This is a genomic window from Mucilaginibacter sediminis (assembly GCF_051903035.1).
Lineage (GTDB): Bacteria > Bacteroidota > Bacteroidia > Sphingobacteriales > Sphingobacteriaceae > Mucilaginibacter.
In genome coordinates, this window is record NZ_CP170602.1 from 2,823,739 (window position 1) to 2,939,081 (window position 115,343).

At 42.7% G+C, this 115,343-nt stretch carries 107 protein-coding genes and 1 tRNA gene (2 of these 108 only partly in view); 39 read left to right on the forward strand and 69 right to left on the reverse strand.

Annotated elements, in window-relative coordinates:
• The 6 genes from ACFGVS_RS11090 to ACFGVS_RS11115 all read right to left on the reverse strand — a co-directional run.
• Nucleotides 1-2,090, reverse strand: partial view of a TonB-dependent receptor domain-containing protein gene (locus ACFGVS_RS11090; RefSeq protein ID WP_439698663.1) — the 5' portion only. 457 nt of this gene lie to the left of the window's left edge; only the first 2,090 of its 2,547 coding nucleotides appear in the window; it begins with the start codon at nt 2,088-2,090; the stop codon falls past the left edge of the window.
• A gap of 130 nt (nt 2,091-2,220) precedes the next feature.
• Nucleotides 2,221-3,168, reverse strand: coding sequence for an acyltransferase family protein (locus ACFGVS_RS11095; protein ID WP_439698664.1), 948 nt, complete (start codon nt 3,166-3,168; stop codon nt 2,221-2,223).
• A gap of 85 nt (nt 3,169-3,253) precedes the next feature.
• Nucleotides 3,254-3,463 (reverse strand): cysteine-rich CWC family protein, encoded by a 210-nt coding sequence (locus ACFGVS_RS11100; protein WP_439698665.1) that lies wholly within the window; start codon nt 3,461-3,463, stop codon nt 3,254-3,256.
• 314 nt (nt 3,464-3,777) lie between these two features.
• Entirely contained in the window at nt 3,778-6,150 is a 2,373-nt protein-coding gene (locus ACFGVS_RS11105; protein WP_090645134.1) for a ribonucleoside-diphosphate reductase subunit alpha, read from the reverse strand.
• Nucleotides 6,151-6,332: 182 nt separating this feature from the next.
• Nucleotides 6,333-7,304 carry a ribonucleoside-diphosphate reductase small subunit gene (locus ACFGVS_RS11110; RefSeq protein WP_274212393.1) on the reverse strand — a complete coding sequence of 324 codons (972 nt, stop codon included), beginning with the start codon at nt 7,302-7,304 and terminating at the stop codon, nt 6,333-6,335.
• A 584-nt stretch (nt 7,305-7,888) separates the two neighbouring features.
• Nucleotides 7,889-8,251, reverse strand: a complete 363-nt coding sequence (locus tag ACFGVS_RS11115) for a methionine-R-sulfoxide reductase (RefSeq protein ID WP_274212392.1) — start codon at nt 8,249-8,251, stop codon at nt 7,889-7,891.
• A gap of 161 nt (nt 8,252-8,412) precedes the next feature.
• Here ACFGVS_RS11115 and ACFGVS_RS11120 point away from each other — a divergent pair, with 161 nt between their 5' ends.
• Nucleotides 8,413-8,973, forward strand: a complete 561-nt coding sequence (locus tag ACFGVS_RS11120) for a hypothetical protein (protein ID WP_439698666.1) — start codon at nt 8,413-8,415, stop codon at nt 8,971-8,973.
• 125 nt (nt 8,974-9,098) lie between these two features.
• Here ACFGVS_RS11120 and ACFGVS_RS11125 read toward each other — a convergent pair whose 3' ends face one another.
• The 8 genes from ACFGVS_RS11125 to ACFGVS_RS11160 all read right to left on the reverse strand — a co-directional run bounded on the left by ACFGVS_RS11125 (nt 9,099) and on the right by ACFGVS_RS11160 (nt 17,356).
• Nucleotides 9,099-10,643 carry a serine hydrolase domain-containing protein gene (locus ACFGVS_RS11125; RefSeq protein WP_439698667.1) on the reverse strand — a complete coding sequence of 515 codons (1,545 nt, stop codon included), beginning with the start codon at nt 10,641-10,643 and terminating at the stop codon, nt 9,099-9,101.
• Nucleotides 10,644-10,834: 191 nt separating this feature from the next.
• Nucleotides 10,835-11,713, reverse strand: a complete 879-nt coding sequence (gene sucD / locus ACFGVS_RS11130; protein WP_274212389.1) for a succinate--CoA ligase subunit alpha — start codon at nt 11,711-11,713, stop codon at nt 10,835-10,837.
• A 234-nt stretch (nt 11,714-11,947) separates the two neighbouring features.
• Nucleotides 11,948-12,220: an RNA polymerase sigma factor gene (locus ACFGVS_RS11135; protein WP_274212388.1), complete on the reverse strand. Its 273-nt coding sequence runs from the start codon at nt 12,218-12,220 to the stop codon at nt 11,948-11,950.
• Between the two features lie 11 nt (nt 12,221-12,231).
• Nucleotides 12,232-12,825 (reverse strand): cupin domain-containing protein, encoded by a 594-nt coding sequence (locus ACFGVS_RS11140; RefSeq protein WP_439698668.1) that lies wholly within the window; start codon nt 12,823-12,825, stop codon nt 12,232-12,234.
• 242 nt (nt 12,826-13,067) lie between these two features.
• Nucleotides 13,068-14,543, reverse strand: a complete 1,476-nt coding sequence (locus ACFGVS_RS11145; protein WP_439698669.1) for a glycoside hydrolase family 30 protein — start codon at nt 14,541-14,543, stop codon at nt 13,068-13,070.
• 179 nt (nt 14,544-14,722) lie between these two features.
• On the reverse strand, nt 14,723-15,052 hold the full coding sequence (locus ACFGVS_RS11150; RefSeq protein ID WP_439698670.1) for a hypothetical protein: 330 nt from the start codon (nt 15,050-15,052) through the stop codon (nt 14,723-14,725).
• A gap of 116 nt (nt 15,053-15,168) precedes the next feature.
• Nucleotides 15,169-16,434, reverse strand: a complete 1,266-nt coding sequence (dctA, locus tag ACFGVS_RS11155; protein ID WP_439698671.1) for a C4-dicarboxylate transporter DctA — start codon at nt 16,432-16,434, stop codon at nt 15,169-15,171.
• A 130-nt stretch (nt 16,435-16,564) separates the two neighbouring features.
• The gene (locus tag ACFGVS_RS11160; protein WP_439698672.1) at nt 16,565-17,356 is read right to left on the reverse strand and encodes a hypothetical protein; all 792 of its coding nucleotides are present in this window, start codon (nt 17,354-17,356) and stop codon (nt 16,565-16,567) included.
• A gap of 319 nt (nt 17,357-17,675) precedes the next feature.
• On the opposite strand from ACFGVS_RS11160, the gene leuS reads away from it, so the two are divergent.
• Nucleotides 17,676-20,477, forward strand: coding sequence for a leucine--tRNA ligase (leuS, locus tag ACFGVS_RS11165; RefSeq protein WP_439698673.1), 2,802 nt, complete (start codon nt 17,676-17,678; stop codon nt 20,475-20,477).
• Between the two features lie 396 nt (nt 20,478-20,873).
• Here leuS and ACFGVS_RS11170 read toward each other — a convergent pair whose 3' ends face one another.
• Nucleotides 20,874-22,634, reverse strand: a complete 1,761-nt coding sequence (locus ACFGVS_RS11170; RefSeq protein WP_439698674.1) for a DUF885 domain-containing protein — start codon at nt 22,632-22,634, stop codon at nt 20,874-20,876.
• A gap of 57 nt (nt 22,635-22,691) precedes the next feature.
• The gene (locus ACFGVS_RS11175) at nt 22,692-22,913 is read right to left on the reverse strand and encodes a hypothetical protein (protein ID WP_439698675.1); all 222 of its coding nucleotides are present in this window, start codon (nt 22,911-22,913) and stop codon (nt 22,692-22,694) included.
• Between the two features lie 184 nt (nt 22,914-23,097).
• Between ACFGVS_RS11175 and ACFGVS_RS11180 the strand changes: the two genes are divergently transcribed.
• From ACFGVS_RS11180 to ACFGVS_RS11220, 9 genes are all read left to right on the forward strand, one after another.
• Nucleotides 23,098-23,220 carry a hypothetical protein gene (locus ACFGVS_RS11180; RefSeq protein WP_439698676.1) on the forward strand — a complete coding sequence of 41 codons (123 nt, stop codon included), beginning with the start codon at nt 23,098-23,100 and terminating at the stop codon, nt 23,218-23,220.
• 91 nt (nt 23,221-23,311) lie between these two features.
• On the forward strand, nt 23,312-23,500 hold the full coding sequence (locus ACFGVS_RS11185; RefSeq protein ID WP_439698677.1) for a hypothetical protein: 189 nt from the start codon (nt 23,312-23,314) through the stop codon (nt 23,498-23,500).
• A 155-nt stretch (nt 23,501-23,655) separates the two neighbouring features.
• Nucleotides 23,656-24,393, forward strand: coding sequence for a hypothetical protein (locus ACFGVS_RS11190; RefSeq protein WP_274212378.1), 738 nt, complete (start codon nt 23,656-23,658; stop codon nt 24,391-24,393).
• A 593-nt stretch (nt 24,394-24,986) separates the two neighbouring features.
• Nucleotides 24,987-25,409, forward strand: a complete 423-nt coding sequence (rpsL, locus tag ACFGVS_RS11195) for a 30S ribosomal protein S12 (protein WP_067190071.1) — start codon at nt 24,987-24,989, stop codon at nt 25,407-25,409.
• 19 nt (nt 25,410-25,428) lie between these two features.
• The gene (rpsG, locus tag ACFGVS_RS11200) at nt 25,429-25,896 is read left to right on the forward strand and encodes a 30S ribosomal protein S7 (protein ID WP_090645082.1); all 468 of its coding nucleotides are present in this window, start codon (nt 25,429-25,431) and stop codon (nt 25,894-25,896) included.
• Between the two features lie 160 nt (nt 25,897-26,056).
• On the forward strand, nt 26,057-28,168 hold the full coding sequence (fusA, locus tag ACFGVS_RS11205; protein ID WP_439698678.1) for an elongation factor G: 2,112 nt from the start codon (nt 26,057-26,059) through the stop codon (nt 28,166-28,168).
• A gap of 135 nt (nt 28,169-28,303) precedes the next feature.
• Complete coding sequence (gene rpsJ / locus ACFGVS_RS11210) at nt 28,304-28,609, forward strand: 30S ribosomal protein S10 (RefSeq protein WP_022830652.1); 306 nt, start codon at nt 28,304-28,306, stop codon at nt 28,607-28,609.
• 170 nt (nt 28,610-28,779) lie between these two features.
• Nucleotides 28,780-29,094: a hypothetical protein gene (locus tag ACFGVS_RS11215; protein WP_439698679.1), complete on the forward strand. Its 315-nt coding sequence runs from the start codon at nt 28,780-28,782 to the stop codon at nt 29,092-29,094.
• Between the two features lie 5 nt (nt 29,095-29,099).
• Complete coding sequence (locus tag ACFGVS_RS11220) at nt 29,100-29,309, forward strand: hypothetical protein (protein ID WP_274212373.1); 210 nt, start codon at nt 29,100-29,102, stop codon at nt 29,307-29,309.
• A 301-nt stretch (nt 29,310-29,610) separates the two neighbouring features.
• On the opposite strand, the gene ACFGVS_RS11225 is transcribed toward ACFGVS_RS11220, so the two are convergent.
• From ACFGVS_RS11225 to ACFGVS_RS11240, 4 genes are all read right to left on the reverse strand, one after another.
• Nucleotides 29,611-30,024, reverse strand: a complete 414-nt coding sequence (locus ACFGVS_RS11225; protein WP_439698680.1) for a VOC family protein — start codon at nt 30,022-30,024, stop codon at nt 29,611-29,613.
• 85 nt (nt 30,025-30,109) lie between these two features.
• Entirely contained in the window at nt 30,110-30,466 is a 357-nt protein-coding gene (locus ACFGVS_RS11230; RefSeq protein ID WP_439698681.1) for an MmcQ/YjbR family DNA-binding protein, read from the reverse strand.
• 9 nt (nt 30,467-30,475) lie between these two features.
• Nucleotides 30,476-31,039: a hypothetical protein gene (locus ACFGVS_RS11235; RefSeq protein ID WP_439698682.1), complete on the reverse strand. Its 564-nt coding sequence runs from the start codon at nt 31,037-31,039 to the stop codon at nt 30,476-30,478.
• A 1-nt stretch (nt 31,040) separates the two neighbouring features.
• Nucleotides 31,041-31,388: a VOC family protein gene (locus tag ACFGVS_RS11240; RefSeq protein ID WP_439698683.1), complete on the reverse strand. Its 348-nt coding sequence runs from the start codon at nt 31,386-31,388 to the stop codon at nt 31,041-31,043.
• 280 nt (nt 31,389-31,668) lie between these two features.
• Between ACFGVS_RS11240 and ACFGVS_RS11245 the strand changes: the two genes are divergently transcribed.
• Both ACFGVS_RS11245 and pruA read left to right on the forward strand, forming a co-directional pair.
• Entirely contained in the window at nt 31,669-31,863 is a 195-nt protein-coding gene (locus tag ACFGVS_RS11245; RefSeq protein WP_274212368.1) for a KOW motif-containing protein, read from the forward strand.
• 100 nt (nt 31,864-31,963) lie between these two features.
• The gene (pruA, locus tag ACFGVS_RS11250; protein WP_439698684.1) at nt 31,964-33,601 is read left to right on the forward strand and encodes an L-glutamate gamma-semialdehyde dehydrogenase; all 1,638 of its coding nucleotides are present in this window, start codon (nt 31,964-31,966) and stop codon (nt 33,599-33,601) included.
• A 123-nt stretch (nt 33,602-33,724) separates the two neighbouring features.
• Here pruA and ACFGVS_RS11255 read toward each other — a convergent pair whose 3' ends face one another.
• The 11 genes from ACFGVS_RS11255 to ACFGVS_RS11305 form a co-directional block, all read right to left on the reverse strand.
• Entirely contained in the window at nt 33,725-34,726 is a 1,002-nt protein-coding gene (locus tag ACFGVS_RS11255; RefSeq protein ID WP_439699246.1) for a serine hydrolase domain-containing protein, read from the reverse strand.
• A 298-nt stretch (nt 34,727-35,024) separates the two neighbouring features.
• Nucleotides 35,025-35,711 carry a hypothetical protein gene (locus tag ACFGVS_RS11260; protein ID WP_439698685.1) on the reverse strand — a complete coding sequence of 229 codons (687 nt, stop codon included), beginning with the start codon at nt 35,709-35,711 and terminating at the stop codon, nt 35,025-35,027.
• A 12-nt stretch (nt 35,712-35,723) separates the two neighbouring features.
• Entirely contained in the window at nt 35,724-36,650 is a 927-nt protein-coding gene (locus ACFGVS_RS11265) for an aspartate carbamoyltransferase catalytic subunit (RefSeq protein ID WP_090467170.1), read from the reverse strand.
• Nucleotides 36,651-36,794: 144 nt separating this feature from the next.
• Nucleotides 36,795-37,175 carry a four helix bundle protein gene (locus ACFGVS_RS11270; RefSeq protein WP_439698686.1) on the reverse strand — a complete coding sequence of 127 codons (381 nt, stop codon included), beginning with the start codon at nt 37,173-37,175 and terminating at the stop codon, nt 36,795-36,797.
• A 65-nt stretch (nt 37,176-37,240) separates the two neighbouring features.
• Entirely contained in the window at nt 37,241-37,786 is a 546-nt protein-coding gene (pyrR, locus tag ACFGVS_RS11275) for a bifunctional pyr operon transcriptional regulator/uracil phosphoribosyltransferase PyrR (protein ID WP_439698687.1), read from the reverse strand.
• A 117-nt stretch (nt 37,787-37,903) separates the two neighbouring features.
• Nucleotides 37,904-38,299, reverse strand: a complete 396-nt coding sequence (locus ACFGVS_RS11280) for an ACT domain-containing protein (RefSeq protein WP_439698688.1) — start codon at nt 38,297-38,299, stop codon at nt 37,904-37,906.
• Between the two features lie 8 nt (nt 38,300-38,307).
• Complete coding sequence (locus ACFGVS_RS11285; RefSeq protein WP_439698689.1) at nt 38,308-38,853, reverse strand: RNA 2'-phosphotransferase; 546 nt, start codon at nt 38,851-38,853, stop codon at nt 38,308-38,310.
• Between the two features lie 73 nt (nt 38,854-38,926).
• Nucleotides 38,927-39,319, reverse strand: coding sequence for a type II toxin-antitoxin system VapC family toxin (locus ACFGVS_RS11290; protein ID WP_090645023.1), 393 nt, complete (start codon nt 39,317-39,319; stop codon nt 38,927-38,929).
• Nucleotides 39,298-39,513, reverse strand: coding sequence for a hypothetical protein (locus ACFGVS_RS11295; protein ID WP_090645020.1), 216 nt, complete (start codon nt 39,511-39,513; stop codon nt 39,298-39,300). The genes ACFGVS_RS11290 and ACFGVS_RS11295 overlap by 22 nt, the downstream gene beginning before the upstream one ends.
• 120 nt (nt 39,514-39,633) lie before the next feature.
• Nucleotides 39,634-41,613 (reverse strand): 30S ribosomal protein S1, encoded by a 1,980-nt coding sequence (gene rpsA, locus ACFGVS_RS11300; protein WP_090646178.1) that lies wholly within the window; start codon nt 41,611-41,613, stop codon nt 39,634-39,636.
• A 190-nt stretch (nt 41,614-41,803) separates the two neighbouring features.
• Nucleotides 41,804-42,475, reverse strand: a complete 672-nt coding sequence (locus tag ACFGVS_RS11305; RefSeq protein WP_439698690.1) for an ACP phosphodiesterase — start codon at nt 42,473-42,475, stop codon at nt 41,804-41,806.
• A 169-nt stretch (nt 42,476-42,644) separates the two neighbouring features.
• On the opposite strand from ACFGVS_RS11305, the gene tyrS reads away from it, so the two are divergent.
• The 4 genes from tyrS to ACFGVS_RS11325 all read left to right on the forward strand — a co-directional run bounded on the left by tyrS (nt 42,645) and on the right by ACFGVS_RS11325 (nt 46,139).
• A complete protein-coding gene (tyrS, locus tag ACFGVS_RS11310; protein ID WP_439698691.1) occupies nt 42,645-43,928 on the forward strand; it encodes a tyrosine--tRNA ligase in 1,284 nt (427 codons plus the stop codon).
• Nucleotides 43,929-44,061: 133 nt separating this feature from the next.
• Nucleotides 44,062-44,556: a type II RES/Xre toxin-antitoxin system antitoxin gene (gene parS, locus ACFGVS_RS11315; protein WP_439698692.1), complete on the forward strand. Its 495-nt coding sequence runs from the start codon at nt 44,062-44,064 to the stop codon at nt 44,554-44,556.
• The gene (locus ACFGVS_RS11320) at nt 44,556-45,011 is read left to right on the forward strand and encodes an RES family NAD+ phosphorylase (protein WP_439698693.1); all 456 of its coding nucleotides are present in this window, start codon (nt 44,556-44,558) and stop codon (nt 45,009-45,011) included. The genes parS and ACFGVS_RS11320 overlap by 1 nt, the downstream gene beginning before the upstream one ends.
• Before the next feature lie 243 nt (nt 45,012-45,254).
• A complete protein-coding gene (locus tag ACFGVS_RS11325; RefSeq protein ID WP_439698694.1) occupies nt 45,255-46,139 on the forward strand; it encodes a GLPGLI family protein in 885 nt (294 codons plus the stop codon).
• Nucleotides 46,140-46,166: 27 nt separating this feature from the next.
• Here the strand turns inward: ACFGVS_RS11325 and ACFGVS_RS11330 are convergent, their stop codons facing one another.
• Both ACFGVS_RS11330 and ACFGVS_RS11335 read right to left on the reverse strand, forming a co-directional pair.
• Nucleotides 46,167-46,871, reverse strand: a complete 705-nt coding sequence (locus ACFGVS_RS11330) for a PH domain-containing protein (RefSeq protein ID WP_439698695.1) — start codon at nt 46,869-46,871, stop codon at nt 46,167-46,169.
• A 59-nt stretch (nt 46,872-46,930) separates the two neighbouring features.
• On the reverse strand, nt 46,931-47,917 hold the full coding sequence (locus ACFGVS_RS11335; RefSeq protein ID WP_439698696.1) for a LuxE/PaaK family acyltransferase: 987 nt from the start codon (nt 47,915-47,917) through the stop codon (nt 46,931-46,933).
• A gap of 210 nt (nt 47,918-48,127) precedes the next feature.
• Here ACFGVS_RS11335 and ACFGVS_RS11340 point away from each other — a divergent pair, with 210 nt between their 5' ends.
• The 3 genes from ACFGVS_RS11340 to ACFGVS_RS11350 all read left to right on the forward strand — a co-directional run bounded on the left by ACFGVS_RS11340 (nt 48,128) and on the right by ACFGVS_RS11350 (nt 50,286).
• On the forward strand, nt 48,128-48,607 hold the full coding sequence (locus tag ACFGVS_RS11340) for a DUF1203 domain-containing protein (RefSeq protein WP_439698697.1): 480 nt from the start codon (nt 48,128-48,130) through the stop codon (nt 48,605-48,607).
• A gap of 88 nt (nt 48,608-48,695) precedes the next feature.
• Nucleotides 48,696-49,367, forward strand: coding sequence for a lipid-binding SYLF domain-containing protein (locus tag ACFGVS_RS11345; protein ID WP_439698698.1), 672 nt, complete (start codon nt 48,696-48,698; stop codon nt 49,365-49,367).
• A gap of 244 nt (nt 49,368-49,611) precedes the next feature.
• The gene (locus ACFGVS_RS11350; RefSeq protein WP_439698699.1) at nt 49,612-50,286 is read left to right on the forward strand and encodes a lipid-binding SYLF domain-containing protein; all 675 of its coding nucleotides are present in this window, start codon (nt 49,612-49,614) and stop codon (nt 50,284-50,286) included.
• A gap of 79 nt (nt 50,287-50,365) precedes the next feature.
• On the opposite strand, the gene ACFGVS_RS11355 is transcribed toward ACFGVS_RS11350, so the two are convergent.
• From ACFGVS_RS11355 to ACFGVS_RS11380, 6 genes are all read right to left on the reverse strand, one after another.
• Entirely contained in the window at nt 50,366-51,364 is a 999-nt protein-coding gene (locus ACFGVS_RS11355; RefSeq protein ID WP_439698700.1) for a fumarylacetoacetate hydrolase family protein, read from the reverse strand.
• A 3-nt stretch (nt 51,365-51,367) separates the two neighbouring features.
• Nucleotides 51,368-51,658: a hypothetical protein gene (locus tag ACFGVS_RS11360; RefSeq protein ID WP_439698701.1), complete on the reverse strand. Its 291-nt coding sequence runs from the start codon at nt 51,656-51,658 to the stop codon at nt 51,368-51,370.
• A gap of 729 nt (nt 51,659-52,387) precedes the next feature.
• Nucleotides 52,388-52,735 carry a hypothetical protein gene (locus ACFGVS_RS11365; RefSeq protein WP_090644989.1) on the reverse strand — a complete coding sequence of 116 codons (348 nt, stop codon included), beginning with the start codon at nt 52,733-52,735 and terminating at the stop codon, nt 52,388-52,390.
• 4 nt (nt 52,736-52,739) lie between these two features.
• On the reverse strand, nt 52,740-55,181 hold the full coding sequence (locus tag ACFGVS_RS11370; RefSeq protein ID WP_090644986.1) for a penicillin acylase family protein: 2,442 nt from the start codon (nt 55,179-55,181) through the stop codon (nt 52,740-52,742).
• 39 nt (nt 55,182-55,220) lie between these two features.
• Entirely contained in the window at nt 55,221-55,790 is a 570-nt protein-coding gene (locus tag ACFGVS_RS11375) for a thermonuclease family protein (protein ID WP_090644984.1), read from the reverse strand.
• Nucleotides 55,791-55,998: 208 nt separating this feature from the next.
• Nucleotides 55,999-56,355, reverse strand: a complete 357-nt coding sequence (locus ACFGVS_RS11380; RefSeq protein ID WP_439698702.1) for a glyoxalase superfamily protein — start codon at nt 56,353-56,355, stop codon at nt 55,999-56,001.
• A 211-nt stretch (nt 56,356-56,566) separates the two neighbouring features.
• On the opposite strand from ACFGVS_RS11380, the gene ACFGVS_RS11385 reads away from it, so the two are divergent.
• Both ACFGVS_RS11385 and ACFGVS_RS11390 read left to right on the forward strand, forming a co-directional pair.
• On the forward strand, nt 56,567-57,715 hold the full coding sequence (locus ACFGVS_RS11385) for a DUF3095 family protein (protein WP_439698703.1): 1,149 nt from the start codon (nt 56,567-56,569) through the stop codon (nt 57,713-57,715).
• A gap of 92 nt (nt 57,716-57,807) precedes the next feature.
• Nucleotides 57,808-58,068, forward strand: coding sequence for a (2Fe-2S) ferredoxin domain-containing protein (locus ACFGVS_RS11390; RefSeq protein ID WP_090644975.1), 261 nt, complete (start codon nt 57,808-57,810; stop codon nt 58,066-58,068).
• Nucleotides 58,069-58,277: 209 nt separating this feature from the next.
• Here the strand turns inward: ACFGVS_RS11390 and ACFGVS_RS11395 are convergent, their stop codons facing one another.
• The 3 genes from ACFGVS_RS11395 to ACFGVS_RS11405 form a co-directional block, all read right to left on the reverse strand.
• Nucleotides 58,278-61,394, reverse strand: coding sequence for an AsmA family protein (locus tag ACFGVS_RS11395; RefSeq protein WP_439698704.1), 3,117 nt, complete (start codon nt 61,392-61,394; stop codon nt 58,278-58,280).
• A 214-nt stretch (nt 61,395-61,608) separates the two neighbouring features.
• Nucleotides 61,609-62,082, reverse strand: coding sequence for a hypothetical protein (locus ACFGVS_RS11400; protein WP_439698705.1), 474 nt, complete (start codon nt 62,080-62,082; stop codon nt 61,609-61,611).
• Between the two features lie 505 nt (nt 62,083-62,587).
• On the reverse strand, nt 62,588-63,454 hold the full coding sequence (locus ACFGVS_RS11405) for an ankyrin repeat domain-containing protein (protein WP_439698706.1): 867 nt from the start codon (nt 63,452-63,454) through the stop codon (nt 62,588-62,590).
• 327 nt (nt 63,455-63,781) lie between these two features.
• Between ACFGVS_RS11405 and ACFGVS_RS11410 the strand changes: the two genes are divergently transcribed.
• Nucleotides 63,782-64,540 carry a hypothetical protein gene (locus ACFGVS_RS11410; RefSeq protein ID WP_439698707.1) on the forward strand — a complete coding sequence of 253 codons (759 nt, stop codon included), beginning with the start codon at nt 63,782-63,784 and terminating at the stop codon, nt 64,538-64,540.
• 14 nt (nt 64,541-64,554) lie between these two features.
• Here ACFGVS_RS11410 and ACFGVS_RS11415 read toward each other — a convergent pair whose 3' ends face one another.
• Nucleotides 64,555-67,020: a TonB-dependent receptor gene (locus tag ACFGVS_RS11415; protein ID WP_439698708.1), complete on the reverse strand. Its 2,466-nt coding sequence runs from the start codon at nt 67,018-67,020 to the stop codon at nt 64,555-64,557.
• 217 nt (nt 67,021-67,237) lie between these two features.
• Complete coding sequence (locus tag ACFGVS_RS11420; RefSeq protein ID WP_439698709.1) at nt 67,238-67,750, reverse strand: hypothetical protein; 513 nt, start codon at nt 67,748-67,750, stop codon at nt 67,238-67,240.
• A 308-nt stretch (nt 67,751-68,058) separates the two neighbouring features.
• Here ACFGVS_RS11420 and ACFGVS_RS11425 point away from each other — a divergent pair, with 308 nt between their 5' ends.
• Nucleotides 68,059-68,469 carry a response regulator gene (locus ACFGVS_RS11425; RefSeq protein ID WP_439698710.1) on the forward strand — a complete coding sequence of 137 codons (411 nt, stop codon included), beginning with the start codon at nt 68,059-68,061 and terminating at the stop codon, nt 68,467-68,469.
• A 49-nt stretch (nt 68,470-68,518) separates the two neighbouring features.
• Nucleotides 68,519-68,878, forward strand: coding sequence for a response regulator (locus tag ACFGVS_RS11430; protein WP_090644952.1), 360 nt, complete (start codon nt 68,519-68,521; stop codon nt 68,876-68,878).
• 135 nt (nt 68,879-69,013) lie between these two features.
• On the opposite strand, the gene ACFGVS_RS11435 is transcribed toward ACFGVS_RS11430, so the two are convergent.
• From ACFGVS_RS11435 to ACFGVS_RS11465, 7 genes are all read right to left on the reverse strand, one after another.
• The gene (locus ACFGVS_RS11435; RefSeq protein WP_439698711.1) at nt 69,014-70,831 is read right to left on the reverse strand and encodes a PAS domain S-box protein; all 1,818 of its coding nucleotides are present in this window, start codon (nt 70,829-70,831) and stop codon (nt 69,014-69,016) included.
• Between the two features lie 20 nt (nt 70,832-70,851).
• A complete protein-coding gene (locus tag ACFGVS_RS11440) occupies nt 70,852-72,414 on the reverse strand; it encodes a hybrid sensor histidine kinase/response regulator (protein WP_090644946.1) in 1,563 nt (520 codons plus the stop codon).
• A 190-nt stretch (nt 72,415-72,604) separates the two neighbouring features.
• The gene (locus ACFGVS_RS11445) at nt 72,605-72,778 is read right to left on the reverse strand and encodes a hypothetical protein (RefSeq protein WP_439698712.1); all 174 of its coding nucleotides are present in this window, start codon (nt 72,776-72,778) and stop codon (nt 72,605-72,607) included.
• 496 nt (nt 72,779-73,274) lie between these two features.
• Nucleotides 73,275-73,348, reverse strand: a tRNA-Arg gene (locus tag ACFGVS_RS11450).
• A 106-nt stretch (nt 73,349-73,454) separates the two neighbouring features.
• A complete protein-coding gene (locus ACFGVS_RS11455) occupies nt 73,455-73,646 on the reverse strand; it encodes a hypothetical protein (protein ID WP_090644940.1) in 192 nt (63 codons plus the stop codon).
• Between the two features lie 306 nt (nt 73,647-73,952).
• Nucleotides 73,953-74,690 (reverse strand): DUF4184 family protein, encoded by a 738-nt coding sequence (locus ACFGVS_RS11460; protein ID WP_274212330.1) that lies wholly within the window; start codon nt 74,688-74,690, stop codon nt 73,953-73,955.
• Between the two features lie 8 nt (nt 74,691-74,698).
• Complete coding sequence (locus ACFGVS_RS11465; RefSeq protein ID WP_439698713.1) at nt 74,699-74,890, reverse strand: hypothetical protein; 192 nt, start codon at nt 74,888-74,890, stop codon at nt 74,699-74,701.
• A 104-nt stretch (nt 74,891-74,994) separates the two neighbouring features.
• Between ACFGVS_RS11465 and ACFGVS_RS11470 the strand changes: the two genes are divergently transcribed.
• Together ACFGVS_RS11470 and ACFGVS_RS11475 are read left to right on the forward strand one after the other, a co-directional pair.
• Complete coding sequence (locus ACFGVS_RS11470) at nt 74,995-75,930, forward strand: Nif3-like dinuclear metal center hexameric protein (RefSeq protein WP_439698714.1); 936 nt, start codon at nt 74,995-74,997, stop codon at nt 75,928-75,930.
• Between the two features lie 322 nt (nt 75,931-76,252).
• A complete protein-coding gene (locus tag ACFGVS_RS11475; protein ID WP_090644932.1) occupies nt 76,253-77,113 on the forward strand; it encodes an N-acetylglucosamine kinase in 861 nt (286 codons plus the stop codon).
• A gap of 185 nt (nt 77,114-77,298) precedes the next feature.
• Here the strand turns inward: ACFGVS_RS11475 and ACFGVS_RS11480 are convergent, their stop codons facing one another.
• On the reverse strand, nt 77,299-77,991 hold the full coding sequence (locus ACFGVS_RS11480; protein WP_369829634.1) for an NUDIX hydrolase: 693 nt from the start codon (nt 77,989-77,991) through the stop codon (nt 77,299-77,301).
• Between the two features lie 128 nt (nt 77,992-78,119).
• Here ACFGVS_RS11480 and pfkA point away from each other — a divergent pair, with 128 nt between their 5' ends.
• The 3 genes from pfkA to gap are packed head-to-tail and all read left to right on the forward strand — an operon-like array spanning nt 78,120 to nt 80,963.
• On the forward strand, nt 78,120-79,106 hold the full coding sequence (gene pfkA, locus ACFGVS_RS11485; RefSeq protein ID WP_090644927.1) for a 6-phosphofructokinase: 987 nt from the start codon (nt 78,120-78,122) through the stop codon (nt 79,104-79,106).
• 6 nt (nt 79,107-79,112) lie between these two features.
• Complete coding sequence (locus ACFGVS_RS11490; protein ID WP_090644924.1) at nt 79,113-79,961, forward strand: hypothetical protein; 849 nt, start codon at nt 79,113-79,115, stop codon at nt 79,959-79,961.
• A gap of 6 nt (nt 79,962-79,967) precedes the next feature.
• Nucleotides 79,968-80,963: a type I glyceraldehyde-3-phosphate dehydrogenase gene (gene gap, locus ACFGVS_RS11495; RefSeq protein WP_274212326.1), complete on the forward strand. Its 996-nt coding sequence runs from the start codon at nt 79,968-79,970 to the stop codon at nt 80,961-80,963.
• Between the two features lie 443 nt (nt 80,964-81,406).
• Here the strand turns inward: gap and ACFGVS_RS11500 are convergent, their stop codons facing one another.
• From ACFGVS_RS11500 to ccsA, 4 genes are all read right to left on the reverse strand, one after another.
• Complete coding sequence (locus ACFGVS_RS11500) at nt 81,407-83,812, reverse strand: ABC transporter permease (protein ID WP_439698715.1); 2,406 nt, start codon at nt 83,810-83,812, stop codon at nt 81,407-81,409.
• 371 nt (nt 83,813-84,183) lie between these two features.
• Nucleotides 84,184-85,620 carry a Glu/Leu/Phe/Val family dehydrogenase gene (locus tag ACFGVS_RS11505; RefSeq protein ID WP_090644913.1) on the reverse strand — a complete coding sequence of 479 codons (1,437 nt, stop codon included), beginning with the start codon at nt 85,618-85,620 and terminating at the stop codon, nt 84,184-84,186.
• A 152-nt stretch (nt 85,621-85,772) separates the two neighbouring features.
• Nucleotides 85,773-85,982 carry a CcmD family protein gene (locus ACFGVS_RS11510; protein ID WP_090644910.1) on the reverse strand — a complete coding sequence of 70 codons (210 nt, stop codon included), beginning with the start codon at nt 85,980-85,982 and terminating at the stop codon, nt 85,773-85,775.
• On the reverse strand, nt 85,982-86,656 hold the full coding sequence (gene ccsA / locus ACFGVS_RS11515) for a cytochrome c biogenesis protein CcsA (protein ID WP_090644907.1): 675 nt from the start codon (nt 86,654-86,656) through the stop codon (nt 85,982-85,984). Before ccsA ends, ACFGVS_RS11510 begins: the two co-directional genes overlap by 1 nt.
• A 278-nt stretch (nt 86,657-86,934) precedes the next feature.
• Between ccsA and ACFGVS_RS11520 the strand changes: the two genes are divergently transcribed.
• Nucleotides 86,935-87,699 carry an SDR family NAD(P)-dependent oxidoreductase gene (locus ACFGVS_RS11520; protein ID WP_439698716.1) on the forward strand — a complete coding sequence of 255 codons (765 nt, stop codon included), beginning with the start codon at nt 86,935-86,937 and terminating at the stop codon, nt 87,697-87,699.
• A 208-nt stretch (nt 87,700-87,907) separates the two neighbouring features.
• Here ACFGVS_RS11520 and ACFGVS_RS11525 read toward each other — a convergent pair whose 3' ends face one another.
• The 4 genes from ACFGVS_RS11525 to ACFGVS_RS11540 all read right to left on the reverse strand — a co-directional run bounded on the left by ACFGVS_RS11525 (nt 87,908) and on the right by ACFGVS_RS11540 (nt 91,377).
• Nucleotides 87,908-88,714 (reverse strand): helix-turn-helix domain-containing protein, encoded by an 807-nt coding sequence (locus tag ACFGVS_RS11525; RefSeq protein WP_439698717.1) that lies wholly within the window; start codon nt 88,712-88,714, stop codon nt 87,908-87,910.
• Between the two features lie 66 nt (nt 88,715-88,780).
• A complete protein-coding gene (locus ACFGVS_RS11530; RefSeq protein ID WP_439698718.1) occupies nt 88,781-89,665 on the reverse strand; it encodes an oxidoreductase in 885 nt (294 codons plus the stop codon).
• Between the two features lie 164 nt (nt 89,666-89,829).
• Nucleotides 89,830-90,579: an HAD-IIB family hydrolase gene (locus tag ACFGVS_RS11535; protein WP_439698719.1), complete on the reverse strand. Its 750-nt coding sequence runs from the start codon at nt 90,577-90,579 to the stop codon at nt 89,830-89,832.
• A gap of 117 nt (nt 90,580-90,696) precedes the next feature.
• Nucleotides 90,697-91,377 (reverse strand): phosphonatase-like hydrolase, encoded by a 681-nt coding sequence (locus ACFGVS_RS11540; RefSeq protein WP_439698720.1) that lies wholly within the window; start codon nt 91,375-91,377, stop codon nt 90,697-90,699.
• Between the two features lie 629 nt (nt 91,378-92,006).
• Between ACFGVS_RS11540 and ACFGVS_RS11545 the strand changes: the two genes are divergently transcribed.
• The 3 genes from ACFGVS_RS11545 to ACFGVS_RS11555 all read left to right on the forward strand — a co-directional run bounded on the left by ACFGVS_RS11545 (nt 92,007) and on the right by ACFGVS_RS11555 (nt 95,969).
• The gene (locus ACFGVS_RS11545) at nt 92,007-93,551 is read left to right on the forward strand and encodes an ATP-binding protein (RefSeq protein ID WP_439698721.1); all 1,545 of its coding nucleotides are present in this window, start codon (nt 92,007-92,009) and stop codon (nt 93,549-93,551) included.
• A 69-nt stretch (nt 93,552-93,620) separates the two neighbouring features.
• Nucleotides 93,621-94,712 carry a PAS domain-containing sensor histidine kinase gene (locus ACFGVS_RS11550; RefSeq protein WP_090644885.1) on the forward strand — a complete coding sequence of 364 codons (1,092 nt, stop codon included), beginning with the start codon at nt 93,621-93,623 and terminating at the stop codon, nt 94,710-94,712.
• Between the two features lie 132 nt (nt 94,713-94,844).
• Complete coding sequence (locus tag ACFGVS_RS11555; RefSeq protein WP_439698722.1) at nt 94,845-95,969, forward strand: C1 family peptidase; 1,125 nt, start codon at nt 94,845-94,847, stop codon at nt 95,967-95,969.
• Between the two features lie 45 nt (nt 95,970-96,014).
• Here ACFGVS_RS11555 and ACFGVS_RS11560 read toward each other — a convergent pair whose 3' ends face one another.
• Nucleotides 96,015-96,389 carry a DUF779 domain-containing protein gene (locus tag ACFGVS_RS11560; RefSeq protein WP_439698723.1) on the reverse strand — a complete coding sequence of 125 codons (375 nt, stop codon included), beginning with the start codon at nt 96,387-96,389 and terminating at the stop codon, nt 96,015-96,017.
• Between the two features lie 73 nt (nt 96,390-96,462).
• On the reverse strand, nt 96,463-97,965 hold the full coding sequence (locus ACFGVS_RS11565; protein ID WP_439698724.1) for an aldehyde dehydrogenase family protein: 1,503 nt from the start codon (nt 97,963-97,965) through the stop codon (nt 96,463-96,465).
• Between the two features lie 156 nt (nt 97,966-98,121).
• On the opposite strand from ACFGVS_RS11565, the gene ACFGVS_RS11570 reads away from it, so the two are divergent.
• Nucleotides 98,122-99,048 carry an AraC family transcriptional regulator gene (locus ACFGVS_RS11570; protein ID WP_090644873.1) on the forward strand — a complete coding sequence of 309 codons (927 nt, stop codon included), beginning with the start codon at nt 98,122-98,124 and terminating at the stop codon, nt 99,046-99,048.
• Nucleotides 99,049-99,148: 100 nt separating this feature from the next.
• On the opposite strand, the gene ACFGVS_RS11575 is transcribed toward ACFGVS_RS11570, so the two are convergent.
• Nucleotides 99,149-99,385 (reverse strand): helix-turn-helix domain-containing protein, encoded by a 237-nt coding sequence (locus ACFGVS_RS11575; RefSeq protein WP_274212313.1) that lies wholly within the window; start codon nt 99,383-99,385, stop codon nt 99,149-99,151.
• Between the two features lie 247 nt (nt 99,386-99,632).
• Between ACFGVS_RS11575 and ACFGVS_RS11580 the strand changes: the two genes are divergently transcribed.
• Nucleotides 99,633-102,032, forward strand: coding sequence for an ABC transporter permease (locus ACFGVS_RS11580; RefSeq protein ID WP_439698725.1), 2,400 nt, complete (start codon nt 99,633-99,635; stop codon nt 102,030-102,032).
• Between the two features lie 406 nt (nt 102,033-102,438).
• Nucleotides 102,439-103,449: an outer membrane protein assembly factor BamB family protein gene (locus ACFGVS_RS11585; RefSeq protein WP_439698726.1), complete on the forward strand. Its 1,011-nt coding sequence runs from the start codon at nt 102,439-102,441 to the stop codon at nt 103,447-103,449.
• A gap of 266 nt (nt 103,450-103,715) precedes the next feature.
• Here ACFGVS_RS11585 and ACFGVS_RS11590 read toward each other — a convergent pair whose 3' ends face one another.
• From ACFGVS_RS11590 to ACFGVS_RS11615, 6 genes are all read right to left on the reverse strand, one after another.
• Nucleotides 103,716-104,306, reverse strand: a complete 591-nt coding sequence (locus tag ACFGVS_RS11590) for a cysteine hydrolase family protein (protein WP_439698727.1) — start codon at nt 104,304-104,306, stop codon at nt 103,716-103,718.
• A 171-nt stretch (nt 104,307-104,477) separates the two neighbouring features.
• A complete protein-coding gene (locus ACFGVS_RS11595; RefSeq protein ID WP_439698728.1) occupies nt 104,478-105,329 on the reverse strand; it encodes a helix-turn-helix domain-containing protein in 852 nt (283 codons plus the stop codon).
• A gap of 161 nt (nt 105,330-105,490) precedes the next feature.
• Nucleotides 105,491-106,138, reverse strand: a complete 648-nt coding sequence (locus tag ACFGVS_RS11600) for a class I SAM-dependent methyltransferase (protein ID WP_439698729.1) — start codon at nt 106,136-106,138, stop codon at nt 105,491-105,493.
• A 97-nt stretch (nt 106,139-106,235) separates the two neighbouring features.
• Complete coding sequence (locus ACFGVS_RS11605; RefSeq protein ID WP_439698730.1) at nt 106,236-106,988, reverse strand: helix-turn-helix domain-containing protein; 753 nt, start codon at nt 106,986-106,988, stop codon at nt 106,236-106,238.
• A gap of 216 nt (nt 106,989-107,204) precedes the next feature.
• Nucleotides 107,205-109,424: a tetratricopeptide repeat-containing sensor histidine kinase gene (locus ACFGVS_RS11610; protein ID WP_439698731.1), complete on the reverse strand. Its 2,220-nt coding sequence runs from the start codon at nt 109,422-109,424 to the stop codon at nt 107,205-107,207.
• A gap of 336 nt (nt 109,425-109,760) precedes the next feature.
• On the reverse strand, nt 109,761-110,630 hold the full coding sequence (locus ACFGVS_RS11615; RefSeq protein ID WP_274212304.1) for a winged helix-turn-helix domain-containing protein: 870 nt from the start codon (nt 110,628-110,630) through the stop codon (nt 109,761-109,763).
• A 132-nt stretch (nt 110,631-110,762) separates the two neighbouring features.
• On the opposite strand from ACFGVS_RS11615, the gene ACFGVS_RS11620 reads away from it, so the two are divergent.
• Together ACFGVS_RS11620 and ACFGVS_RS11625 are read left to right on the forward strand one after the other, a co-directional pair.
• The gene (locus tag ACFGVS_RS11620; protein ID WP_439698733.1) at nt 110,763-111,377 is read left to right on the forward strand and encodes a YceI family protein; all 615 of its coding nucleotides are present in this window, start codon (nt 110,763-110,765) and stop codon (nt 111,375-111,377) included.
• A gap of 235 nt (nt 111,378-111,612) precedes the next feature.
• Nucleotides 111,613-115,343: the 5' portion of a response regulator gene (locus ACFGVS_RS11625; protein WP_439698735.1), read on the forward strand. The gene runs 199 nt beyond the window's last position; only the first 3,731 of its 3,930 coding nucleotides appear in the window; it begins with the start codon at nt 111,613-111,615; the stop codon falls past the right edge of the window.

Here is a 115,343-nt window from a genome sequence, read left to right on the forward strand (position 1 = left end):
AATATGGTTGGGTTATAGGTATAACCATTAATGCTCGCCCTTATGGTTAAAGGTTTTATCGGGTTTATCGACCCAAAGAAACTTGCGCCAAAGGAATTGTTTTTACCAATGTTTTGGTAGGCGGTGCGGGTTGCATGTACCACCTGGCCACGTATGGTTTCGGTCAGTGTATCAGCGATACCCTCAATCATGTTGTTGGTATTTTTATAATAAACCGAGAAGTTGATCACCGATGATTTAACGAATTTGTTAATGTTCAGTTCTATGGTTTGCGATACTTCGGGCGCCAGGTTTACGTTACCAACCGTTTGGCTTTGTATGGAACTGCGGTTAATAAACGGATTTAAAAACTGCAGGCTTGGCCTTTGTATACGCTTGCTGTATGATAATTTAAGCGTTTGGCTGCCCAGTTGTTTCTGTATGGTCAGGCTCGGAACATAAGTTGTATAGCTGGTGCTAAATGGGCTTAAGTTCTGGTACAGATCGCCCACCTTATCCGGATCCTGGTAAGGATTCTGCGGGTCGCCTTTTATCCTGGTGTTTTCAACACGGCCACCTACCAGTAACGAATAGCTTTTTGGTAAAGTGAAGGTTAAAACAGTATAACCGGCGTATACGTTCTGGTTATAATCATACAGGTTCGAGTTCAATGAATCGCGAATGGCATTGTTGCCGCTGTTATCTGTATCAAATATATCGTAGTTACTGTTTATGCGGCGTTGTATGGTTTTACCGCCGGCCTCAATTTTTACTACTTTGCTTACAGGCAAAGTATAATCGGCCTGGAAAGTATATTCGTTGTTTTTACCATCGTTATTTCCCTTTTGGCTTGGGTTAACTGCTGTAAACAAGCTGTTGTAGTCTGTTTTGATAATGCTATGGCTCCATTGGCCCGAAAGCGTAAACTCCTCCCCTTCTTTTTTAAACTTGTGCGTATAATCAAGGTTCCAGTCAAAACCACCAAAATGATTGTGCGATTGGGTTGTACTTGTGTATTGGGTTAAAATACTCCCGGCTTGTATATTATTAATACCGTTTCCGGCAATATTAAAACCACCATCATTAAGTCTGAAGGTACTGTTAAAGCTGTTGAACGCATTAACCTCGTACCCCATAGTTACTGAGCTTATGACGCCATGCCTTTTAATACGGCTTGTCGAGTTGTTAAAGTTATGGCGGGTTATACTTCCATCAGCACCTTTAAACTGCTGATCGAACGTGGTTGTTGATGTTTGCGGCCAGGTTAAGTTACCGCCGGCATTGATACCCAAACTAAACCTGTTTTTATTATAGTTAAGGTTAATGTTACCGTTGTTTTGGCGTGTACCCACACCACCGCTTACCGAGCCGCTGATGCCTGATACATTTTTTTGCTTGGTAATGATGTTGATGATACCACCAGAGCCTTCCGCATCATATTTTGCAGATGGAGATGTTACTACCTCGATGCTCTTGATCTGATCGGCAGGGATGGTTTTTAAAACATCCGATAAGCTGGCCGATGTGGCGCCGGATGGTTTACCGTTAATCAAAACTTTAACATTCTGATCGCCGCGGATTGATACGTTACCGTTAATATCCACGTTTACCAAAGGTACTTTTTGCAACACATCTGTAGCGTTACCGCCTGCAGATGTAAGGTCTTTTTCGGCGTTATAAACAATTTTGTCTATCTTGTTTTCTACCAGCGGTGCCTGACCAACGACATTAACGGTTGCCAGTGTTTTTGATCCCGGCGACAAATAAACCGTATTCAGTTTTGCATCGGGTTTTGAAGCCGTAGTTACCACAGGATCTATCGTTTTTGATGGATAACCAAGAAAAGAAATAAGGAGTTTGTAGCTCCCAGGCTTTACATTGTCTATCTTAAAATTACCTTTCGAGTCGGTTAAAACACCATTTATGGGCGATTTACCGCCACTGCGATACAGACCTACAGATGTATAATCCATAGGTTGTTTGGTAACAGAATCAATAACAGTACCAGATATGCGGCCAACAACTGTGGGGCCGCCGCCACCTACCCCAAATTGAGCTTTAGCCGAAACGGCAAAACAGAATAGAAGTATAAAAAAGTAAAAACGTTTCATTTATAAAGATTTTGGTAATTGGAGGCGAAAATACTTCAAATGTTACACCCCAATCCTTTATTTTTTTGATAAAATGCTAATTGTCATGTACATGTTACACTAAGATGAGATAACAGCAAACGATAATAAACTATATGTTATAATTCACCTGCTTTGATAATTTCAAACAAGGCTTCTCAACCAGTAAATAAAATCCCCAGGCAAACAAAATGCTCACGCCAAGGCCGGTTAAAAACTCTACTCCTTTAAAAAACAGTGATTTTGGCAACAGCATCCCCAGGTAAACAACCAGGTTACTGCCAATGATATCATGGGTGAGGTATAGCGAAAATGAAATTTTAGAAAGAAAGCTGATAACCGGGTAACTTTTTAAAGGCAACAACAATATACCCAGGGCAAGTAATGCCGCGCAGGTTTGCGCCAAACCAACCGAATACACGCTGCAAGCGGTAATTAAAATACAAAAAACAAGCACATCATTTAAAGTTTTTCCTTTTACCTTATATAAATAATACAAAATACCCAGCGCAAACACCGGGAAGCTATTGATTAAAGTGTTGCCCGGCACCTTTAAAAATACCGGTAAAATACTTAACAGCAATAACAGCCAAGCCCCCCGTTTACCTGTAAACCATGGAAAACACAGCGCTACAAACAGGTAAAACTGAAATTCGATGCCCAACGTCCAATAAACGGGGCTTAAGTATGGCTGCCCCAAAAAGCTATTAAGATAGGCCAGGTGACAAACGGCATTAACCCAATCGGGGCGGTAATGGGCTACCCAAAAAAAGTTCATAATAATGGCCATCACTATCGAGATGATGTACGGCGGCTCGATACGGATAACCCGCTTGATGATAAAGCGGCCACTCAGTTTCCAGCTATAATTTTCAGGAATAGCCCAGCAAATAATAAAGCCCGATAAAAGGAAAAACATATAAACGCCCAGCCAGCCATAATTTAAAACAGGCAAGGTTTTACCCCCCAAATGGTACAGCGTTACAACCAGCGAAGCTATCGCCCGGATATAATCAACCTGTTGAATGTGTGGTTTTTGTTTTGTACTGATAGCGGCCATGCTTAACAGCTGGATTATTGATGCTGTTGGCGCTAAGATATTGTTTTTAAATTATTGAGTGGCCTGATGATTTTTAATGGGGCTATTATTCGATACCCATCCCTACCCTATACTCCTGTTGAACAAGTAACAGGCAGTTGGCACATAAACAGCCCTCATACAGCTCACTCACATACTGCACCTCGTTCAAAGTAAGCTGCACACTACTGCATTGGCACTTGGTGAATGAATTGGCTTTACATTCAAAAGGCGCCTCACAGCGTTCGCAACGGATGATTTCGTGTTTGGGGTGCATTTTTTAGTCCGGAAGTCGGGAAAGTCCGGAAGTCCGAAAGTTGTTTTGTCAAAGGTCGACAAGTTTGATAGCAAATAAAAGCTTTTCAGATCATTATAATGTAAAAGAGAAGAAGTCGGAAAGTTCAGAAGCTAACCGTAGGCTAAATATAAAAGACCAATGAGCTACGAAGCTTATCGGTCTTTGTATCTTTCGGACTTTTTCGACTTTCGGACTTTCCGACTACTAATAATGTAAAAGACCGGTAAGCTAATACGCTTCCGGTCTTCTTTTATCTTTCGGACTTCCCGACTTTCGGACTTTCCGACTAATACTTACGCCGAACAAGTAACGCAGCCTTCTTCCATCGAGCAGCTTGGGCCTTCTGGTACGTTGTCGGCCATTTGGTCTACATGGTCAGGTATAACCGGCTCCATGTTTGATCCGCCCTGGTTTTCAACCGTAAACTTAACAGCTTGCGAAGCGGCTTGTGTACGCAGGTAATACATACCTGTTTTTAAGCCTTTTTTCCATGCGTAGAAGTGCATTGACGTTAGTTTTGAAGCGTTTGGCGCATTGATGAACAGGTTTAATGATTGCGATTGGCAAACATAAGCACCCCTATCGGCAGCCATATCAATGATGTTACGCATCTTAATTTCCCAAACTGTTTTGTACAGTTCTTTAATAGCTGATGGTATCTCGGCAATATCCTGAACAGATCCGTTTGCAGTGATGATCTTATCTTTCATAGCCGGTGTCCACAAACCAAGGTTAACCAAATCGCGCAGCAGGTATTTGTTTACCACAATAAACTCACCACTTAGTACGCGGCGGGTATAAATGTTTGAGGTATATGGCTCAAAGCACTCGTTGTTACCTAATATTTGTGAAGTTGATGCTGTTGGCATTGGCGCTACTAACAGTGAGTTGCGCACACCATGGTTCATTACATCAAGGCGCAGGTTTTCCCAATCCCAACGGGTGCTGGCAGGGGCTACATTCCATAAATCAAACTGGAATTTACCTTTTGATAATGGAGAACCCTGGAAGGTTTCGTAAGGACCATCTTTGATAGCCAAATCTTTTGAAGCCGTCATGGCCGCAAAGTAAATGGTTTCAAAAATCTCTTTGTTCAGCTGTTTGGCTTCATCACTTTCAAACGGCATACGCAGCTGGATGAAAGTATCGGCCAAACCTTGTACACCTAAACCGATAGGGCGGTGACGCAGGTTTGAGTATTCGGCTTCTTTAACCGGGTAGTAGTTATAATCGATGATCTTGTTCAGATTTAAAGTAGCCTGGTAAGTAACATCATATAGTTTGTTATGATCAAACGTGCCATTGTTAATGTAGCGTGGCAATGCTAATGAAGCCAGGTTACAAACCGCAATTTCGTTGGCATCGGTATACTCCATAATTTCGGTACAAAGGTTTGAACTTTTGATAGTACCTAAATTTTGCTGGTTCGATTTGCTGTTGGCAGCATCTTTATATAACAGGTATGGTGTACCGGTTTCAACCTGGGCATCCAATACGGCAAACCACAATTCCTGTGCTTTGATGGTACGGCGTGCACGGCCTTCTTTTTCGTATTTGGTGTAAAGGGCAACAAACTCATCGCCAAAGCAATCGGCCAGGCCTGGTGCTTCATGCGGGCAAAACAAGCTCCACTCTTCGTTGGCCTCAACGCGCTGCATAAATAAGTCAGATACCCAAAGAGCGTAAAACAAATCGCGGGCACGCATTTCTTCTTTACCGTGGTTTTTACGCAGATCTAAAAATTCGAAGATGTCTGCATGCCATGGCTCTAAGTAAATAGCGAAAGCGCCTTTACGTTTGCCGCCACCCTGGTCAACATAACGGGCGGTATCGTTAAATACGCGCAGCATTGGAATAATACCGTTGCTGGTACCGTTTGTACCGCTGATGTATGAACCTGTAGCACGCACATTGTGGATGCTTAGGCCTATACCACCTGCGCTTTGGGATATTTTTGCTGTTTGTTTTAAAGTATCGTAAATACCATCAATGCTATCATCTTTCATGGTTAACAGGAAGCATGACGACATTTGTGGTTTTGGAGTACCGGCATTAAATAAAGTAGGTGTAGCGTGTGTAAACCAACGCTCGCTCATCAGGTGATAAGTTTTGATGGCGCTCTCTACATCCTCTTTATGGATACCAACAGATACACGCATAAACAGGTGCTGCGGACGTTCAACAATTTTACCATCAACCTTTAACAGGTATGATTTTTCGAGGGTTTTAAAACCGAAATAATCAAAACCAAAGTCGCGGTCGTAAATGATGGTGCTGTCTAATAATTCGGCATTTTTCTCAATCACTTCCCAAACATCATCAGCAATTAACGATGCGTTTTTGCCGGTTTTGCTATCCACGTAGTTGTACAGGATACGCATAGTTTCAGAGAACGACTTGATGGTGTTCTTGTGCAGGTTTGATACTGCAATACGCGATGCCAGCAAAGCATAATCAGGATGCTTCGTCGTCAGTGATGCGGCAGTCTCGGCAGCAAGGTTATCAAGTTCTGATGTGGTTACCCCATCAAACAAACCTTCAATTACCTTTTTTGCCACATCAATTGGGTCAACCAGGTTGAACCCGTAGCACAGTTTTTCAATACGTGCCGTGATCTTGTCGAATTTTACCGACTCTTTTCTACCGTCTCTTTTTACTACCAGCATTTTTTTTTCAGTATTTAGTAGTTAGTAGCAAGTAGCAAGACCTGAACCAACTCGTTTACGTATATATATTATTAACTCTTATTCTTTATTAACCGGGCGTCGCAAACTTTGTTGGCCACCGAACCTCTGTTTGTATCTGACTTAGTATCTTGATACTTGATACTAACTACTTGATACTATTCTTAGAAGTCTTCATCAAGCGAAAACGCTTTGCTTTCGGCATTGTTTAATACGCCGCTTTTCTGGTAATCGCCAACACGTTTTTCGAAGAAGTTGGTTTTGCCCTGCAGCGATATCATTTCCATGAAGTCGAAGGGATTGCTGGCGCCGTAATGTTTTTCGTAACCAAGTTCGCCAAGCCATCTGTCGGCAACAAACTCAATGTACTGGCCCATCATTTTGGCGTTCATGCCAATCAGGTTAACAGGCAGCGCGTCGGTAACAAATTCCTTTTCTATTTCAACCGCATCGGTAATGATCTTGGTAACAGCTTCGGCGCTTAGACGCTTGTTAAGCATTTTGTATAATAAACATGCAAACTCGCAGTGCGAACCTTCGTCACGTGAGATTAGCTCGTTACTGAAGGTCAGTCCCGGCATCAGGCCGCGTTTTTTAAGCCAGAAGATTGAGCAAAAGCTTCCCGAGAAGAAAATGCCTTCAACAGCTGCAAATGCTACCAAACGCTCAGCAAAGTTGCCGTTGTTTATCCAACGTAGCGCCCATTCGGCTTTTTTGGTAACACATGGAATGGTATCAATAGCATGAAACAGGCGGTCTTTTTCGGCCGGGTCTTTGATATAGGTATCAATTAACAGCGCATAAGTTTCTGAGTGGATGTTTTCCATCATGATCTGGAAGCCGTAAAAACAACGGGCCTCGGGCAACTGCACCTCGCTCATGAAATTCACGGCCAGGTTTTCGTTCACAATACCATCGCTGGCGGCAAAGAAAGCCAGTATGTGCGAAATAAAATGCTTCTCGCCCGAATTCAGGTTTTCCCAATGCTTCATATCGTCCGAAAGATCGATCTCCTCGGCTGTCCAGAAACTGGCTTCAGCCTTTTTATACATTTCCCAAATAGCCGGATACTTAATAGGCAGTATCACAAACCTGTCCTTGTTCTCTTTCAGTAATATTTCGTCTTCCTGTATCATAGGGGCACCTGTTTTTTTTCGTTTTATTGTTTACTTAGTGACATCAGACACCAACACCGGCCTTATTAAAAAATAAAGCTTTCATTTTGCTGCAACATGGCTTACCAATCACAGTTTTTAATATGTAAATTCCTGACAGTTAAGTGTTTGCATTACTGGATGATGAATACATCCGACTGTCTGTTGAATACCTTTTTATTACCTTGTAGAACAAAGTTAATGTTTGAGTTGGTATCGTGTTAATGATAGTTTTTAACAAAGGCCCGAGTTATTAACACTTTGTCGATTTATTTTAAACGGGGCTTTGTTGAAAGAAAATTAATAGACTTGATTACAGCTAATTAAAATTACCCTGGCAATTGCATAGTGTAAAAACAGGGCCGAACCAATAATTTAACATTACAAATTACTTTACTTAACACAGACAGTTATTGAAAAATAGATAACGCCTTCACTAAAGGCTGGTATCAATCTCTAAATCGGGCTGAAAAAGCGGCCCAAAAAACCAAATGTGGATAAACAAAATGCCCCGCGGGATAAAACCAAACGGAGTATTCCTAAAAGTTTTAAGAAAGTTATTGCCCTCAACCTGCCGGAACAAATTTCATTGATACCGAGTTTACGCAATGACGGGTGTTTTTGGGGGTGAGGTATTCTCCTTCGAAAACGTGGCCCAGGTGGGCGCCGCAATTGGCGCATACAATCTCAACCCGGCGTCCATCTGCATCGGGTACCCTTTTTACAGCACCTGGAATCTCGTCGTCAAAACTTGGCCAGCCGCAATGCGATTCAAATTTCGACTCTGAAGTGTACAGCGGTGTATCACAGCGTTTACAAACGTACAGGCCTTGCGCATGATTATTTAATAACGAACCGGTAAATGGCCTTTCGGTACCTTTATGCAGTATAATATATTCTTCTTCGGGTGTTAGCTTATTGTATTCCATTTTAATTATTGAATGACTGAATTATTGAATTAGTGATTGAGAAAATCACCGTTTTGCTACATAAATATACGACAATTAAGGGGGATTGGATGTTTTGGGGTGATGTTTACATTGGGTTGACGTACACAATAAATACCAAAAATTACGGTTATCTTGCTACCATGAATCCATACCTCCTATTATTGGCGTTTGTGTTTACAGTTGGTAAACCAAAACATGATTGGGCTTTAGCTTCCTCGGTTCACATACATGAACAGATGACTGATACCCCGAGGCTGGCTATTTTAAACCTGGAAAAAAACCTGGTCAGTAGTTATTTTGACGAAGGCTCAAAGCCCACCGGACTTTCGCCGGATGAAATAGAAAAAGTAAATCTTTTGATTAACGAGGCGGTTACCCAATATAATATTGATAGCGAAAAAATTTACAAGCAAAACCTGGCAAATACAAAAAAGTACCCAGGCTCTATTGCTTATGACCCGAAGATCAAATCGCCATCCACCTACTACAAACAAATTGTTGCTGTGATTAATGCAAAGGACGAAAAAGAAGTTTGGGTAAATTGCTTTTGTAAATTAGATGACTGGCGCCCCGACAATGACAAAAATTATTGGCGAAAAAATATTGTCAGGATAATGGACGGAGGAAGCTGTTACTTCAACTTAAAGATAAACCTAACCACCGGAACTGTTATTTGGTTTAGGGTAAACGGAGTGGCCTGACCCGACATAAACTACTGTCGTGTCAACAATAATGACGGATATTCTTATAGTCCAAAGCCTTAAGTTCTAAGTCAAAAGAGAAAAAAACAACTTTAGACTTATGACTCAGAACTGTTGACTTAACATTACGGCGTCACTACATCCAAATGGTACTCTTGTATCAGCGGAGGATTTTCGGGCGTCAATGTAAAGCTTACTTTAATATTGGCGTTCTCCCCTTTAATAATAAAATAACCGCGCAACTGGTTTTCCGGCACTACATCGCCAACACTTACCGTTTTACCGGCTTTGGCAAAGGCGGCAGCGGCTGCAACTTTTAATTTACCGGGGAAATAATCCATAAAAAAGTTGTCAGCAAAAATGCCGCTTTCTTTGGCTTTGTTCCAGTCGGCAATAACTTTCAACAGGTCGTTTTTGCGTTGCTCCAATATTAATGATGCCGGCAGCTGGCGGGGTTTTATACCGGTTAAGGCCATAATGGTATCCAGCACCTGCGTATTGGGATAACCGGCCCGCGCATAGGTTAAATTGGCAAACGACACTACGCCGATACCATAATCGGGCATAATGTTCCATTGGCTGCCAAAGCCCGGTAAACCGCCGGTATGGCCAATATAAACCCGGTTATCGCAATCCTTTGCCCAGCGCAGCCCATAAGCATAAGCGCTTACATTGGGGCAAGGGCGGCCTGTGGTTGTTTTGGCATTGGCTGTTAAATAGTTTACATCCCAGGGATACTGCATTTCGCGGATAGAACTGCGTTTAACAGGGCCGGTTTCGGCATCGTCCCTTGGCGGCCAGGCATCCAGGTGCAGGGCCATGTAAATACTAAAATCCTCAATTGTGGTAATCAAGCCACCCATGGCACCGTAAGCGCCATCGTGCAGCAAGGGCTGCTCAACCCATTTATCATCCAGCCAGCGGTAGCCCAGGGCCAGTTGCTCTTTTGGTACTTTGGTGTACTCCCAGTAGGTATGCGTCATCCCCAGTGGTTTCAGGATATTTTCGGTAATATAAGTCTCATAGTTTTTTCCTGATACTTTTTTGATGATGTAACCCAGTGTGGCAAAACCCAGGTTGCTGTACTCATAACCCTGCCCGGGGTTATTAGAAAACGAAACACCTTTTTTATAAATGGCTACCAGTTCGGCATCGCTTACTGCCAGCTGCCTGTCGCCCCAGGGATTATCTTCCGGGTAACCGGCAGCATGGGTAAGCAGCTGGCGTATGGTTATGGGCGTAGCATCTTTAGTAAGGTATTTAGTACCCTTCATTTCGGGAATATACAGGTAAGCAGGATCATCCAGCTTGAGCTTCCCCTCATCGCGAAGCTTTAAAATGGCCATGGCGGTAAGGCTTTTGGTCATGGATGCAATACGGAAAGCCGATTTTGGCGTAGCCGGTATTTTATTGGGCACATCAGTATAGCCCAGGCCCACGGTATGCACCAGTTTACCATCTACAATAATACCATAGGCAACACCTGGCCAATGATTATCTTCGGCATATTTTTTATAAATCTGGTCTATAACCGGGTAAGTGGCTTCTATCTTTTTCAGCCTGTCAGGATCGGTGAAGGCGGCAGGTTTGTAGGTTTGTGCGGTGACTGCTGCGCAACAGGCGGATAATAAAATTATGCTGAATATTTTATACAGATGTTTTGCGATCATGGTGATGTTTTGAAGCTGATGTTTTAAAAATAATGATTTTTCAGCACTGTCTGAATCAGAATTCTCAGAATTTGAGAATTTTCAGAATAGAATACTTCATAAAATAAAAAATCCCGGCCAAAACTGACCAGGATTTAAATATGTTTACTTGCGAACCTTTCGCCTTTAACCTTTTAGCTTTCGCCTCAGACTTAAGCTAACTTAGCCAATTCCTCAGCCATAGCAGCGCCAATTTCGGCAGGCGATTCTACTACGCGGATACCGCACTCGGTCATAATTTTCATTTTGGCTGCAGCTGTGTCGTCGGCACCGCCAACAATTGCACCTGCGTGGCCCATACGGCGGCCCGGAGGCGCTGTTTGGCCAGCAATAAAGCCAACAACCGGTTTAGTACCAAATTCTTTAATCCAACGGGCTGCATCAGCTTCCATACCACCACCAATTTCGCCAATCATGATAATGCCGTGTGTATCCGGATCATTCATCAGCAATTCAACAGCTTCTTTAGTTGGGGTGCCTATGATCGGGTCGCCGCCAATACCTATGGCAGTAGTGATACCCAAACCGGCCTTAACCACCTGATCAACCGCTTCATAAGTTAAGGTACCCGATTTTGAAACTACGCCTACATTACCCTTTTTGAAGATAAAGCCAGGCATAATGCCAATTTTACTTTCGTCGGCAGTAATAATACCGGGGCAGTTAGGGCCAATAAGGCGCGCGTCCTTATCGGTTAAATATTCTTTTACCGCAATCATATCCTTTGTAGGGATACCTTCGGTAATACAAACAATAACTTTAATACCGGCCTCGGCAGCCTCCATAATGGCATCGGCGCCAAAAGCAGGGGGTACAAAAATGATAGATACATCGGCGCCGGTTTGGTCAACCGCGTCTTTAACAGTATTAAAAACAGGCCTGTCCAAATGGCTTTGGCCACCTTTGCCAGGTGTAACACCACCAACAAGCTGGGTACCATAAGCAATCATCTGCTCGGCATGGTAGCTGCCCTCTTTACCGGTGAAACCTTGTACAATAACTTTTGAATCTTTATTTACCAGAACACTCATTGGTTTTTTTCGTTTAGTACGGCAAATCTAAAGTTTTTGGCCGAATGTCAAACCCCATAATAATTTAATAGCAGAATAATTTAGAAATGATAACATAAAAGTGACGTTTTGATATTGATCAGTTATAACTGCAATGCCTGTTTCTAAGTTTTTTCTGGGTGCCATAAGGTCATATTTATAGCAACGGGTGCTGCTTAATCACGCCCATAGGAGATGCGCGGGTAAAACCAAGCTTTAGGTTATTTGTGCCTGCGACGCCCGGTTCCTGGCTATCCCGGCCATCCAGATCAACAGGCGTTTATCCTGTTGGTGATAGGATTGGATGTTTGCCCAAATCTCCAATATGGTATTTGCCAGTATTTCCTCTGCTATTTGCCTGTCGCTGATATGGCAGCAAATGATTTTAAAAAGGGTTGCTGCATAGCTATCATATAAGGCGCCAACACTCGAAGGATCGCGATTCTCCATAGCACCGATGAGTTCTTTTTCTGAAAGAGTTGTTTCCATCAAATTCAAAATCAGGCAAAGCGGTGTTGCAAAATAGCGATAACGTAGGGAGATAGTATCTCTATATCATGATTAACATATAACGGAATTTCCAGGTGATCGCCAGGATTAAGCGTAAATACTTTATCGCCAACGGTACAGGCGCATTGCCCTTTCAGTATAAAAAAGCTCTCAGCTACCTCTTCATGAATCTCTTCGGGCACATTCAGTTTAGTTACTACCAGGGTTTGGGCAATATGCTCATCCTGGCGCAGCAGGTGAGCAAAAAAATCGTCAAAAGGTTCAGCAGGTAAAAGGTGTTCAACTGCGCTAAGCCAGGCAGTATAGCTGGAGTATTCGTCGGTCGCGGGTAAATTTTCTATATCGATGATGTCGCCTGGGAAACCCAATGCTGCCAATATGCTATTCCTGAGCCTTGCGGGAGGAGTAATGGCAACTCGTTCGGCAAGTTTCTCAATCGTATCTTCAATTTTTTCCAACTCCTGCCTAATCATGGGATGTTCTCGGCTTAAAGCCACCACCTCCCCAGCTTTTTCCTCATCAAAAACATTAAAACAATGCTGTTCAAGGCTACCACTGTTAATATAGTCGTTGATATCTATCATAATTGGGGAATCAGGGTATCATGAGTTAATTGATTGCGGTAACCCCGGCCGGTAATCAGGTTCAGGCTAACGTGCAAATATAAAAAAAGTATTATATACCAGTTGCAGCATACTGGTTTAACCTACTCTTTATCAGTGTAAGCCAGCAGTGCCAGCAATGCAGGCGTATTATAAGCCGGCTTTCCACCTTTCAGCCATTGTGCCATCTGCGAAGATCTATTATAAGGCAATCATATCCATTTTCACTTGCTGCCTGCCAATAAAAATGTATTAAACGAATCAGCCTTTAGTAACGGGCTGATTGTTTTATTACCCAGCTTGATATTCACCATTTTGTCGGCATCCCCATCGTTTTGTATAACGATAACTACGCTGTTATCGGGATTTTTAAAGGCCAGCAAATTGTTAAATGTGCCGCTTGCCGTCAACAGCTTTGCGCCGGGCTTAACATAGTGACTCAGGTGCTTAAGCAGGTAATATTCGTAGTTAAACTTATAGGTGCGACCGGTGGTATCTACACTCACCAGCGAGTTTTGCCGCCAGCCCCAGTGGCTGATTCCGCCCTCTTTTAAAGCAATATTCCAATACATGTAGGCGTTTGCGCCGCTGTTAAAATAATGTTTCATTAAATCCCAGGTATAACGGCAGTATTTCCAGTCGTTTTGGCCATCGCCGCATTCCTGCTCGCTTTGGTACAGGGCAAGATTTGGATACCGTTGATGAATACCTGCTATAGCGCCTTTACCAGCCCACTGAAAACCAACGCCTTTGATGTACCTGGCGCTTTCAGGGCTGGTTAGCAGGGTGTCTGTCAGTTTTTCGTTGGCGCGTTCAACCGTTCCGAAAAATAAGTTTACGCCACGTTGTTCCATTTGAGGGCCAAGGTAGCTTACAAATTTGGCCAACCCATGCGCCGTCCAGGTGCAGCTTGGGAATACCTGTGCCGAATTAAACTCGTTTTGTGGCATCACCATGCCTATTTTAACGCCCTGTTGTTTATAGGCATCAACAAATTTGCCAAAGTATTGGGCATAGGTTTTAAAATATTGATCGTCCTGTATAAACATGTCGGTACCTTCTTTACCAACCTGGTCGGGTTTCAGGCCGTTCTCTGCGTTTGAGAAATCCATGCCGGTCAGTTTTATACCACGTTCTTCGTATTTTTTTATCATCTCTTTAGTGGGAATCATGGCGGCAGCATAATGCTTGTTCTTTTTCATCCATTGCGGCGGGCTCCATGGTGATGCCCATAGCTTAAGGGCCGGATTGAATTTTTGGGCATCTTTTATAAACGGCACCAGGGTATGCATATCATGCCCTATGCTAAAATCTTTCAGTTTAAAATCGCCTTCGGTTTCATCGTAGGAGTACCAGTTGAGCGAAAAATCATTGGCACCAACCGGCATCCGGCAAATAGTAAAGCTGGCGCCTACACCGGGAGCAAATAACTCTTTCATAATGGCCTGCCTGTCTTTAACGCTCAGCAATTGCAGCGAGGTGTAACCGAGTTCGTTAAAACATCCCCCAAAACCATTAATGGTTTGCTTTGTACCTGCCGGCAATATTTCGACATCGACAGCATTGCTTTCACCAGCAACAGTTTTCAGATTGCTAACAGCCCAATGATCTGTTTTGGTGGTAGAAACCCATGTTACCTTTTGCGCAATCGATTGCAGACTGATGCCTATAGTTACCAATGACAGGATAGTTTTTTTCATGATGATCTTATTTCTTTGTGTATCAATACCAACTATCGTTTGATAGTCAGCCTGTTTATAAATGGCGTACAATTGAATAGAATCAATTGTGTTTTATTGACACAATGATAATTAAAAATTTCAATTTTAAAAAAAGAAAAAATACATTTTACCGGCAGCTGAAAGCTGCCAGCAGGCTCTTAAGCAGGATTTGGCTTGGCGGTAATTTTCTTCCAGATGGAAAACCCTCCGTAAATAAACATTAAACCAATAAACACATATACCCAAATGGAAATATTGCGGCCTGCAATAATGAGGTAAAGATAGGGCAGGCTAAAACTAAGCGACGCAAGCAGCAACGGAATAAGAATAGGCTTTCTGGCTCTGAAAGTTTTGATCACCCAGCCCAGGAACGAAAAAAAACAGATCTTACTAACTAAATAAAGAATACCGATAAGCAAAGGGTCAACCTCGTGCTTCTCCCCCAAGGCAATAACCCAGTCTTTAAATAGCGTGATATAATCCGTCATATATTGCAAGTTATACATTAACTGGTATATGTGGTGCCTGTCTACTAATTTATATCGTCAAAACCCAGGTTTTTTTATCAAAAGTAAGATCCGGGTCCTAATCAAAAGTTCCCACTTCAGGGGGTTAGGGGATTAAACTCCCCTTCGCTCTTCGCAATCACAATAGTTGCCACCCCATTGCCAATCACATTGGTAATAGCCCGTGCTTCCGACATAAACCTATCCACTCCAATCAAAATAGCCAGCCCCTCCACCGGGATAATTTTAATGGCCGCGAGTGTGCTGCTCAGCACAATAAAACCGCTGCCGGTAACGCCTGCTGCACCTTTGGATGTAATCATGAGAATACCAATAATGGTTAACTGCTGCGCCAGCGACAAAGGCACATTAAAAACCTGCGCTAAAAATATCACACACATAGACAGGTAAATAGTAGTACCATCTAAATTAAAGGAATACCCCGTTGGGATAACCAACCCCACTACCGATTTGGAACAGCCAAACTTTTCCAGCTTTTCCATCATGGCAGGCAGGGCCGATTCGGAAGAAGAGGTGCCTAACACAATCAGTATTTCTTCTTTAATATATTTAAGATATTGCCACAGGCTGAATTTATAAATGCGGCAAATAATATTGAGCACCACAAAAATAAACAGGAACATAGTTAGGTAAACCGATCCCATCAATATAGCCAGCGGCTGCAAGGTTTTTACACCGTACTTGCTAATGGTAAATGCCATCCCCCCGAAAGCGCCCAAAGGAGCAACCTTCATCACTATTTTCATGATATTAAAAAACACTTTAGATAGTTTATCAAACAAACTGATAACCGTTTGCCCGGTTTCGCCCATACGACTCAGACCAACGCCAAACAGGATGGCAAAAAACAAGATCTGCAAAATATCGCCTTTGGCAAAGGCTTCAAATACGTTACCGGGTACTATATGGGCTATAAAATCGCCCCAGTGCATTTCAGATGCTGCTTTTTCATACACGGCCAGTTTACCCGTTGTATCGGTAATGTTATGGTTTTGAAAACCGGCACCCGGTTTAATGATATTGGCAACCGTAACACCTATAATAAGAGCAAAAGAGGTTACTATTTCAAAATAAAGCAAAGCCTTCCCTCCTACCCGGCCAACCTTTTTCATATCGCTCATACCGGCAATACCCAGCACAATGGTAAAAAATATAATAGGCGCGATCAGCATGGTGATCAGGCTGATAAAGGTTTTACTGATCAGTTCGGCGGCGGGAGCGAAACCTTTAAAGTTTAGGCCTACCACTACGCCCAGGGCAATGGCTACAAGCACCTGGAAGGTGAGATTTGAAACGAGGCGAAGCCCCCTAACCCCCTGAAGGGGGAACTTTTTGACTGGCATGAACTATCAGATAGTGTTATATTAAACAAGTATACGATTTTGGAGTTGTAGTTTGTTCAAAACGCCTGTTAACAAAAATCCCCGCTTACCAAATAAAGGCAAACGGGGATTTCATATAAGCGAAGGTTGTTTATAATACCTGGCCTGTTTTAATATTTATCGTGTATTTTTTTCCATTAATGCTAAACTGGGCTTTATGGTTGCCTATAAAGGAAATGGTACCGCTGTAGTTCCAGGTTTTCCCTTCATAGGTACCTTTGGTAGAAAAGGTGGCGTGGCCATCGGTTATATCGGCGTCGGCAGCGCGGTCTATCATTAAGCCGGTAAGTTTAAAGTTGAAAGATGCGGATATAGCTTTTGCTTTCCCGGCCTCGGTATAAGTACCGTTTACATAAGCATTTAAAGTACCATCTAATTGAAGCTTTAAATTGCTTACACCAGGGTTAAGGCTTTTTAAAATGAAATTTTTGCCATATTTTTCGGTGATATTGGCACCGCCGCCAACTAATACCAGGTTTAAACTATCGTTAACCGTGATGCTCGACGGCTTGCTGTTTGTGCATAAAACTTCGTATTTGATTTTTTCCCAAAGGTCGAGTTTCGAAGTATCGCTATCGCCCAGTTTTAGCGAAAAGGCAGTATCAATCTTGAAACCGCAGCCAAAATTGCTGGCAGATTCGATCCTTGCTTTACCTTTTGACTTAAAAACAATATTGGATGGATAATCCAACCCGTCAGAAATGCTGAAACCACCTTGTTCGCCATATAAAGCCTGGCTAAGGTTTGAAGCAATCTCTGTGCTCACCAATGTCGGATCGGCCGTGTTTACAGGAGTGTTATCTTCTTTTAATTTGCTGCAACCAAAATAGGTTAGCACAATAGCCGCTGCGGCAATCAGGGTAAGTTTGTAATTGTGTTTCATGTTTAAGTTTTAAATATTCATTTCAAATTTAACGTTATTACGGCTAATTATAAAATAAGTTGAGTTTTTTTGGGTGCGGGTTTCCGGTTGCCTGGCCCGGGTACATAGGATCAGCTTTCCCGGTTTCGTTTGGGTGTTAAAAATGCGTGCAAGAGAAGAAAGTTCAGATTACAGATTCTGCCATTTCTGGTAACTCCATAATCCGATCCTGGCGACATATGCCATGAGCCCGGCACTTAAAACTGAACTAATCGCCAATAAACTACCATACTAATAGAGATTTTCTTAATTTCGCAACCTCATACGTATAACCAACAAAATGGACTATCAATTTAAAGATATAGAGCAAAAGTGGCAGCAATTTTGGGCCCAGAACAATACGTTTAAAGCCGAAGATAAAAGCGCCAAACCTAAGTATTATGTGCTGGATATGTTCCCCTACCCGTCGGGTGCGGGGCTGCATGTGGGCCATCCGCTGGGATATATTGCATCTGATATTTTTGCACGTTACAAACGCCTTAAAGGTTTTAACGTGTTGCACCCCATGGGTTACGATAGCTTTGGCTTACCGGCCGAGCAATATGCCATACAAACGGGACAGCATCCGGCGGTAACTACCGAAGAAAATATTGCTACCTATCGCCGCCAACTGGATCAGATTGGTTTCTCTTTTGACTGGAGCCGCGAAGTGCGCACCAGTTCGCCCGATTATTATAAATGGACCCAGTGGATTTTTATGCAGCTGTTTAACAGCTGGTATAATAAGGATGCCGACAAAGCCGAAAGCATTGCCAAACTGGTTGAACATTTTGAGCAAAAAGGATCGGCCGGTATTAATGCCATATGCGATGAAGAAATATTGAGTTTTACTGCCGCCGAATGGAAAGCGATGAGCAACCAGGACCAGCAGGCCGAACTATTGAAATACCGCCTTACCTACCTGCGCGAAAGTACCGTAAACTGGTGCCCCGCCCTTGGTACCGTATTGGCCAACGATGAGGTAAAAGACGGCTTCAGCGAGCGCGGCGGCTACCCTGTTGAACAAAAAAAGATGATGCAATGGAGCATGCGCATCACCGCCTATGCCGAAAGATTGTTGCAAGGCTTAGACACCATCGACTGGCCCGAGCCTTTGAAAGAAATGCAACGCAACTGGATAGGCAAAAGCACCGGTGCATCTGTTCGTTTCCCAATAGATAAAACCACTCTCCACTCACAACTCACCACTAACTATATAGAGGTTTTCACCACCCGTGTGGATACCATTTTCGGGGTAACTTTTGTGGTGATAGCGCCCGAGCATGAGTTGGTGGCCAGTTTAACCACACCAGAGCAAAAGGCCGATATCGATGCCTATATAGCGGTAACCAAAAAGAAATCAGAGCTTGACAGGATGGCTGATGCCAAAACGGTATCGGGCGCCTTTACCGGCAGCTACGTTTTAAACCCGCTGAACGGCCAGCAAATCCCTATCTGGATTGCCGATTACGTGCTGGCTGGTTACGGAACAGGCGCGGTTATGGCCGTACCATCCGGTGATCAGCGCGATTATTTATTTGCCAAACATTTTGATTTGCCGATAGTGCAGATTCTTGACACCCAAAAAATAGATGCCGAGGCCGACCCAACTAAAGAAGGCACCTATATCAACTCGGAATTTATGAATGGGTTGGATTATAAAGCGGGTACCGCTGCCGTTATTGCCAAACTGGAAGAGCTTGGTGCCGGCAAGGCCAAAATCAATTTCAGGATGCGCGATGCCATATTTGGCCGCCAGCGCTATTGGGGCGAACCTGTGCCGGTTTACTTTAAAGATGGTTTGCCACATTTAATTGAAGAAAGTCACTTGCCATTGTTATTGCCTGAAGTTGATAAATATTTGCCTACTGAATCAGGCGAACCACCATTGGGCAGGGCTGAAAACTGGAAACATCCTGAAGGGGAATACGAGCTTTCGACCATGCCTGGCTGGGCTGGCAGCAGCTGGTACTGGTACAGGTATATGGATGCAAAAAATGACAATGAATTTGCATCAAGAGAGGCCATTGAATATTGGAAAGATGTTGATTTATACATAGGTGGCAGCGAACACGCTACTGGTCACTTGTTGTATAGCCGTTTCTGGAACAAATTCCTGAAGGATATTGGTAAAGTGGTTGAGGAAGAGCCTTTCAAAAAATTGATTAACCAGGGGATGATACAGGGCCGCAGCAATTTTGTTTACCGTTTGATAGATGAAGAAGGCCGTGGAACCAACACTTTTGTATCCCATGGCTTGATTAAAGAATATAAAACTTCGCCTTTGCATGTTGACGTAAATATTGTAGAGAACGAAGTGATGAACATCAGCAAGTTTAAACAATGGCGGCCGGAATTTGCAGATGCTGAATTTATTTTAGAAAACGGCAAGTATATCTGTGGCGTAGAGGTTGAAAAAATGTCGAAACGTTACTATAATGTTGTTAACCCGGATGACATTGCTCAACGTTACGGTGCCGATACTTTGCGTATGTACGAGATGTTCCTTGGCCCGCTGGAGCAAAGCAAACCATGGAATACCAACGGTATCGAGGGCGTATTTAAATTCCTGCGTAAGTTCTGGAGGTTGTTTCATAACGACGCATGGGAATTTAGCGTATCCGGCGCCGAGCCTTCAAAAGCGGAACTAAAATCGCTGCATAAGATCATTCGCAAGGTTGAGGAAGATATCGAGCGTTTCTCGTTCAATACTTCGGTATCCAGCTTCATGATTGCTGTAAATGAGTTAACCGATTTGAAATGTAACAACCGTGCGATATTGCAGGATATGGTGATCATCCTATCCTCCTACGCGCCACACATTTGTGAGGAGTTATGGACTTTGCTGGGCAACCCGGCCGGTACATTATCTTACGCGCCGTTCCCTAAGTTCAACAGCGCTTATTTAATTGAGGATGATTTTGCTTACCCGATATCCATCAACGGTAAAATGAAAATGAACCTTAATATTCCGTTAAGCCTGGAGATAAAAGAGATAGAAGAAACCGTATTGGCCAACGCAGATGTGCAAAAATACCTCGACGGCAAAGCCCCTAAAAAGGTGATTGTTGTTAAAGGCCGGATTGTGAATATGGTAGTTTAGGCCCCGCAGCCCCCTTTAGATGTGCAGATGTGCAAATTTCAGATGTGCAGATGATGGATTAAAAGAGAATGTTATCGCGGCTTGAGCTACGATGACATTCTCTTTTTTTTTATGTCATCCTGAGTGGTAAAATTTCGCGAAATCCCGAAGGAGAAATAACATACTAAAGAGCGTTGTCATGTTGAGCCAGTCGAAGCATAGCGGGCAAAGGCCTCTCCGCGCGACCCTTCGACAGGCTCAGGGTGACAGGCCTACGCACCTCTAAAAGAAAACATATCATCGGTAGGCACAAAGCAATCGCGAACTATACATATCCACATGAATAGCTCGCGATTGCCGCGCTACGCTCGCAATGACATATTTTTCTATTGCCTTAAGCATTCTGCTTTAAGCCTCTTAAAGCACATCGCCCCAGGTGCTTTTGTCTTTCAGCATAATTTCTCTTAGCATGCCAATTTGCGGCATACCGTGGTCGACTACGGCATCATGGAATTTTTTGAGGGAGAAAGCGGCGCCTTCCTGTTTTTGGTAGTCATCGCGAAGTTTCAGGATCTCCAGTTTGCCAATGGTATAAAACAGGTAGCCCGGATCGAAGGTACCGCGTATGGCTTCCTGCCTCGATGGCTTATCGCCCTGGTACCAGTTGTTCATGAAAAATTTGGTGGCATCATCCACATTCATGCCCTGGGTATGGGTTTTGATAGATACGCATAAGCGGCAAAGCCTCAGCAAGGCATCGCCCGATTGTGCCAGGCGGTATTTGGCTGCCTTTACCGTGTCGCCATTGTGGCCGTAGCCTTCATCGGCCATCATTTTTTCGCAATAGTGGGCCCAGCCTTCCACAAAGGCATAGCTGCCGAAGATCTTTTCAATTTTGGTTGCCGATGATGCATTCAGGTGCAAAAACTGGGTATAATGGCCCGGGTAGGCTTCGTGGATGGTTACATTGTCGGTGGTGTAATAGTCAAACTGTTTTAGCCAGTCTTCTTTTTGCTGGGCTGTCCATTTAGCGTCAACCGGGGTTATATAATAATAGGCCTCGGTGGCGGTAGTTTCAAACGGGCCAGGCGTATCCATTGATGCGGTACCTGTAGCGCGGGCGTATTGCGGTGTTTCCTCCACCTTAACCCGCACCTGCGATGGCATGGTCACGATGTTTTTATCTATCAAAAACTGGCGAATCTGCTCCAGGTTCTTTTTGGCATCCGGGATCAGGCTTTCGGCCGTGGGATGGTCTTTTTGCAGGTCGTGGTATACATCAACCGGTTTTTTACTGGGGTTGATGATCTTGGCCGCGGCATTAAACGAATCCTGTTCTTTTTTTAACTGAGCCAGGCCAATTTCCAATATCCTATCGGGTGTAAGTTTTATCCCTTCACTGTATAACAGCATTTTTTGGTAGCTGGCTGTACCTATGGCGTATTTGTTATTGGCCTTGGGCAATTTTACTTTTTTCAGATAAGCGGCAAAATCATTTACTGCTGCTATAGCAGCCGCGTTAACCTTGTTGAAGGTTTTCATGAGCGTATCGTTCTTCACGTCTTTTAGAGCCACCTTCAAGTCGCCGCCTAAAAAAGCAGCCGAGCCTTCTGCTATCTGTATGGCGGTTTCAACGTACGGCTTCGCCAGGGTATCGTTCAGGTTTAGTTTGGCATCAGCCATCATTTTAGGGGCCTGTTTTTCTATCGCAATGATTGATTTTACCCTATCCTCTATCGGAGCAAAATTGCGCTTTATATAAATACTCACATCAACCGCGCCGGCATAGGTCATGGGATTTTTGGTATAAGTACCCAGGTCTTCAAAAGTCCATAGTTCCTGTTTAATGGCCGAGCGTAAAATGCGGTAATCGTAAAATGTTTTGGGGCTAAAGGATGCCGTATCGGCTGAGTCCAATTTAGCATCAAAATCTTTTAACCGCGCCAGTTCTTTTTCGATAGAGGCCTTACTGATATCGGTAACCTTGCCATCGTATTGGTGATACCCAAGGGCAACGCCATTGGCCGGCCGCCAGGCCAGGTAACCGTCGAGGTAGTCGTCGGCAATTTTTTGGAAGGCGGCATCGCCGGATAACGCATCGCTGTTATTGGCTGCGGCCTTAGGCTTGCAACCTGCAAGGATGCAAAAGGGAATAATCAGTAGGGATAATTTTTTCATGATAGCTGTATTGTAAAAACCTAAGTTAATGGTTTTTGAAAACAATTAACACCCAACTTATATTATAACTATAAAACATACCACTATGAAAAAGAAATTCACCAGCATACTGTTGCTTGCTGCAATGGTTGCCACCTTAGCTACCAGCTGCGCTCCGCCAAGGAACATGCCGCATCCGCCAACGCCGCCAAAACCGGCAGCGCCATAATAAAAAAAGCCTTTAACTGTAAAAAGTTGAAGGCTTTTTTGCAGTGCAAACGCATCTAATTGGGTTAACATAACTTAACACATTTCAGATAAAATATCTATAAATATTTAATAATCAATATTTTACATTTTATCATGGTTAACACTAAACTGATAGAAGAAAAAGCTATTTGGTCAGGCCATCGCAACCTATAAAAAAGGTATATCGAACGCGCCCGATAAAAAATCGGATGCCAAAGGCGAACTAGCTTTTAACATGGCAACCTGCTACAAAAACACAGGCAAGCTGGCCGATTATAAAACCTGGATGCTGAAAGCCAAAGAGTTTGCCCTGCCCGAATCGCCCTATTACCAGCAGATCATCGATGCGGGTTTTTAATAAAATGCCACCCCGGTTAATCCTTTTCAAAAACAAATCGTCATATATATGTACGTTGTTTAATTAACAGGTACCATTAAAATTAAACACCATGAAAAAGAGATTTGTTGCATTTGCACTATTAATATCAGCAGTAGTAATATCGGTATCATCGGGTTGTGTGGTACGCGATGGATACGGAAGAGGGTACCATCATGACAGGTACCGCTACCGCGATCATGACGACCACGGACGTGGCCACGACCATGATTACAACCAGGGTGGTTATAACCATTACTAATAAAAAGAATTTGTTTTGAGTGATTGTTTGTGAGTGATTGATAGCAAGGCGGTGAGTAATCACCGCTTTGTTTGTTTATTTTTGTGGATGGGGGATAACGCCCCCATGTTTCAATTAAAATACAATATAATTATAAATCCGCATTTTGCCTGTAAATGAACTATTCAACAATCACCTCTTCAGATATGCTTACTGGTTTTTTACTACATGAACAAATTAAGTACTCCATAAATCAGATTTATCCAGTTGGATTGAATAAGAATACTATCGAGTATAAGCAGCACCCTAAAATAGTGCTTTTGATGCAGAATTTTGAGAATAGAACAAATAACCATAAACAGTATTATCAGCCGTGGATAATTTTTTTAAAAAAGTTACGCGCTAAGTCAAAAAAAAGTATCCGCAACTGTAGTGGGCCTTTCGATACATGTTTCAGCGGTGAATTGATTTTAGAAGAGTATGAAGACATGACCTTTCGGAGGGTTAAGAGGCTGTTTTTTTCGGTTAGTCAGGTTGCAGATTTTTTTACTGTTTACGGAATGGATGAGACTTTTATCAAAGACAAGGAAATGCCCTCGGAACCTGGCTATCGCTCAATAAATGTTATTACCGAATCACCCTATAGCGAATTCAAAATCGAATTTAATTATCTGCAGACTGCAATAGCCGAGCAATACCCTGGATACAAATTCGTTCCGATAAGAGTGTCGTTAGATTTAGTAAAAGGGTTACAAACTCCGTATAGCTACACGGACCAATGTAGCATTCACAGTGCTTTGTTTGATGCGTCATTTGAACTAAATCCGGTGAGATTTTTCAGGGGAGAAAAATATTATGGAAGTGGTATTACCAACATTAGCGTCAGCCTGCCACCTCCACCACCAATAGGTTAGACATTATTAGCAGTGGCGACCATTCTATATGTGCAAGAAAGGTTTCTACCCGAGTTAGAGCCTTAAATTGTGTAAAGTTTGTCATCTGACTATTTACTATTTTTTTTCCCAAGCCCGCAATAGCGATGGACGTGGATACCGGCCAATGTGGCTAAGGCCGGTGCAGTATGAACAAACAGCGCGGGCCGAAGGTATTGCCATTATTTAGATAAAGGGCTTTTTCTCCCTATATCATTTTAAATATAACAGTAAACATTAATCAACTTAGTAACTGTCTCTGTACATCGGGGATTGCTTCGTTCCTCGCAATGACGGTAGTTTAAGCCATTTGATTAACTATATCTATTGCTCTTCACTACGATTTTTCTAGGTTTTACCAGATGGGTACTCGCCATGACGATGCTTCGAATAGCGTTTTCAATAACTCCCCATAACGCCTAAATTATCAATCAATTACCCACCCAACGCCCCTTCCATCCACCAAACCAACCCTTTACAAAACTTTTTCTATCCAATCCCTTGAAAATCAAAAAATACTCCGTACCTTTGCAGTCCTTAAAATAAGGATAAAACTGTAAATACAAAAAGGAAAAATGCCTACTATTCAGCAATTAGTTAGAAAAGGTAGAGTAGCTCTGGTTGACAAGAGTAAGTCGCCAGCGTTGGACAGCTGTCCACAGCGAAGAGGAGTATGCACACGCGTGTATACCACTACCCCTAAAAAACCAAACTCAGCAATGCGTAAAGTTGCCCGTGTGCGCTTAACCAACGGTAAAGAAGTAAATGCTTACATACCAGGTGAAGGTCACAACTTACAGGAGCACTCTATTGTTTTGATCCGCGGTGGTCGTGTTAAGGATTTACCAGGTGTACGTTACCACATCATCCGTGGTGCTTTGGATACGTCAGGTGTTGCCGGCCGTAACCAACGTCGTAGTAAATACGGAACAAAACGTCCTAAACCAGGTCAGGCAGCTGCACCTACCAAGGGCGCACCAGCTAAGAAGAAAAAATAATTAAGGAGGATAGAAAGCAATGAGAAAGTCAAAACCAAAAAAGAGAATTATCCTTCCTGATCCAAGGTTTAATGATACCCTGGTTACAAGGTTCGTAAATAACATGATGTATGATGGTAAAAAATCTACCGCATACGCTATATTTTATAATGCAGTTGATATTGTTGAAAAGAAAACCAGCGAAAGCGGTTTAGAAACCTGGAAAAAGGCTTTAAACAATGTTATGCCTGCAGTTGAAGTTAAAAGCCGTCGTGTTGGTGGTGCTAACTTCCAGGTACCAACCGAAGTTCGTCCGGAGCGTAAAATAGCTTTAGGTATGAAATGGTTAATCAGCTATGCCCGTCGTCGTGGTGAAAAAACCATGATGGAGAAATTAGCCGGCGAGATCATATCAGCAGCTAAAGGTGAAGGTGCAGCAGTTAAAAAGAAAGAAGATACGCACAAAATGGCTGAAGCCAACAAAGCGTTCTCTCACTTTAGATTCTAATTAGTGAATTATTGAATTAGTGAATTATTGATTAGATAACATTATGCTAATCAGTAATTCATTATTTCGCCAATCACTTTCTAAAAATATAAGTGAATGACTTAATTAGTGAAATTCAATTAAATCACTAATTCAATAAATCAATAACTCAATAATTACCATGTCAAGAGATCTAAGATTTACAAGAAATATAGGTATTGCCGCTCACATTGATGCCGGTAAAACTACCACTACCGAGCGTATACTTTACTATGCTGGTGTAAGCCACAAAATTGGTGAAGTACACGAAGGTGCAGCTACCATGGACTGGATGGCACAAGAGCAGGAACGTGGTATTACCATTACATCTGCTGCTACCACAGTTAACTGGAACTACAGAGGTCAAAAATACCATATCAACATTATTGATACACCGGGCCACGTGGATTTTACCGTTGAGGTAAACCGTTCACTGCGTGTATTAGATGGTTTGGTATTCCTTTTTAGCGCGGTTGATGGTGTTGAGCCACAATCAGAAACCAACTGGAGACTTGCAAATAACTATAACGTTGCCCGTATAGGCTTCGTAAATAAAATGGACCGTAGCGGTGCCGACTTTTTAAATGTTGTAAAACAGGTAAAAAGCATGTTGGGCAGCAACGCAGTGCCTTTGCAATTGCCAATTGGTTCTGAAGAGAAATTTCAGGGTGTGGTTGACTTAATTAACTGGAGAGGTATTGTTTGGAATGAGCATGATAAGGGCATGACCTTTACCGAAGTGCCTATCCCAGAGGATATGATTGAGGAAGCTACCGAGTGGAGAGAGAAATTATTGGAATCAGTTGCTGATTACGATGAAACCTTAATGGAGAAATTCTTTGAGGCGCCTGAATCAATTACCGAGCGCGAAATTTTGGATGCATTGCGTAAAGCAGTGTTAGATGCTAAAATTGTGCCTATGGTTTGCGGTTCATCTTTCAAAAACAAAGGTGTACAAACCATGCTTGATTACGTGATGGAATTATTGCCTTCACCAATGGATGTTGAAGGTATCATAGGCCATCATCCTGATACAGGCGAAGAGATTTTACGTAAACCATCTGAAAAAGAACCATTTGCAGCATTAGCGTTTAAAATTGCGACAGATCCTTTCGTAGGTCGTTTGTGCTTTATCCGCGTATACTCTGGTAACCTTGAGGCTGGTTCATATGTACACAACATGCGTTCAGATAACAAAGAGCGTATATCACGTATATTCCAGATGCATGCTAACAAGCAAAACCCTATCCCTAACGTAGGTGCAGGTGATATTGCTGCTGTAGTAGGCTTTAAAGATATTAAAACAGGCGATACCCTGTGCGACGAGAAACACCCGATCATACTTGAATCGATGCAATTCCCTGAGCCGGTTATCGGTTTGGCTATTGAGCCTAAAACTCAGGCCGATGTTGATAAATTAGGTATCGCTTTAGGTAAATTATCTGAAGAGGATCCAACCTTCCACGTAAAATCTGACGAAGAAACCGGTCAAACCGTTATTAGCGGTATGGGCGAGCTTCACTTAGATATCATCATGGACCGTTTGAAACGTGAGTTTAAGGTAGAGGTTAACCAGGGCGCGCCACAGGTTGCTTACAAAGAAGCAATTACAGGCAGTGTTCAGCACCGCGAAACTTACAAGAAACAAACCGGTGGTCGTGGTAAATTTGCCGATATCCAGGTTATACTTTCACCTAATGATGAAGGTAAAGAAGGTTTACAGTTTGTGAACGAAATTAGCGGCGGTGCAATCCCACGCGAGTTTATCCCATCTGTTGAAAAAGGCTTTGCTGCTTCAATGGCAAACGGTGTATTAGCCGGCTTCCCGTTAACCAGCTTAAAAGTACGTTTAATTGATGGTTCGTTCCACGCAGTCGATTCAGATGCGCTATCTTTCGAGTTAGCAGCTAAGATGGCTTACCGTGAGGCATTGCCAAGGTGTAAACCAGTATTGCTGGAGCCTATCATGAAAATCGAGATCCTTACCCCTGAAGAAAACATGGGTGATGTAATCGGTGACATGAACCGTCGTCGTGGCCAGCTGTTAGGTATGGATTCACGCGCAGGTGCCCAGGTTATTAAAGCAACTGTACCTCTTTCAGAAATGTTTGGTTATGTAACCCAGTTACGTACCATCACATCTGGCCGTGCTACTTCAACCATGGAGTTTGATCACTATGCTGAAGCACCACGTAACGTACAGGAAGAAGTAGTTGCCAAAGTAAAAGGCAAAAAAGCTGCTGCAAACGCATAAATCAATTAGTGAATTGGTGATTTAGTGAATGAGTGATTTTTATAATTCACTAAATCGCTAACTCACTAATTCACTCAATAAATAAATCAATTACTCTAATAAATAGCTCTTAGGGTAATCAAATTAAACAACAACATGAGCCAAAGAATCAGGATCAAATTAAAATCTTACGATTACAACCTGGTAGATAAATCTGCCGAGAAGATCGTAAAAACAGTAAAGCCAACAGGCGCTGTAGTTAGCGGACCACTTCCGTTACCAACCGAAAAGAAAATTTTCACCGTTTTACGTTCACCACACGTAAACAAAAAGGCACGTGAGCAATTTCAATTATGCTCATACAAGCGCTTATTAGACATTTACAGCTCGAACTCGAAAACTGTAGATGCCCTAATGAAGCTTGAGTTGCCAAGCGGCGTTGAAGTTGAAATCAAAGTTTGATAGATGCCCGGCCCACTGAAAGGTGTGGGACAACATAAAAAACACCATCCGGTTTCGGGTGGTGTTTTTTTATTTAAAGCGGCTTATATTTAGCTATGCAAAAGGGGCTTTTAATAATAGTAATTCTGCTTTTAAGTTTCGGATGTTCCGAAACTCACGGGATACGCAAAATGGCCGATGCATTAGGCAAGTGTGAAAAAAAATGGCAATACTCTAAATTAGACCACCCAATAAAAGGCATAGTTTTATTACATACCAAGGGATATTGCGGATATGCACATATCCATGCCAACACCGTTGTTATAATCAATAATGCCGATACTATTCGGATAGATGGACCTTGCTATACCGAAAATACAGCCATGTCTGATTCTGTACTCATTAGCCCTTATGAAACTGATGGAGTGATAGGAGCTATTGGCGATGGAAAATACGACTGTACTATCATGAAAACCTGCTATGGTATAATCAAAAAAATCAAATAGTTTTAATGAAATCTTACATCGCCTATCCAACGGAACAGCAAGCCAGGATCATGATAGCATTCTTTAAGGCGCTTGATATATCCTATGAACAAGTAGTTTCAGATGCTTTACCGCCAGGTGTTTTAGAGAACATCCAAAGAGGACAAGAAGACATAGCCGCAGGAAGAACAGTAAGTCTGGAAGAATTTAAGAAGCGATTAAGCTCCGCTAAATAAAGTCTTGTTACTTGATACTAACTACTTACTACTAAAAATGGCGATGCCTGCGACACGGGCTCTCTGCTCATACTGCGCAGGCCTTAGCCGCGTTGGCCGGTATCCGCACCGATCCCTATCGCGAAATTTTGTCTGAATCAGAATTTACAGAATTTAAGAATGAACAGAATTTTAATTCAAGGAAGTCTAATAATTTGACAAATAAAGTTCAGAAATATTCATTCTCAAATCTTCAAATTCTCAAATCTTCAAATAATTCTCCACCTGCACATCAAAAAATCTTACTACTTACTACTTACTACTAAGAAACATGTTGCGGCAACTGGCTCATATCCATATACGCAAACTCCCAAAGGTGGCCGTCAAGGTCCTGGAAACCCCAGCCGTACATCCAGCCATGGTCTTGCTTATCGTTTGGTGTGGTGGCGCCGGCGGCAACTGCTTTGGCAATCATTTCGTCGACAGCTTCGCGGCTATCCAAGGAGATGCAATTGATAGTTTCAGTTACTTTGGTTGCATCAGCAATTTCCTTTTTGGTAAAAGTTTTAAAGAAGGGCTCGGTTACCAGCATAAAGAAAATAGTATCGCTTATTACTAACGAACCAGCCATATCGTTGGTAAATTGCGGGTTGAAGCTATAGCCCAGGCTGGTAAAAAATTCGATGGATTTTTTAAGATCTTTAACAGGAAGGTTTACAAAAATTTGTGTTGCCATGATAGTTTGTTTTTAATGGTTATGATACAAATGTAGCCCCCCAATGTTAAAGTAATGCGGTGCAGATACGACAATTAAAGGGTGTTTATTCCCCGCCTGTATTAAGCTGTTTTTTTACTCTGGCCGGCAGCTTATCAGCTATAAGCCGGTACGATTGTTTGATATAAAACTCCCAGGCCTTATTGCTAAGGCAATTAATATCGGCTATATGCACCCATTTATAGCAGCCGATATAAGCTTGTGGCGAAAAGCATTCCTTTTGAAGGGTTTCTTCAAAGTCCTCATCCGGCACTTTAACCGATGCTGTTACCGGCACCGAATCGGGCCCTGTAAACAGGAAAGTTTTACCGCCAACGTTAAAACACAGGTGGTGATCCAGTTTGATATCTTCGGTAACACCGGGCAACTGATGGCAAATCGATTGAAGGGTTTCTATGGTCATGGTGCGATGTTAATCTGTATCATAATTATATTTTACAAACCTCTGCTTGCCGAAAGCGGCTTTATGATACACATCTTTGGTGTATTTTTTATCTTCCTGCACATCATCGTAGGATAATCCGGCATCGCGATGCAGCACAAAATCTTTCTTTACCAAATCATATTTAAAAGTGGTGAACCGGTTCCACCGATAGCGGCTGCCGCCATAATATTCCAGCGAAAAATACCGGCCTTTAATGGTTATCCCTTCAAACGGATCGCCAAACATGCCGCCGCAGCCTTTACAAAGCACCACGCTATCGTTACGGGCATAAAGCGATAAACTGCCATCTTTTTTACCCAAAAGTATCAGCAACGGCCTTGCTGTTTGGTCGCTATCTGTTTCGTGGTTATTTTTTAAAGCTAATACAATATCCGGATAGGTATCCTGGTTAAGGTCGCCGGTTTCATAGGCCAAAACAGCATAGTCCTTCGGTATAAACGGCCTCAGCTTAGCCGGGACAATCTTTTTTGATTGCGCAAAAGTTGAATTAACTATTATTAATAAACCGGGTAATACAAGCAGCTTTTTCATCTTACTTTTTATACAATTCAATTTTACGGCCGTCAGGATCAATAACTATCGCCATTAACCCAAATTCAGTTGATATCGGCTGTGATAAAAATACAATATTATTCTCCTTTAGCAATTCAATTGTTGTATCAAAATTATCTATCTCAAAACCTAAGCGCAGGCTTTTATCCGCTTCGGTTTGGCTTTTTGTAAGCGGATAAATTTCAATTACAGTTTCACCGACGGTGGCTGAATAATGGTAAGGAGAATCGCCATGTTTGTAGTATTCAAAAGCGAAACTTAATAACTCATAAAATTTGGCAAGCTTTTCTATATCACCTGTTCTGATGACTAATAGCTTTATTTTCATAATGAATAATTATTTCTACCCTTGTAAGATAGTCATTTCACTTGTTCCGGCGGCGTTATAAATCAGCCCATTTTTTTTCCATCTGCTCTTTTTATGCCCTATATTGGAACTGTTTACGGTGATATCAGCAATACATTAATTACTTTTAATCCAATTTACGGGCGACGAGGAAATAAGACTTATACGCTTAAACTTAAGTGGCGATACTCAAGGCGGGCCACGTTTAGCCTTGGATGGCTGAACGGGCGAGCATAGATTACCAACTAAACAAACAATAAATATGGCTACAGAAAACTTAAAAAATGGAGACGATTGTAAAGTTGTCGCCGGAACCCATGCCGGAAAATGCGGCAAAGTACGCGATATAAATACAAGCAAAACCGGGCACATTACCATTACCGTTGTACAAGAAAACGGCGACCGGTTTAAAACATTAGGAAAGAATGTAGTTGTGGTATCTCAAGAAAGTTCCTGAAATATAGACCCAACTCTACCCTATCAACATTTTGACACTCCCCTCACCCATCGTCAATCACAAAATACCTATCTTTGCCCCTATTAATTGACGACCCATTATGCTTAAAGGATTTTTTAATGTCCCGGCTCCTGTAAACGAGCCGGTTTTAAACTATGGACCCAGAAGTTTAGAGCGTGTAGCCCTCAAAGCCGCTTTAGACGAGGCCCGCGCACAACAGTTAGATATACCTATGTACATTGGCACGCAGGAATTACGCACCGGCACCAAGCTGGAAATTCGCCCGCCACATGATCATAAACACCTGTTAGCTACTTTTAGCGAAGGTGATGCCAGCCATGTAACTGCCGCTATTGATGCAGCCCTTGCCGCAAAAGCCGACTGGGAAAACCTGCCCTGGGAACAACGTGCCGCCATATTTTTAAAAGCTGCCGATTTAATTGCCGGCCCGTACCGTGCTACCATCAACGCGGCTACCATGCTCGGTCAATCAAAAAACGCTTACCAGGCCGAGATCGATTCGGCTTGCGAGCTGATAGATTTCCTGCGTTTCAACGTGGAGTACATGACCGAAATTTACAAGCAACAACCACCCGTATCGGGCAAAGGTGTTTGGAACCGTTTGGAACAACGCCCATTGGAAGGTTTTGTGTTTGCATTAACACCATTCAACTTTACGGCCATTGCCGGTAATTTACCTGCGTCGGCCGCCATGATGGGCAACGTTGTAGTTTGGAAGCCTGCATATACGCAGATTTATGCTGCAAACGTGATCATGAAAATATTCAAAGAAGCCGGTGTACCCGCTGGCGTTATCAACCTGATTTATGTTGACGGCCCGGTTGCCGGCGAAGTGATATTTAACCACCCCGATTTTGCAGGCATCCACTTTACCGGATCAACCAAGGTTTTCCAGAACATATGGCAAACTATTGGTACCAACATCCACAAATACAAAACCTACCCGCGCATTGTAGGCGAAACCGGTGGTAAAGATTTTGTGCTTGCCCACCCAAGCGCCAATGCCGACGTAGTGAGCACAGCCCTTGTTCGTGGTGCTTTTGAATACCAGGGCCAAAAATGCTCTGCGGCTTCAAGGGCCTACATCCCTGCCTCGTTATGGCCCGCGGTAAAGGCTAACATGCAGCGCGATATCACCTCATTTAAAATGGGCCCGGTTGAGGATTTTGAAAACTTTATCAATGCCGTTATCACCGAAGTATCGTTTGATAAGCTGGCCAAATACATTGATGCTGCCAAAACCGACGAAGGGGTTGAAGTTGTTGCCGGCGGCAGCTACGATAAAACCAAAGGCTGGTTTGTGGAGCCAACTGTATTAAAAGTTGATGACCCATACTATGTAACCATGTGCGAAGAGCTGTTTGGCCCCGTATTAACCATTTACGTGTACGAGGACGATCAATTTGATGAGGTGCTTAACATTGTAGATAAAACATCCATCTACGCGCTTACAGGCTCTATTATCTCGCAGGACCGTTATGCTATTGCCAAAGCAACTCAGCACTTACGCAACGCCGCAGGTAACTTTTACATTAACGATAAACCTACAGGTGCCGTTGTTGGCCAGCAGCCATTTGGCGGCGCCAGGGGATCGGGCACTAACGATAAAGCAGGTTCGATGATTAACCTATTGCGCTGGGTTTCTCCGCGCACTATCAAAGAAACTTTCGATCCGCCGACAGATTACAGGTATCCGTTTTTGGCTAAGGAATTATAAAAGAGGCCCCGCCCAAACCCTCCCCTGAAGGGAGAGGGCTTAAAAAAGCTAAGAGGTTGTATCTTTCGATGCAGCCTCTTTTTGTATTATGTATTACGTTTGAATATTGCCGGCGAAAGGCGCTTACTGCAACTTCTTCAAAATATTTACCCCAACCATATCTACTGTTTCGCCACAGTTTGATAATACCACAACGGCAAGGTTTTTCTCGCGGTTAAAGGCTAAAAACGAGCTGCTACCAAAGGTACCGCCGTTATGAAAAATGTATTCTACGCCATTAACGGTGATGATGTGCCAGGCCAGGCCCAGTTTAGCATCTTTTTTAAACGTTAGCTGGTGGGTTAATTCCATCGCTTTACCCAATTTATCATCCGGCGGATCCATATTGGCTTTAACATAGGTCAGCAAGTCGTTTACAGATGAATGTAAAGCCCCACAGGGCGCCAGGGCATCAAATTCCCATAAGGGGGTAACGTTGCCCTCGGCATTATAAACAATAGCTTCACGGGCCTGCAAGGCAGCTATTAAATATTGTGCTGTACTCTCCATTTTCAATGGTTTGCAAATCACATCGGCCACCAGTTGATCGTAAGTTTTACCGCTCACCTGCGCGAGTATGGTGCCCAACAGGCCAACGGCTAAATTGGAGTAAGCGTATTGTTCGCCCGGCACACTATTTAGCTTACAGGTTTTTAGATAAGCAAACAGCAGCTTTTTATTGTATAGCTTATAGGGATTAAGAGGATCGGTGTTGGCAGGCAAATTATCAGGCATCCGTTCCAGGCCAGAAGTGTGGTTGCTTAACGTAAGCAGTGTAATACCCTTTAAATTAGGATTAGCCGCCACAGAATCGGGCAGGTATTTAGTGATAGGGTCGCTCATTTTTAACTTGCCTTCGTTTACATAGTAGGCCAAAATAACCGATGTAAAAGTTTTGGTGATAGAGCCAATCTCGAAGATGGTATTAGCATCGGGCAGGTTACTTTTACCTTTCTCAGTTTCGCCGTAACCGTAAGTGCTTATGTTATTATCTTTTAAAACGCCAATACTCAGGCCGGCGGTATTGGCCTGTTCAATGTAAGGGGAAACAGACTCTGCTACCGCGTTATCTATGATGGTAAGCATTTTGTTTGACGTTGCAGCACGTTCTATCCGGTGGGCAGTAGCCTCTTTAAATGGCTGAAAAAGCAAAATATCAATCTTGTTAGCCTGGTCAAGGCCTATTAGCAATTGTAACGTAATGCTGTTGAATATAACTTTATAGGTAGCTACCTTATTATTTACAAAACTAACGAGCGATGATCCCTTGATTACACCCAGCGGAAACAGCTGCTTTTCGCTTACATTCCCGAAGGCAGTGCGGCTTAGCTGCGCTTTGAAGCTATCGCCCGCCAGGGCATATATGGAATCGGCCTGTTTGGCATTAAAGTAGCGTTTTACCAAAGCGAATACCGAATCGGTTTTGCGTTGCTGGATGCTTTGGGCAGATGCGGCAGATGAAATTATCGAAAATACGATGAGTATAATTAAACAATGGAGTGTTTTGGATTTCATCTTTAATAGTGTTAATATATTGTTCGTCAAGTAACATTTGTTGAAAGCCTTCGCTCAGTGGGTCGGTCAGTTTCATAAATCTGCCTTCATTATACGGCCATCTTATCCTATTTATTATAATACCGATTACAGCACCGGTTAGATACGTATAACCTATAAACGCAAACATGTTTCCAGGCTCATTAACAAGGTTTTGAAACTTAACTATAGATGTGGCTATCAGCAGGATGCTTATGCCCAACCATAAATAAGCCTCCAGAATTATGCCGCCATCAGTGATGCAATATAACCACAAGCCTTTTTTGCGGATCTCATCCCACTGTTTAACAAAATTGATATTATAAATATCATCCGGCGTAAGGCCTTTGGCTTTTAAGCGATTGATGTAAGATTGCTTTGCTTCGTAATGATAATAATCACGGGCTATAGATAACAGAAAAAAAAACGGTATATATAACGAATGATCAAAGTATACCAACAGTAAAACGAAAGGAAGGGCAATAATAGTGCTTTTATAATTCGATCTGATGAATGATTTAAGCAACTTCCCCTTCATTTTTTAAGGTCGTTATGGTGTTTGTCCAGCCAGCAGGTACAGCACCGCCATCCGCACAGCCACACCATTCTCTACCTGGTCTAATATAATAGATTGCTTGCTATCTGCTACGTCACTCGTAATTTCCACCCCTCGATTGATAGGACCTGGGTGCATTACCGTAATCTCTTTGTCCAACGAATCAAGTATAGTTTTATTGAGTCCAAATAGCATGGTATATTCCCTTAACGACGGGAAGTATTTAATATCCTGGCGCTCCAGCTGGATACGTAACATGTTGGCAACGTCACACCAGTTTAAGGCTTTGATCAGGTTATGCTCCACTTTAACACCTAACGAGCCAATATATTTAGGGATCAGCGTTGTGGGTCCGCACACCATTACCTCGGCACCCAATTGTTTAAGGCAAAGGATGTTTGAAAGCGCTACGCGCGAATGCAAAATATCTCCCACAATCACCACCTTTTTGCCGGCTACATCTCCATATTTTTCGCGGATAGAAAAGGCATCCAGTAAGGCCTGCGTAGGGTGTTCATGCGCGCCGTCGCCCGCATTCACTATCTGGGCCTTTACATGTTTAGACAAGAAGATGCCGGCTCCTGCGTACGGGTGGCGCATTACCACCATATCTACCTTCATGGCCAGGATGTTATTTACCGTATCTATCAAGGTTTCGCCCTTGCTTACCGACGACGATGATGCCGCGAAGTTCACCACATCTGCCGAAAGGCGTTTCTCTGCCAGCTCAAACGACAAACGGGTACGGGTGGAGTTCTCAAAAAATATATTGGCAATGGTTACATCGCGCAAAGAAGGCACTTTCTTTATCGGTCGGTTTAAAACAGATTTAAAGGTATCAGCCGTTTCAAATATCAACTCAATATCTGCCCGGTTTAAATCTTTTATGCCTAATAAGTGCCTTGTGCTTAGTCCTGCCATTTTCTTTTGATTTCGGATTTCGGATTTATTTCAATTTCGGATTTCGGATGTTCGATTTCGGATTTTTGATTTTTGATTATCCAATTCGCGATTGTCCGATTTCGGATTTTGATTGTCCGATTTCTAATTCTCTGATTTCAGAATTTATTTTTTTATTTCCAATTTATTAAGCCGTTGCTTCTCTTTTGCAGTTTTACCTATGGCGGTAAATATTGCTGTGAGTTCATTGGCTTCTTTCTTTAATGCCAATATACTGTTTGAATCCACAAGTCCTGATTCTTCCATTAACTCCAACCAGTAGATAGATTCGTCAGCTTCCTCTTCAACAATTATTATCTTATTTATAAAATCAGCAGTCGATTTCCATTTACATGCCGACCTGTAATTTGCCCCAACAGATGTAGCACATCTTATGAGTTGGTTTGATAAAATATCCAATGAACGATTTCGGGGAAGTCCTTCTATAAACTTAATTACATCGATAGAAAATTTACTCGTTCTTCGTTTTAGTTCTATTTTATCCATCTATGCAAATCAAAAATCTCTACTCCCTTAAATCCGAAATCGAAGATCCGAAATTCGAAATCAAATTATTCTCTTTCTGATATCAAAACTATCTTATCTTCGCCATCGGTATCTTTCCATGATACCACTACTTTTTGACTCGCAATAGAATCTACTTCAATTCCTACATAATCTGCTGCTACCGGAATATGCCTTGAGTATCTTCTATCAACTAAAGCCAGTAGTTCTACCTTCTCGGGCCTGCCAAATGCCTGCATGGCATCCATGGCGGCGCGGATGGTACGGCCAGTCCATAGTACATCGTCCATCATGATCACTTTTTTGCCTTCGATGATAAAATCTATTTTGGTTTGATTGGGCACCAATGGCGATCCCTGGCGACGGAAATCGTCGCGGTAAAAGGTGATATCCAAATCGCCCTGCATAATTTTACTTTCGGGGAGGATCTTGCGGAGCTCTTCGGCAACCCTACGGGCCAGGTAAATGCCCCTTGGCTGAATACCAATCAATACAGAGCCCGAAAAATCGTTATGGTTTTCAATTAACTGGCGGCACAAACGTTGTATGGTGATCTGAAATTTCTGTCCGTCGAGCAGCGTTAGATTTTGCATCGTATGGGTGGATTTGGGCAAAAATAGTAAATAGTTTTGAAAGCCCCCTCTAAATCTCTCCCGGAAGGGGAGACTTTTTTAGATCATGGCAAATTTTTTCCCTGGGTATAAAAAGGATTATTTACTTGCTAAATCCTTCAAAGCTACCATTGCCCGTTCTGCATCCTTTTTAGCTACAAAAATATGGTCGTGATAATAGGCGGCAACTACATTACAGCTTATTCCTTCTTTGGCCAAGGCGGCGGCAAAAGCGGCGGTAAGTCCGGTGGCTTCTAATGATGAATGGATAGTTAGTGTAATCCAGGCGGCAATGTATTCGTATTTTAAACCCAGCTGATCGGCAATTTCCTTTTTTAGGATAACTGTAACGGCTTCCTCTTCTTTAAAAATGCCCAAGACATTTTTTATATCAATAGCATCAATATCGGTAACCGTGCAATAAACATAATCACCTTCATTCAGTAAAGGCGTCATATTTCTCAATAATGTGTTGAGGTTGGTTTCTCCGGCCATGGCTTAAACTATTTTTGTTCAATTTTAAGATATTTAACAGGAATATCTGCAGTTAGCCAAACGTTTTCGCTTGTTCGATAAAACACCCACCCGTCGGCCGCTAAGGCCGCAGCATCAATTTCTATAAGCAAGGGTTTGCCGTGCCTTTTTCCAACCGAAATAGCTACTTCGCTCTCTGTTGATAAATGTACAAACTGTCGCTGCATGGCAAGCAAGCCATTTTCTTTTATGGCATCTATTTTATTTGACGATGTGCCATGATAAAGCAAAGCAGGCGGCCTAACAGCCTTTTCATCTAAAATCACCTCAATGGAATGGCCATGTGTTGCCCTTATCTTACTGCCGTCTTCACTAAATTCCCACCTCACTTTATCAAATGATTTGCTTAGTTCCACAATTTCAGCGTAAGTAAAAACCTGGCCCTTTGTGGCGAGTGATTGCATTAGTTCATCAACTAATGCCCAGCCAAAATCATCAAGCTGGAGGTTCCCGTCTTCGGGATGATGTCTGAGCCAAAAGCTAATGAGCTTACTGGTTTGTTTTGTATCCTGCATGGTATTTTATTATACGATAGTAGACAAAGAGCATATCTGCCAGTGAATACTAAAGAGTTATCAAGGTTAATTATTAGAAGTATTTATTAAATTGAGTATACGGATCAATAAGTTTTAATCCTTTGATACCCTTAAAGTCGCTTACATTATGAGTTATTAAATGAAGCTTCATTATTACAGCAGTAGCTGCTATAATTGCATCGGGAAGTTTAATCCTGTATTTTCTTCTGATTTCAATTGTTTTTGAAACGATATCATCATCAAGTTTGATAACATATGCCTCATCAACAAATGCAAGTATTTGTTCCGGTACTTCCGAAATACTTAAAAGTTCAATTTTGTTGATTATCGAGATTTGAGGGAATGAATCTATAATAGCGGATAATTGTTCGTAAGCTTTTTCAGGAAGTTTTAATGCCGAAAAATCGATTATTACGTTTGTATCTAATAGGTATTCCTGTCCCATTCGTTACGTATTTGATTCAATTCAGCTTGCATCGCATCAGCTTTTTCGGGAGAAACACTGCCTTTTAACAAAGCAGACAGTTTTGAAGTTTTCTTTACATCGTGGCTAACTACCTGTATCAGATCCAACGCTTCAAGATCTTCTATGAGCTTAAGCGTTTTATCATCTTTTACTTTTATGGTGAGTGTAGTCATTATTGTTTTGTGTTAATCAAATTTACAATATTCTGTAAACAAATTCTTTTATTTTTTGATCATATAAAAAAAGCCCTTCCAATTTCTCGGAAGGGCTTAAGAATATTACGTCAGTTAAGCTTATGCTTCTTCGCCTTCAGATTCTTTTTTAGCAGCAGGGGCTGGCGCAGCTTTACGGGCTTTGCTTTCAGCACCTTCCATTTGCTCTTTTAACTGAGCTAATACGCTAAGGTCGCCTAAAGTTGATTTTTCAACTGATTCTTTCACTTTTTTAACCGCGTTGCTGGCAGATTTTGCCTCTTTTTTGCGGTTTTCAAATTCCTGAACACGAGCGTCAGCGCGAGCTTCTTCCCATATACGTGAGTGTGAAATTACGATACGTTTGTTTTCTTTGTTAAATTCAATGATCTTGAATTCAGCAGCCTCTTCAGCTTTAACGCTTTTGCCGTCTTCTTTTACCAGGTGTTTGGTTGGCGCAAAGCCTTCAACACCGTAAGGTAAAGCTACGATAGCACCTTTGTCAGTTACTTTTAACACGGTACCTTCATGTATTGAATCAATAGTGAAGATGGTTTCAAAAGTATCCCAAGGGTTTTCTTCAAGCTGTTTGTGGCCTAAGCTTAATTTGCGGTTATCGATATCAAGCTCTAAAACAACCACGTTTAATTTTTCACCAACTTTAGTGAATTCATTAGGGTGGTTAACTTTTTTAGACCATGATAAGTCGCTGATGTGGATTAAGCCGTCAATTCCGTCTTCCAGTTCAACAAACACACCAAAGTTGGTCATGTTTTTAACTGTAGCAACGTGAGTTGTGCCGATAGCGTATTTCTCGCCAGCGTTTTGCCATGGATCAGGAGTTAATTGTTTAACACCTAAGCTCATTTTGCGTTCGTCGCGGTCAAGTGTTAACACTTGTGCTTCAATCTCGTCACCAACTTTCAGGAATTCCTGAGGGTTACGCAGATTTTGTGACCACGACATTTCTGATACGTGAATTAAACCTTCAACACCAGGGATGATTTCAAGGAATGCACCGTAATCAGCAACAGTAACAATACGTCCTTTTACTTTCGAGCCTACAACGATGTTTTCGTCAAGCGACTGCCAAGGGTGTGGAGTTAATTGTTTTAAGCCCAGAGCGATACGTTTTTTCTCGTCATCAAAATCAAGCACAACAACGTTGATTTTTTGATCCAATGCCAAAATTTCGCGTGGATGCTCAATACGGCCCCATGAAATATCAGTAATGTGTAATAAACCATCAACACCACCAAGGTCAATAAATACACCAAAGTCTGTAATGTTTTTAACAGTACCTTCCAATACCTGGCCTTTTTCAAGGCGGGCAACAATTTCTGTTTTTTGGTTTTCCAAATCGTCTTCAATCAGCACTTTGTGCGATACCACTACGTTTTTAAACTCGTGGTTGATTTTAACAACTTTGAATTCCATTGTTTTACCAACGTACACATCGTAATCCCTGATAGGTTTAATATCGATTTGTGAACCTGGTAAGAAGGCTTCAACGCCCATGATATCAACAATTAAACCACCTTTAGTTCTGCTCTTAACAAAACCAGTGATGATTTCATCATTATCAAGTGCTGAATTAATGCGCTCCCATGATTTTTGAGTTTTTGCACGTTTACGTGAAAGTACTAACTGACCGTTAGCATCTTCTTGTGACTCTACAAATACGTCAACTGTGTCACCGATCTTCAGATCAGGTGTATCACGGAATTCTGATACTGAAACTAAACCGTCTGACTTAAATCCTACGTTTAATACTACATCTTTGTTGTTAACATTAACAACAGTACCAGTGATGATTTCGCCTTTGGTGATAGAACTGAAAGTTCCATCATACAATTTCTCAAATTTTTCACGGTCGCTATCGCTGTAGTTACCAAACTTTTTGTCATCTGCATCCCAGTCGAAATCTTCGCTAGGTGTAGCTGCAATTTTAGATTTGATCTCTTCGATCGAGATTGAATCAGCTTCTGATTCAATAGTTTCTTTTTCGCCAGATGCGGTAACTGTACCCAGTTCGGCTTCTTTCGCTTTTAATTCTTTTTCTGCTTCTTGTTTTTTTGCCATTAAATAATTTATCTCCTTTTCCCAATTTGTTAATTGGGACTGCAAAGGTAAGGACATAATTTTATTTAAAAAAGAATTATTTAATGTTAATTGCTGATAATTAAGGCTTTTTAGGCAGAAGGAGCGTTTTAAGGAGCGGGATACATTAATAATGGCCTTTGAAATAGCGGATCAGCTCAATATCAACCTATTATATACCGGATAATTTATCACCGATCTCCTCAAAAATCGACATAAAGCTATCCAACAAATAATTGCGGTAGATGCCCAGCACATCATTCATCTGCGCTTCCTGCTGCGGCGTAAAAGGATCTTTCCAAATTCGCATGCAGATGCGCTTAAGTGCATAGGCTATCTGGTGGGTTTCGGCATAGGTATGCAGGTATTTACTCTCCTTAAATTTTTCATAAAACCTGAAAAACACTTCGGTGTTTTTCAGGCCCGAAAAAATTAAAAACGCGTTTATCGTTGCTGTTTTACAGCCGGATAGGTGATCATAAAACTCATCAACCTTTACCTTACCGGTGGTTAATAACAAATTATCTATAATAAGCTCCAATGCGATATGACCTAAAAAAAATGGCTTAACCGGTGAGCCTTCGATTGCAGGGCGCAGGAGTTTTTTTAACTCATGCGAGTGTGTGATAAAAAAATCAGAAGAGTGAAAATACCTGTCGACAGCCAGGTGCTTATTCCAGCCGACTATAATTGAATTAACATCGTTATCAGGGTGTTGCAGCTTTTCGGGGTGCAGAACAATGTGTTTATCGGCATTTTTCAACAGGTCGGGCAGCACCGTTCCCAATACGTGGTAACAGTTGCTGGTATCCCTGTCGAAATAATAATGTGATAAAAAATTCATAAGCCTCGAGTTGCAAAATACCCCGTTTTGCTCAAGATACAAAGAATAAGTAATTATTTGAAATAGAATTTACCTGTAGTTAACTATGTTACAAATCATGAATTGCCATCCATTCGCGCATATTCTGCTTTAGCTTTATATCTTTGCAACCTTTGAAACAACACTTAATATGAATTTTGTTGAAGAACTAACCTGGCGCGGTATGCTGCATACCATTATGCCGGGCACCGAAGAAATGCTTAATAAAGGCATGGCTTCGGGATATATAGGATTTGACCCAACTGCAGATTCGCTGCACGTAGGTCACCTTACGCAGATCATGACGCTCATCCACTTTCAGCGCGCGGGCCATAAACCATTCGCACTGGTTGGCGGGGCTACCGGTATGGTGGGCGATCCTTCAGGCAAATCGCAGGAACGCAATTTATTATCTGAAGATGTTTTGCAACATAACCTGGAGGCTGTAAAGGCGCAACTTACCCGTTTCCTGGATTTTGACAGCGGCATGAATAGTGCCAAAATGGTAAACAATTACGATTGGTTTAAAAGTTTTACTTTTCTTGATTTTATCCGCGATGTTGGTAAGCATATCACTGTGAACTACATGATGGCCAAAGATTCGGTTAAGAAACGTTTGGAAGGTGATACTGGCATGTCGTTCACCGAGTTTACTTACCAGTTGGTTCAGGGATACGATTTTTATTACCTGTGGAAACACCATAATTGCACCATACAAATGGGTGGCAGCGACCAATGGGGCAATATTGTTACCGGTACCGAACTGATTCGCAGAAAAGATGCGGGTGAGGCTTTTGCACTTACTACCCAACTAATAAAAAAAGCAGATGGTACTAAATTTGGCAAAACTGAAAGCGGCGCCGTTTGGTTGGATGCAGAGCGTACATCGCCTTACCAGTTTTACCAGTTTTGGTTAAACACTACTGATGTTGACGCGAAGGCATACATCAGGATATTTACCTTGTATGATCGCGAAGTAATTGAAGCCTGGGAAACCGAGCATGATTTAGCGCCACATACAAGGGTGTTACAAAAAGCATTAGCAAAAGATATCACTATCCGTGTGCATGGCGAAGCCGAGTATGAAAAAGCGATTAAATCATCGGAGTTTTTATTTGGGAATGTTGGCATAGAGTTTTTAAGCGAACTGAACGATGCCGAGGTATTGGGTTTATTTGCCGGCGTACCCAACTTTGCAATTTCATTAACTGAATTACATGAGGGCATTAGCATTACCGATTTGTTAGCTGTTAAAACCGCTATATTCCCATCCAAGGGTGAAGCAAAGAAAACGATTGTTGGTGGTGGCGCGTCGATAAACAAAGTAAAGATTGCGACGGCCGATGACGTTTATAATGCAGATGCTCTGATAAACGGGAAATTTATAGTAGCACAAAAAGGAAAAAAGAACTACTTTTTGATAGTAGCAGAATAAACACGTTATTATACTTGCGAAGTTTTTGAAACTTCGCAAGTCTTGAAATCAAAGAAGCGATGAGCCTAAAACTCATCGCTTTTTTATTGATTAATATTTGCAAATACGACAAACGGTAATTATATTTGTATATATGTCGTACAAAACAAAAAAAGAAGCACAAAGTGTACTCCATGAGCCTATGGTTGCTTATGGCAACATGGGTACTATGCCTTCATTTTATAACTTGCTTGGGGGTACAAAAGCATTAACCCTCAACTCCGATTTTGACATCATTAACCTGGCCCGTCAGGGTTTCCCCAAAAGCGCTTTACTTTCACTGGCAAAAAAAATATCGTTAACCCTACAGGAGTTAGCCATTATCTTACACATTAGCGAGCGTACTTTACAGCGCTACGAAGATGATGCCATTATTAAAACCGAATACGCCGAAAAAGCCGTTGAGCTTGCCCGCCTTTATACCCGTGGGCAGGAAGTTTTTGGTTCGATGGATAAATTCAAAAGCTGGATAAAAACTCCGTCTCTCATATTCAAAGGCGAAGCCCCCGTTACCATCCTGGATACATCAGCAGGTTTTGATATGGTTTTTAAAGAACTGGGCCGAATTGAGCACGGTATTTTTGCCTGATGATACTATACCGCATTGCCAACTGCAACTATGCCGGTGATTTAACAGGCACAGGGGCCCGCTTATATGGAGGCCGCTGGAATAGTGAAGGTAAATCGATGCTTTACACAGCGTCATCACGGGCGCTGGCGGTACTTGAGGTATTAGTCCATTTGCCTCCCCTATTAGTACCTGATAATTTTTGCCTTGTAGAAATTGAGATCCCCGAAGATAACATCTATGTGCTGAACCCTGCTTTGTTACCCGCAAATTGGCGGGAGATACCTGCCCCGGTTACATTGCGCCAATTAGGTGATGAGTTTTTGAAGAAACGTGAATGCCTGGCCATGAAAGTTCCTTCATCCATTGTACCTGCCGAATACAACTACCTTATAAATCCCTTACATCCCGCTGCATGGGCGATAAAACTAACAAACACAGAAACATTTAGCTTTGATGAACGGCTTTTAAATTAGCAGTTATTTTTTGGGTGATTAGGTGCTTTAACTATCCCTATAATTGTTTTTAAAGTAACATCCCTTTTAAATCTCTCCTCTTACTGTATTAGCATTAACCCTGTCCCACCGACGATCAAGCTCAAACAAAAAAACGGCTGTTTTATCTTTTACTACAGGTTATAGTAATTGTAAAAACACTTGCAAATCCAATAACTAAATTATTAGTTTTACAAAATCTCCAGACAAATTATATTAACCGGTATGAAAGCATTTATATTACTACTTATAAATATGTGCATTTTCGTTTACAATGCATCAGCCCAAACGCCCGATTTGGCAATTACAAAAGCCACTTATGAGTTTATTCATATAAGGGATACTGCCAACCGCACCAAGCCCTATAAAGAAACCATGGTTTTACTATCGGGCCGCAGTGCAAGTGTTTACCGAAGCCTTACCAAGCAACAACAGGAAGAAAAAATGGCTAATGAAATTGCAAACCAGGTAAAAGGGGCCGCCGACCCTAACCATCTTTCTTTAACTATTACTGGCGGCGGCGTGATAAGCAATGAAGAGTACTACCAATACCCCGCCACAAAAAAGCTATACACTGAGGAAAAAATCATTAATTTTTATTTGACAGAGGAACCATTGCCCGTTATTAACTGGACGATACAAAATGACACTTTGAGTATCGGCACACTGCATTGCCAAAAGGCTACTGCTCATTTTAAAGGGCGCGACTATGAAGCATGGTTCTGCGCCGACCTTCCTTTTAAAAACGGCCCGTGGAAACTTAATGGTCTCCCTGGTTTAATTGTACAGGCCGCTGATATAAAAAAAGAAGTTATTTTTAATTTTATGGGATTTGAGGATATCAGCCAAAGCAAACAAACCATACAGCCCCCTGCCGATGATATTAAAACACAGCCAAAAGAATTAGCCCGGCTAAAAGAAGCGAGGGACAAAGATCCGCAAGGATTTATGAAAAGCACACATGGTAATTTCAACAGCAGTTCAAGAAACACAGGATTACCTTTGGCCAGTATAGACCCGAATAAGATATCGTCTATAAATATTATCAAAGGCGACAATTCAAACTCCAAAACAAATAACAACCCAATAGAATTACCCGAAAAAAAATAAACCTGCTTAGCGCAGGTCTGTTTTTTTTTAAAAATCGCTTAACAAATCAAGCTTCTTGGCATTGTACTCTTCCTGCGATATCAGGCCGTTATCAAAAAGCATTTTAAGCCTCTTTAACTTTTCAGTGAGTTCATCCGGTTTTGGGGCCGCAGCTTGTTGCACAACAGGCTCAGGAGCCGGAGCTGGAACGGGTGGAGCAACATGCGCTGGTATCGGTATTTGTGGTGCGGCTACCGGTGCCTGGGCAGCAAACACCTGCTGTGCGGGTGTTATACGGGCCGCGTTATCAAACTGAACAGCGCCAGATTCTGCGCGTTTTTGCTCCAGATCGCGTTGGCGGCGGGCTTCGCGCTCAACTTCTTTACGTTCCTGGGCGTATTGGTATAGCTTACGGCCCTGCACTTTAGGCAGGTAATCAACAGCCATTTCGGCTCCGTTAGTAGTTTTTACGCTGAATATAGCGCCAATAATTTCTTCTTTTGTATATACATCAACAATATCCTTCCATACAAAATCAACAAACTTGATGGACAGGCCCAGGTTGGCCGGGGTAAAAAATAAGATACGTTTGTTGGTTATGGCAATGCAATCCGGAAATAAATTCACCAATGGCTTTTTCTGAACCGCTATGTAAATGATCTCTTCACCAGAAGAAAGCAGGTCGACCAGGCGGAAATAAACTTTCTCAACCGTTTTTGGATCTTGTTCCTCGTTTAAAAATTTCTCAATCATGTTTTCAGCATTTATGATGCGTGCAAAAATAACAATAATACTTAAGTTGGCTATAAGTTTTAAGCAATCAGCAAATTACATCCACGAATATCGCTTTGATCAAACCTGCCCAACACCTCAAACGAGCCATCGGCATAAGTTTTACCCAGATCCTGTGTGGCTATGAACGAACAGGAATTGATATTAGCCAGGTCGATCACGTTAATTCCACCTGTTTTTCCATTGCTTAACGTAGTGATAGGATCGTTAGTATCGCGGATGATGATTTGCATCCAGGGCGGGCACTCAAAAATGCCATCGCCTTTTGAGTAAGCTTGTGATAACAGCTCCGTCATCCCGTATTCGGAATGTATAGTACTTACCCCGAACCCTTTACACAAAACCTGGTGCAATTCCTCGCGGATCATTTCCTTGCGGCGGCCTTTCATTCCCCCTGTTTCCATTACTATCAATTCGGGGAAATGAATATTGTACTGCTCAATAAAGTCAAGCAACCCAAAGGTAACCCCTATCAACAAAGTAGGCTTTTGAGCTTCCTGTTGTTTGATAAGCTGTTGGTAAAGTTCGTCGTGGTTATACAAAAAAAAGCCGCTATCCGGGTTATCAGACTGTTTTATCAAATCATCAACCATATAAATAAGCGATGAGCCTTCACGCTCCAAATAAGAAGGCAATAGCGCTAATACCGTATAATCCTTAATATCGCTATAAAACAAACTGAAGGCATTCCTGAAGCTATCTTCGTACCACGTTTTATCAGTTACATGATGGCTACTGGTTATCATACCCGTAGTACCCGAACTGGTAAAGGTGACCTCAATCGGGTCATTTGAACTAACAATGGCATGCGATTTAAAAAACTCAATGGGCAAAAAAGGGATTTTTTCAACGGTAGTAACTTTTGCTAAATCGATTTTTAAACCCTCAATAAACTGCCTGTATATGGCGCAATTTTGTGCCTGGTATTTAAAAACCTGCAGAGCTGTTTGTTCAAACTGCTCTTTACTATTTATCGAAAAAACATGTTGTTTACCGGGCATCGTCATCGGGTGCAAAGATATGGAATCAGATGTGCAGATTTCAAATTCAAGATGTGCAGATGTTTTTATCTATCTATAATCTTTGAACTGCCCAACAAAATGGGAAGAATAATCTGCACATCTGAAATCTGCACACTTGCAAATCGATTTCCGCAAGTTCCGGGTTTGAACTCATTCCCCCTTGCGCCACCTTTGATCTATATAAAAAACAATATCATGAACAATTTTAAAATCGTCCCGCTATCCAAAGCTTTCGTTCAAAAAATAAAAACAACCATGACCGATGATTTTGGCAACCCGGTTATTGAACAACCTGCAACCGGCCTTGGCCCTTGTCGCATCTCCTTAAAACCGTTTAACAAAGGGGTTGATAATAGGCTATTATTTAAACACTCGCCCTTTGAGGTTGAGAATGCCTACAATCAACCCGGGCCAATATTTATACACGCCGCCGATGTAGAAGAATACAGCGATATATTCCGCTTCCCGCCCGAGATTAAGGCCAATAAACAAAGCTTCCCGCTATCGCTTATCGGATACAATAAAGATCAGATGATGGCCGTAACCCGTTTGGTTGGTGATGCCGATGTGGATGAGCTTATAAACGAGTTATTTGACCAGTATCCTGACATCGAATACCTGCATGCACGCAATGCCCAGGCCTGTTGTTTTATTTGTAAAATTGAACGGAGATAACAATACAGTTAAATAATTTAATTTAAAAACAACCAATGGGGTTTATGGGTTGATTATATATTAACAATTACATTAAATATCATACCCCATGAAAACGATAAAATTTTTGGCTATCCCATTGATGCTTAGCCTCTTCTTTGTTCTGGTATCGGCCAAAGCCGGCGACAAGGAAAACGAACGTGTGCATAGTGCCACAAATGTATTGAAGGATTTTAGCAAGATGAAAGAAAGCATCCCGCGCCAATTGCTTCAACAATACGAGGGCATTGTAATTATACCCAAACTAATCAATGCCGGTTTAGGCATTGGTGGCAAACGCGGCAAAGGCGTGGCTATGGTTAAGCTGCCCGACGGTAAATGGAGCAACCCGGTATTTGTAACCTTAACCGGCGGCAGCTTTGGCTTGCAGGTTGGCGTCCAATCAGTCGACCTGGTTTTGGTGTTCCGTCATAAGGGCGTGTTAACCAAAGTTAAAAACGGCGACTTTACCATTGGTGGCGATATCTCGGCAGCAGCCGGCCCGGTTGGCCGCAGCTCGACAGCCAGTACCGATCACAAACTGGAGGCCGAGATATACTCGTACTCGCGCAGCCGGGGCTTATTTGCCGGCATTACCATCAATGGCTCGAACCTTGGTATCGACAAAAAGGCTAATGCCAGTTTTTACGGAAATAACGATTCGTCAAAGGATATTTTCGCCATATCTACCAGTAAAAAAGAGTCGGTTATTGGATTAAAGGAAACGTTGAATGCGTTCTAAGCATTGCAATTCCAGCAAATACCCGCTTATTTTTCCGCTAAAAAAAAGCAACCGGGTTAGGCTTTAGCCTAAACAAATCAATGGCGATGAGTTATTTAACTTCATCGCCATTGATTTAAGTTACAGATTTATTTACCGCGATTCTCCCGTAAGTCACACAAAGGTTAATAAATAACACAAACAACTGCACGTTTTATGAGTTGCTTACGTTAATTGCTAACATTGCATTTAATTTATACACCCCATGAAAACGTTAAAACTGTTAAAATTCCCGTTAATATTAAGCCTGTTTTTTGTGTTGATATCGGCCAAAGCCGACGATAAGGAAACGGAGCGGATCCAAAATTCGGCCAATGTGCTGAAAAACTTTGCCGAGATGAAAGAAAGCATCCCGGCCGAGTTGATGAAAAAATATGAAGGCATCGTAATTATCCCAAAATTGATTAATGCAGGCCTGGGTATTGGCGGTAAACGCGGCAAGGGCGTGGCTATGGTGAAGCTTGCCGATGGTAAATGGAGCGATCCTGTTTTTATCACCCTTACAGGCGGCAGTGTTGGGTTCCAGATAGGTGTACAATCTGTTGATCTGATCCTGGTGTTCCGTCACAAAAACGTGTTAACTGATATCAAAAAAGGCAATTTCACCATTGGCGGCGATATATCGGCCGCGGCCGGCCCGGTTAACCGCAATAAATCGGCCACTACCGATTACAAACTGGAGGCCGAAATTTATTCTTATTCGCGCAGCCGTGGTCTTTTTGCAGGCATCAGCCTAAATGGCTCGGGCCTGAATATCGATAACAACGCCGACGAAAATTATTATGGCAATACCGATTCTTCGCAGGATATTTTTGCAAGCGCCAAAAACGACTCGGAAGAGGTTAAGGACTTGAAAGATGCTTTAAAAGCCTTTAAATAGTCTAAAGTCCGAAGTCTTAAGTTTTGAGTCTGATTTGGTTGTGACTTAAAACTTAAGACTTCGAACTTTAGACTTCGAACTATTTCTTCTTCAAGCTTAGTATCGAAAAATCGTCTTTTGCCTTTGTAATTATATTACCAAGCATACCCAGGCCGGTAACTTCCATTTCTACCAGGTCGCCATCTTTTAGCCACTGAGGCTGATAAGTTGCGTCGTTTGATAATCCCGTTCCGTTTAGTTCCAGGAAACAACCCGTACCAACCGTTCCGGATCCTATCACATCGCCGGGCAATACATCGCATCCATAGGCGCAACGCTCGATGATCTCGGCGAAGGTCCATTCCATATCGGCCATATTACCGGCAGATACCTGTTTACCATTTACCACGCATTTCATGTCCAGGTTATAGGCATTGCCTGTATGGCCCGGTTTGGCCGGTACCTTATATTTCTCCAGTTCATCAGGCGTCACCAGCCAGGGGCCAATCACGGTCGAAAAATCTTTTCCTTTTGCAGGCCCAAGGTTTAGCAGCATCTCTTCCATTTGCAGGGTGCGGGCGCTCATATCGTTCATGATCATAAACCCGGCAATAAAATTATCCGCATCAACCGCCCTGATGTTGCGGCCTTTTTTATTAAGCACAACAGCTACTTCCAGTTCAAAATCAAGCTTATCAAAATGATCGGGCATGCATTCAATTTCACCGGCGCCTTGTATGGCGTTATGGTTGGTAAAATAAAATATAGGGTATTGGTCAAATTCGGGGATCATGGCAACACCACGGTTACGGCGGGCGGTTTCTACATGCTGCCTGAAGGCGTAGGCATCGCGACATGATGATGGGTGAGGCACGGGGGCCATTAACTCAAAAAACAACTCTTCTTTAGCTTCCATGCTACCGCTGCTGATTGCGGCGTGTACCCTGCGTGCGTGATCCATCAGCTCATCGCCGCCCCACAAAAACTCGTTCATATTATCGGGTATCAGCTTATCGCAGGAGTTGAGGTTATAAATATGGCCGTTCACAAAAACGCCCAAATGCTCCCGGTCTTCGGTTTTGTAGGATACTAATTTCATGGCTTAGCTGGTTTTATAAGTGGTTAGATAGTTCTTTCGGAGGTATAGTAAATGAAACATCACGTTACAGGTTACTATGCTGAGTGAGGCAATGCCTAAATTCAATAAGCAAAGAGAAGAAAAATATTCATGGCGCCGATGGTCGGCTGTTTTCCCACCAAGGTCCCAATAAGCAAGCCAGGGGAAGCCCACTGATATTACACCATCAACAGGCGCGTTATTTTTGGAGTAAAATACGGTCAAAAAAACAAAAACTAAGATGACAAGTAACGTGGGTATTACTTTTATCCTCATGTTTGGCTGATTTTATAAGCGGTTATATCAAAGCTAATGAATTTTAATGAGGGATTTGGAAAGTGGTGTCGCTTTGATAAATTTTATGGTAAAAAAAATTTGCCCCCCCCTAATTTTAGCACAATCTTGTGTAGCGGGTTTGGGTAGATAATTTATATATAATTGGTTTCCATCTTGGTGATGCGGGACTATTAAAATGAGCCGTGCCGATGGCACTAAATTGTTATTGTTTATGTATTCAACGGGTTGAAACCCGTTGCTACAAAATGTGCCAGGGCTACGCCCTTGGGGAACTGCAAGCGCAAAACTTGATGAATTAAGGACAGATGCCCGATAATACAATTCATTCAGAATTGAGCCGAAAGTTTCCAATTCTAAGAACCTCCTAAATTTGATTTAGATTATTTATGTATCATATATAAATCATTGCCGTTGACTTTAGTCAACGGAATAATGACTAAAAAGAGAATGGCTTTAGCCAAATTCCACTGAATAATTTGGTTAAAGCCAGCAATGATACCTTCTTTTACCGTTGACTAAAGTCAACGGCAATGAATAAATCTCGTTTTTAGATAGCTTCTCACCTTACATATAATGTATTCTGTCCCCCGCATCAAAGTCCGCATAGCGGACGGGGCATTTATTAGCCACGGGTTTCAACCCGTGGACAACGCAACCATACCTGTTTAAAGTTCCGTAGGAGCGGCCCATTTATCTGGTATCTGTTTATTAAACTACCTCTTCCTTTTCAAAGGCCTTTTTAACCAACAATCCCGATAAGGCCGCAAAACCCGCCACCAAACCACCAACTACACCAGTAATAACCAATATTAACCACCATGACGGCAAATGAAACAATGCGGCTATGCGTTTGGCCAAAATGTGATCGTTAGGGATACTTTTAAACAGGGCCAGCACCACCCATACAATAAACACAGCGCCAAAGCCCGAGATAAATGCCTGCCTTGCTGTTTTACCGGCAAACAACGCGGCCAAAAACGCGGCTATGGCCACAACCCACCAGGGTAAAAAGAAACCGCTTGCAAAAGATAATATGAGGATGATGAGGAATAACATAAGCTTATTTTTGATTGCTGATGGTTAAGGTCGTTTTAATACGGCTTGATTTTTCGGTTGGCGATTGCATGAACAGCAATTCTTTCAGCTCGCCGTTTTGCCAGGTTTTGAGCATATCATCGTAATAAAAGCTGCCGGGATTCCCGCTTTCGCCACCGGGGAAGATGCCGTAGCCTTTTACCGTAGGCCCCATTTGTACCACCATGCGCCACGATGGGCCGTGCCCGTTATTTAAGGCGTTGATGGTTGATCCTGTTCCGCCCGATTCAAAATTTCCCGAGCTTAGGGCTTCCTGGTTGGTAAGGTGGGCTATCTCCATTTTTTTAACCATCCCCCATTGCCAGGCTTTGCCGGGCTGACCGTATTTGTGTACCATATCATCAACCACGTTGGTAAACGCTGCATTTATAATCTCGGTACAGGTTTCTTTAACCGGGGTACGGGTATCATCAAACCATTTTGAATTGGGCTCTTTGGCTATCAGTTTTTCGGTACGGTCCATTGATGGGTAATTATCCCGCAGCTTTTTGGCGGCAAAATCATCATTCCATATCATATTATATATTTTAAGCCACCATGCATTAAAAATGGTTGCACCAACTGAACTTATTGCGAAGTTTTTATCCCAGTTTTTCACGGTATTATAAGCTACAGTTTGGGTTTTATCCAGCTTGCTGGCATCAAGATATTTTAGCAGCACAGGCATCACATCCCGGGCACGGATGCTGTATACATCCGTCTGTAATATCCGCATACTATCTACAGTAGCGTTGTGCATCACGCTAAGCCTGTCGTTAATGCGCTTGCCGCGCTGGTAGGGCGCAAACTGCCAGTTGATATAGTACGGGTACGTTTGATCTGTTGATGATTGGTTGGCCGAACTTACAAACCCACGCGGCGGGTTTTTAACCGTTGGGTTTTGATCAAACGGGATCCAGCCGTGCCAGTCGTCGGCCGGGTCGGTGCCATCCAGTATAAACTTGCCCTGGTCTTTATATTTCAGCGGGAATTTACCGTTGGGGGTTATGGCGATATCTTTATCCTTGCTGGCAAATACAAAGTTGGAAGCCGGGGCATTAAAATAAGTAAGCGCCTTGCGGTAATCGTCGTAGTTTTTACCATGGTTCAGGATGTACATCGTCATCAACTCGTTTGATTTGTCGTGCGCTATCCATCGCAGGGCATCGCCAATGGGCACAAAACCGGGGGTATGCGCGGTGGCTTTACTTTTATCTTCGTAAACTACCGGCCCGTGATGGGTGTAAATAACAGTATCAATTAAAGGTTTTTGGCCGCGGATATTAATTACCTCTATCCTGCGGGTGGTTTTATTCCACCGGTTATTATACCAGTATTCGTTCTTTTTATCATCCTTGAATTTAACCTGGTACCAATCAAGCACATCGGCATCTACGTTGGTAATGCCCCAGCTAATGTTGTTGTTAAAACCCAATATAATGCTGGGCGCTCCCGGCAAACTTACACCATACACATTTACCCCCGGCGCCGAAAGCTGCAGCTGGAACCAGATGGATGGATAGGTTAAATTCAGGTGCGGGTCATTAGCCAAAATAGGGTAACCATTAGCAGTTTTGCTGCCTGCAACCGCCCAGTTATTACTGCCAATGCCTTCCTCTTTTACTACTCGTTTGGCGCTATCATTCATAGCTGCCAAAAAACTGCCGGATGGTTTTGGGATAGACAATGGCTTAAAGTTCCATTTGGTACCTGCGGGAATAATAGGATCTTCGCGCATAGGATAATCCGGGAACAGGTTGTTAGTAGCATTGGCGCCAAACTTTTTCAGCACATTACTCATGGCAAACTCGTTGGAGCCACCCGCCAGCGTTTCGGACATCAGCTTTAATAAAAAGGCGCAATTGATAGGTTTAAAATCTTCGGGGGCATAATCCAGTAATTTAAACTCCAGCGGATATTCGCGCGGGCCAAGCTGGTGTATGTAGGCGTTGATGCCATCTGTATAAGCCAAAATCATTTCGCGGATGGGTTTGGCCGCCATCATTTCTTTCAACGAATTTTCGGCGCCGTAAACCATGCCCATGCGGCGGTGGTAACGGTCAATCTCCAAAGCCTGCGGGCCTGCAATTTCGGCAAGCCTCCCTGCAGCACTCCGGGTTTGTATGTCCAGTTGCCAAAGGCGCTCCGTTGCGGTTACATAACCCTGAGCGTAGTACAAATCGTGTTCGTTTTCGGCAAATATATGGGGGATGCGGTTTTCATCATATTTGATAACAACCTTGCCGGTAAGCCCTGGAAGATTTAATGTACGCGAAGCTAAAATATGCTTACTCTCGGCATTTTGCCAAAAACCATCCGCCGGGCTTAAAAACCTGCCAACCGGCGGTACCGGGCCAATTTTGGTTTGCAGCACCCAGATGAGAGCAAGGGTAAAGGTTATGGAAAAAAACGCTTTTATAAATTTCATCAGTCAAATGAGGGGGATATCGACTATAAAGTTAAGGTTTTAATATACTTCTTCAAGCTTTGGTTTACGCTTGTGGTAATGTTTTTTTGGTTTGTGCTGCAGGCTGTCGGTTTGGCCGATGTGGTATGCCGGCTTTTTCTCCCGCCGGTACTCCCATGGCGGTGTCGGGTTGGCATCGGCCCAAAGGCCCAGCCTGCTTTGGCGGGCCTCCTGCTCATACCCTGCCAGCTGGGCATTTTGCGAGTATTGCTTGTATTGCCAGGCGTAACCGCTTTTTACCAGCTGGTAATTTACATTGGTGCCGTCCTCCAAAATAACCAATGCAACGGTGCGGCCATAACGGTCATGCACGTTACCTACCAGTTTTACATACTTGCCAAAGCACAAATCCGAAGTAAACTTTTTAGCTGCCTGCCCAAAGGCCTGTGTTTTTTCGGGACAATCCACTTCGGCCAGCCTTACAGTCATTTGCCGGTTATCGCTGCTAAGCAGGCCAATGGTATCGCCATCTTTTATTTTTACCACTTTATAAAGGTATTCTGGCTTGGGGTTGCAAGCCCAGAGCAGGAGAATGATGATAAGGAGTAGCGAGGAATACTTTTTGAACATTTTTCAAATGTGCAGATTTTAGATTTCAGATGTGCAGATTGAGAGCATAATTTTCATCGGTTTTGAATGTTTTCTATACTCGGATTAAACAGATTAAAGGATTTTTCTGATTTTGCAAATCAAAATCCAAAAAATCTGACAAATCTGCTTAATCCGAGTTCAGACAAAAATCTGCACATCTAAAATTTGATATCTGCACATCTGAAGCTCATTCCCCATGCAAACTCATCACATTTCCGTCCGGATCTTTGATGTTCAGGAATTTGCCCCATGGGGTTTCGTCAACTTTACCTAATTGGATACCTTTGGCGGTAAGATCGGCAATGTCGGCATCCATGTCGTCGGTTTTAATTACAAAGCCGCGCACGCTGCCAGCGGGCATATCGGGAAACCAGTTTACCAGGGTGATAGTAACAGCCGAATCCGGGTATCCCATTTGGATCCATTGCGAACCGTTTGGCCCAAACGGCGCTTCTACAATAACTTCAAAACCCAGTTGTTGGTAAAAAACTTTTGCAGCCTGTTGGTTGGTTACCGGGATGGAGATAATTTCAATTGCTTTCATACTATATCTTCAGATTAAGTGGCTTTAAGGGTTAATTATGCGTTAATCAAGTTTATGGCTAACCCATGAGTTACGCAAATAATATTTTTATTTTCTTAATCGCTGCCGCACGCTTTTTCGTAATTCGATTAAACCGGCCAAAAACAATAAAAAAGCATGTTGGCAAAAACCAGTCGGTTTAATTTAATATGGTTGGTATATTTATACATTCATGTCAGCAAATCAACATCAATTTTATAGCAGCCTGCCGGTTAACAACATCCCGCTTGGCAATCTTTTTATTAGAGAAGATTTATTTAGGGATGTCCCTGATGATTGGCATGTCGTCCTAACCGATATTAAGGGCTCAACACAGGCAGTGCTTGCAGGCGGATCGCAAAATGTAAACCTCATTGCTACCGGCAGTATAGTCGCCGTACTTAACATTGCTTTAAAAGCTAATGTTACCGTCCCCTTCTTTTTTGGTGGCGACGGCGCAACGTTTATGGTGCCGCCGGTTATTCTGGGTGAAGCAATGCAGGCGCTTGTGTTGTACAGCGAAAACACCCTAACTAATTTTCAGATTGACCTGCGTACCGGCACCCTGCCGGTAAAACAGGTTTATCACGAGGGATACAAGCTCCGGATAGCCAAACATCGCATTTCCGAAGCGTTTTCAATCCCCGTTGTTTTGGGCAATGGGTTAAGCTATGCCGAAAAGGTTATTAAAGGGCGCCAGGGATTGTTAAATTATGAGGCCCAATTAAACGAACTTGACCTTACCGGGATGCAATGCCGCTGGGATAAAATAGCCCCGCCCGAAAACACCAACGAAGTACTGTCGCTACTGGTTATCGCTTCGGATGAAGACCGGCAACCGGAAGTTTTCAGAAAAGTAATGTGCCATATAGATGAGGTTTATGGCGATGAGAAAAAGCGGACTCCTATATCGGTACCCCAACTGAAGCTTAAAACCACCTTTAACCGTATTGGTACCGAGATGCGGGTGAGTATAGGAAAGGTGCCGTTTTTTAAACTGATAATAGCCTGGCTGACCAATTTATATGGCTTTATCTTTTTTACTACCAGGAAAGGTAAGCACTACCTGGAAAAACTTGTAGAAATGTCGGACACGCTGGTAATCGACGGTAAGATAAATACCGTAATAAGTGGTACCTCATCGCAGCGAAGGAATCTACAAAGCAGACTGGACAAAATGGAAACCGACAGCGAGCTATGCTATGGCCTGCATGTAAGTAGCGAATCTGTAATGTCGTGCTACGTACGTGACCTCGACGATGGCCACATTCATTTTGTCGACGGTGCCGAAGGCGGCTATACGCAGGCTGCCAAAGTAATAAAGGCGAAGTTGAATAAGTAAGATCATCCTGCAACCCTGCCTAATCTTGCAAACCGGGTGCAACATAATTGTACTAACTTTGTTAATATCAACATACCTTAATAAAACCCGCTATGAGTAAATTTACCATTCCCGACAAAGTATTGTATGTGTGCACCGGTAGCAAATGCGGCAAAAGGGGTGGAAAAGATATGTACAAGCTGGCCCGCTCATACGCCAAACATTACCACGGCGATAGCGAAATTGAAGTAATAGAAACCGAATGTACCGACCGCTGCAAGTTTGCCCCTGTATGCAGCATCCAGCCCGGTAATACCTGGTTAAGCGAGTATAAGGCTAAGGATGTGTTGAAGCTGATGGATTTGATACCGTAGTAAACTGGCATATCAAGGCGGCGAAGACTCACCCGACGAGGCTACGCCCGTTACCCTTTCTTCTGCTGCGCAGGAAAGAGGGGCTTGAAAAGTTTTCCGTTGCTCTTTATTTCAGCGCAGCGTAGCCTGGGCGAGTCGTAGCCACCGTTCAAAGTGGATGATTTAAGCAAAAATCCGAAATCGAAAATCCTTATTCCGAAATCCTCCCCCTACTCCCCTTCCGGCGTCTCCTTTAGCTCGTCTTCTTTTTTGCCTTTGCCTAAATGAACTATCGGTTTTTCCTGGGTACCTGTAATGGTCATCGGGATACCAAAGATACCCAATGGCGGTAGGCCAAGGCGGAATTGCAGGTTTAGCTTGCCATCAAAACTTACCTGCCCCTCAAACCTCGGACGGAAGCCGGCCATCCTCATTTTGGTACGCTGAATGGTGATGATATTATTGGCTATAGTAGTTTTAATATCAACCTTGCTTACATCATTTTTGCCACCCAGGCTATCGCGCCCGGTTGTTTTGCCTACGGCGCTAAACAATTTAAACCCTTTTACTTTTACCTTCTTTACAGATAGCACTCCCCCACCTTTCAGCGATGGATAAATGGGCTTCATATCGCCGTTAAGCTTGCCGCTTAATTTATAATCCAACGATACGATACCCTCGGCATTTGCTGCAGATGAGGCCATGTCGTGAAATAATTTCACTTCTTTATAAGCCTTTTTAATGTCAAAATCTTTGGCATCAATATGGTAATCAAAATAAGCTTTTTGCGGGCTGATACTGCCATAGGTAGCATCCATTACTACCGGCGCGCCTATCAGGGTAAAGCCGGTTTGTTTTAAAACTATCTGGCCTTTGCTTACGCTCATTTGCCCTTTGGCATCATTAATGTCCAGGCCGTTATATTTTACTTTTTTAACATCGGCAGTAAAATTCAGATCGAGGTTGGCGGGTACCAGGATAACGCCCGATTTGGCCGCTTTTGGGGTAGAGGGGCCGCTGGCAAAAGCTGTAAAATCATCGGCAATAATAAGGCCACTACTTAAATTGAACTCGCCTTTTAATGGTGAATTGGGTTTTACGGCATAATCTATCACATTGGATAACGAGCCGTTAAGCACAATAACCGATTTACCGTAATTGGCGGTAAACTGATCGAACTTCATTTTATCCTGGTTGAAGCTAAACAGGCCCGTTTTAATGAGGAATGGCTTGGGGAACAATTCGGATGTTAAAATTAAATCTTTCACCTTCATGGTACCCGAGTTGGCCAATTGATCATACCGGCCGGCGATGGCATCGCTTTGCTTGCCTTTTAAGGATAGGTTAGTGGTGATAAGCCCTTTTACATTGTAACCTGCCATGGCAAAAACCTTATAAATTTTACCAACATCCAACGATCCGTGCGAATTGATGGCATAATCCAGGTTATCAAAGTTTTTGAGGTTGGCTTTCAACATGAAAGGCTGCCCTTCGAAGGTGAAGGATACCGGTTTGATATTCACCTTCAGGCCTTTTAATGATCCGGTGCTGTTGCTGATGGCTGTGCTGATCTCCAGGTTTTCAACCGGGTGCGGGTAATATTTGGTTTGGATGTAGCCGCCGTGCAAATCAATCTGCGCGTTGGTAACCGGGAAAATCCTGTTGGCCGGGATATACCTGCCTTTGATTTGTACATCGGCATCCAGGTTGCCACGCAAACCGATGCTATCAACCGGGTAAAACTTTTTGATATCGGCCAGGTCAAATTTTGCTTTCAGGTTGGCGTCAATCAGGGCACCCGCGGTGTTGCTTAGTTTTAAATAGCCTTTAATATAGTTGTTCAGCGCGTTAATATTCAGGTTAGTCATGGCCATGGTGGCATGGGCCGGGTTTTGGTCGGGGCAGTTGGCATCAAGGTTAAAGCTTACGTTTTTCATGGCCTCTGGCAAGTTGGCGTATTTAAAATATCCGTCCCTGAAAGCAGAATGCAGCGTAAACTTAGGGATACTGGTAATCACGGTATCAATATGATGCCTGATACCTGTTTTCTTTATCCCGGTAGCATATTTACCTTCGGCTACCATGTGCAGCGAGTAGCGTCCCTTTACATCAAATGCCTTTACCCCAAAAGCTTTGTTCCATTTTTCCAGGTCAATCTCGGTATTTATCTTGGCGAAGATCTGTGGCGATTTAACGCCTTTCACTTTAATAACCGACCCAAAGTAATCCTTCCCGATATTAAAATAAATCGAGTCGATATTAAGGTTCAGGCTATCGGGGTTACAGCCCGGCACTTTGGCCTCCATATTCAGGTACAGGTTTTTTACTGGCTCGGGCGTTTTTTTATTGGCGATGTAGCCATCGCGTACTTTCATACTAAAATCCAGGTCGGGCATTTGTTTGGTAGCGGCAATGTACTTACCAACAAGCGACATCGTGATTTTCCCGTTGCCATTCAGTTCGGTATCATCAGTCCATTTGGCATACTGGGCAGGCAGGGCGGTAAAAATATCGCTCAGGTCTTGCTGATCGGATTTTATCCTGAAATCCATATCGTAACCATCTTTCAAAAACTCAAACTTGCCTTTAAAATCAACGGGCAGCTGATTAATCATCAGGTTGTTTTTTTGAAACACAAAAGCAAGTGATTTGGTATTGATACTGGTAACCAAATCGGCATTTACTTTTTTATGGTAGATGTAGGTTTGACCGCCATAAGTAAAATCGACAGAGCCAATTTCGGTATGGGTATACAGGTCAAACACATCTTTGCTCAGGTCGCCGCCGCCCTGGTAGTTAAAATCGCGGGCATCAACCAGCAGTGGCATCGATTTATCGTTATAAACCAGGTGGCTTTTTTCAATCAGTATCTGCTCGATACCCAATGATGCACTTGCGGTATCCGCTGCCTGCGCCGGTTGAGCGGGCTTGGCCTTGTACACGTTATAGTTGGCGTGCCCCGCGCTGTCTACCTGGATATTGATGGTGGCTTTGCTCAGGTAAACGCGGTTAATGTTTATTTTGCTTTTAAATACCGAGGAAAGGTCAATTGCCAGCGATACCTCTTTTGCTGCTACCAGCGTATCGTTTTGAAAAGGGGCGCTGCCATTGAGTGAAAAATCATTCAATGTAAGCGTAAGCGCCGGGAATTTTTTGAAGAAGGACAGGCTTGTGCCCGAAAAATTGAGCTTGCCATTAATACTGCCGCCCGCCCACTGTTTTATTTTATTGGTAACGGTTTGCGGAAACAGGTATGGCAGTAAAAACATTAATGCCAACAGGCTCACCAGGGTAATACCTGTAATTTTAAGCGTTTTAACGAGTATTTTTTTTATTGGGATGGGCATAAAAATAATAGATGATCGGGTGCCATAAAGATAGAGCAAAAAGTTGTGCCCTTGGTAGCGTTTAGCTATAAAAAGAGAACGGCGGCCTCTAAATCTCCAACAAGGGCTACCGCGTGTACACATCTCTATAGCTGGTAGTAATTTTGAAAGCCACTCTGTTAGGAGTGAAATTACGCGCCCAATAAATGATTGCTCAGACCTTGTACCAAAAGTCTTAACTCTTGATTTTTAATTCTTGCCCCCCTGCTTCTCCCGTTACTTTTTGCAATCCCAGGATAAATTCAATCTGCCGCTCCAGGTGGCCGGTTAATGTTTCCCATTCGCTAAATCGATCTCTTCCTAATAATACCTGGTTGGTATTGGCATTCCAATAGCCGGCGCTTTGCGGCAACCGGGCCGATTCGGCAACCTGGATACTGATTACCTGTTTACTTAGCTTATCGAAAAAGGAGATGGTTTGGCGTGGCGGCATATTTTTCGGGTATGAAGCTAAGATAGCGATATTGCCTGCGGTAAACCAAACAACGGGAAAAACAGGTGACGGCTTTTTAGCATCAAAGTGTACTGTACCGGTCAAGGTGAAACACCCTGACACGCCCTGGTACGGGGTGGTACGCCCTGGTACGGGGTGGTACGCCCTGGTACGGGGTGGTACACAACTGGTAGTTAATATTTTTAAATAAAACAAATATATAGTATTTAGTCAACAGTACTAAGTCGTAAGTCTAAGGTTGTTTTTCGGGTTTAGAAGCTGTTTAAATTTGGTTTGCCAATGATTTTATGCTTTAACGAATGGAAGATGATGCATATCGCGTGGTGGCTAAGACTCACCCGGCGAGGCTGCGTCCGCCACCCTCTCTTCGGCTTCGCCGGAAAGAGGGGCTTGAAAATTTATATTTCCTAATTCCCTTATTATCAACAAATAAAACACAACTACCCTCTTTCCAGCGCGGGTAAAGAGCGTCTTGACGGGCGTAGCCTCGACCGGGTGAGTTGTAACCGGCGTTCAAGAGATTGTTTTGTAAATTCCAATACATGAGGCCCGGGTGTGAAGCAATAACGATCAGTTTTTTTTAAAGCTTCTTAGAACTTAAGACTTTGGGCTAAAGACTCTCCCTCAATCCGCTCTCCTGGTTTCCCTCCCAGGGGACCTTCGTAAAACCTGCTTACACACCATAACTGCCGGGGCGGGTTTAGGTCGGGTTATTTCTTAAATATGCAGCTATTTCCGCAAAATTCCTCTTAGCCTCTTCATTCGGGCTTTCATCATTTTCCATGTGCAGGGCCCAGCCAAGCGGTGTACCGTGATATACCTTGTCGGGCACATCCAGCTTTGCCCCTGCTTCAACCAATAGCTTTACGCACTCCAATGAGCCGGAATATACGGCCTGGTGCAGTGGTGTGGCATGGCTATGAAAGCCGGCACCATTTTCCGGATAGCCATTCGGATCGGCGCCTAAATTTAGCAGGTAGGTTATCATTGGGGGCTTGCCGTAAAAAGCGGCAACGGTTAAGGCCACCAGTAATTCGGCTTTATCAGCCCCTGCTGTAAAACGGATTACATCGTCCATCCTATCCAGCCCGATGGCGGCTGCAAGGGTAAGCTTGCCTCCGCGATTAATGAGATGTGCGGCGGCGTCAAAATTGCCGTGGGCCAATGCACCCAAACCGCCGCCGGGTTTTGCGCCGGCATCAATCAGTGCATCCATCAGGGCTATTTGCACACCGCATTCGCGGGGGATCCTTCCGGTTGCTACCAGGCCAAGGGCATAATCCAGCTGATGTTGCACGGCACCGGCAGCAAATTCTTTTACAAAGCCTATGAGTAGCTGGGTAACAGCCACAATATTTACAGGCAGCTTGCCATTGCGGATAGGGTTAGCTGCCACAAACCAAAGCAGGTAAGGATTTTGGAAATAACCGGGCTCGGGAAGATCGAGCTTATCCTGTACCAACCGTTGGTTTTCGGTTACTAAAGTGGTTAATAATTCAATATCACCATTTTCAATAGCTTCTACAGCCTGCCGGAAAAGCGGATCAGTAATGTCAGAATTTTTCATCGTCGTTAATTGAAATATTAAATTGCCATTGCCAATTAAAGATACAGATGTATATTTGAAAACCGTCCATCGCGGCAGGGTGCAAATCAAATTGTTGCTAAACGAATATTGCTTAAGGTTGCCGTTTATATCGGTGAATTGGGCTAAAGCCCCATTCCTGTTGAATCTTTGTCCGTTGGCTGAAGCCAACGGCAATGAATTAAATAATCCATTGCCGTCCCTTTTAAGGGACGGAGAAGCATAAATTGGAAGTTAAGGGCTTTAGCCAAAATAGTCCGTAGCGACAATTTGATATGCACAATCACGGCATTAATTAGCCTTAAACCAATGAAAAACATCATCTGTGCAGCCCTGTTTTTATTTATTATCCCAAGTGCCCAGGCCCAGGCACCAGCTTCAATTATAAAAAGATACAAGGAAATATTTAAGTTGATAAAGGCCGATAAAGCGCAGGAATTATCAAAATTGGTGGCCTATCCCTTAATACGGCAAAACCCGCTAAAAGACATTACCAATGCCAACGAATTTGTAGCTTATTTTCCGGTATTGTTTGATGCCTCCTTCAAGAAAAAGTTTGAGCGCTTTAATGACACAGTTGTATTTGAACACCACGGCGGTTATGGTTTGGTTGGAGGAGATTTTCACGGAGACATGTGGTTAGACGATCGTGGTAATATCACTGGCATCAGTGTTATTTCAAGACGCGAAACAACTCTTAGAAACCAACTTACTAAACAAATTCAAAGCAAAATATATCCAGCGGTAAGCCATTGGGACGAGAATATATTGGTATTACAATCGCCCAAACTACTGATCCGTATTGACAGGGTTGGCCAAAAACTGAGGTATGTATCCTGGAGTCAGGGCCGCCCTACCTCGTCAAAACCCGACCTGGTACTAAACAATGGTGTTGCAGAAGCACAAGGCACCCAGGGCGGCTGGACATATACCTTTAAAAATGGCGACTGGACCTATGTGATAGATGATGTTGAAATGTGCGAAACAGCAAACCAATGCGGTTATTTCCTTCGCCTCAACCTTAAAAATGTTGAAAAATCATCAACCAGGCTGAAGGTGGTTAAATAACAGCCTCTATTTTATCAAAAAGGAAATATCACCTTAAAACTCACATTGCGACCAATGTTATAAATACCCAGGCGACCATTGGGCGAAGCTGTGTAGTATTCAAAATACTTTAGCCTGTTCAGGTTAGATTGATAGGCCGTATCAAACAAATTATCTACCTGTAAAAAAACCTCGCAAAAAGTTTTTTCCGATTTCCGTTTTATGGTTGTACCCGCGCCTATATTAATAAGTGTATAGCCCGGTGTGGCGGTTTCGGTATTATCCAGGGCATAAAACCGGTTTTGAGTGGCATAAGCATCAGCCTCCGTTTTAAACCAGATTTTTGAAAACGCCCCATAAGCCTGCTGCAGGGTGATCTTTATCTCGCTGCGCAAATGCAGCGGGGGTATAAAAGGCAGATACTTTGCCGTGCCGTTTGACTTTTGGATAAGTTGTTGGTTTTGGTTAATACCGGTAACATACGCTATGCTGTTATTAAATGCCAGCCACTTCAATTTTTGCGGATGCAGGTTAACCGTAAACTCCGCACCATAAAGCCGGGCCCTCGACTGCTGGTATTGGTACGTGCTGTTACCCGGAACAATTATTACCGGGTTGCCGGCGGCATCGGTCAGCTTGGCCTGGTAAATGTAATTATCAATCTGGTTGTTAAAAAACTCGGCAATAAAGTCTGCATCTTTCAGGTAAGCAATTACACCCAGGTCTTCCTGCAAGCTAAATTCGGGATTAAAACTCCTGTCGCCCAGGTAAACAATGTGCGCGCCCGGATCAAGGCCGTTGGAGCCAATCTCGGTGATGTTGGGCGCCCGGTAGCCTCTGCCAATATTGGCTTTAAGCAACAGCCTTTCGTTAACGTTATAAGTAAGCCCTAAACTGCCCGAAATGCCTTTATAAACGTGCTTAAATGCCGGGAACTGCAAATGGGCGCCCGCTGTATCAGGCAGTTTAACCTGCTGCTCAAAGCCGTTGGCCGCATTAGGCCCAACATAAAAATCATTCCAGCTGATGTGGCGGTTATCATACCTTAGGCCTCCGGAAAGATCCAGCTTGCCAAAGCTTTTTTTGGCGAAGATAAAAGCGCCGGCATCAAACAGGTTATAATCGGGTATCGGGAAATCGGTAGCCGCCTTGCTGCGGTTGGCCTGGTACATGCCGTTAATGCCCACAGTACTTTCAATACCGGCAAATGTGGGCAGGTTATATTTCAGGTCGTAATTAAGGGTATTGAGCACTACATACAAACCGGCCTGCTGCGCTAAAGTAGGGTGGTTGTATTCCCTTCGGGTGCTCTGCTGCAGGCCAATGGTGCCATCCAGGCTGCCATTGCCCAACTTTACCTGGTTATGGGTATAAATGCGGTAATGCTGAATGCGCTGGTGAAGTGGTGCTATGGCGTATGAGTTTAAATCATCATTACTAACCGGGGGCCGGTTTTTAATATTATCTGCAGCAAGCTCCTTTACTTGCCTGGTAAACCGCCGGGTGAGCGAATCGCGGCTGCCATCTGGAATTTCCTGCCGGTTATCATATATTGTTGCGGCTATTTGGGAGTACCCCCATTTTTTATCGACCCTGGCCATACCCGATAAATTGTACTCTCTGAAACCGGTATTATAAACCAAACCGTCAATTTTATCCCGGTAATCATGCGCTGCCTTAGCTGTAGCCCTGAAGGTGTATTGCCAGTCTTTATTTTTGTAGGCCAATCCAAGTGATGTGCCAACCATGCCATTGTTGGTATGGTAATCGGCCACATAGTCGCCTTTCAATACGCTATCCGCCCCGTTAGGTACAGCCGGTATCAGGTTAATAACACCGGCAATGGCATCGGAACCGTAGGTTAAGCTGGCCGGGCCTTTTATCACTTCGGCCCTGCCAATGCCATACTGGTCTATCTCAATGCCGTGTTCATCGCCCCATTGCTGCCCTTCCTGCCTGATGCCATCATACAAGGTTAATACCCGGTTATACCCCAGTCCCCTTATAAAAGGTTTGGAGATATTAGGCCCCGTGGTAACCGCACTTACGCCGGGCACGCCTTTTACTATGGCATCAATAATGTTGTTGTTTACATTCTCGTTCATCTCCTTTTTAGTCATCACGGCAATAGGCACGGGATTGCGCCGCAGTTCGGTAGCCCGTGATACGCCGGTTATAACCACCTCGTTCAGTTTTGAGTAATTCTCTTTCAGGTTGCCGTTTAAAATGGTGGCTTGTTGTTTAACAATAGTTACCCTGGCCTTCTCGGGCAGGTACCCAATTGCCGAAAAAGATACTTCGTAACTTCCCGGGGCAATATTTTGCAGTTGATAATACCCTTTTTCATTGGCCGTGGTACCTATAGTTGTGCCTGTTATGGTAACGGAGCCATAAGCCAACGGTTCGCTACCGGCCGTGAGGCGGCCTTTTAAAAGCCCAGCCTGGGCCAAAGCGCTTACTGATGGCATTAAGAGGATTAAAAACAGGTATAATATTTTCATTTGTATGCAGATCGATTTTAATTTCAAATGCAAAACAAATAAAAATAATTAGTCTAATCTAATTTTATTGTATAAATAAATCTAATTGAAAATTTTAAACGACTTAACAATATGGCATGGCTAACCATACCTGCTCTTGCCCAACAGGTAATGAATCAAAAAAAAGAATGTTTTTAGATATAAACGAGCAGCCGGGGTTGGCCGCAAGGCCCTTTTATTACTTTAATATCCCGAAGGACCCAAAAAAAACTTCGTTATTTTTGGTGGTCATATTAGCGGGTATCCTGCATGAAAGTGAGTACATTTTGCTGCCAATCAATATCATTTGAATCAATAAAGTATCTTTATTGATATTTTCGGATGCAGACATACTATAAGTAGCATAGGTGTTCCATTTGCCAATTGTAATATCCCCAAAGGTATAGTTTGTTTTTTTAGACGCTATACCAGCCCTCAATTGATTGGCGAATTGCTGGTTACCCTTCATTGGCGCTAAGGCGGCCGAGTCTAAATGAAGAACAACTTTATAATCTATAATTGTAGCGCTGTATGCCATACTGTCCGGTTCCCTTACAGTGTAAATATCAACACCATTCTTAGTCGTTTTTTGGGGTTGGGCCGGAAATTTTATCGACAATTTTTCATCAAGGTTTTGTGTTATCCAACCGGTTTGGGCTTTAACTGATGCAGACATCAGCACAAATAGCAATAGGTAATAGGTTTTTTTCATTTTGTTTTAATAACAATAAATGTACATCATTATTTTGACAAAGCCGATAAGGGGGCGTGATAAAAAACTGACATCGTAAGGAGCCTTTTAGCGCCTAAACAGCTTTGGCGCACCCCGTTAAAACACCTACCCGGCACCCCGTTAAAATACGGGGTATTTTGGCGGCTGCCGACTTTTTTTATTAATATTAAATAATTAAATTAGCTTTCGCACAACTCTGTATTTATCATTATAGTTATAAGCAGCAAAAACCTAAAGGAAAACATTTTCCCTAAAAAACATTTTCACAGAATATTAGTTTAATTTCGATGGATCAAAAAAACACAACTTCCAATATATTGGTAATAGATGATGGCGAGATTGATAATATTATTTTTGAAAAAGTAGTAAAAAGGGTGATGTCAAATTCAAATATTGATGCCTGTTATGATGCCAAAAGCGCTATTGATAAACTAATGCATATCAGCAATACCGCCCCCCATCTTTTTCCTGATTACATATTTTTGGACTTGACAATGCCGGTTATGGATGGATGGGATTTTTTGGATGAATTTAGGAGATTAAATATCGATCCGCTTAAGCAAAGTAAAATATATCTTTTATCTTCGTCGATATCAATTAAAGATATCAACCGGTCGCGCATGAACCCCTTGGTGTTCGATTTTATTTCAAAACCAATGAACAGGCAAAAGGCCGAGGCCATTTTTGAAGTTTCCTAAGCTTCAGAACTATACATATAAATATGAACGAAACTAAACTTCTTTATCCATGTTGAAAAGCATTTTGGTAATTGAGGACGATACCGACATTTTAAGTACAATTGAAAATGTTTTGGTTTACAACAATTTTGCGGTCACGGGTTTAACCCATACAGAGGACATTATTGAATCTATAAAAACCTATAAACCCGACCTTGTATTAACCGATTATATGTTACCTGGTATGAATGGCGGTAAAATATGCCAAACCATTAAAAGCACCAGGGAAACCAACCATATCCCCGTTATCCTGATATCTGCCTATCACCGGCAGGCTATATCGTTAGCCAATTTTAATTACGATGTTTATATTCCCAAACCTTTTGACATTGATAAACTGGTACAGGCTATCAATAAGCTTTTAAATTAGGGGTAACTTAGTAATACTAAGTCTTGAGTAAAAAGTTAGCTTTATTTTTTTGACTCAGAACTTAATACTTTCGGCTAAAGACAGTCCATCGTTACACCATCAACATAACATGAGTTCATGGTTTTGTTATCAGCACTATGAAGCTGCCTGTATAGCCACACTATTGCAAGGCAATTTTATTGCTGTAACAGCACCAAGGCCGGGGCCATCGCTTTGTATTTGAAATGAACCATCATGACTGTCGATAATTGATTTGCAATTATATAAACCCAGGCCGGTGCCGCTTTCTTTGGTTGTAAACCCTCTTTTAAAGAATTTATTCCCCGTTTCGGCATCAAAGCCTTTACCATTGTCGGCCATCCTGAGCTCAAAAAAGCCGTTGGCGTTACTTAAATTAATCTCGATTGTTTTTTCGTCTTTTTCAAGATCAATTGCCTCAATGCTGTTTTTAAGTACATTTAAAATAACCTGCATTAATTTAGTATGATCGCCTTTTAAAACATATTCGCCTGGTGCAATAGCTATTTTTAACTGGATGCCCTTCTTATCTGCAGATGCCAAAAGCATAGCTTTACAATCATCAATAATATTTACCAGGTTTACCATTTTACGATCATGCGAACCTCCGTGCCCTTTAACAAACTGGCGCTGGATACTTAAAATATCCTGGATGTGCGAAAGAATGTTCAATAATTCGGTAACCGCGGTTGAAATTTCGCCTTTGTTTTCGGCCTGCGATTTGTAAATACTATCGGTAAGCGATACCAGGGCATTTGCCTTATCGGCGCCAATTGCGCGCTCAAGTGCGCTTTGCTGGCTTTTTATAAACAACGCCAGGCTTTTAATGGTATCAACGTTATACCTGTCCATAACCCGGTTAATGCGGTTAAGGTATGAGCCAAAACCTACCAGCGCGTTGCCTATGTCATGTAATACTTCTGATGCTATTTCAAATTTGCCCTGGGCTATCGCTTTTTCCAGCTCCTGCTCTTTTTGTGATATCAGCTGCGCATTTGCAAGCTTTAAATCTTGTGCCTGCCTGCGCAGTTCTTCTGATTGAAGGTTTAGTTCCTCGTTAAGCTTATTTAAAGCTTCTTCGCTCTTTTTGCGTTCGGTAATGTTGTGGCCAATGCCCAATATACGTTCAACCTGCCCCATTTCATTACGCACAGGTACTTTTGAAGTTAGCAACCAGTGCTTATTACCTGCCTTGTCAAAAAACAACTCTTCTTTATTTACTATCGCTTTGCCCGCCTCAATTACATTTAAATCATCTTGATATCCACGCAGCCCAATTTCGTTATTAAATAACTCCAGGTCGGTTTTGCCAATCACATCAGCTTCTGATTGCGCACCAATGTTGGCTACATCGGCAATATTGGCTACTATCTTTCGGCCTGCGGCATCTTTTATATAAATGGCATCGGGTAAATTATCAATAAGTGTGCGCAACAGTATTTTTTCAAGCTGCAATTGCTCTTCTACTTTTTTTGATGCTGTTACATCGGTATGGGTACCAATTATCCTTTTTGAATTGTTTCCCTGCCTGCTGTTTACATAACGCCCGCGCGACCAGATCCACACCCAGTTGCCATTGGCATGGGCCATCCTGAAAAAGCTTTCATATATTTTATCTGTGGGGTTGTTTACATACTCTTCAAAACGGGTAGCGGCCATTTCCCGATCTTCGGGATGTAACAAATTGGTCCACGTTTCATTTAAGTTTCCTTTGCCCGAATCGTCAAACTCGTTAATTGACCTGCCTAATAATAAAAAGTATTCCTCATTGCAGTTCAAAAAACCCGTTTCGGTAAAATACTCCCAGGCGCCTATATCAGATGCCACCATAAGTTCCCGGTAAGTTTCAATTGTTTTTGTGAGCTCTTCAATAACTTCCGGCGAATTGGAAGCATTAACAACCTGTTGGCTACCGTTCAATGCAATGTCAATCATCTTAGTATATCGTTATGGTGTTACAATGGCAAGCTTATCGAAAACACAGCACCCTGATCGTTTTTTACGGTAATATCACCGCCGTGCGCGGTCATGAATTGTTTTACAATGGCAAGCCCCAAACCTGTGCCGTTTTTCTTTTGCCGGGTAACAAAGGGTTCAAATAGGGTGCTCATTATTTCGTCGGGGATACCCGGGCCATTATCGGCTACGCGTATAATAACATAATCGTCCTGTATTTCGGCACTGATATTGAGCGTGGCGTTGGGGGTTTTATGATCGTGAAGCGCATCAACGGCATTATTCACCAGGTTGCTTAACGTTCTGCGTAATTTACTCTCATCGCCATTTACAAATAAAGGGTCGGGTACGTTAACATTTATAATAATATCAGCCGCCCCGTCCCTTATCTCTACCTGTTTCACCGCATCCCAAGCAACTTTGTTGATGTTAACAGGTATCTTTTTAACAGGGGTGTTTTTTATAAAATCTAAAAAGTCATCAAAAATTAACGACGCCTGCTCGGCCGATTTATCAATCAGGTCGATCAAATCGCTTTCAAGGCCGTCCTCGCGCATCATTTCGGTCATCAATTTTATATTTTTAACAGGCGTACGCAGGTCATGCATCACCATACCAATTACCTGCCCCACGGCCGATAATTTTTCTTTTTGTATAAGCTTTTCATTTAATTCGGCATTCCTGATAGCCTGGGCGGCGTTTTGCACAAAAAGCTTTAACATATACATTTTTTCGGTTTTAAGCCTTTCCTGCTTTTTAAGCACCGCGAATACCGAATAAGTATCAAGGCGGGCAAGCACAAGCTCATCTACCTGTATTACTTCATCCTTTTCTATCTGTATACTTTTAACACGTGCAATCAGCTCCTGAAGATTTATTCTTTCCTCTATCGCGCCTATAGAAATTATTTTTTCGTAGGCAAAATCGTCATCAAGTTTACCTATCAAAGCCAGGTCGGTATCTAACGAGCCTGCCAGCTGGTCAAGAATATTTTTCAGCAACGATGTCAGCTGCATCTTGTTTAAGCCGATAGAAGAAATAGATTCTATCAGTTTTTCAAGGTTCCTTAATTTATTATAATCGGTTACCGCTTTTGTAGCCAGCTGAATAATCTCTTCGGGGGCGTAAGGCTTACAATGGTAGCCAACGTTTTGGCCTGCCTGTTCAACAATTTCATCAATAGACCGGTCGCTGAAAGCAGTAATAAAAATAATTTCGGCCTTCACGTCATATTTCCGGATTTCCATGGCAGTTTCCAGGCCACTCCACCCCGGCATCCGCATATCCAAAAATATGACGGCGTATGGGGTGCCGTTTTCAACAGCTTTTTTTACCATCCTGGCCCCTTCCATACCATTGGAAGCTTTTGCAACGGTAAACTCCGGAATGCCCCGGGCGCGCGTTCCTAATAACGGCTTTGGAACATCAAAAAGAATATTAAATGCCTGATCGATATTTTCCTGTTCCTCATCATTATAATTCGGCATCAATATATCCTCGATATTATCGCGGACTAATTCTTCATCGTCAATGACCAATACAGCGGTATTAGGCTTGTTCATAATTCTTTAAAATTAATTTAACTTAGGTGGTTTCAATTATCGCTTTTACGGTAGAATTTGGATTAGGTTGTTGAATTATAAAAACTGCCGAAATAATATTTACAATACCTAAAAACAATAAAAGACGTGTTATCCTTTTAACAGCTTTAATTTGGCAAAAACATTATCGTTAAAAATTCGGGACCATTGTTCAAGTGGTATTGCTGTTTCTTCGGAATTTATCATCAAAATAAAACCAGCAATTGCTTTGTTTTGCAAAACGGGTAAGGTTATCAATGTCGGCCTGTGTTATAAAGTTACATCCATATTGCCGCTCTGCGTTCATCAGGGCGTCCCATAAAACAAGCTCTATGTTCTCATCCAAACGGCATGATATGCACTTTCGGATATATTGCTCATTAAATTGGCAAGCGTTTGCCGGTCGTGGGTTAAAATGGCATCCACCGCAAGAAAAATAAGTGTAAGGGTGCTTCGCCCCCAGGGTTCATTTTACACATGAACTAAGGCGTCCTATGTCTTTAAAAAAACAACACGACCAACAGTAAAAGCGTCTCTTCAATTAAATTGAAGACGTGCCTTCCTTAACTACTTTGTTCGCTTTCCGAACGTAGATAAAAATCATAGCCGCTATAAATAAACTAAAACAAGCGTTAATTAATGTCCCAATGCCTTCAGCCTTATAGGTTTTGTCGGTTGAGTTTATTCTTTCAATTCCGTCATACATTTCGTAAATGAAATACAAGAACATATAGATACTTGCAGCGAGTGAAATTTTTCGGTATTTAACAAAAACTGAGGACATAGGATTCGGTTTTGGTTTATATAAAAAAAGCAAGCCAACTCGGCCTGCTTTTATACTGTGATCCCATTTGGATTCGAACCAAAGACCTACAGATTAGAAATCTGTTGCTCTATCCAGCTGAGCTATAGGACCATCTGTAAAATCAACGACTTTGTGGCAATGTATCATGCCATCGTTTTTTTCGCGGTGCAAATATGCAAAATTATGCTGAATTATCAACCACAAATTTGTGATTTGATTAACGAACTGTTCTTTTTTCGATTCTTTTATAAGCGTATTCGGCGGAATCCACGTTTACATAATCAGAGAATTTCGGGTTGGGATGATATTGTTTTTTAATGTATTTTAAAACTCCGGCAAATAGCACACCTATCATCAGCAACAAACAAAGCGAGAGCAATATTGCTCCAAAGGTAATTACAAAGTCCATCTTAATTAGTATTTTATAATTATTACGCAAACGAATTGTAAAGGTTATGCTTTTTTTAAAATCGGGGTTGAATTGAAATTATTGCGGATTAGTCCGAAAATTTAAAGGGGAAATAATTACCGGCAGAAAAAACAAGGCAAAATAAAAGCCCCTTGCACTCGCTGCTTGGGGCTTTAAACCTAAACCTTATCACAATTAATAAGTGTGAAACACTTACCTTATGAGGTAGCAAATATAGAATTCTTAAGTATATGTTGCAAATCCGGAGGCTTAAATTTGGGCACAATGCTAAAATTAACAGAAATATTACAGTTTTTTTTGTAGGCCCGAATCAAAAGCCGACGCTATAACTAATCCAATTAGGCCTCCTGCGATAGCTGTTACCAATAAATTACCAAACAAATACGAATCGTGGCTTTTAAATGATAGCCTTACAATTACTGTAAATACCGATGTTAAAAATACGATGAGCCAGTATTTAAACACATTGCCCGCACTGGTAACAGCACTTTTTGGCAACCCCCATATTGTGTACCCAATGAACGCGAGCCCTGCAAGTGTACTGCCATGTTGTAGTAATGAATAACAGTAAATAGGTTGTCGGCCCAATTGAACAACCACTGCGGAAAGGAATGGAAAAAGCCTTACAAAATAGCCGGAAGAATGGGTAAAACTATCCCATAAAATATGGGAAGCAGCGCCGGCTATAACCGATAACCCTATTATAAACACGGTAGCAAAGGATATTTTTAACAGCTTCTTTTTATATGCCAAAAACCGGCTATTCAGTTGAATAGGCAGATGATCAATCAATTTATCTTTTACCACAAACAAGTAAATGAATGTTAGCAATAAGCCGAGGGGCAAATCAAAATAAAATAACCCGACCACCGAATGTCCGTAAATAGCCTTTACCCGCATCCTGATAAAATATTCAAAATCGGGTGTCATGCTGCCAATTATTAAACCGGTTATTGAGTACCATCGTTTAGGCAGATGTTTTAGAGGTAAAATGATGGCGGGGTGGGCGAAGGTGAAGGGCATATGTTTAGCTATGCCTTAAGTTGTTTTTCAATATCAAGCGCGTATTCCTTGCAGGTATTAAGCCCGCGTTCAAACTCAGTATCTGTCGATCCAACCTGTCTTCCGGATCTATCTGAAGCCAAAAATCTAAAAACGCCATTAGATACTTCTTCATAAGTTAGCAACCAGCCAGGCAGTATTTCGATTGTATTTCTGTTCATACATGTTCTTTCACGAAGATAACATGAATCTTGGAATGTAAACCAGGCACCTTACTTATTTGCGCGCCTATTCTATATATTTGATCAATCACCATTCAACTATCATGAATACAACAAAAAAACTTTTTTCCTTAAATAAGGATTATACCCGCCGTAAATTTATTTTTAATGTTGGCAAAGTGGCCGCCGCCTCGGCATTGCTGAGCGCTCCATTTGTGGGCCGGGCTGCCAATTTTTTTGAGGTTAAAGAGGATGTAACAGTCGGGCAGATTATCGATAAATTCATCAGCCAGATAGCCGGGGCACCTTTTCCTAAAACGGTAGATACGCTTAAATCGGGCAATCTGGATATTAAAGTTACGGGCATTGTTACTACCATGTTTGCCACTATTGATGTGATAAAACGGGCTATAGCCTTAAATGCCAACTTTATTATAGCCCATGAGCCCACTTTTTATAACCATGCCGACGAAACCGACTGGCTGGCCAATGATGATGTATACCAATATAAAGCCAAACTACTTAAAGATAACAACATTGCCGTATGGCGTAACCACGACTATATTCATAGCCTTAAGCCCGACGGCGTAGGCATGGGCGTACTAACCCAATTAAGCTGGGCGGCCTATTACCGGCCCGACCTGGGCAATGTGCTCGTGCTTCCGCCTACCAACTTAGCTGCTTTAATTGAATACCTGAAAAACAAACTATCCATTAATAAAGTGCGCTACATTGGCAACCCGGCGCAAAACTGCCAAAAGGTATTGTTTTTACCCGGCGCCGCGGGCGGTAAAAGGCACATAACCGAAGCCGGCAAAGTAAAACCCGATGTGTTAATTGTTGGCGAAATACAGGAATGGGAAACTGCCGAATACGTGCGCGACGCGCAGGCAAAGGGGGATAACTTATCGCTGATTGTATTAGGCCATATCGCCAGTGAAGAACCCGGATCGGAGTTTATGGCGGGTTGGTTAAAACAGCATTTTCCGGCAATTAAATCGGTACATATTCCGGCAAATAATTCATTGTCGTTCATGTAAACGTTACCGGCTTAGTGTAATTATATACAAGTATTATTGATAGATGTTGCTAAATAATTTAACATTACGTACAATTGCAAAAAAAATGACCGCAATGGCCTAATCCTCAATTACATGTTGATTTTACATTTATTATAATACCCCAATGTAATGAAAATGTGTTGTTGATAATGATACTTTAAGCCAGTAACGTTAGATTTTGTGTAAAAAGAAAGTGTAATTAGCATAAAAATGGCAATTTTTATGATTTAGGTTACAAAGTGTTTTTTTTACAATAAGTTAATCATACTTTTAACCCAATTTTTCTAATAAAACTTTATTTATGATCATAATTGCTGACGGTGGCTCAACTAAAACAAACTGGTGTCTGGTTACCGAAGAAGGTAAAAAAGTGTATTTCAACACTGAGGGATATAACCCCTATTTTTCAAGTACAGAGTACATCATCCAATCGTTAAACGAAAGCTTGCCTACCGACCTTGATAAAAACGAAATAACCGAGGTTAATTATTACGGGGCCGGCTGCTCAACAGATGATATGCGCAACCTTGTAAAAGTTGCGATGGAAGCTGTTTTTACTAAAGCTAAGGTATACATAGGCCATGATTTGCTTGCTGCGGCACGCGCCCTGTTAGGCAATACCGAAGGTTTTGCGGCTATTTTAGGTACAGGTACCAATTCTTGTATTTACGATGGTAAAAATGTTGTACATAATATCGATTCGGGCGCTTATATCCTGGGCGATGAAGGCAGCGGCTGCTACATCGGCAAAAAATTATTAGTTGATTATTTGCGCGGTTACATGCCCGAGCCTGTGCGCAACCTGTTTTGGGAAACCTTTAAACTTACGCCCGATGATATTAACGAGCAGGTTTATACCCAGCCACGTGCCAACCGCTTTTGCGCAAGCTTCAGCAAGTTTGTTTACGATAACAATGTGCACATTGAATACTCACGTAATTTAGTCCGTACCTCGTTCGAAGATTTTTTCCGTAACCTGGTTACCCACTACCCCGACTATCAAAAATATACCTTTAACTGCATAGGCTCGGTAGGGTACAACTTCCGTAACGTACTGGAAGAAGTAGTTACCGAAAACGGAATGGTTGTTGGTAACATCATCCGCTCGCCTATAGATAACCTGGTTAAATACCATTTAGAGTTATCGCCGAGCAGCTTGTAGTTGGCAGTCCTCAGTTTGCAGTAAGCAGCTATTTGCAGTTTGCAATAATTAGTTAGCAGTTTGCACAAAAAAAGCTTCAGTGATTACCACTGAAGCTTTTTCATTTAGGATTATATCACCTGGCATGCCTTTGCGTATTACAGCCAACCAAGAACTGCAAACTGCCAACTAAAGACTGCAAACTGCTACCCGAGGCTCATTTCACCCTGAAATATCTTGCCGTACTTGCGTTTATCAAACTTGTACAGTTTGGCTGCACGGTAGCTTACCCCTTTTTGCTTCTCGTCCAGCTCTTTTAAAAAGCCGTAGCTGAGCATTTTTTTGCGGAAGTTACGTTTATCCAGCTTTTTGTTAAGTACAGCCTCGTATAATGATTGTAACTGGGTAAGCGTAAATTTTTCAGGTAACAACTCAAACGCTATAGGCTGGTAATGCAGCCTGCGGCGGATTTTATTGAAGCCGGTATTAAAAATTTCGCTGTGGTCAAATGCCAGCTTAGGTAAATCGTTTACCGGGTGCCAGATGGCTTTTTTGGCAAACTGGGTTACCGGGCGCAGCTCCTTTTGCCCGTTGATACGAATAAGCGCGTAATAGGCAACCGTAATTACACGGCCTTGCGGGTGTCTGTTAACCTCGCCAAAGGTATGGAATTGTTGCATATGCAAATCGCGCAAACCGGTAAGCTCATACAGGATCCGCTCGGCGGCATCGTCTATGCTTTCGTCCTGCTCAACAATGTAGCCGGGCAATGCAAACCAATCTTTATATGGTTCTTCGTTACGCTCAATTAATAAAATCTTAAGTTCGCCGGCTTCAAAACCAAAAATTACGCAGTCTATCGAGAATACGGAATCAAACTTAGGCAGCATTAGTTCCAAAATACTTATCGGGATTTAATTTACAGTTTAAATATATGACCTTAATTCCTAATCTAAAAAAAAACAAATAAATTTAATGGTGTAATTTACACACTGTATCTTCGTAGCACAAATTTAGTAGTGTAAAGATGCAGAAAATTTCAAAAATTGCTGTTTTAACCTCAGGCGGCGACGCACCGGGCATGAACCCATGTATCCGCGCCGTTGTTCGTACAGCATTATATAATGGCCTCGAGGTTGTAGGCATACGCCAGGGCTATAAAGGGCTTATCGAGAACGACATGTACGATATGAACAAGCGTTCGGTAAGTAATATATTGAATTTAGGAGGCACCATTTTAAAAACTGCCCGCTGCCTGCCTTTTAAAGAAGAGGAAGGCATGGCCACTGCCTACAAGCATCTAAAAGAGCATGGCATTGATGCCCTGGTAGTAATTGGCGGCGATGGTACCTTTACCGGCGCCCTGCGTTTTTCAAAAAAATACCCGGATATTGCTGTAATGGGCGTTCCGGGCACCATTGATAACGACCTTTGCGGTTCAACGTATACCCTGGGGTTTGATACAGCTACTAATACAGTTATTGAAGCTATCGACAAAATTCGTGATACAGCCGATGCGCATGACCGCCTTTTCTTCATCGAAGTAATGGGTCGCGACTCGGGCGCTATTGCCCTGCGGGCGGGCATTTCATGTGGTGCAGAGGCCATTTTACTGCCCGAAAAACAAACCGCTATTGAGGATTTGATCCAAAACCTTAAAACGGGCCACATGAACAAAAAATCGTCAAGCATAGTAATTGTGGCCGAAGGCGACAAGAATGGCGGCGTGTACGACGTGGCAAAAGCCGTACAAAAAGAAGTTAAAAACTACGACATTAAAGTAACTATATTAGGCCACTTGCAAAGAGGGGGCAGCCCATCCAGTTTCGACAGAATTTTGGGCAGTCGTTTGGGCTTTGCAGCAGTTAACGCTTTGATAGCAGGAGAATCACAAAAAATGGTAGGTTTGCAGGCCAATAACATTGTGCTAACCAGTTTGGAGGAAGCGCTTAACCACCATGAGTTTAAGCTGGAAGCAGACCTTTTACAAATGGTTGATATATTATCGATATAATAATTAATGATTGCAGTAGTTTATAGCGGTTCGTATTTTGCACATTGGCGCCTGGCCGATAAAGGAAGAACTATTGCTTCCTTTAAAACCAACGGCATCAATCCCTACTTTAACGACGAAAAGCACATTCTGCAACTTCTCAATAAAAATATCAACCTCATTCACCACGCCGAAGAGATAAAACGTATTTACTTTTTTGGTGCCGGGGCATCGTCAGTTGAACGTAAGGCGGTGGTATATAACGCGCTCTCGGCATTTTTTAAATTTGGCAAGGTAACTGTTGAGCACGACATTACCGCGGCAGCTATTGCCTGCTGTAAAAACTCGCCCGGTATTGTAAGCATTTGCGGCAGCGGCTCAAACGCCGCTTATTACGATGGTAAAAAAGTGGCCCCCAACAACTACGGCCTGGGTTATATACTGGCCGACGAGGGCAGCAGCAACTGGTTGGGCAGGCAGCTTATTAAAGGGTTTATGAACCAAACCCTGCCACCAAACATCCGCAAAAAGTTTATCCATAAATACGACGCCGACCGCAAAACGCTTTTAGAGAAGGTTTACCGCCAAAAACAACCGGCTTTATTCCTCAGTTCGTTTGCCGATTTTTACCTGGAAAACCGCACCGACAATCATCTCCAAAACGTCATAAAAAAAGGATTTAGCAGCCTAATTTCCACATATTTAGTACCTTTACATAAGCAACATCCCGATACCCCTATCTACTTTGTGGGCACGGTTGCTGCCAATTTTCAGGAACTTTTATATGAAAGCGCTGCCGAAGCCAATTTGCAGATAACCAACATTATAAAAGAACCCATAAATAATTTATTAACCTACTATTCAAATAAAAATTAAAAAATCATGAAAATAGGAATTAACGGTTTCGGCCGTATTGGCCGCCTGGCATTCAGGGCCGCAATTGAAAGATCCGACATTGAAGTTGTTGGTATTAATGACCTGGTTGAGCCAGATTACATGGCTTACATGTTAAAATACGATTCAACTCACGGACCATTCAAAGGCACTATTGCTGTTGAAGGCGGTCATTTGGTTGTAAACGGTAAAACCATCCGCGTTACTGCCGAAAAAGACCCTGCTAACCTTAAATGGGGCGAAATAGGCGCTGAAGTTGTTATCGAATCAACTGGCTTGTTCTTAACACAGGAAACCGCTCAAAAACATATTGATGCAGGTGCTAAAAAAGTAGTAATGAGCGCACCGGCAAAAGATGATACCCCTACATTTGTAATGGGTGTTAACCATAAAGAATTGAAAGCCGATCAAAACATTGTATCAAACGCTTCATGTACTACCAACTGTTTAGCACCTATTGCTAAAGTATTGGATGATAACTTTGGTATCGAAGAAGGCTTAATGACCACCGTACACGCCGTTACAGCTACTCAAAAAACTGTTGATGGCCCAAGTGCTAAAGACTGGAGAGGTGGCCGTGGTGCTTACCAAAACATCATCCCTTCATCAACCGGCGCTGCTAAAGCAGTTGGTTTGGTGTTACCTCAGTTAAAAGGTAAATTAACCGGTATGTCATTACGTGTACCAGTTGCCGACGTATCTGTTGTTGACTTAACCGTACGTTTGAAAAAAGGTGCTTCATACGAAGCCATCAAAGCAGCTATGAAAGCAGCATCTGAAGGCGAATTAAAAGGAATTTTAGGTTATACTGAAGATGAAGTGGTATCTGAAGATTTCAAAGGCGATGCACGTACATCAATTTTTGATGCAAAAGCAGGTATCGGCCTTAATGATAACTTTGTTAAAGTTGTATCATGGTACGATAACGAGTGGGGTTACTCAAACAAACTGATCGACCTTGTTCAGGAATTAGGTAAATTCTAATTTCCCTTTCCCAACATTAATTTATACTAACAACAGCCCTGGCAATAGCCGGGGCTTTGTGGTTTAAAAATAGTATCAAGTAGTAAGTAGTAAGTAGTAAGTATCAAGTAGCAAGATTTCTTTATTCCCCTCTCGAGAGGGGGCGCGATAGATTGAGCAGTGGCAGGGGTGTGTTTGTCGGCGTTCTCTCTGCATGTTCAAACACATCTTGCTACTTGATTCTTACTACTTGATACTAACCATGGCAATGCCTGCGGCCCGGGCTGTACATTCATACTGCACAGGCCTTAGCCACATAGGCCGGTATCCATTTCCATCCCTATTGCTACGCTGCAAAGTGTCCGCCCGGCATCCATCCCGCCATGTTCGGACAAGCGGACTCTGTAATATAGCCACCGCAAACCATCCATAGCCACCTTGCTTAATTCGCAACCTTACAGAAACTACTCCGTTTTCAAACTCTTAACCGGGTTCATCAATGCGGCTTTTACCGTTAATAATGATACTGTAACAAAAGCAATGATAAACACCACTATAAACGGTATAACAAACAACAGCCAAGTGATACTGAGCCGGAACGAGTAGGTTTGCAGCCATTTGTTAATGGCATACCAGGCCAGCGGTGCCGATACAACAAAAGCAACAACTACCAACACGGCAAAATCTTTATAAAGCAACTGTAAAATATTACTAACGGTGGCACCAAGTACCTTCCTGATGCCTATCTCTTTGGTACGCTGTACAATGGTGTATGATACCAGGCCAAATAACCCAAGGCAGGCAACAAAAATGGCTATGAATGTAAATATGCCAAACACCTGGCCAAAACGCTTATCGGCCTGGTATTGCTTGTTAAAATGCTCGTCCAGGAAAAAATAATCAAACTGATCATTGGGGAAATATGTTTTCCAGTCTGTTTTCAACCCAGCTAATGTTTGCTGTATGTTGGCTGTGCTTATTTTAATTGATACCTGGTTGCGCAAATCTGGTATACACCTAAAAATCAAAGCGTCGTAATCATCCCGTAGTGATTGCTGATGAAAATTTTCAACAACACCAACAATAGTATAGGTTTTGCCCCAAAAATCAATTTGCTTACCTATGGCCTGTTCGGGCTTATCAAAACCCATTTGGTGAATGGCCTTTTCGTTAAACACTACCGAAGCCGTATCGGTAGTAAACTGGGGCGAAAACCTGCGGCCCGCAAGAAGCTTCATATCGTAAAAAGTGAGGTATTCCTGGTCGCCCCCAATAACACGGTATTGCTTGCCTTGCGACTGATCGGCACCGTGGGGCTTAATGCCGCCCGCGTTCCATGACACCGGCTCGCCCGGCACCGTGGTCGATACTGTCATCCCTTTAATAGCCGGGTTAGTAAGGATGTTGTTTTTAAACGCCTTCATATTGCGGTAAAACGAATCTATTTTGGCTATTGGCGGCTTAACCACAATGGTTTGATCAATATTGATACCCAGGCTTTGGTTTTGCATATATTGAATTTGCCTGAATACCGTTAGCGAACCAATCAGCAGGAAAATTGATGCTGCAAACTGAAAAACCACCATCCCCTTGCGCAAAATTATACCCCGCGGCGATGCCGACAATTTACCCTTCATCACCTCAACAGGCTTAAAAGATGACAGCACCATCGCCGGGTAAAAGCCCGAAAAGAACGCGCCCACCAGCAATATACTCCCTACCGTTATCCAGAATACCGGGTTTAAAAACAAACTAAAGCTGACATGCAGGCCCGATATATTGGAAAAAACGGGCAAAAAAACAATTATCAATATAACCGCCAGCAGCAGCGCCAGTAGGTTAAGCAACCCGGCCTCCAGCATAAACTGTACAATAAGTTGCTTTTTTGCCGATCCTAACGTTTTACGTACACCAACTTCTTTGGCCCGGCCTATCCCCTTGGCGGTAGCCAGGTTAATATAGTTTATCCACGCTATAATAATTACAAATATGGCTATGCCCAACAACAGGTAAACAGAGTTACCATCGCCATTGGGCTGCAGTTCAAACATCAGGTTGGAGTACAGGTGAATGCTGCCTACCGGCTGCAGGGTATAAATACCGCTTTCGCCCGAGCCTTTATATTTATCATACGCCTTTTTTACAATGGGAATAAATTTAGCCTCTAAGACCTTAGGGTTAACACCCGGCCTAAGCAGCAAATAGGTAGTACAGCCATCATTCATCCACTGGTTATCAATACCCGGCGCGTAAATTTTTGACAGCGTAGCCCATGACTGTAAAAAATCGAGCCTCATGTGTGTATTTTCGGGCATATCCTCCATTACCCCTGTAACCTTCATGCCCTTATCGTTATAAATGATAATATTCTGGCCAACAGGATCCTGGTTGTGAAACAGCTTTTTGGCCACGCTGCTTGATATAACTACCGTATTAGGCTCGGCCAGGGCGGTTTTAGGATCGCCCCGTAGTAATTTATACGAGAATATGTTGAAAAACGAATTGCCAACAAAGTAGTTATTGGCAACCGTCATTTTCTGATCCTTATAACTGAGCAGGATATCGCCGGCCGGCGATAATTTTACCATATCTTCAATCTCGGGCAAATCGTTTTTAAACTCAGTTCCCGGTGCAAAAGCTCCGCCGGCCCAGCGGGTACTTAATTTGCCATTATTGAAGCGGTCCTGGTTAATGCGGTAAATACGGTCTTTCTTCGCCTGAAAATTATCAAAACTCAGTTCAAACGTAACATACTGCAAAATTAAAAGGCAGGCAGCCATCCCAATGGCCAGCCCCACAATATTGATAAACGAAAAAGCTTTGTTTTTAGTGAGGTTACGAAAAGCAACCAGCAAGTAATTTTTAAGCATATCGATGGTTTTTACCTATTGATTTCACCATCATTGTGCCATCATTTTAAACACCTAAAAATCAATCACTTATTAAAAAGTAACGCCATAAAAACGTACGAATATGATACAGCATAGTACGTGTGCGAACGGCAATACCTGTTGTGCCCGGGCAATACATTCATACTGTACAGGGCATTAGCACAGTGTCATTAAGTTTAAGTTAAGAAAAACAGGTAATGACGTGTTTTTAAGCACATGATTACCAATATCGAACATCCGTCATTGAGGTACGAAGCAATCCTCTACATGCTAAGTCCCACGTAGTTTGGGATTGCTTCGTTCCTCGCAATGACGGTAGTTTAGAACATTGATTACCAACGACCAAATATTTACGGCCAGATACCTAAGTTTTGGTAACTCACCGCTATTTTATTAATTGCACCTACCATGGCAGCGCTGCGCAAGGTATCAATTGCCGGGTTGTTTTTGTAAATCTCCCTGATCTCGTAGTACGAACGGATCATGGTATCTTCCAAACCGGAGTTTACCAACTCTAATTCAGATGCGCCTTTAATAATGGTCGACCTTTGCATCGGGGTTAATGATGTACCGGTAATACCCTCTACCATATTTACCAGGTTAAGGTTTGAGTTTTCCTCGAACCTGCGGTTCATGCGGCCAAAGGCTACGTGGCTCAGGTTTTTTAACCACTCAAAGTACGATACCGTTACACCGCCCGCATTGGCATACATATCCGGGATAATGATACCGCCGTTGGCATAAAATATAGCTTCGGCCTCGGGCGATGTTGGGCCGTTTGCGCCTTCAGCAATGATTTTTGCCTGTATGTTGCGGATGTTGCTTTCGGTTATCTGGTTTTCTAAAGCCGCCGGTACCAGGATATCGCATGGCTGCTCCAGGCCTTCCATGGTGTTTTTAAATTCCTGTGCCGCGCCTGCGTAACCTAAAATAGATCCGCTTGCTTTACGGTGCTGGAAAACGGCTTCAACGTCGAGACCGTTTTCGTTATAGATGGCGCCTTCAAATTCGCAAAGGCCAACTATGATGGCACCAAACTCGGCCAGGAATTTTGCAGAGTAGTAGCCTACGTTACCTAAACCCTGCACAATTATCCTTTTGCCCGATAAGCCTGGCAATAGGCCGATTTTTTGCATATCATCGCCAAAGCTAACGCACTCGCGAACGGCGATAGCCACACCGCGGCCTGTTGCTTCCCTCCTGCCTGCAATACCATGCAAAGCAATGGGTTTGCCGGTAACAGCGCCCATAGCATCCAGTTGACCGGGGTTCATGGTGGCATAGGTATCGGCTATCCAGCTCATTTCGCGTTCGCCGCTGCCGTAATCCGGTGCGGGTACGTCAATGCTGGGGCCTATAAAGTTTTTCTTGATGAGTTCTACAGTATAGCGGCGGGTAATGTTTTCCAGTTCGCTTACAGTGTAGTTTTTAGGATTTATTTTGATACCGCCTTTGGCACCACCAAAGGGTACGTTTACGATAGCGCACTTATAGGTCATGAGGGCAGCAAGGGCCATTACCTCATCCTCGTTCACCATTTCGCTGTAGCGGATACCGCCTTTGGTTGGCGATTGGTGGTGCGAGTGCTCAACGCGCCAGGCATCAATTACCTCGAAACCATTGCCCCTGCGGATGGGGAAACGGAAACGGTAAACGCTGTTACACGACTTAATCTGATCGAGCAAACCAGCGTCGTGTTTAGTAAACTGTGCTGCGTAATCAAAGTTTTTACATACGTCGCCAAAAAAGTGGGTCTCCTGGTCGGCAACTAAAATATTGGTATCCATAATTATTGTATAAATATTAAACTCTTAAAAAAGTGTGCAAATTTGGTACAATTTTTATCAATATTGCAAATATATTATAGTTAGTGTTTCAGGTACACACTATGCATGCATAGTAAAATCAGTGTTTAAACGGAATAGGGCTATCTTTTTTATTATTGATTTTTTTCTATTTTTCTAAGCCTGCGGTCGATAGAGAACAGATAAATGGCCAAGCCTAAAAAAACGATCACGATAGTACACACTACGACGTATATTTTCCCCGAACTGCGCAACACATCGGCCATTTCAACCGGACCATTTTGTTGTGCAAAAGCTGTAGCAAAGCTCAGCAACAACATTAACATTAATGTTAACTTTTTCATTAATTTATTTGGTTCTTTTTATATTCAATTAAACGGATGCGGTACCGTACCGATGCTATCCACACACCCATAGCGCTCCAGGCTATAAAAGCCGGGTACAGCACCATACGCATGCGGTTATCCATATCCAGCTTGCCAAAAGCTGGGTTACCACCGTTGCCGGGGTGCAATGAATCGGTCATGCGGGGCAGTACCATAATGAGTACGATCATGATAGGGAACGCGAAGATGTTATAAATGGCCGAAATTTTGGCCCGCTTTTGTTCCTCATCAATAGAGTTACGCAATACCGAATATGCACAATACAACAGGAATGCTATAGCCGCGCTATTTTGCTTTGGATCGTTGCTCCAGAAAGCGCCCCAGGTGTACCTGGCCCAAAGCATGCCGGTTATAAGCCCTATAACAAAAAAGAAAAGGCCCGTATTAGCGCTTTCTACGGCTATCAGGTCGTACTCCTCTTTACCTGTTTGCAGGTACTTGATACTGTAGTAAACCGATATGGTAAACACGGTAAACATGGCCATCCACATAGGTACGTGGAAATAAGTATTACGGATAGTTTCGTGCAGGATGGGCATGGTTGGCACGCCAAGTAATAAGCCCGCAATAAGTGTGTAAACAATCACAATTACGGTTACTACCTTCCACCAGGTTTGATAAATAAACTTCATATTATTTGACAAAGGTAGCAATTTGTTCATTAGTTCACTGGTTCATTAGTCCATTGGTTGCATGGTTGATTACCGGAATAATTGAATATAAATTACCGCCAAATAAAACACCTCACTACAGTTTCAAACACGCTAATTAGCCGCTCAACACCAATGAACTAATGAACCTGTGAACCAATGAACGACGAAGATTTGATATTGGTAAACATCGGATTGAATTGCGCAAACCGGGCGTAACTTGGCGCGTTACCTTTGTGCTGTTAAATTAAAACACACAAATGGAACCAATAAATAAAATAGCCCTTATTACCGGCGGCAGCCGTGGTTTGGGTAAAAACATGGCTTTTGCCCTGGCCAAAAAAGGCATCAACGTAATACTTACGTATCACAGCAAACAAGATGAAGCACAGGCCGTAGTAGCCGAGGTCGAAAACCTGGGCGTTAAAGCCGCTGCCCTGCAATTAGATGCCGGAAATGTTAAAAGCTTCGATAGCTTTTTCAATCAATTAAAAACGGTTTTAACGGATAAGTTTAACACCGCCAATTTTGATTTTTTGATTAACAATGCCGGAATTGGTATACATGCCCCTTTTGCTGATACCAATGAGGAAGACTTTGACTTGCTGGTTAATGTACACTTAAAAGGGGTTTTCTTTTTAACCCAAAAAGCGCTGCCCCTGATTAATGATGGCGGCCGCATTATTAACCTATCAAGCGGGCTGGCCCGCTTCAGTAACCCTGGATATGCTGCTTACGCAGCCATGAAGGGAGCTATTGAAGTATTAACCCGTTACCAGGCCAAAGAATTGGGTGCCCGCGGCATAGCGGTAAATACCGTGGCCCCTGGCGCCATTGAAACTGATTTTGGCGGCGGCGTGGTACGCGATAATGAGCAGGTAAACAAAATGATTGCCGGTGTAACCGCCCTTGGCCGTGTTGGCGTGCCCGATGATATTGGCGGCGTAGTAGCGTTTTTGTGCACAGAGGATGCGCGTTGGATAAATGCGCAACGCATCGAGATATCAGGCGGTATGAACGTTTAATGTGATTTACTATCACACAAAAAAACTCCCGGTTGGCAGCCGGGAGTTTCTAAACAAAAATTCAAACCAATAAATAACTAACCTTTTACATCTTTTTGTACGTGAACCTAAACGTAATGGTTACGTTAAAAATTAGTTTTTTTATTTATTTAAACAACTCAATACAAATTGATTACCCACCGGTTACTTTGGCTGCCGAATGCTTATTTTAAACCTTAGAAGGCGCTACTCCAAATGCTTTTTTAAACGCGAACGAGAAGTGCGAAAGGTCTTCAAAACCCAGTTCGAGGTAAACCTCAGATGGGGCTTGCCTTTTCTGCTTAATCAGGTAGTGGGCTTGTTGCAGCCTGCGCTGCTGTAACCATTTGCCGGGGGTAGTATGAAACGTTTTTTCAAAATCGCGTTTAAACGTGGCCAAACTACGCCCTGTTAAGTAGGCAAAGCGTTTTAGCTCTACATTAAACTGGTAATTTTTGTTCATAAAGCCTTCCAGGTCTATTTTACCAGGCTCGCTGAAATCAAACAGCACATCTTTAAGTTCGGGATTGCCTTGCAATAATATCAATATAGCTTCGCGCAGTTTTAACCGTTGTAACTCGTTGCTAATGGTATGCCCGCTTTGCTGGTAAGGCAGCAGTGATTCCATAAAGCTTTTATACAAAGCGTTGGGCTTTAAAGCAATAAAAGGGCCGTCGGTATCATGCTTTTCTGATTTCAGGCCGTATTCCATACTAAAATTACGCAAGGTTTGCTGGTCGAGATAGATGGATAAAGCCCTGTACTCGCCATTGGGTGGCGGCGACTTTATAAATTTGATAAGATGATTGCGCTTGCTTAACCTAAAATCCCCCTCTTTAACATGATAAGTATGCTCTCCGTCGGTTATCTGGATAGAGCCGGCTATCTGGTAGCTAAAAACATGCTCGGGCACAAACTGTTCGCCCTCCCTGCTTCTGGCAATGTAGCAGGAGTGCTTTATTTGCTGTAAAATGGGTTCCTTATCCTGTTTAAGCATATCATTCAAATTTACAATAATAGCTGCGCCTGTAAAATAAACCTGCGCAGCTATTATTCGTGATCCTTATTTTTTGAGCGTGAGGTATGCTTTTCCTTGTTCTGATTCAAAGAAGTTCTCCGATTCATCATGATCGGTTGAAATACTTAATGGGGCCCATTTGTCAAGCTCGGCCATTTTTGCGGTGTCGGATGCTTTTACAATAGCCAGGCCTTCGCTGCCCAATATTAAATGCAATGGCGGCTGCGGATGATCAACAATTTCAAGCATTACTTTTGCTGCCTTATCAGGGTCGCCAACCGGTTTAAAATTGCCACTCTTGAAAAAGGCAGCCCTTTTTTCAACTGTAGCCTCATACCCTTCAATTGATTTTGCGTAGGTCATCGAGTCGCCGGCCCAATCTGTGCGGAAACCACCCGGTTCAATCACAATTACTTTGATACCCAATGGGGCCACTTCCTGTGCAAGGCCTTCGCTAAAGCCGCTCAAGCCAAACTTTGCTGCCTGGTAAATGCTTACACCACCGCTGCCTACCCTGCCGCCAATGGAGCTTATTTGCAAAATATGCCCCGACCGTTGTTTACGCATATGAGGCAACGCCGCGCGGGTAATTGCTATAGGCGCCCACAGGTTGGTATCCAGCTGGCTGTGCACCTGCTCATCGGTATAAGCTTCGGCAGCACCGGTAATACCGAAGCCTGCATTGTTTACCAATACATCTATGCGGCCAAAATGCTTTATCGTACTTTCAATAGCCGCGTTTATCTGTTGCTGGCTTGTTACATCCAGTTGAATGGGCAGTACCTGGCCTGGGTATTTATCTATAAAATCCTGAAGTTGTTCGGGGTTGCGGGCTGTAGCGGCTACTTTATCGCCTTTGGCTAATACTGCTGCTGTAAGGCTGCGTCCCAATCCGCGGGAGCTGCCTGTTATAAACCATATTTTTTCCATGTCTCTTTTTATTTGTTTGTTAATACAAATATCGGGAGAACACCGGGGCTACATTTTGTTGTAAAGCTCAAATTACTTTGTTGAAAAGTGCAGAATGTCCGGGCATATCAAATCTGCAAAAATTGCCAGTTGATCAAAATAGCTGTTGAATTAAACTTGTGATCCTATTTTTTCAAACAGGCCACCACCCCCTCAATCACCCTTTTTGTTTCCTCCGGATCGCGCACCTGTATGCAATCGGCGCCGGTAGTGCGGGCCGGGTAATCGTTACCGCCATCAAACAAGGCATCGCCCATAAACAGCATTTGGCTAATAGGTATCTTGAGTATATTGTGCAGCTTGTGCATCCCGTAGGCTTTATCTATTCCGGGTTTGGTAATATCAATAGAGGTAGCGCCACCCAGGTTCACGGCAAAATCCGGGATCAGCTTATCAAGTATAGTCTTAATTTTTTTGCGCTTTTTAAAATCGGGGTCCCAGGCTTTTTTAGGTTCGAGCGGAGCTTTTTGGCCCAGGGCCGAAAAAGTGATCTGGCTGTCGCGGTCCTCTACCTGTTCGCCCCAAATTTTTTCGGCTTTAAAACCGGATTTTTCAACAGCTTCGTTCAGCGAACTGACGATCTTTTTCTTTTCGTCGGCAGTAAAATCCTCCGAATATATCTTTTTCCAGCCAGCGGGCTTATATTGATAAAATTTGGTACCACAGGTAGGCAGAATTGAAAGTTTTGCCAGCTTTGTACCTTTAGGCAGGTGGGCAATTACCTGCTTTTCAAACTGGGGCCAGTCGCCGCCAGATATAATGGCAACTTTGGCCACATCCAGGAGTGCCGAAAATAATTTGGCCATTTCGGCATCTATCGCGGCCTTACTTTCGGCAAGAGTTCCATCCAGGTCAAAAACAATTAGTTTTTTCATGTTGATGAAGCAACAGCCAGGATGGTTATTTAGTTTGGTGTAGATGGATTTAGTGGCAAAACGTGAACGCAGATTGCTTCGCCACTATGCTATATATGAATTATTCGTTTTCACCGTTTACTTAACTGCATCAACCAGGGGCAGTAACTCCAGCAAATTATCAATGATGCCTTCCGGATTGGCCGATTGCAATTGTTGTAAGGTATGCGCACCCGTAGTAATGCCAACATTTAGTAAGCAGCCTGCGTTGCGGCCTTCTTCGATATCGATGATCGAATCGCCAACTTTTGCTACTTCCCGGCCATCAGTAATCCCGAAATGTTTCATAGCAAACCAAATCATGTCCGGATTAGGACGGTTTTTGTCAACATCGTCGGCGGTAACCAGCAAGTCAAATTCCACACCTTCTTCCCATCCTAATTTGGCAACCAATGATTGAGCGGTTTTGCGGTTGTAACCTGTGTTTAAAACTACCAGGATATTTTTTTCGCTTAACGCGCCAAATAAATCTGTGGCATTGGGCTGCGGCAGTACATTTAAAGCAGCATAAGCATCAGCCAGTTGAGCTATAAAATTCGCATAAATGCTATCGGTAAGGCTATGGTCTTCTGTGTCTGTATAAACCTGCAAAATACTTTTTATGGCCTGCCGTTTTTCTTTACCTGCGCCCTGCGCTAATACCTCATCAAGGCTAAAGTTATAACCGGCCTGGTTTATCGCTGTCCGAAGCGTTTTATATACCACGTTATCCTCGTCAACGGTAGTACCAGCCATATCAAAAACAACCATTCTTATCATGTTATTCTATTTTATCTTTTAACAATCCTTACGCTCTTTTTAACTCCGCTTCATCATAAAATCACTGTTATGGCTCGTGACCATTACACCTAACCGCCGGTAACCCTTACACTTGCTTTGTTATAGTTGACAAAGGTAAAAGCTTCATGCACCCGGGCAAATTCTGCAAAAGCTTATAATTGCCTTGATATGGCTATCAGGATTTACATTGATGTATAACCGGTGCCGTATTCATCTTCTCATCTGTTCTCCGCAGAAAACGATACAAACCAGTCGGCCGTCAAATCTTTAATAAACAATACAGCGATTAAATTTAGCCGCAAATATAGCGCAGCTAAGTAGGTAGTCGGCATACGCTGTTTTATCAAATTGTTATGTTATTATTAGCGAACGATATTTAAATAATGTGTTAAACCCGGAGCGGGCACCAGACAGTACGTCTTAGCTAAGTATTTTATAATGGCGGTTTCTGTTTTAAGTTAATTTCTTAATATTATCCTCAAACAATTAGGGCTTTTATCCGTACTATTGTATTCATCCGGTTTTTTTAAGCTTAGCAACTCAAAAACAGCTTACTGCATTTTACAAACATCTACCTGTCCGGACGGCGATGGTATCTCATTAAAACAATGGCACTGTCGGCCCGTGATATGGAAATAAAGAAGCTATCGGAACAATTAATTGTTGCCAACAAGGAATTGTTAATCCAGCACCAGGAAAACGAAAAACTCGCCGCCGATTTAAACCTGGCCCTCATTGAACTTGAGCTGCAAAACACGGCGAAAGGAAAAGTTGTAGCCGAACTAACTATTGCCAACATCGAGCTTGATTTTCAAAACGAAGAAAAAAGAAAACGGGCTGCCGAACTGATTATAGCCAATATTGAACTTGATTTTCAGAACATTGAAAAAAGGAAGCGCGCCGAAGAGTTGCTAATTGCCAACAAGGAGCTTGATTTTCAGAACGAAGAAAAAGAAAAACGGGCTGCCGAACTGGTGATTGCTTATGCCCAACTCAGTTTTCAGAACAAGGAAAAAGAGAAACGGGCCGCCGAACTGATATTGGCTAATACCGAACTGATTTTTCAAAATCAGGAGAAAGAAAAACGGGCGGCCGAATTAATTATAGCCAATACCGAACTCATTTATCAAAACCTGGAGAAAGAAAAACGGGCCAACGAATTAATTATAGCCAACGAAGAGCTTATTTATCAGAACCTGGAAAAAGAAAAACGGGCAAATGAACTAATTATAGCCAACAAAGAACTTGTTTATCAAAATAAAGAAAAAGGCAAGCGTGCAGCCGAATTGATTATTGCCAATATTGAACTTGATTTACAGGATGAAGAAAAGGAAAAACGCGCTGCAGAATTACTGGCCGCACTTAAAGAACTCGACTTTCAGGACGAAGAAAAAGGCAAGCGCGCCGCCGAGTTAATTATTGCCAACAGGGAAATACAGGTACAAAAGCAGGAAAAAGAACGACGCGCCGCCGCCGAGGCCAAAAAAGATGAATTTTTTAACATGGTAAGCCATGAGTTTAAAACCCCGCTAACCAATATCAAAGCGATTAACCAGTTGCTGGAAAAAACAGCCGATAAGGCCGGCAAAACCTATTCTTTCATTTTAAATGCCAACCACAGCATTAAACGCCTGGAGCGGTTAATTGAAGATTTGCTTGACGTTACCCGGATAAATGCCGGATTGATAGATTTAAACATCGCCGAATTTAATTTTACCGATGCCCTTACCCACAGCATTGCTAATGTTCAGCTAACATCAGACAGGCACCGGATTGTGCTGGAAAACTCAGTCAGCATAAAATACCTTGGCGACCAGTTCAGGATAGAACAGGTAATGGTAAACCTGCTAAATAATGCCATCAAATACTCACCTGAAGCTGATAAAATACTGGTTAAAGCCGAAATATCAGGAGACAGAGTTATGGTAATTGTGGAAGATTTTGGTATTGGAATAGCCAAAGAAGATATAGATCAGCTGTTTCAGCGATTTTACCGGGTAAGCAAAACGGCAATGCTTTACCAGGGTATAGGTTTGGGGCTTTATATTGCTGCCGAGATCATTAAAAAACATAACGGTACTTTCAATATCGAAAGCGAACCGGATAAAGGCAGTCGCTTTTGCTTTACCCTGCCCTTAAATGCAGGCGCTTAAACAAATTACATTAAATACAAAAGCTATTGCTTAACTTGTTAGCCTTATCCAATTATCAAAGTAACCATTATGTCGTCAATGTTAGCCTACAAAGAGCCGTCTATCAAGGTAACCCAGGAGCATCTGAAAATAGCGCTCGACCAGGTTCAATTAGGTTTTTGGGAACTTGACCTGGCCAGTTACACCCTCAACTGCACCTCTAAATGTAAAACCAACATCGGCATCGGCGAAAACGATACATTGGATTATGATAAGTTATTGAACTGTATCCTGCCCGATGACAGGCCGCTAATGCCCGAAGCAATTATTGAGGCTATTCAATCTGCCGCGGGGGTTTACAGCCTGCAATACCGGGTAAGGCATCCTGATAATACCATTCATTGGATTGATGCAAAGGGGACAGTGCTATTTGATGCGGCAGCCCCCTCACACATCATAGGCACCATGGTTGATATCACGGAGAAGAAAGACCTGGAACTTTTAAGAGATGAGCTTTTTAATGTAACCACGCACGAACTTAAAACACCGTTATCGGCAGTTAAAGGCTATTTGCAATTATTAGATAGGTTTATTGCCGGCATTGGCGATGAAAAAATTACCCAGGTGGCCAAACGGGCCCTTGGCTCGGTAGAAAGGATTACCAGGTTGCTCAATGAAATGGCCGATCCGGCCAACCTATCCAACCAGATCAGGTTGGCTAAAGATTCATTTGATTTAAACGCCCTTGGCGAAGAAATTGCGGCCAACGCTATGCTGATAAATCCCGAATACAATATTCGGGTGGCTGCCACAAATAATAAAAACCTGGTATTTGCCGATAGGTACCGTATTGGCCAGGTTTTAACAAATTTGGTAAATAACGCTGTTAAATACTCGCCCGATTGTACCAATATAGTTGTATATATAGGGGCAAACGAGACCGAAGCCAAAGTACAGGTTAAAGATTTTGGCATAGGCCTGCCCAAAAGCGAGCACCACAAGGTGTTTCAAAAATTTTACCGGGCAACATCAACGCCACAAAACATACCCGGGTTTGGCATCGGCTTATTTTTAAGCGCCGAAATCATCCTGAGGCATGGTGGCCTTATTGGCGTAGATGATGACGAATCGGCAAACGGCACCTGCTTTTATTTTACCCTGCCGGCACCCGCTGTTAGTTAAAATAAATTCCCCCTATCGCAAACCGATCAAACAGGTATTTAAAAAGGATGCCAGGGGATTGTTATTATCGGCCGGTGCCATTCGCCCAATCAAAATTTATTCCTATTTTAGTAGTTTACCCCATTATTTAAGATGAGAAAACATTTCCTGTCCCTGCTATTTGCCGCTGCTTTTGGTTGTGCTTATGCGCAGCAGCCGGTAACCATTAAAAAAATTGCCGCAGGATCCGTAAAATACCAGGGCGGCACCAATACCTGCTGGTCGTTTTCAACAACGTCGCTTGTTGAATCGGCAGAGATAGCTAATGATAAAAAAGATATCGATATTTCGGAACTATATACATCGCGCAACCTGTTTATTGAAAAGGCAAAACGTTATATCCTGTCAAACGGCACAAGTTTATTTGAGGCCGGCGGGCTGGCGCATGATGCCATGTACGGGATTGAAAAATACGGCGCTATCCCCAACGAGTTTTACGCACGTAAAAAAGGTGTCGAATTTTCAGACAAAAGCAACAAACAAACCGACGAGATCCTTAAAAGCTACCTGGATTCGGTACTTAAAACGAAGCCCATCGATGCCAACTGGCTGGCAGGTTTTATTAAAAAACATGATGATATTGTGGGTACACCGCCGGCTAAATTTACCTGGGAGGGCAAAGAATACACCCCGCTTAGTTTTGCAAAAGAGGTTTTAAAGTTCAACAGGCAGCAATATGCTACAATTACGTCGTTTACGCACCACCCTTTTTACGAGAACTTTCCGCTGGAAATTCCCGACAACTTTTTGCTGCGCGAAAATTACCTGAATGTGCCGTTGGATGAGTTGATAGCCATTGCCAAAACCACCATTGAAAAAGGGCAGTCGCTGGTAGTTGATATGGATGTAAGTAACAACGGCTGGAACTGCGGCAAAGCAGGCTATGCGTTGTTTGAAGACAAACGCTTTTATCGGGTGGGCAACGCCGATACAGCTGAGATGGCTTATACTGCACCGCTAAGACAACAATTATTTGAAACCCTAATAACGCAGGACGATCACCTCATTCACATTGTAGGTATCGCCAAAAGTAAAGCCGGCAAATTATTCTTTATCCTGAAAGATTCTGGAGGCGATCATTACGGACCGTTTAAGGGGTATGATTATGTATCTGTAAATTATTTTGCCATTAATGCGCTAAGTATCACCGTGCCGGTTACCGCGCTGGATGAAAAATATGCTAAAATAGTAAAGGCACCGGTGCCGCTTATCAATTAAAAGTAACAGACAATACCATAAGAGGAGGGCAGGTAAAACGCCGGATCAGGATTCAAAATATTCAACCTGTTCCAAATCGCCCAGTTCCTCATCTGTAAACAGCCTGGAGCGGATAATGAACCTAATGCCCATAGGAATTTCGATAGAAAAGCTACTGCCCCGGCCAGGGGTAACATCCAACGTAAGATGCGTATGTTTCCAGTATTCAAACTGATCAATACTCATGAAAAATTCGCAGCCTGCAACTTCTCCTATTTTCACATCACTGCTTCCAATTTTAAAGTCGCCCTTTTCAAAACACATGGGCGATGAGCCATCGCAGCAGCCGCCACTTTGGTGAAACATCAATTCGCCAAACCGGTTTTTTAACTCAGCTATTACTTTTTCGGCTTCGGGGGTAACGGATACTCTTTTGGTCATGGCAAATCAATTTACAAAATAAAAGGCGCCGCAAAATCCCAAACATTTTGCGGTCGCCTTTAACATTACTGGGCTAAAAGAAGCCCAGTTTGTTCTTATTATAGGAGATCAGCATATTTTTGGTTTGCCTGTAGTAGTTCAGCATCATTTTATGATTTTCGCGGCCAAAGCCCGATTTTTTGTAACCGCCAAAGGGCGCATGTGCAGGGTAAGCGTGATAATTATTAACCCAAACCCGGCCGGCCTGTATAGCACGGGGCACCTGGTAAATTTCATGGGCATCGCGTGTCCACACGCCCGCGCCAAGGCCGTAAAGGGTATCATTGGCAATTTCAATAGCCTCTTCGGTAGTTTTAAAGGTAGTAACCGATACCACCGGGCCAAAAATTTCTTCCTGGAAAATGCGCATCTTATTGTGGCCTTTAAAGATGGTTGGCTGTATGTAATAGCCCCCACCCAACTCGTCAGGAAGCTTTTGGGCGTCGCCGCCGGCCAGTACCTGTGCTCCTTCTTTTTTACCAATATCCAGGTAACTCAGAATTTTTTCATATTGATCATTAGATGCCTGTGCCCCCATCATCGTAGTTGAATCTAAAGGATTGCCCATAATGATGGCATTTGTGCGGGCAATTACACGTTCTATAAACTTATCATAAATATTCTCGTGCACCAGCATACGCGAGGGGCACGTACAAACTTCGCCCTGGTTTAACGCAAAAAGGACAGCACCTTCTACAGCTTTGTCAAAAAACTCGTCGTCGGCATCGCCAACAGACTCAAAGAAAATATTTGGCGATTTACCGCCCAGTTCCATGGTGACGGGAATTAAATTTTCTGAGGCGTATTGCATAATCAACCTGCCGGTTGTGGTTTCGCCGGTGAAGGCAACTTTGCTGATACGCGGGTTAGTAGCCAATGGCTTGCCGGCTTCGGGGCCAAAACCGGTGACAATGTTTAAAACACCCGGAGGCAAAACATCGCCAATGAGTTCCATTAGCACCATAATACTGGTTGGGGTTTGCTCGGCGGGCTTTACCACCACACAACAACCGGCTGCTAAAGCGGGCGCTATTTTCCATGTGGCCATTAGTAAGGGGAAGTTCCATGGAATAATCTGGCCCACTACGCCAAGGGGCTCCTGCAGGTTAATACTTACCGTAAACTCGTCATGCTCAGATATGCTGCTTTCCTCGGCGCGGATGGCACCAGCAAAATAACGGAAGTGGTCAACACATAGCGGCAAATCGGCAGCCATGGTTTCACGGATTGCTTTACCGTTATCGATGGTTTCTACCGTAGCCAGGTAGCTTAGGTTATCTTCAATTATCTGCGCAATTTTAAGTAATAAGTTGCTGCGGGTAGTTGCCGCGGTTTTACTCCAGGTTTTAAATGCCTCTGTAGCGGCATCAACAGCTGCCTCGATATCTTCTTTGGTTGATCGGGCGGCTTTGGTAAAAACCTTGCCATCAATGGGCGAAATATTATCAAAATACTCGCCTTTAACGGGCGGAACAAATTTACCGCCAATAAAATTGTCGTACTTATCCTTAAAGGATGGTCTTTGGGCTAAACTCATGATGGTTTTATTTTTTAATTGGTTAAGCTAAGTTAGCGGTGGCCTGCATCGGGCATTTGCACTATACTCTCAATTGGGTGCATTATAATTTCAATTTTAAAATGAATTATAAACTACGGATTAGTATGTCTAATTTTATTTAATAATAAACCAATTATGAACGAGAGAAACCTGGTATCTCCGTTTGCCCTCAGTGGTAAACGTGAGTTGCACACGCTGGTAGAAAATCGCCGTGCATATACATTAAACCACTGCGAACTAAATATTTACGAAACTTATCAGCGCAGTGAACTGGTTCCGCTTACTTTTGATGACCTGGTAATTACCAGCATGCTGCGTGGTAAAAAAGTGATGCACCTTTTTGATAAGCCAGGTTTTGATTACCTGCCTGGCGAAACGGTGATAGTTCCGCCAAATGTTACCATGACTATTGATTTTCCCGAGGCATCCGAACTTAACCCTTCGCAATGCACAGCCCTGGCCATTAATCACCACGAAATAAAAAGCACGCTTGATTTTTTGAACGAGAATTATCCCCGTGCCGATGACGTTTGGAAGCTTAACTACCAGCAATTTCACTTTTTTAACAATCATGAACTGGCCCAGCTAATTAATAAGCTCATCAGCATAAGTACAGGCGATGTGTTAACCAAAGACGTACTGGCCAATTTAACGCTAAAGGAGTTGTTAATTAGAATTATGCAAATGCAAAATCTGCATATTGTACAAGATAATATGCAGCAATTATCAACAGGAAACCGTTTTGCTTATATTTTACAATACATTAAAAACCACCTTACCGAAAAGTTGAACATTGATGCCCTGAGCCAGATGGCCTACATGAGCAAGGCCAGTTTTTTCAGGGCATTTAAACACGAAATGGGAATTTCGCCGGTTGATTATATTATTAAGGAGCGGATACAGTTTGCTAAACAGCTATTGCATAATCCTTATTGCAGTATTGCCGATGCCTGTTTTAAAGCCGGATTTAACAACCAGCATTATTTCAGCCGGGCATTCCGTAAAATTGCCGGTACAACGCCAAGTTTTTATAAGGCGGGGATTGTAAGGGAGATGAATTAGACTTTGCACTACCCAAGCCCCGGGCTTTCGGTATTCCAGATATAAGACGGCAGACTTTTTCACGACCTAACCCACTGTTATGGATGACAAGGATAACAGCTTACGCTGCCACGCCATCAGCATTAATAATGTCGACCGGATCGATCTCCAATACGCGGCAAATCTTAAAAAACCTTTCTAAGGTCAGTTTAACATAGCCCAATTCAATTTTGCTATAGGTATTTTGCGATACATTCAACTTGGCAGCAAGATATTCCTGCGAGTAAGCCAACTGTATCCTGGTATTACGGATATTTTGGGCTATGGTTTTTACGCTGTGGTTTGCTAAGGCACTCATTGGTTATGGTTTATTATTTATTATATAAACGCAGTAAACAATAAGTTGGATTTTTTTAATGTTAACTTATTTCAATAAAGAGTAACCCTACGGGTTGTACTCTTTTTAAGAGTATCAATAAGTGTATTGTGGAGCTACCTGACGCGCCACTTTGTTTCATAAGCGTACGCAGCTGTACGCTTATGAACGTTTAGGCCGAAATTAAACACACACAAACAACTACTATTCAGCAAGTTATAAAAACGGCATGATTTTACTGCTTTACAACTTCAATTACATTGTGGCTATGCTTAAAAATTACTTTAAAACCGCCTGGCGAAATTTGTTTCGCAACAAGTTCTATTCGTTAATCAATATTGCCGGCCTTACTGCCGGGCTGGCCATTGGCATTTTGATATTGCTTTGGGTACAGGACGAACTAAGTTTTGATAGCTTCCATAAAAACGCCGACAACATTTACCGCGTAGAACTTTTTGGCGGTACCGGCGCCAGTAAACAAATCTGGCAAACCACTGTAGCGCCTATCGGCCCATTGGCTAAACAGGAACTTACCGACGTGCAGGACCAGGTTCGCCTTATCCCCAACTGGTTCTACTCGTTATATAAATACAAGGAAAAAGTTTTTGGCGAACAAAACGTAGGCTTTGCCGATCCTTCGCTGTTTAGCATCTTCGATTTCCCGCTGATTGAGGGCAATACCGCTAAGCCTTTTTTGAATGATAACTCGGTTGTCATCACCAAAAAAACGGCTCAAAAATATTTTGGTAACGAGAGTGCCCTGGGCAAAGTGATTGTAGCAGAAGGCAAGGAAAACTTTACCGTGAGCGGGGTTATTAACGATTTTCCGCTTAACTCCAGCATCAATTATGATATGATTATGCCCATGAGTTACCACATTAAATATATATTGGAACATGGTAAGCAGGATGCTAACACCGATTTTAATAATTATTCTTATCAAACCTATTTTAAATTAAAGCCCAGCGCATCGTTAAAAAAGCTCTCGGCCGATTTGTTCAAAATCCACATTAAACACCGCGCCGAGGATACCGATGCCGACTACCTGTTGCTGCCCATCAATAAAATGCACTTGTACAACGCCGACTTAACCGATCATGGCATCCAAACGGTACGCATTTTTATTATTATAGCCTTGGTTATTTTACTGATAGCCTGCATCAATTATGTAAACCTTTCTACCGCCCGCGCGCTATTGCGTGCCAAAGAGATCAGCATGCGCAAAATTATAGGGGCTGGCAAAATACAGCTGTTTATGCAATTCCTGGCCGAGACGGGATTGCTGTTCCTTATAGCTACGGTATTTGCCTTGTTTACCATATACCTGCTGATGCCGGTATTTAACCAGCTGGCCGGCAAGCAGTTGGTATTTAACCTGCTCGATCCGCATATCTGGCTCATCATAAGTATAACAGTGGTAGCAACCCTGGCCCTATCAAGTATTTACCCGGCCATGCTGCTATCGTCTTTCGAGCCGTTGAAAGCCCTGAAGGGCAAAATAAGCGGTAGCATTGGCGATGCCCTTTTCCGCAAAATACTCGTGGTGGTGCAGTTTACGTTTTCGGTAGTGCTTATTGTGAGCACGCTGGTTATTACGCGGCAACTAAAATACATCCAATCAAAAAATCTGGGATACGATAAAAGCCATGTTTTTGGTGTTTGGATGCGCGATGCATCAAAACATTACGATGCCGTACGTGCCGAACTTTTAAAGCAGCCCGGTGTAGAAGATGTAACCCGTGCAACCGGCAACATTATCAACAGCGGCGGCATCTCGGGCGACAACTCCTGGGATGGCAAGGCTCCGGGCCAAACCTTTATCCTACATCCTATGGGGATAGATAAAGATTTCATCTCGTTTTTTAAGCTTAAAATGCAGCAGGGCAGCAGCTTCAGCGGAGCAGTGGCCGACTCCACCCATTTTATCCTTAACGAGGCCGCCGTAAAAGAGATAGGCCTTAAAAACCCGATCGGCAAGCGCTTCCGCTTTCAAAGGACCAACGGCACCATTATTGGCGTAATTAAAGATTTCCATTTTGCCAGCATGCGCGAAAAAATTGCACCGGCCATCTTTTTTTACAGACCCGCCGTTTACCAAACCCTATACATAAAAACCAACACCAAAAACGCCGCTGCAGCTATAGCCGCGGCGGGCGACCAGTTTAAACAATACAACGGCGAGTTCCCTTTTAGCTATAACTTCCTGGACGAGATTTTCAACGACCTTTACCAGGGCGAACAGCGCGAGGGCACACTGTTTAACTACTTTGCCGGCATGGCCATACTAATCTCCTGCCTGGGTTTGCTGGGCCTTGCAACGTACACCGCCCAGGTGCGCACCCGCGAAATTGGTGTACGCAAGGTATTAGGCGCATCGGTTGCCGGCGTAGTAAGTCTGCTGGCTAAAGATTTCATCAAACTGGTACTTATTGCCATCGTAGTAGCCTTCCCGCTGGCCTGGTATGCCATGAGCAACTGGCTCAATGGTTTTGCCTACCGCATCCCCATCCATTGGACAGTTTTTGTATTGGCGGCGTTTATCGCCATCGTTATCGCTTTTGTTACCATTAGTTTTCAATCCATCAAAGCAGCGCTGGCCAACCCGGTGAAGACTTTGAGGAGCGAGTAGGGAGGTAAAAGCCGAACCGGCGTTCAGCCTGTGGTCGGTGTTATCAGGCTGAACGCCATGCTAAGTAATGAATATGCAAATCCCGGATGCACGTTTCATCCGGGATTTTGTATTTTTAAACGGAGTAAGGAGCAATACAAATGCATTAAGGAGACAACAGACATTGTTGATTGTCCTAAAGGCATGGTGTATACTTAGCATGCTGGCCCACAAGCCAGAGGAAGCAGCGAGAAGAATTAAGTTTTAAGGAGAATAACATAATGAATTGGAAACAAAGATATGATCACGGAATGAATGCTGTTGTTGCTTTTTATAAGAAGTATGGATCGGTAGCGGATAGCTACATGAGTTTTCGTAAAAGTACCCATGTTGGGAATAGCGGCATAAGATTTCCGGGACAATAGATATGAAATCATTAATATTGATACTGCTTTTTATGGCAGGATGTGGTCTTAAAAACCAAAAAATGAGTGATAAAAATAGAAATATAATTTCCAGCTCATTAACTATATCAGGTCCCCTGTTAACATATTCAACCTGGTCAAACGAGATTGTTGTTGAAAATTTAAAATTGAAAAAAATAGTATTTACTAAAAAAATTATCAGCACCTGTTATGCACAACCTGTTTTAATCGAAAACAAACTTTACTTTCCAATAGCTGATTCTATTTTTACATGTGTTGATATAGTTACGTCTAAAACTATTTGGAATACCCCTTTAGGTGGTAGATGCAGTGAGTTTCATATGATTGATAATTCAATTATTGCTAATTCAAAAAGTTATGGTTTAATTGGTATTGATCCAAAGTCAGGGAAAATAAAATTTGAGTTGAGATATAAATATGGCAGCGGATGTACCATTCCCGATTTATCACCCTATAGGATGACATTTGATAAAAAAGCATTCTATGTTTGCGACTGGCAATGTAAAAACCTATCTGCTTACAATATTGAGGATGGTGAAAATTTATGGCAAAAAACGGTAGATTTTAGTAGCGGCAATATAAAGTACGTAGATGGTGTATTATTCTGGGGAAGAAATAAATTTTATAAAGAAGGACAGATCACGTTGATAGATCCAAAAAACGGGTCTGTTTTATATGAAGAACAAGCTAAATTTGAGGAGAATTTTAACCCTGTTGTTTATGCCCATAAAGTTTATTATTATTCATACGATGGGAAGCTAAATGAATTTGACGTAAAAAAAAGAAAGAACAAGGTTGTTTATGTTTTTAAAGCTGAGAATGATGTTAGTGGAAATCAAATGTATTTATTAAATGGATGTCTATATTATAGTGCTCAAGGCAATGTTTATGAACTAAGTTTAAAATTTTTTACAAATAAGTTAGTTCGAAGCAATACTAAGGATATTTATGGCGTTTATCCCGATAAAAGTAGGATTGAGTTTATACTTTAATGTAATGTCCGATTAAGCAGCTAAAAACAGAAGGCAAGGATAACTAGCAACGGGTGAATGAGGCAAAATACTGTCCAATTGTCCATAGTACTCCGCTGTTCGATTTTGCCTGTGGTCGGTGTTATCAGGCTGAATCAAGAGATTAGAGTCAAGAATCAAGACAGAGACAGCGCTGCCCCTATTTTAGCCATCCTAACAATCACTTCATCACCGACAGCACCTGCGAAACCTGCAAGTACGGCGCCATTAGTTTCCTGATTAAATTGCTAAAGAAAGTCATCGTTTTTTTTAAAAGCCTGGAGTACTTCGTCGGTATTTAAAACGGTGGCAAATTCGTTGTTAATTTGTGCCAGTGCGGTTAAATGGATGGTTTCGGCGTCGTAGTGTTCGCCTTTTATACCGCTTTTGGCAAAGGCGGCGGTAGCATCGGCCACTACAAAGGTGTGGTAGCCAAAATTGCCGGCCATACGGGCCGTGGTAGATACGCAATGCTCGGTGGTAAGCCCAACTATAACCATGGTATCGATGCCCGCAGCATCCAGCTGTTGCTGCAGATTGGTGCCGATAAAGGAGCTGTTTACCGATTTTTTGATCACCGTCTCGCCGGGCAAAGGTTTCACAATCTCTTTGTGCGCATTGCCGGGGTTACCTTCGGCCAGCAGCGAGTTGGGGTTAACCGAGCAATGCTGGATGTGGAATAGCGGCAGGCTATTTGCCCGCCAGTAATCAAGCAGTTTACGGGCATTAACTTCGGCATCCGGGTTATTGCGCTGGCCGCCCCAGTAAGGGATATTATCAAAACCCCGCTGTATATCAACAAGTATTAATGCAGGGTTGGTGTTCTGTAATGTTTTCATACCTCAAAATTGCGGCTTTGTAAGGGCCGTAATTTTGCTGTGAGGCTTTATTTGTTTGTTTTTATAAGGCCGGTTAAGTCTAAAGTACTAAGTCGTAAGTCTGAAGTTATTTTTTTGACTTAGAACTTAAGACTTTGGGCTAAAAACTATCCGTCAAATTTATGGATGACACTACACCAGTTCGTTACGCGCACTTTTAGGTGAAGCGCCGAATTTTTGCTTATAAACTTTTGAAAAATGCGAAATATTTTCGAACCCGCTGCTATAAGCTACCAGCGATACCGGATCGTTAGAGTGTTTTAACTGGTACTCGGCATACTCCAGCCGGCGGTTAAACTGCCATTTTACGGGCGTGGTATTAAAACGATCGGTAAACTCTTTTTTAAACGCGCTTACACTCCTGCCGGTGAGTTTGGCCATATCGGCTATGGATAGTTGCCTGTTAAAGTTGGTTTCCATAAAGTAAGCCAGATCAACCTTTTTATTACTTACCAGGTCTTTCAAAAACGAGGCGAAGGTTTTTGATTGATCGCCCGACAAGATTTGCAACAGCACCTGGTGGGCCGCAAACTTAACAATGCACCTGGAGTAGTTTTGTGGTTGTACAATATGCTGCATAACCTGGGCTACGTTGGCCTTTATAAATTCGGAAGTTTTAAAGGTGAAAGGGGGCAAATCGGCACTCAATTTTTCCTGTTTAAACTCGGGCACATGGCTTTCTAAAAAGTAATCAACAAACTCATTTTCCATAAAAATAAGCAGGCTGGTATAATCATCAGATGGGAACAGCTGGTAATTGCCCCGCCGCCTAAACTGGATATCGCCGGCCATTAAGTGCTGTACATAGCTGCCATACCTAACATCAATGGTACCCGTTAAAATTACCTCCAGGCAATGCGCTGTTTGCACGGTATCATCGCACCTGAAAGGGCGCTTTTTATCAATGATAATTCCGTACATATCAGACAATCGAAGCTTGATATGCGCATGATGATCAAGCAGGTCTTTAGGGATTTGTATCATCGGTACACATTAGTTTTTACTAAGCTACATTTTGAAATTTATCTTTTTTACTTTTTTGATTAATTGTAACAAAGGAATGATAAAAGCCCATGGGTGTTTACCTTAACAAAACAGACGCGCTGGCCAAACAGGTTAATCTGCTGTTTGATAAGTTGGCTTTACTATTTTGACGGTAAAGGCTTCCGGCCGACAAATCTTATCACTAATCCTTTGCCGTTGTGGTAAATACTTTCGTTTAAAATATACTCTTCTTCTTCCAGTAACAGTATCTCGTAATCTTTAAAATCAGCTACAAGATCTTCTTTTGAAAACAGCATATTGATGTCCTTTGGGCCGCCAATATGGGGATTGTTTAACGTAAGTTGAAGGTGATTTTTGCTAAAAGCCTCAAATATAACTACCCCGCCGGGTTTTAGGCACCTATCCAGTTTTTGGTGAAACTGAGATTTTTTTTCGGCAGCAAAGTGTGCAAATATTAACCCGATGGCATCAAAACATTGCTCATCAAAGGCTAATTGCTCCAAATCGCCCACAAGGTAGGCCAGGTTTACACCGTGTTGCTGCGCCAATTGTAGGGCCTTGGCTTTACCTTCGGCACTCAGGTCAAAGGCAGTTACCTGCCAGTTCAGGGTAGCAGCAAAAACCCCGTTTCGGCCTTCGCCATCGGCAGGCATGAGTATCAGCCCGGGTTCAAATTTTTTAAGCCATTGCTCAAAAAAAGCATCGGGTGCTTTTCCGTAAGCATACTCTTCTTTTTTATAGCGGTCGTCCCATAGTTGTTTGTATTGTTCGTCCCAGGTTGGTTCCATCGTTTTTTATTTTGTTACCCAATTATTTTATTGTGCAGTACAAATATAATTTGTGCGATAGCGGAAGAGATAGGACAAAAACTCAGTTGTGTGGTACTTAACTAAAATTATACCTGAAAGCCTCGGGCGGTTGCCCGGTGTGTTTTTTAAAAAACCTGATAAAATAGGAAACATCATCATAGCCAAGCAGGCCGGCAATTTGATTTACCTGGTTGGCAGTGGCCAACAGATACCGCTTAGCCTCGAGCACGATGTGTTCATTAATTACTTGCGAACAGGTTTTACCCAATGTAATTGTGGTTATGGTGTTAAGCTGATAGGCGGATAAATTGAGTAAATCAGCATAATAGGCTACCTGTTTATGGGTAAAAACATGGGTATCTAAAAGCGCTAATAATTTTTCAAGCTGTTGCTGCGTGTACAAGCTGGCACCACTGGCAGCATCGGCTGGCTGCTGCCTTACCAATTGTATAAAAAAGATATCCATGTTGGCGCGGATTGCCTCATGGTAGCGCGGCTGTTTATCGGTATACTCCTGCAGAATGCAAGCCAGGCTATTGTACAATTTTTGAAAACCTTTGTCGCCGGGTTGATAATGGTTTATACTGCCGGCGCTTTGCAACACAAGGTCAGCTGCCTTACCATTCGCTAAATAAAACTCGCCGCTGAATTGCATTAGGTACCCCGTGCTGCCGGCCTTTAAAACCAGTTTATGCACCTGCCCCGGCCGCATAAAAAAAACGGATTTGTCGCAAATTTCATAATCGGTAAAATCAATATAATGCTGGCCACTTCCATTTTTTAGAGCAAGAACGTAAAAAAAATCATGCCGGTGAAGTTCTTGTATCATATCTGTACAGGCAAGCAAATTATCAAGCTCCCATATATTGAATAAAGCGGGAGTATCGGATTTTTTTTGTGTGGTACTGATTTGTCTTACCGGAATTCTGTCCATTTTGCTGATACCAATGCGAAGGGATGCTATTTAACAAATGTAATTACATTTTGAGGAAAATAGATCCAGGTAAGGGCTATAGCTTGTAGTGCCGGGCAAGTGTGAAATTTGCTAACCGGCCTCGGTTGTTTCAAGGTTAGCCGCCGGTTGCAGCGGGATAACAAAAAAGAATTTAGTGCCAACGCCTTCTTCGCTTGTTACCCAGATGCGGCCGTTACATTTCTCTACCAGGTCTTTACAAAATAGCAGGCCCATGCCTGTGCCCGATTCATTGAGCGTACCGGTTTTACTGGTCATCTGGCTTTTAAAAAGTTGGTTTACCCGCGCAGGCGGCATGCCCATACCTGTGTCGCTTACGGTTACCAGTACGTTGTCGCCATCCTTAACGGCCGATACTTCGATAACATCCCCCCCGCCCGAAAACTTAATAGCATTGGTAATTAAATTCCTTACAACTATCCTTACCGAGTTAGGATCGGCAAGGGCCAATAGTTCTTTGTTGCCGCCACAAATCATGGTAATACCCTTTCTTGAAGCCTGTTCGGTATGGTTTTCAGATTCTGATTTTACAATATCGTAAATTAAAAAACTTTGGCCCGAGGTGTTGAAGTTTTCCAGCTGGCTGTTGATCCAGAACAGGAGCGTATCCAGAAAATCGGATGTATATTCAAGCTTTTGTATTACAGAGGGGATCATCCGGAGCATTTCCTCGTGGCTTATAGATTCGTCTGACAGCAGATCGAACAGGCCGCGCAACGTGCTTAGTGGCGACCGAAGGTCATGCGCCAATATGGATATCAGCTTGTCTTTTAATTTATTAAGGTCATTCAGCTTTTCGGCCTGTTCATCTATACTAACTTTTTGCTCTACAACTTCCTGGTTTTTGTGTTTAAGCTGGGTATTTATTTTTAACTGCTGCTGCTTTTGCCGGTAATACTGGTATGCTATTAACAATACTGCGGCTATAATGATAAAAAATATGAGGTTTAACAAGTCCTTATCGTGCAGCTTTTGCTGATACAGTAAGGCGCTTGCTTTTTGCTGCAGCATTTGTTGCCGCTGCTTTTCGGCATAGTTATATTGGGTAATATACAGGGTAAATTTTTGAACGCTTTCATCCTTCCGGAAGGTGCGCTTCATTTTGTCGAAATCCTTTTGGGCAACAAATGCTTCCTTGTATAATTTTAAGCCGCCAAGCGTTTCAATCAATTGAACTGCGGCGTTTGTACGCAGCAAAACGCTGCCAAAACGGTCGGCAAGCGTTTTGGCCTGCAGGGCAAAACCGTATGCTTTGGAGTAATCATGGTTTACATTGTAAAACAGGGCAGTATTAATTAAAGCGATGGTTTTATCGTAATCCATTTGATTATCAGTAGCAACTTTTAAAGCCTGCTGCAGGTAACTTAAAGCCTTTGGATTTTGCTTTTTATAAATATAACATACCGCCAAATCACTATAACATGTACTTATACCATCTTTATCATCCTGCTTTTGATTAATAGCAAGGGCATCTGTAAGGTATTGAATAGCCTTGTCATACTTTCCCTGGGCCATTAATACTTCGCCAATGTTTTGTTTGGCTACGGCAATCCCGCCGTCTGATTTCATTTGTGTCCACGTCTTCAGCGCCTCGGTAAAATAGGATAAGGCCTGCGGGTATATCTCCATACTTTGCAAAATAACACCGATGTTATTATAATCGGCCGATATTTTCTTTTTGTTGTGAAGCTTTGTATCGATATTAAGGGCCTTAAAATAATAATCAAGCGCGGTAGACGGGTGCCCAAGATTATCATAATTATTGCCCATGCTTAAATATAAGCGCGATAAGCCGGGTAAATCATTGGCAGCAAGTTTAATTGGCAGTGCCTTTTTGTAATAGGTTAACGCCTTTTGATAATCGCTTAACTGGTAATACAAATCGCCGTAAAGCCGGTAACAGTTGCTAATGCCCAACTGGTTATTAACCCTGGTATAAAGGGCCATACTCTCCTCAAGGTTTTTTATTACCGTTTTGTATTTTGATTGACTGATGTATACTGCAGTAACAGCCAGCAGCCCATCGGCAATGCCGGTGCTATAGTTTATACGACGCGAAATTTGGGTTGCCTTTTGCCCGTAATAAATGGTACTATCGGGATAGTATGAGGTATAAACGACAGCCAGTTCATTCAAATAGTTTATAAGAGCCGTATCATTTACCTGCTTTTTGGCCGCGATAGATTTGAGTAATTCGTTACGCAGGCTATCCGGTTTTGCTTTATGACGATAGGCCTGGCAAAAATTGCACAAAAAAAGCGACAAAATACTAAGCCATATTTTGGTATTCATTCAATCAAAAAAAATATAATCAGGGTTATGCAGCAAAGCCATTTTAAGCGGTATTACAAGCACCATTATCTTATTTAGACAGTTGCTTATTAGGTTTTTACGATTAAATGACTTTTAAGTTATAAATATATAATTTAAATTTATTAATTAGTTGGCATTGGCACTATTTGGTTGCAGATAAATAGCTTATAAATGTCGCCGCCAAGAGAGATGGCAGGTAACGGAAAAACGCCGAGCTCCTGACGGCCGTGGCAAAACAATAGCCGCCACAGCGTAAATTTGCAGTTTTATTCAATATAAATACCTGGGAAAAATGAAAGGAGCCGCAGTATGTAATTACTCGCCAATTTCCAGTTTATACCCCCTGCCGTGGATATTTGTCAGCTGGATTGAAGAATCATTTTCCAATTTCTTTCTTAGCTTTGAAATAAACATATCCAGGCTTCTGCCTACAATTACGCCCTCGTCTTCCCAAATTTCTTTTTGAAGCCGGCCTCTTTCAATAATTACATTTGGCGATCGGGCGAAGATCAGCAGCAGCTTATTTTCTTTTACGGTGAGTGCGGTTGTAACTCCGGCAGCTATAATTTGCCGGTTACCGGGATCAAAAATGGAATTGCCAAGTTTAAAACTATCAACACCGGCAAACGTTGCTGTAACTTTATTTTTCCTGGTTTTAACCGATTGCGAAAATATCAGCCCTATAAAGGCCAGGAAAGGCAAACCGCCTAATAAATAAGCTTTTTGTGCGGCTGTAATACGCCGGCCCTCAAATTTCAGGTTAATAAGGTAACAGCTTTTGGGTTGCCTGCGGCCCAGGCAGGGCACAATATTATCCTGCCGGTTACCAGATATCATATAGCCAAATATGACATCCTTTCCGGTACATTTTAATACAGTCACAATGTAGTTATGTGCCAGCTTATCTTTTGCCAGCGAGCGGCTTATTATTTTTACAAGCGAATCGGGCTCAAAGGCAAACTCGTTTTCAAACCTTACCTGGTATTCGTTTTCGGCTATTTTTTTAACAGGCAACACCCGTGACGTGCTATCGCCCGAATGCAAAAGTACCTCATGCCCTATCTTGCGGAGCATTACCTGCTGCCTGGCCAAATCAAAATCGTCATTACCGGTTAAACTAAAAGCCGCACAAATAGCGGTTGTAAATAGTAGTACCGTAAACCCCAAAAGATACCTGGTTTTCATATTCAAGCTTGTTTTATAACCGGCCATATCCATAAACGGTTGAATTTACAAAGTTTACGCTTTTATTTACAATGTTTATAATCATAAACTTACTGTACGTGAATAGGTTTGCAGCATCAAATTTATAATGCTATGATCAATAAACCCGCAATTATCCTGTTCCTGACTATGTTTCACCTTGCTGCTTACGCGCAGCAAACTTACCAGTTGGACGCTAAGAAAAGTAAAATTTTATGGAATACCCGTAATACCATGGGCGGGCACAACGGCTACCTGCTTTTTAATACCGGCAACCTCAATTATTCGCCCGCGGGCGAACCAACGGACGGCTCCTTCAATATGGATATGAACAGCATACGCAGCGTTGACCATGCAGTTGCTGCCGAAAACCAAAAAGTAGATAAGGAGTTAAGAAAACCGGGTTTTTTTGATATAGAAAAACATCCCGGCGCTATCATGAACGTCAGGCAAATTAACGCTACCGGTAACGCCGGCATTTATAAAGTATCTGGCAGCCTTACCATAAAAGGCATTACCAACCCCATTGAGTTTGTAGCAGCTATCCGGAAAAAGGGGAATACTGTTATTGCAAAAGCCGACCTTGAAATACACCGGCTAAAGTGGAATATCGACCTTCAACCCGAACCCAAAGCATGGGACTTTTTCTCGGCCGTTAAAGATAAAATGATTGCCGATGAAATTGTGGTTTCATTAAACCTGGTATTTAATAACATTGCAGGTAAATAAAAAAATATCCGGTCCAGGTCGGGTTTCTATCTGTAGCCCGAGCTTTTTTTCTGATAGCCCCCGGGTTGATGGGTATCGACTTGGGTATCACTAAACAGAGAAATTACTACAAATTTCATTTATTTAATTAACCCGCAGTCGGCTCGGCTTCAAATTTAAACAAATGACCTACAGCTAAATTTAGTATTTTTGTCATAGATTTATTGGACGAAAACTACTAAACTTGATAACCGGCATGCCGAATCCCGAACTAAAAAAAGAACAATTGAACAGCCCGGCCCATGATCAGCTGTTCCGTTCTTTTAGCGAACCGGGATTTGAATCTATCGCCCGCCTGGCTTCCATCACGTGCGGAACGCCAATAGCGCTGGTTTCCCTGCTCGACGAAAACAACGATTGGTCACATGCTAAAACATTCCCCGGGTCACCTGAGGCCCTGGGTTACTTGGCTTTTTGCAACCATATCTTAAAGGAGCAGTCGCCGTTTGAAGTTCGGGATACCCAGCACGATGAATGTTTTAAATCAAACGCGCTGGCAGATGGCAGCCACCCAATCAGGTTTTTCGCAGCGCAGCCTTTGATCAGTCCCGAAGACAAAACCCTGGGTGCTTTAAGTCTGTTAGGATACGAACCGAAACAGCTTTCGGAGATACAACAGGAATCATTACGCCTGTTGGCGCAAGAGGCAGCCACGTTAGTAACAGACCGCCTGCAAAAACAGGAACTTCAAAGTTTTGAAAAGCTGTTTAATTTATCGGCCGACCTGATTTGCATCGCCGGAACAGATGGATATTTTAAAAGGATTAACCCCGCTTTTGAATCAACTTTTGGATGGGACGATGCCTATATTTTAGCTACCCCCTACCTGGAACTGGTGCACCCCGACGACTTGCAAGCCGCCGAAGAGGAAGTGACAGGAATGATATCGGATAAAAAAGTACGACAGGTAACCTACCGTACCAGGACTAAATCCGGAATATACAAATCCATCCGCTGGGAAACCACGCCCGACCCCAATACCGGCAACCTATTTTGCATAGGGCGCGATGTAACCGACGAGAAATTAAAGGAGCAGCAACTGGCCATCAGCGAGGAAAGGCTGCGCGTTTTTTTTGAGAACTCGCAGGGGCTCATGTGCACTCATGACCTATCTGGCCGTTTCCTGTCGGTAAATATGGCCGGGGCTTCGCTTTTGGGTTATACGCTTGCCGAAATTTTAACTTTAAGTTTGTTTGATATTGTACCACCTAATCGGCATCCGCAGTTAACCGCGTACTTAAAAGAGATAAAGGAAAAAGGGGGCGCCAGGGGCCAGATGGTTACCCGGCACAAGGATGGCAGCCCCCGGATCTGGATGTTTAGCAACATACTTGAACAACAGGGAAACCAGCCATACGTAATAGGTAATGCCATTGATATTACCGAAAAACACTTCCTGGAAAGAAACCTGGAGCGCACCCGGCAAATGCTGGAAGAAACCGGCAAGGTAGCCCGGATAGGTGGCTGGGAATATAATGTGCAGCGGCAAAAAATTGAATGGACAACGGTTACCAAACAGATATATGGCGTGCCCGCCGATTACGAACCTGATTTGAGCGGCATCATCAATTTTTATAAAGCAGGCGAAAGCCGGGATAAAATTTCGGCCGCTGCTAACCTTGCGATGGCCGAAGGCCCACCCTGGGACCTGGAGATACAAATTGTAACCCCGGCCGGCGAAGAGCTTTGGGTAAGGAGTTTAGGCCAGGCCGAATTTGCCAACGGCATTTGCCAACGGCTGTTTGGCACCATCCAGGATATTGAACAGCAAAAAAAAGCGGAGACCGAATTACTGAACGAAAAAGCCATTTTATCGGCTTTTGTTGAACATTCGCCTTCGCCTATTGCTATGGCCGATATAAATATGCGGTTTATAGCCGTGAGCAGGCAATATTTGCAGGATTATGGCTTAGGAAACCGTAACATTATCGGCTTAACACCCTATGAAGTATTTGGCCCTGCCAGCGAAACAAACCGGGCAACACACCAAAGGGTTTTAAACGGCGAGGTAATAAGGCGCGAGGAAGTGCGGGTTAAATTGCCCGGGATGCCGGAAGAACAATACCTTAACATTGAAATGCGGCCCTGGTACCGGTTTGATGGGGCAATAGGCGGCATCATGACCTCGTCCGAGATTATCACCTCCATTGTGAAGCAAAGGGATGAACTGAAGGAAGCCAAACAACTGGCAGATGAGGCCAGTATTGCCAAATCGGAATTCCTGGCCAATATGAGCCATGAAATCCGGACGCCGTTAAATGGTGTTATCGGATTTACCGACCTTGTTTTAAAAACGCAGCTGAACGAAACCCAGCACCAGTATCTTTCCATTGTCAACCAATCGGCCAATGCCTTATTAAGCATTATTAATGATATCCTGGATTTTTCAAAAATCGAAGCAGGGAAACTGGAACTGGACATCGAAAAATGCGACTTGTACGATATCGGTTCGCAATCAACAGATATTATAACCTACCAGGTTCAAAAAAAGGGGCTGGAAATGCTCCTGAACATATCTTATAACCTCCCCAGATTTATGTGGGTAGATTCGGTGCGGCTGAAACAAATCCTGATTAACCTGCTCAGCAACGCAGCGAAGTTTACAGCAACGGGCGAGATTGAGTTAAAGATAGAGGAAGTAGCACCAACAACACCGGTACCCGGTACTACGTTACGCTTTAGTGTAAGGGATACCGGTATTGGGATAAAACCCGAAAAACAGGAAAAAATATTTGAAGCCTTTTCACAGGAAGATGGGTCGACCACCAAAAAATATGGCGGCACAGGTTTAGGCCTCACCATTTCTAATAAACTCCTGGGGTTAATGAACAGCAAACTGCAGCTGGAAAGTTCACCGGGTAAAGGCAGCACTTTTTATTTTGATATCCATGTACAAACCGAACAGGGCGAGCCCGTTAGCTGGGAAAACATTGGTCTGATTAAAAAAGTACTTGTTGTTGATGACAACGACAACAACCGGCTAATCATCAAACAAATGCTGTTGTTGCGGCAAATTTTAACCACAGAGGCAAAAAATGGCTTCGAAGCCTTACAGCTACTGGCGGCCGGCGAGTGTTATGATGTAATTGTGATGGATTACCATATGCCCTATATGGATGGGCTGGAAACTATCAAAAAAATTCGCGAAAGCTTTAGCGATTCGCCAACCGGCCAGCCTATTATTTTATTACACAGTTCATCTGACGATGAAAAGATGATCAGGTCATGCGAAGAATTGAAGGTGAACCACCGGATGGTGAAACCCATCAAAACCGAGGATATATATAACGCCTTATCCCGTTTGCATCAGAAAACTACCATCGAAACTAAGCCTGATGAACCCGCTGCAACTGTTGCTGAATTAACCGGCAACCTAACCATCCTGGTTGCCGAGGATAACGCTGTGAATATGTTGCTTGCCAAAACCATCATCCGCCGGATTGCCCCGAATGCCTTGGTACTGGAAGCCGGGAATGGTTTGGAAGCCCTTGCCTGTTGCCGGTTACACCGGCCCGATTTGATTTTAATGGATGTCCAGATGCCGGAGATGAATGGGTACGAAGCCACCCGGCAAATCCGTGCAATACAGCATGGCCGCCAAATACCTATTATTGCCTTAACGGCTGGCAATGTAAAAAGCGAAAGGGAAAAATGCCTGGAAGCAGGGATGGACGATTTTGTTGTTAAGCCAGTAGTTGAAGAAACCATATTGGCTGTGTTTCAAAAGTGGCTGCATTCCTTTGGCTCCTCCGAAGCGCCCGAACCAGGTCCGGATTTACCGGTTAGCACACCTGTACACTTTGACGTACAACATGTAAGGAGCTATTTTGGTGATGACGATGAGATTTTAAAGGAATTACTTAGCCTGACAAAAGTTGAGTTAACAGAGTCAATTTCAATGTTACAATTAGACTTGAAGGCCGGTGA

Excerpts from the sequence above, each read along its gene's own strand:
- ACFGVS_RS11095 (WP_439698664.1), bottom strand. The coding sequence starts at position 3,168 with ATGGCCGCTATCAGTACAAAACAAAAACCACACATTCAACAGGTTGAT.
- ACFGVS_RS11100 (WP_439698665.1), bottom strand. The coding sequence starts at position 3,463 with ATGCACCCCAAACACGAAATCATCCGTTGCGAACGCTGTGAGGCGCCT.
- ACFGVS_RS11105 (WP_090645134.1), bottom strand. The coding sequence starts at position 6,150 with ATGCTGGTAGTAAAAAGAGACGGTAGAAAAGAGTCGGTAAAATTCGAC.
- ACFGVS_RS11110 (WP_274212393.1), bottom strand. The coding sequence starts at position 7,304 with ATGATACAGGAAGACGAAATATTACTGAAAGAGAACAAGGACAGGTTT.
- ACFGVS_RS11115 (WP_274212392.1), bottom strand. The coding sequence starts at position 8,251 with ATGGAATACAATAAGCTAACACCCGAAGAAGAATATATTATACTGCAT.
- ACFGVS_RS11120 (WP_439698666.1), top strand. The coding sequence starts at position 8,413 with ATGAATCCATACCTCCTATTATTGGCGTTTGTGTTTACAGTTGGTAAA.
- ACFGVS_RS11125 (WP_439698667.1), bottom strand. The coding sequence starts at position 10,643 with ATGATCGCAAAACATCTGTATAAAATATTCAGCATAATTTTATTATCC.
- sucD (WP_274212389.1), bottom strand. The coding sequence starts at position 11,713 with ATGAGTGTTCTGGTAAATAAAGATTCAAAAGTTATTGTACAAGGTTTC.
- ACFGVS_RS11135 (WP_274212388.1), bottom strand. The coding sequence starts at position 12,220 with ATGGAAACAACTCTTTCAGAAAAAGAACTCATCGGTGCTATGGAGAAT.
- ACFGVS_RS11140 (WP_439698668.1), bottom strand. The coding sequence starts at position 12,825 with ATGATAGATATCAACGACTATATTAACAGTGGTAGCCTTGAACAGCAT.
- ACFGVS_RS11145 (WP_439698669.1), bottom strand. The coding sequence starts at position 14,543 with ATGAAAAAAACTATCCTGTCATTGGTAACTATAGGCATCAGTCTGCAA.
- ACFGVS_RS11150 (WP_439698670.1), bottom strand. The coding sequence starts at position 15,052 with ATGACGGATTATATCACGCTATTTAAAGACTGGGTTATTGCCTTGGGG.
- dctA (WP_439698671.1), bottom strand. The coding sequence starts at position 16,434 with ATGCCAGTCAAAAAGTTCCCCCTTCAGGGGGTTAGGGGGCTTCGCCTC.
- ACFGVS_RS11160 (WP_439698672.1), bottom strand. The coding sequence starts at position 17,356 with ATGAAACACAATTACAAACTTACCCTGATTGCCGCAGCGGCTATTGTG.
- leuS (WP_439698673.1), top strand. The coding sequence starts at position 17,676 with ATGGACTATCAATTTAAAGATATAGAGCAAAAGTGGCAGCAATTTTGG.
- ACFGVS_RS11170 (WP_439698674.1), bottom strand. The coding sequence starts at position 22,634 with ATGAAAAAATTATCCCTACTGATTATTCCCTTTTGCATCCTTGCAGGT.
- ACFGVS_RS11175 (WP_439698675.1), bottom strand. The coding sequence starts at position 22,913 with ATGTTAACCCAATTAGATGCGTTTGCACTGCAAAAAAGCCTTCAACTT.
- ACFGVS_RS11180 (WP_439698676.1), top strand. The coding sequence starts at position 23,098 with ATGGCAACCTGCTACAAAAACACAGGCAAGCTGGCCGATTATAAAACC.
- ACFGVS_RS11185 (WP_439698677.1), top strand. The coding sequence starts at position 23,312 with ATGAAAAAGAGATTTGTTGCATTTGCACTATTAATATCAGCAGTAGTA.
- ACFGVS_RS11190 (WP_274212378.1), top strand. The coding sequence starts at position 23,656 with ATGAACTATTCAACAATCACCTCTTCAGATATGCTTACTGGTTTTTTA.
- rpsL (WP_067190071.1), top strand. The coding sequence starts at position 24,987 with ATGCCTACTATTCAGCAATTAGTTAGAAAAGGTAGAGTAGCTCTGGTT.
- rpsG (WP_090645082.1), top strand. The coding sequence starts at position 25,429 with ATGAGAAAGTCAAAACCAAAAAAGAGAATTATCCTTCCTGATCCAAGG.
- fusA (WP_439698678.1), top strand. The coding sequence starts at position 26,057 with ATGTCAAGAGATCTAAGATTTACAAGAAATATAGGTATTGCCGCTCAC.
- rpsJ (WP_022830652.1), top strand. The coding sequence starts at position 28,304 with ATGAGCCAAAGAATCAGGATCAAATTAAAATCTTACGATTACAACCTG.
- ACFGVS_RS11215 (WP_439698679.1), top strand. The coding sequence starts at position 28,780 with ATGGCCGATGCATTAGGCAAGTGTGAAAAAAAATGGCAATACTCTAAA.
- ACFGVS_RS11220 (WP_274212373.1), top strand. The coding sequence starts at position 29,100 with ATGAAATCTTACATCGCCTATCCAACGGAACAGCAAGCCAGGATCATG.
- ACFGVS_RS11225 (WP_439698680.1), bottom strand. The coding sequence starts at position 30,024 with ATGGCAACACAAATTTTTGTAAACCTTCCTGTTAAAGATCTTAAAAAA.
- ACFGVS_RS11230 (WP_439698681.1), bottom strand. The coding sequence starts at position 30,466 with ATGACCATAGAAACCCTTCAATCGATTTGCCATCAGTTGCCCGGTGTT.
- ACFGVS_RS11235 (WP_439698682.1), bottom strand. The coding sequence starts at position 31,039 with ATGAAAAAGCTGCTTGTATTACCCGGTTTATTAATAATAGTTAATTCA.
- ACFGVS_RS11240 (WP_439698683.1), bottom strand. The coding sequence starts at position 31,388 with ATGAAAATAAAGCTATTAGTCATCAGAACAGGTGATATAGAAAAGCTT.
- ACFGVS_RS11245 (WP_274212368.1), top strand. The coding sequence starts at position 31,669 with ATGGCTACAGAAAACTTAAAAAATGGAGACGATTGTAAAGTTGTCGCC.
- pruA (WP_439698684.1), top strand. The coding sequence starts at position 31,964 with ATGCTTAAAGGATTTTTTAATGTCCCGGCTCCTGTAAACGAGCCGGTT.
- ACFGVS_RS11255 (WP_439699246.1), bottom strand. The coding sequence starts at position 34,726 with ATGCTTACCATCATAGATAACGCGGTAGCAGAGTCTGTTTCCCCTTAC.
- ACFGVS_RS11260 (WP_439698685.1), bottom strand. The coding sequence starts at position 35,711 with ATGAAGGGGAAGTTGCTTAAATCATTCATCAGATCGAATTATAAAAGC.
- ACFGVS_RS11265 (WP_090467170.1), bottom strand. The coding sequence starts at position 36,650 with ATGGCAGGACTAAGCACAAGGCACTTATTAGGCATAAAAGATTTAAAC.
- ACFGVS_RS11270 (WP_439698686.1), bottom strand. The coding sequence starts at position 37,175 with ATGGATAAAATAGAACTAAAACGAAGAACGAGTAAATTTTCTATCGAT.
- pyrR (WP_439698687.1), bottom strand. The coding sequence starts at position 37,786 with ATGCAAAATCTAACGCTGCTCGACGGACAGAAATTTCAGATCACCATA.
- ACFGVS_RS11280 (WP_439698688.1), bottom strand. The coding sequence starts at position 38,299 with ATGGCCGGAGAAACCAACCTCAACACATTATTGAGAAATATGACGCCT.
- ACFGVS_RS11285 (WP_439698689.1), bottom strand. The coding sequence starts at position 38,853 with ATGCAGGATACAAAACAAACCAGTAAGCTCATTAGCTTTTGGCTCAGA.
- ACFGVS_RS11290 (WP_090645023.1), bottom strand. The coding sequence starts at position 39,319 with ATGGGACAGGAATACCTATTAGATACAAACGTAATAATCGATTTTTCG.
- ACFGVS_RS11295 (WP_090645020.1), bottom strand. The coding sequence starts at position 39,513 with ATGACTACACTCACCATAAAAGTAAAAGATGATAAAACGCTTAAGCTC.
- rpsA (WP_090646178.1), bottom strand. The coding sequence starts at position 41,613 with ATGGCAAAAAAACAAGAAGCAGAAAAAGAATTAAAAGCGAAAGAAGCC.
- ACFGVS_RS11305 (WP_439698690.1), bottom strand. The coding sequence starts at position 42,475 with ATGAATTTTTTATCACATTATTATTTCGACAGGGATACCAGCAACTGT.
- tyrS (WP_439698691.1), top strand. The coding sequence starts at position 42,645 with ATGAATTTTGTTGAAGAACTAACCTGGCGCGGTATGCTGCATACCATT.
- parS (WP_439698692.1), top strand. The coding sequence starts at position 44,062 with ATGTCGTACAAAACAAAAAAAGAAGCACAAAGTGTACTCCATGAGCCT.
- ACFGVS_RS11320 (WP_439698693.1), top strand. The coding sequence starts at position 44,556 with ATGATACTATACCGCATTGCCAACTGCAACTATGCCGGTGATTTAACA.
- ACFGVS_RS11325 (WP_439698694.1), top strand. The coding sequence starts at position 45,255 with ATGAAAGCATTTATATTACTACTTATAAATATGTGCATTTTCGTTTAC.
- ACFGVS_RS11330 (WP_439698695.1), bottom strand. The coding sequence starts at position 46,871 with ATGATTGAGAAATTTTTAAACGAGGAACAAGATCCAAAAACGGTTGAG.
- ACFGVS_RS11335 (WP_439698696.1), bottom strand. The coding sequence starts at position 47,917 with ATGACGATGCCCGGTAAACAACATGTTTTTTCGATAAATAGTAAAGAG.
- ACFGVS_RS11340 (WP_439698697.1), top strand. The coding sequence starts at position 48,128 with ATGAACAATTTTAAAATCGTCCCGCTATCCAAAGCTTTCGTTCAAAAA.
- ACFGVS_RS11345 (WP_439698698.1), top strand. The coding sequence starts at position 48,696 with ATGAAAACGATAAAATTTTTGGCTATCCCATTGATGCTTAGCCTCTTC.
- ACFGVS_RS11350 (WP_439698699.1), top strand. The coding sequence starts at position 49,612 with ATGAAAACGTTAAAACTGTTAAAATTCCCGTTAATATTAAGCCTGTTT.
- ACFGVS_RS11355 (WP_439698700.1), bottom strand. The coding sequence starts at position 51,364 with ATGAAATTAGTATCCTACAAAACCGAAGACCGGGAGCATTTGGGCGTT.
- ACFGVS_RS11360 (WP_439698701.1), bottom strand. The coding sequence starts at position 51,658 with ATGAGGATAAAAGTAATACCCACGTTACTTGTCATCTTAGTTTTTGTT.
- ACFGVS_RS11365 (WP_090644989.1), bottom strand. The coding sequence starts at position 52,735 with ATGTTATTCCTCATCATCCTCATATTATCTTTTGCAAGCGGTTTCTTT.
- ACFGVS_RS11370 (WP_090644986.1), bottom strand. The coding sequence starts at position 55,181 with ATGAAATTTATAAAAGCGTTTTTTTCCATAACCTTTACCCTTGCTCTC.
- ACFGVS_RS11375 (WP_090644984.1), bottom strand. The coding sequence starts at position 55,790 with ATGTTCAAAAAGTATTCCTCGCTACTCCTTATCATCATTCTCCTGCTC.
- ACFGVS_RS11380 (WP_439698702.1), bottom strand. The coding sequence starts at position 56,355 with ATGAAAGCAATTGAAATTATCTCCATCCCGGTAACCAACCAACAGGCT.
- ACFGVS_RS11385 (WP_439698703.1), top strand. The coding sequence starts at position 56,567 with ATGTCAGCAAATCAACATCAATTTTATAGCAGCCTGCCGGTTAACAAC.
- ACFGVS_RS11390 (WP_090644975.1), top strand. The coding sequence starts at position 57,808 with ATGAGTAAATTTACCATTCCCGACAAAGTATTGTATGTGTGCACCGGT.
- ACFGVS_RS11395 (WP_439698704.1), bottom strand. The coding sequence starts at position 61,394 with ATGCCCATCCCAATAAAAAAAATACTCGTTAAAACGCTTAAAATTACA.
- ACFGVS_RS11405 (WP_439698706.1), bottom strand. The coding sequence starts at position 63,454 with ATGAAAAATTCTGACATTACTGATCCGCTTTTCCGGCAGGCTGTAGAA.
- ACFGVS_RS11410 (WP_439698707.1), top strand. The coding sequence starts at position 63,782 with ATGAAAAACATCATCTGTGCAGCCCTGTTTTTATTTATTATCCCAAGT.
- ACFGVS_RS11415 (WP_439698708.1), bottom strand. The coding sequence starts at position 67,020 with ATGAAAATATTATACCTGTTTTTAATCCTCTTAATGCCATCAGTAAGC.
- ACFGVS_RS11420 (WP_439698709.1), bottom strand. The coding sequence starts at position 67,750 with ATGAAAAAAACCTATTACCTATTGCTATTTGTGCTGATGTCTGCATCA.
- ACFGVS_RS11425 (WP_439698710.1), top strand. The coding sequence starts at position 68,059 with ATGGATCAAAAAAACACAACTTCCAATATATTGGTAATAGATGATGGC.
- ACFGVS_RS11430 (WP_090644952.1), top strand. The coding sequence starts at position 68,519 with ATGTTGAAAAGCATTTTGGTAATTGAGGACGATACCGACATTTTAAGT.
- ACFGVS_RS11435 (WP_439698711.1), bottom strand. The coding sequence starts at position 70,831 with ATGATTGACATTGCATTGAACGGTAGCCAACAGGTTGTTAATGCTTCC.
- ACFGVS_RS11440 (WP_090644946.1), bottom strand. The coding sequence starts at position 72,414 with ATGAACAAGCCTAATACCGCTGTATTGGTCATTGACGATGAAGAATTA.
- ACFGVS_RS11455 (WP_090644940.1), bottom strand. The coding sequence starts at position 73,646 with ATGGACTTTGTAATTACCTTTGGAGCAATATTGCTCTCGCTTTGTTTG.
- ACFGVS_RS11460 (WP_274212330.1), bottom strand. The coding sequence starts at position 74,690 with ATGCCCTTCACCTTCGCCCACCCCGCCATCATTTTACCTCTAAAACAT.
- ACFGVS_RS11465 (WP_439698713.1), bottom strand. The coding sequence starts at position 74,890 with ATGAACAGAAATACAATCGAAATACTGCCTGGCTGGTTGCTAACTTAT.
- ACFGVS_RS11470 (WP_439698714.1), top strand. The coding sequence starts at position 74,995 with ATGAATACAACAAAAAAACTTTTTTCCTTAAATAAGGATTATACCCGC.
- ACFGVS_RS11475 (WP_090644932.1), top strand. The coding sequence starts at position 76,253 with ATGATCATAATTGCTGACGGTGGCTCAACTAAAACAAACTGGTGTCTG.
- pfkA (WP_090644927.1), top strand. The coding sequence starts at position 78,120 with ATGCAGAAAATTTCAAAAATTGCTGTTTTAACCTCAGGCGGCGACGCA.
- ACFGVS_RS11490 (WP_090644924.1), top strand. The coding sequence starts at position 79,113 with ATGATTGCAGTAGTTTATAGCGGTTCGTATTTTGCACATTGGCGCCTG.
- gap (WP_274212326.1), top strand. The coding sequence starts at position 79,968 with ATGAAAATAGGAATTAACGGTTTCGGCCGTATTGGCCGCCTGGCATTC.
- ACFGVS_RS11500 (WP_439698715.1), bottom strand. The coding sequence starts at position 83,812 with ATGCTTAAAAATTACTTGCTGGTTGCTTTTCGTAACCTCACTAAAAAC.
- ACFGVS_RS11505 (WP_090644913.1), bottom strand. The coding sequence starts at position 85,620 with ATGGATACCAATATTTTAGTTGCCGACCAGGAGACCCACTTTTTTGGC.
- ACFGVS_RS11510 (WP_090644910.1), bottom strand. The coding sequence starts at position 85,982 with ATGAAAAAGTTAACATTAATGTTAATGTTGTTGCTGAGCTTTGCTACA.
- ccsA (WP_090644907.1), bottom strand. The coding sequence starts at position 86,656 with ATGAAGTTTATTTATCAAACCTGGTGGAAGGTAGTAACCGTAATTGTG.
- ACFGVS_RS11520 (WP_439698716.1), top strand. The coding sequence starts at position 86,935 with ATGGAACCAATAAATAAAATAGCCCTTATTACCGGCGGCAGCCGTGGT.
- ACFGVS_RS11525 (WP_439698717.1), bottom strand. The coding sequence starts at position 88,714 with ATGCTTAAACAGGATAAGGAACCCATTTTACAGCAAATAAAGCACTCC.
- ACFGVS_RS11530 (WP_439698718.1), bottom strand. The coding sequence starts at position 89,665 with ATGGAAAAAATATGGTTTATAACAGGCAGCTCCCGCGGATTGGGACGC.
- ACFGVS_RS11535 (WP_439698719.1), bottom strand. The coding sequence starts at position 90,579 with ATGAAAAAACTAATTGTTTTTGACCTGGATGGAACTCTTGCCGAAAGT.
- ACFGVS_RS11540 (WP_439698720.1), bottom strand. The coding sequence starts at position 91,377 with ATGATAAGAATGGTTGTTTTTGATATGGCTGGTACTACCGTTGACGAG.
- ACFGVS_RS11545 (WP_439698721.1), top strand. The coding sequence starts at position 92,007 with ATGGCACTGTCGGCCCGTGATATGGAAATAAAGAAGCTATCGGAACAA.
- ACFGVS_RS11550 (WP_090644885.1), top strand. The coding sequence starts at position 93,621 with ATGTCGTCAATGTTAGCCTACAAAGAGCCGTCTATCAAGGTAACCCAG.
- ACFGVS_RS11555 (WP_439698722.1), top strand. The coding sequence starts at position 94,845 with ATGAGAAAACATTTCCTGTCCCTGCTATTTGCCGCTGCTTTTGGTTGT.
- ACFGVS_RS11560 (WP_439698723.1), bottom strand. The coding sequence starts at position 96,389 with ATGACCAAAAGAGTATCCGTTACCCCCGAAGCCGAAAAAGTAATAGCT.
- ACFGVS_RS11565 (WP_439698724.1), bottom strand. The coding sequence starts at position 97,965 with ATGAGTTTAGCCCAAAGACCATCCTTTAAGGATAAGTACGACAATTTT.
- ACFGVS_RS11570 (WP_090644873.1), top strand. The coding sequence starts at position 98,122 with ATGAACGAGAGAAACCTGGTATCTCCGTTTGCCCTCAGTGGTAAACGT.
- ACFGVS_RS11575 (WP_274212313.1), bottom strand. The coding sequence starts at position 99,385 with ATGAGTGCCTTAGCAAACCACAGCGTAAAAACCATAGCCCAAAATATC.
- ACFGVS_RS11580 (WP_439698725.1), top strand. The coding sequence starts at position 99,633 with ATGATTTTACTGCTTTACAACTTCAATTACATTGTGGCTATGCTTAAA.
- ACFGVS_RS11585 (WP_439698726.1), top strand. The coding sequence starts at position 102,439 with ATGAAATCATTAATATTGATACTGCTTTTTATGGCAGGATGTGGTCTT.
- ACFGVS_RS11590 (WP_439698727.1), bottom strand. The coding sequence starts at position 104,306 with ATGAAAACATTACAGAACACCAACCCTGCATTAATACTTGTTGATATA.
- ACFGVS_RS11595 (WP_439698728.1), bottom strand. The coding sequence starts at position 105,329 with ATGATACAAATCCCTAAAGACCTGCTTGATCATCATGCGCATATCAAG.
- ACFGVS_RS11600 (WP_439698729.1), bottom strand. The coding sequence starts at position 106,138 with ATGGAACCAACCTGGGACGAACAATACAAACAACTATGGGACGACCGC.
- ACFGVS_RS11605 (WP_439698730.1), bottom strand. The coding sequence starts at position 106,988 with ATGATACAAGAACTTCACCGGCATGATTTTTTTTACGTTCTTGCTCTA.
- ACFGVS_RS11610 (WP_439698731.1), bottom strand. The coding sequence starts at position 109,424 with ATGAATACCAAAATATGGCTTAGTATTTTGTCGCTTTTTTTGTGCAAT.
- ACFGVS_RS11615 (WP_274212304.1), bottom strand. The coding sequence starts at position 110,630 with ATGAAAACCAGGTATCTTTTGGGGTTTACGGTACTACTATTTACAACC.
- ACFGVS_RS11620 (WP_439698733.1), top strand. The coding sequence starts at position 110,763 with ATGATCAATAAACCCGCAATTATCCTGTTCCTGACTATGTTTCACCTT.